This is a genomic window from Aquimarina megaterium XH134, assembly GCF_000520975.1.
Classification (GTDB): domain Bacteria; phylum Bacteroidota; class Bacteroidia; order Flavobacteriales; family Flavobacteriaceae; genus Aquimarina; species Aquimarina megaterium.
The window spans coordinates 57672-173014 of the sequence record NZ_JACB01000004.1 but is presented as its reverse complement, the minus strand read 5'-3'; the positions used below and the strand labels follow the sequence as shown (position 1 = coordinate 173014).

The following is a 115343-nucleotide window of genomic DNA, read 5'->3' as shown; positions in this document are numbered from 1 at the left end:
TGTCTGAAAAAGGACATAAAGCCGCTTTACAGCTTTTGTATTCTGAAAAAGCTTTAGATCTGATTAAACAAGCAATAAATGGATAAAATTTGAGATCAAATGAATATATCTCAATATATTAAAAAAATAAAACTCCTATTTTATATTGGTATAACAATAACTCTTGCTACAGCAGTATTGGGGCTTTTTTCTGTAATAAACCAGAACTATTTATGGATCTCGTTAATAGTTCTTCTAATCATTCTGGGAATTCTATTTATAAAACTAAATACATTCATTGTTCGATTACAACAGTCTGTGCTAAATTCGCAAGTAAACCTGAAACAAACAGAACAGTCTCTAGCATCTAGAGATCAAAAAATTCAGGAATTAGTAGCATTAAACTATTCTATGAATAAGGCCATTTTATATGCAAGAATCTCTAAGAAAGGTTCTATCATAAGCTTAAGCGAACGTTTTGCTAAATTACTTAATATCGAGCACGATTATGAAAGAAAAAACCTCATCGATCTTATTAATCTTAATGAAGTTCAAAAAAACAGATTACTCGGTCTTATAACCCAAAGCTCAGGAAGTGTATTTAATGAAGAATTTGAGTTAAAAACCAGTATAGGGCAAAAAATCTGGTTAGATATTTCAATACTTACCATTTTTAAAGAATCCGGAAACTCTGAACGACTTATATTATGTTCTGACATTTCTAAACGAAAAGAAGCACAAATTGAAATTGAACGATTAAATGCTTACAGATATAGAGAAAAAGAAGAATTACAAAAATCAAATGCAAGTCAAATTGTAGAGGCCCAGGAAGAAGAAAGGAAAAGAATTGCCAAAGAGATTCATGATAGCATTGGGCAAATGCTTACTGCACTTAAGCTTAATATTGAATCTATTAACCTCGAAAATACAGAAAAAGCATATCAGAAAATTGAAGGGTTAAAACAATTATCAAAAAATTTAATTCAGGGAACTCGAATTGCAACATTTAATCTTACTCCTCCCGAATTAAAAGATTATGGGATTGGCATTGCTTTAGATAAAATGGCCAAGGAGCTTTCTAAACTAACTGGTAAAAATATTCTTTTTGAGAATAAATCAAATTTTGAACAGAGATTCGATTCTCTAATTGAAACTAACCTATATCGTGTTACTCAAGAAGCAGTAAACAATGCTATTAAATATGCAAATTCTAATTATATTCTAATAACAATTAACCATTCTAATTCTTTATTAAGTATTACTATTGAGGATGATGGGACAGGATTCGATATTAATACTATACCTTCTAAACCTAATAATAATGCAAAAGGTGGAATGGGCCTATTCTTTATGAAAGAACGAATGAACTACATAAATGGAAGAATATTTATTAACTCTATTCCTAATGAAGGAAGTAGAATCATTTTGAATTATACTATTTCATAACAGAGATTCAGACTTTACTTTTTTTTTTAATTACCTCATTGCGATAGTAATCTATAATTCCATCAATAGGTCTTCTTACGATATTTCCAACCTTTAGGTGATATGGCCAGACAGCTGCTCTTATAATGTCTTCACTAAAATGAGCTATCGAACCAATAAAATGTATTGGTACATGTTGTGATTCTGGAAAACACAGGACTCTGGTTTCTATAAACTCCTGAATACCTTCGGTAATAATTTTATAAAAATACCCGTTGCGCTCACTAGTAAAAATAAACTCTGCAAAAGAAGCCAGATATGTATTAGGGTTTTCTCTTTTGTATAAGTTTTCTTTAATTGAATCTGAAGAAAGGTCAAAACGTTTTTCAAATTCTGATGCTATTTCGGGAGGCATTCTTTTATAGTAATAATCACGTATTAGTTTTTTTCCAAAGTGATTTCCACTAGCCTCATCCATAAGAATATATCCCAGAGAATCTACAGACATATGAATATCTTCCCCATCAAAGTAGCAACTATTAGATCCTGTTCCTAGAATACATATAATCCCTGGTTCTGTTGTAGCGGCATATACTGCTGCAACCATATCTTCTTTAACGATAACTTCTGCACCAACAAAAAAATCCTCAAAGATTTTTTTCAACATTACTGCTGGTTTTTTTGTACCGCATCCTGCTCCATAAAAATGAACAGTCTCTATTTTATCTTGATAGGAAGAAAGTTTGTCGTTTTTTCTAACTCTTTCTTCTAAGAGAGATTTTTCGAATACAGCAGGATTTAATCCTTCTGTACGGGTTTTAAAAACGATTTCTCCTACATCATCCAGAAGAATCCAATCGCATTTAGTAGAACCGCCATCAGCTAATAAAATCATTTAAAAATTTGTTATGTGGTTAGCAAATAGAATAAATACTAAACATTTATTCTTTTGAATTTAATATGCTATCAACACGAGCATAATCGAAAAATAGTAATTAGAGACAATAGTTCTCGATTACGCTCAGATAGCTAATACTATACTTTATAAATTACCTACATGCATTGATAAATCAACCAACTTCGTAGAATATCCAAATTCATTATCATACCAGGATATCAACTTAAAGAAATTCTCATTTAGTGCTATTCCTGCATTAGCATCAAACACAGAAGTTTGTGATTCTCCCACAAAATCCTGAGATACTACAGCTTCTTCTGTATATCCGAGAATACCTTTTAATTCATTCTCTGAAGCTTTCTTTACAACAGCCTTAAGTTCTTCATAAGAAACCGATTTTTTAGTTTTTACAGTAAGGTCTACTACAGAAACATCTACTGTAGGTACTCTAAATGCCATACCGGTTAATTTTCCTTTTAAAGCAGGAATCACTTTGGTAACTGCTACTGCAGCTCCTGTAGTAGAAGGAATAATGTTATTTAATGCACTACGTCCTAATCTATAGTTTTTCCTCGACGGAGAATCTACTGTAGACTGTGTAGCTGTAGAAGCGTGTACTGTGGTCATCAACCCTTCTTCTATGCCAAAATTATCATCTATAACTTTTGCTAACGGAGCTAAACAATTTGTAGTACATGAAGCATTAGAAACAATGGTATCAGAAGCTTTTACGTCGTTATGATTTACTCCCATTACAAACATTGGAGCATCTTTTGAAGGAGCAGAAATTACTACTTTCTTAGCTCCCGCTTTAAGATGAGCATCTGCTGTCCCTAATGTTGTGAAGATCCCTGTACAATCCATAACTACATCTACTCCTACAGCACCCCATTTTAGATCTTCTGGATTACGTTCGGCGGTTACTCGAATTTCTTTTCCATTGACCACAAGGTTACCATTTTTAAGTTCGATTGTTCCATCAAATTTCCCGTGTACTGAATCATATTCTAATAAATAAGCTAAATGCTCTACATCTAATAAATCATTAATTGCTACTATCTCTACATTATCACGTTTAGAAGCAATTCTAAAAGCAATTCTTCCAATTCTACCGAAACCGTTAATTCCAATTTTTAACGTACTCATATCTAAAATTTTAGTTGTTTTATTAATTTATACTGACTGTGGTTATACTATTCAAAATTATACAGAAGTGATATCTGCTACTTTTATTAATCCATCATGTTTATGAGGCCTTTTATCTAACGCAGTTTTAAGAGGTACAATAGTAACCACCTTATGAACAATCCCAATCATTACTTCACTTTTACCATTTAATAATGCTTCTACTGCTCCTACCCCAAGTTTACTGGCTAATACACGATCATAACAACTTGGTGGTCCACCTCGTTGGATATGCCCTAATACAGATACTCGTACTTCGTAATCATTAAGATTTTCTTCGACATATTCTCCTAGCTCAAAAATATTCTTGCCCGATTTATCCCCTTCTGCTACTACAATAATACTTGAGGTTTTTCCGGTTTTCTTACTTTTTCTTAGCGATTCTATAAGTCGCTCTACTCCCATATCTTCTTCGGGAATTAAAATTTCCTCTGCTCCTGCTCCAATTCCAGCATTTAAAGCGATATCTCCTGCATCACGCCCCATTACTTCGATTAAAAACAATCGATTATGAGAACTTGCAGTATCTCTAATCTTATCAATTGCCTCTACTACTGTATTTAAGGCGGTATCGTATCCTATAGTATAATCTGTACCGTTAATATCATTATCGATAGTCCCAGGGATACCTACTACCGGAAAATTAAATTCTTCTGATAATTTTAAAGCTCCTGTAAAACTTCCGTCACCACCAATTACAACAAGTGCATCAATACTATTTTTAACTAGGTTTTCATATGCTTTTTGCCTACCTTCTATAGTTCTAAATTCTTTTGAGCGGGCAGATTTAAGAAAAGTTCCTCCTTTATTTATAACATTACGAACAGATCGTGCATTTAATACTTCGACTTCATTATTAATAAGACCTTCATATCCTTTATAAATACCAAAACATTTTACATCGTAATAGCTACACGCCCGAACTACAGCACGAATTGCTGCATTCATTCCGGGAGCATCTCCTCCCGAAGTTAGTACGGCTATATTTTTAACTTTTTTTGTCATTGAGCCAAATCTATCGTTATTGATAGTAATAACCTAATTTGCCCAAAAACTAAAACGTTTTCGGTTAATAAATTCAGCTTTTACTGACAAAAAATGCATTATTTTAACACATATTCCTACATTAAATTAAGAATAAATTAATGTGTGCTTAAAATTGTAAAAAAATAAAAACGACTCGCAATAGCAAGTCGTTTTTGTAAATTAACACTACTAATTTTGATTATTCTTCAATCAAAATCTGATATTGCCATGCAGCAAATTCATATGCTGCACCAGATGATACTTCTATGATTTCTCCGGAAAGGTAATCTGTAAACTTTCCTTCATATGCCAAAGTAAACTTTATGGGTTCCTTCGTCATATTTGCAATAAAGATCACTTTATGACCGTCTTTTTCTCTTAAAAATGCTAATACACCAGTATCATCAGAAGTTTTAATACGAGTATATGAAGCAGCATTTTTACCACCATGCAGTGCTGGGTTTGTATTTTTCAGTGCTCCTAATTTTTCATATAATGGGAAAAATTTACCTTGTTTTTTTATAATAGTATCTTTTTCAAAAAACAAAAGGCGTTTATCCATATCATATTCCTGTCCAGAATAAATCAAAGGCATACCAGGTGCAAGGTACGTAAGCGCTGCTAACATCTCTTTTGCATCCCCCATTCTTTCTTCTACAGTACCATTCCAGGAATTTTCATCATGATTTGATGTAAAGTTCATTAAAATATCGTCTTTTGCATACATGGTATCTATCTGGGCCATTCTTTTATCCCATTCGGTAACATTAGCTTTTCCCTGGGCAATATCATTCATTTTATGATGAGTATCCCATCCATATCCCATATCAAAGGCATTTTCTAATAACTCGGGCTCCCAGCCTTCTGCCAGCATAAATACAGGTTTAATCTTTTTAAACTCTGCTACGGTTTTATTCCAAAAATCTACAGGAACCATTCCCGCCACATCACATCTAAAACCATCTACACCTTCTTCTTTTAACCAATACAACATATCATTTTTCATCTGCTCACGCATCTCCTGATTGTCATAATTAAGATCTGCCACATCGGTCCAATCTGTACCTTCGGTATGTGTGATAGCACCATTTTTATCTTTGGTGTAATATTCGGGATGTTCTTTTAACCAAATATGATCCCAGCCAGTGTGATTAGCTACCCAATCCAAAATCACATAGATTCCGTTATCATGAGCTGTTTTTACCAATGCTCTAAAATCTTCGATAGTACCAAATTCTGGATTCACCTTTGTGTAATCAGATACTGCATAATAACTTCCTAATGATCCTTTACTTTTGGTTGTAGAGATAGGATATATAGGCATTATCCATAATACTTTAACTCCCATTTTTTTAAGAACAGGGATATCTTTGGTAAATGCACTAAAGGTACCTTCTTCAGAATATTGACGAATATTAGCTTCATAAATAACTGCATTTTCCATTATGGCATCGCTAACCGGCGGAAGTGCTTCTTTTATTACCTCCTGAGTTTCAGTCTTGGCAGTGGTTTCTTCTTTTGTTGTCTTTCCGCAGGAAAATAGAATTCCAATTACTGTAAGACTTAAGATTATCTTCTTCATTTAATTAATTTATAGGTGGTTATTTGTGGTTATATTTTATTTTAAATCCAGTATCATTGATGTTTTGGCAGGTATACTAAAATCCTCGGTGATGTCTATATTAGAATCAGTAATAATATCGGTTCCGACGCTATAGTTTTTTATACCTTCTTTAAATCGGGTAATGTCTATTTTTTGATCTTTTAGGCTATTATTAATAATCACCATTACACTTTTCTCTTCATTATACCTGAAGTATACATATACATTATCAAAAGGAATAAATTGTAATAGTTTCCCGGTATGAATTACATTTGCTTTTTGCCTCCATTTTAATACTTTACTGGTAAAAGAATGAAATACTTCCTGGTCATTGGTTCTTCCATTTTTGGTTTCTGAAGATAAAAAGGCATTTTTTGTATCTCCCGGCCATCCGCCAGGAAAATCTCTGCGAATATCACCATCGCCTTTTTTATCGCGATTGCCCAACATACCTATTTCATCGCCATAATAAATTTGAGGGATACCACGAGTGGTAAATATCAAAGTCATCACCATTTTATAGATATCAATATCTCCTTGATATATTTCATTAATACGATTTGTATCATGATTTCCGGCAAATAACAGAATATTGTTGATATCGGGATATAGAAAGTCATTTGTAAAGTTATTATATGCTCTTATCATTCCCTTATCCCAAGAATTTTCGTCTTCGTTAAATAATACTGTAATGGCATCATGAAGCGTAAAATCCATTACCGATGGTAAATGAGAATTGTAGTTATCGATAGCTCCGATTTTACTATTTTTTTGCCAATACGCTATCTGTGACTGATTGTGCATCCATACTTCTCCTACAATATTAAAATTAGGATATTCGTCCATAATCGCTTTGGTCCATTTGGCTATCCCCTCTTTATCATTATAAGAATAGGTATCTACTCTAAAACCGTCTAGATCTGCATATTCTATCCACCAAATTGCATTTTGGGTAATATACTTAAGCAACAAAGGATTACTTTGATTCATATCTGGCATGGTAGTATCAAACCACCCGTTCATACACCCTTTACTATCTATTTGTGAAGCATTATCATCAAATTGGGTAGTCATACGATAATTACTACGTCTGAAACCTTCTGGCCATTGGTGTATCCAATCTTTGGTTGGTAAATCTTTTATCATCCAATGCTTAGATCCCCAATGATTTGTCACATAGTCCATAACCAGTTTCATATCCTGTTTATGCATTTCTGAGGCTAATCGTTTATAATCTTCATTGGTTCCATATCTTGGATCTATGCTATACAAATCACTTTGTGCATAGGTATGATACGAATACGTTGGTTCGTTATCTTCTAGTAATGGAGTACTCCATAATGCTGTAACTCCCAAATCTTTAAGGTAATCCAAATGATCAATTACTCCCTGAATATCACCTCCATGGCGCCCGCCGGGATTAGAACGATCTGCTTTTTCTACCGTGTCCTTATGAGAATCATTCTCAGGATTACCATTTGCAAACCGATCCGGCATGATTAAATACATCACATCGCTACTATCAAAACCTTTTCTTTCTGCAGAATTCTCTCTCCTGGATTTAAATTGATAAGGTTGAGAAAATACTACATTACCATTCTCTTTAAAATCAATTGAAACTGTACCCGCTTCAACCTCTTTGGTATCCAGAGTTATAAACAGATAGTTTGGGTTTTCGGTTTTGGTAATATCCCTAATCTTTATGTCTTTACTCTCTACATTATATTTAGAAATACCTTTTCCGTAGCACAGTATCTGAAGTTCGTTATCATGCATAGCACTCCACCAAAATGGAGGTTCCATTTTTTCTACCTGGGCTTGTGTTAAAGCAACCAGGCAAAAGGAAAACAGAACAATTAGTTTACTTTTCATTTTTATATATTTTATATTGATAGAAATGTTTATACAATCACTTTTTTGAAAACAATCGCTCTAGCAAAAAAGGTATTACTATTTCTATTAAGCAGAGTCGATAAAGTAGGGTTCATTCATCTTATTACAGCTCGACTCTGCTCTCTAGAAAAGGTTGGGGGGCAAAATTTATTACTAAAATCTATTTCTAAATAACCGATTATACAGTTATTAAACTGTTGGGAGAAATTTTAAACTCCTTATTATCTACATAAATTAATAATTCCTTAGTACCTTCAAGAGTAAACGATGTTCCTTCTTGAGATACTTTTACTTTAAGGATTTGATTTCTGAAATTTACATTAAAAGTATACCCTTTCCATTCTTTAGGAATTTTAGGAGAAAAAGACAAGGTATCATTCTTAATTCTAAGTCCTCCAAATCCTTCGACAATACTCATCCATGTACCTGCCATACTAGTGATATGCAATCCTTCTTCAACTTCCTTATTATAATCATCCAGGTCTAGCCTTGAAGTTCTCAGGTAAAAAGTATAGGCCTGATCCATTCTATCCAGAGTAGCTGCCTGTATACTATGAACACATGGTGAAAGTGAAGATTCGTGTACAGTAAATGGTTCATAGAAATCAAAATGCCGTGTTAATTCTTCTTTGGTAAATTGATCCTCGAACATATAAAACCCCTGAAGCGTATCTGCTTGTTTGATATAAGGAGAACGCAATATTCGATCCCAACTCCACTTTTGATTAATAGGACGTTGTGACTTATCTAAATTATCTACTGTAATCAATTCTTTATCTAGAAATCCATCCTGTTGTAAGTATACCTGGTATTTTTCTGAATATGAAAAATACATTTGACCAGCCACTTCTAACATGGCACTGATCTCTTCCTGATCTAAATTGGTTTTTTCTATAATTCTTTGATAATCGCTCGTATATTGTGTTTTTATTGTATTAACATTTTCTATACAATATTCGATACACCATTTTGCCAGGTAATTCGTATACCAATTGTTATTGACATTATTTTCGTATTCATTAGGTCCTGTGACGCCAAGGATCACATATTTATTTTTTTCGGTAGAAAATGTCGCTCTTTGATGCCAGAAACGAGCAATTGCGATCATGACTTCTAATCCCTTTTCTGTAACATACGTATAATCGCCGGTGTACCTAACATAGTTATAGATAGCAAATGTCATTGCGCCATTACGATGTATTTCTTCAAAGGTGATTTCCCACTCATTATGACATTCTTCGCCATTCATAGTTACCATAGGATATAATGCAGCTCCATTGGTAAAACCAAGTTTTTCTGCATTCTCTATAGCTTTTTCGAGGTGGTTATAGCGATAGGTTAATAAATTACGTGCTACGCCTTGATCTTTGGTGGCCATATAAAACGGAATACAATACGCTTCTGTATCCCAATATGTACTTCCTCCGTATTTCTCACCTGTAAACCCTTTGGGCCCGATATTTAGTCTTGCATCTTTACCAAGGTATGTTTGGTTGAGTTGAAAAATATTAAACCGGATTCCCTGTTGTGCTTTTACATCTCCTTCGATTACAATATCGGCCATTTCCCATATGCTCGACCATGCCTTCTTTTGTAAATTCAAAAGTGTATTAAATCCAGATTCTGAAGCCTGCTTAAGTATGGCTTTGCTAGTCGCTTGCAGATCTTCTTCTTTATGATTAAGAGATACTGTATATCCTCCAAATTTCGTAAGGCCTGCTGTTTCTCCTTTACGAACCTGAATTGTATATTTTAGATGTATGTATGTGCCATTCGCCTCTACTTTTGGTGATATATCTTTTTGTATACCATTAACAAATATCTGATTAGACATTCCTGTACACACATGGTAATCTGTCTTCATGGTCTTAGATAAGATATATGCAGCATTTTCTTCGTGTGCCAGGTTATAGGTATCCCAAAACTTATCGTCCCAATTGGTATCTTCGTTCATAATTCCCGAATCCAAATATGGTATCAATGCTATAGTAGCTTCTTGATTTACAGGAGTTACTTCATATTTAATTGCACCTATTTCATCTAGATCTAGGCTTAGGAAACGTGTAGAGATAACAGATACTTCTATATTATTAGATAAAACAGCATGAAACGAACGTTGATACCAACCTTCTTTCATATTTAATTCTCTTCTAAAATTAGTAACTGATTTACATGTATATAAATCTAGTTTTTCTCCATCGACCTCTATATCGATACCGATCCAGTTTGGAGCATTCAATACTTTGGCAAAATACTCTGGATATCCATTTTTCCACCAACCTACTCTGGTTTTATCGGGGTAATACACTCCTGCGATATAGCTTCCCTGAAAAGTAGGACCAGTATATGTTTCTTCAAAATTGGCTCGCTGCCCCATTGCTCCATTACCAATACTAAAAAGGCTTTCTGATGACTTAACTCGTTCTACATCAAACCCTTCTTCAATAATTGACCAGTTATCTGGTTTTATATAATCCTGATTCATCTATTATTTTTTATTCGTTTTTAGTAATCAGATCTGTATTGATATAGATCTGTCTAAAACATGCCATGAATTTTTTATCCTAAATCTTTAGGATGAATTGCTGTGGCTTTTTATATTTTACTAAACTTTTTTGGTCGTAACCAATTGATTTATAAACTCTTCTTTTATTTCTGTAAAATCTTTAAAAATGTAATCTGCCTCGTGTAGTACTTCTTGATTACCGATACCAATACTAACCATATTGGCTATATTTGCGGCCTTAATTCCGGCAACAGAATCTTCGAATACAATACAGTTTTCTGGGGAGATCCCTAATGCTTTGGCTCCTAATAAAAATACTTCGGGATCTGGTTTTGCTTTAGAAACATTAGTACCATCTACAATAGTATTAAACTTATCATAGAGTTGTACTTTTTCTAAAATCGCCCTGGCATTCTTACTTGCAGACCCCAAGGCTATTGCCTGGTTCTCTAAAATGAGGTATTCTAAAATTCTCGGTACATCGGGTAGGATTTCACTAGCATCCATCCCAGAGATATAAGTAAGATACTCTTCATTTTTTTCAGACATCAATCGACTAAATTTTTCTTCAGATATGGTTTTGTTTCCCCACTCCAGAATCTTTTCTAACGATTGTACTCTACTCACTCCTTTAAGTTGTTCATTCTGTTCTTCAGAAAAAGAAATCCCAAGACTATCGGCTAGTTTTTGCCAGGCCAAAAAATGGTATTTTGCAGTATCAACAATAACACCATCAAGATCAAATATAAATGCTTTCTTCATTACTCTATCTCGCCTTTTGGGTTATACGTTATTGCATCTTTATTAACAATTAATAAATTACACATTCCTGCAATGATCAAACTTATTCCTGCTACCAGCATTGCATTAATCGTTTCGTTTCCTATAAGTTTATAAGCAAAATTAACTCCGCCTACGGCTGCAATAATTTGGGGGATAACAATAAACATGTTAAATATTCCCATAATCACTCCCATTTTTTTAGGGTCTACGGCACTTGATAACATCGCGTATGGCATCGATAGAATACTCCCCCAGGCAAAACCTACCAAAGTAAAAGAGAGAAATAACCATTCTGGCGAAGGGATAAAATACATCGATATAAAACCGAAACCTCCTAAAACCAGAGATCCCAGATGAACCCATTTTCTATTAATTCTTTTTCTAGAAGTATAAAAAGTTAATATCAAAGCAAAAGCCATAGAGGACAATCCATACATTCCCATATATCGACCTACTTCGTTAGATGATTTTTGAAATGCTGTATTTGCTTTTTCGAATGCTGCAGCCGATTCTGGGACATCCATATTAAATGTGGATTCGACCGGTGCAGGGGTATTAAAGACATGTTCTGTTAATGCGGGATTTGCAAGGCTCCACATGGTAAAAAAGGCAAACCAGCTAAAAAACTGGATAAGCCCTAGTTTTTTCATGGTAAGAGGCATACTACCAATATTATTCAAAATATCGGGAATAAATTGGTTCTTTTTCTTCTTTTCTCGTTCAAATTCTTCCATATCCTCGGGAGGGTATTCAGAAGTTGTAAAAACGGTATACAGAATACTTGCAAGAAAAACAAAAGCTCCAATAGCAAAAGCTATTTTTACCGACATTGGGATCACGCCGTTTGGAGCGGCGTCACTTACTCCCATTTGAGAAATCATCCAAGGTAAATTACTAGCTACCCAGGTTCCAATACCTATAATAAGTGTTTGAGTAACAAATCCGTATGATCGTTGAGATTCTGGTAACTTATCTGCTACCAAAGCTCTAAAGGGTTCCATAGAAATATTTATAGAAGCATCAAGAATCCATAAAAATCCCGCTGCTACCCATAAAGTCGGAGAATGAGGTACCAGAAACAAAGCTATAGAACTTAGTACTGCTCCTATTAAGAAGTAAGGTCTGCGTCGACCCCATCTTGGGCTCCAGGTACGATCACTTAAGTATCCTATAATCGGTTGAACCAAAAGACCTGTCAAAGGAGCTGCAATCCATAATAAAGGTATTGCGTCTTTTTCTGCGCCTAAGGTTTGGAAAATTCTAGACATAAATCCGCCTTGCAGTGCAAAACCGAATTGAATTCCCAGAAAACCAAAACTCATGTTCCAAATTTCCCAGAAACTTAATTTACGCTTGTTCATCAAGTAAATGTTTAATTATTACTATGATAAGCGAAACTACTTATCAAAACTTATTTTAGTAGAAAGTGAAAATATAAGTCTTGATCGAGGTCAAAGATATTATAATTTTTTAATTAAAATAGCCTCTCCTTATTTTTTTGTCGATTTTCTTTCAATCAGACTTGTATCAATAATAACTGTCCTATACTCCTCTGTTACAGCATCATCCCCTTCTAATTTATCGATAAGAAGTTTTGCTGCTCGTATTCCCATATCTTCTCCATGTTGGCTTATTGTAGTTAAGCTTGGGATAAAATGTTTAGAAAGAATACCATCTGTAAAGCCAATAATAGCAATGTCATCAGGGACTTTTTTGCCTTGTTTATCTAGAACTTTGGCTGCTGTAACTGCAAATAATTCATTTACTGCAAAAACAGCATCTATATCCTTATTTAGTAAGAAATCCGAAATTTCGGCTTCACAATTATCTATATCCTCTATTTTAAGAATAAGCTCTTCTTTTTCAGGAATATCATAAGCTCTTAATGCTCTTAGGTACCCATTAGTTCTTAATTTACCTACACTTATATAATCTACCGTAGTAAGAATGGCTATTTTCTTACATCCAATAGAAAGCAAGTGATTTGTAGCGGTTTGAGCTCCTTTGGCATCATCTATAATCACTTTATCACATACAACCTCATCAATAATTCTATCAAAAAGTACAACAGGCATTCCCTGGCTCATCGTCTCTTCGATATGGTGATAATCCTTTTTAAGCTGTGTTTCTTTGGCTACAGATAGGATAAATCCATCGGCACTCCCACTGGCCAGCATTTCTAAATTAATAACCTCTTTATCAAAAGAGTTGTTCGAAGAACATATGATTACATTGTACCCTTTTTCATTCGCTACCTTCTCTACCCCACCAATTACTGTCGTAAAAAAGTGGTGCACAATTTCTGGAATAATAACACCTATGGTCTTAGTTTTCCTATTCTTAAGGCTTAACGCTATATTATTAGGCTTGTAATTGTATAGCTTGGCAAAGGCTTTTACCTTTTGCCTGGTATCTAAACTTATCTCTGCACTATCTTTTAATGCTTTAGATACTGTAGAAATAGAAACATCCAGCTCCTTTGCTATTTGTTTTAATGTAACTTTTCTCTTCATCCTTATTCCTTTTATTGTTTTTATCATCAGATCAACCTGATATAAATCTACATGAAATGTACTATAAAAACATGTTTAATTATCCTAAATCAATATGTATAGCCTTTTCATTATTCGTATCTTTTAAAAGTCATTTGAACTTTTAATTGTGGGCTGCAAAAATGCATTTTGCACCCTAATTTCATCTTTTTTTCACACCGTAGCTATGGTTATGCTATTCAAAAATGGATTTATTATAGCACAAAAGTCTATTTTTTCGCTTCCATACAAAAAGTTCAAAATGACTTTTTAGTTAAAAATCAAATGTAAGCATCAAAATATGCCATATGACCAGAATTATACTTAAAATTTTGATAGAATTCCAAAAGTTTTCCACACGCAAACGTTTGCGTAAGGTTCGGACTACAACTTGACAAAAAATTAACACAAAATTTACATACTTTGGTTGCAGAAAGTGAAAATATAAGACGTAAAACAATCAAAAACTAATTTAATTTTATGAAAACATTTACCAAAAGCGCATTGTTTTTATTATGGTTGATACCAATGAGCTTTTTTGCACAGTCAACTGTTAATGGGACAGTTACTGATGCTGGAAGTGGTCAGCCCATTCCTGGTGTAAATATCATTGTTAAAGGAACCACAAACGGAACAACTTCTGATTTTGATGGTAACTATACTATAAACAATGTTAACAATGAGGATATTATTGTATTCTCTTATGTTGGATTTATACCTCAAGAAATGGTATATAGTGGTCAGGCCACTATTGCTATCACATTAGAAGAAGATGCCGCAGAACTCGAGCAGGTAGTACTAATTGGATATGGTGCCACCAGAAAGAAAGATCTAACAGGATCTGTTGCTTTGGTTACATCAGAGGATTTCAATACGGGTAACAATGTTACTCCCGAAAACCTATTTAACGGTCGAGTTGCAGGTGTATCCATTAACACTAACGGTGGTCCTGCCGCTAATTCTGAAATCAGAATCAGAGGTGGAGCTTCACTAAACGCATCTAATGATCCACTAATTGTTGTAGATGGCTTACCTCTAAATGATCCAGGAGATTTAGCCAATGGATCAAGATCTATTCTTTCTTCAATCAACCCCAACGACATTGAGTCCTTTTCTATTCTTAAAGATGCATCGGCAGCTGCCATTTATGGTAACCGTGGTGCAAATGGTGTGATCATTATCACCACCAAAAAAGGAAAAAAGAACTTACAGATCAGTTTAGATTCTAAAACTAGTGCCACTCGTGCTCATGAAACGGTAGATGTTTTTTCTGCAGATGAGTATAGAGCATTTATTGCAGAAAATTTCCCTACCCGTGTTGCCGATTTAGGAACTGCAAACACAGATTGGCAGGATGAGATTTACAGAACGGCTTTTTCTACAGATCATAACCTATCTGTAAGTGGTTCTCTTATGCAAGTCTTACCTACAAGAGTTGCCATAGGAAGATCAGATCAGGAAGGACTTAGAAAAACATCTAAGTTTGAAAGAACTACGACATCTCTTTCTTTAAACCCAAGATTATTTAATAATCATCTAAAAATAGACGTAAACGCTAACTTAAACTTTGAAAAAAACCGGTTTGCGCCAGGTGTAGAAGGGGCGGCTATTACTTTTGATCCAACTCAGCCAGTCCTTGACTCAAGTTCTCCCTACGGAGGTTTTTTTGAATACCGAGATTCTAGTACTGGATTTGCCTCAAGCAACGTTCAGAGAAACCCTCTGGCTCAACTATTACAAACAAAAGAGATCGCTAACGTAAGACGGTACTTCGGAAACATAAAACTGGATTATCAATTACACTTCTTTCCCGATATACGCGCTGTAGTAAACCTGGGAATAGATGATAGCGAAACAGACAGATTCCAGGAACGTTCTACCGAAAGTGCAACCGGTTTTAATGCTACACAAGGAGAATTTTTAGGTTTTAAATCAGATACAGATCTATTAGTAAAAAACCGACTTCTCGATGCTTACCTTAAGTATAACAAAACTCTTGGTCGATTAGATATCGAAGCTACTGGAGGATACTCGTATCAAAAATTCGAATTAGATAAGTATGAAACAGGAGATCAGCGTGATCCGGGTAATGTCCCAGAGAGAACTATTGATCCAGACGAAGTACTACTGGCTTATTTCTTAAGAACCAACCTAAAATTTAATGACAGGTACTTTTTAACCGCTTCTATACGTAGAGATGGTACTTCCCGATTCGGAGAAGATAACAGATGGGGATATTTTCCTTCGGCATCTTTTGGGTGGCAAATAAGTGAAGAAAATTTCCTTAGAAACTCATCTACAGTAAGTAATTTACGATTACGTTTAGGATATGGTATCACTGGTCAGCAGGATATCGATCAAGCCTATGCATATCTAGAGCGATACAGAAGAAGTAGTCCTCTTACACAATATATTCTTGATGGAGAGCTCATCAATATTGTACAGCCACAATTTAGAAATGAAGATATCGAATGGGAAAAGATAACCGAATATAATATCGGTTTAGATTACGGTTTCTGGAACGATAGAATTAGTGGTGCAATCGATGTGTTTAGAAAAGAATCTGATGATTTACTTTCTCAGGCACCCATCCCCGATGCTGCTAACTTTTCTAATCAAGGATTTCAGAATATCGGTAAGTTTATAACAGAAGGTATAGAGTTTTCTATTAGTGCCGATGTTATTAGAAATAGTAACTTAAAATGGAATGTAAGCTATAATGCAACATTTATAGATAGAGAAATAGAAAGTCTAGCATTTGGTCAGGATATCTTAACTACTGGTATTGGTGGTGGTACGGGTAATACAATCCAGATACATAGACAAGGAGAGGCTCCGTTCTCATTCTTTACCTATGCACAAATTTATGATACCAATGGCAGACCTATAGAAGGAGCATATGCCGATCTTAATGGTGATGGAATCATTAATAATAATGACCGATATATTTCTGGTAAAGGTACTCCAGATTTAATCATGGGACTTCAATCTAGTGTAAGTTATAAGAATTTTGATTTTAGCTTTAGTATGAGAGCTAATATCGGTAATGAAATTTATAACAATGTTGCTTCTTCAAATGCACAACGAGGTAATATATTTAGAACTGTATTTAATAATACACCATCATCAATAGTAGATACTAATTTCCAGAGTACTTCAGATGTTATTCTTTCTGATTATTATATAGAGGATGCCTCTTTTCTACGAATGGATAACATTACATTAGGATATACGCTTAGAAACCTTATGAAAGGAGTATCTAGTCTTAGATTATGGGCTGGAGTACAGAATGCATTTGTTATTACTGATTATTCTGGATTAGATCCCGAAATTCAAAATAACGGTGTAGACAATACTATTTTCCCTAGAGGAAGATCACTCTTACTGGGAATAAATTATAAATACTAAAAAATTAAGAAATGAAATTATATAAGATTTTTTTATACGCATTTCTATCCATAGGTATCTTCACCTCTTGCGAAGGGGATTTGGATATCGAATTAGAAGATGATGATGATTTACTAGCGAGTGATGTATTTAATACTCGAGAAGATTACCTTAAGGCTCTTGGCGGAGTATATGCAAACTTATCATTGGTTGGTCTTGATGTTGATGCTAACGGTGATCCTAATCAATCCAACCTTGCTGGTATCGATGCCGGAACCAGTCAATATATTCGAGGTTTGTTTAGTATGCAAGACGTATCTACCGATGAAGTGATATGGACCTATGAGAATGATCCTGGGATTCGTGAGATCCAGAGAAATACATGGGATGCCAATAATGTTATTGTCCTTGGTTTTTGGGCAAGAGCAACTTTTGAAATCTCTCTGGCAAATGAATTTTTGCGCCAAACTACAGATACCAAATTAGATGAGAGAGGTGTATCTGCAGCTCTTAGAAGTGAAGTTAAAACCTTTAGAGCAGAAGCTCGCGTATTAAGAGCATTAGCCTACTATCATCTTATGGATCTATATGGTCGTGCTCCTTTTGCAACAGAAAATGATCAGGTAGGATTTATAAGAGTACAGGAGATTAAAGGTCAGGCATTATTCGATTATATAGAAAAAGAACTTCTCGAAGTAAATGCAGATCTATTAGATGTAAATCCTAGTCAAAACTATGCTCGTGCAGATAAAGGAGTAGCAAAAATGATTTTGGCCAAGATCTATCTAAATGCCGAAGTGTATTTAGGAGCAGGTAATGGTCGTTATACAGAATGCGTACAAACAACCCAGGAGATTATTAATAGCGGGTATTCACTAACACCTAATTATCTGTATAACTTTATTGCGGATAATGATGCTAATGGTGCTCAAAACGAAATCATATTTCCTATTGTAGGTGATGGTGCAAACGTAAGAAACTTTGGTGGTGCATCAATCATCATCCAGGGGCAACAAAATGCAGATGGTTTTAAACCTACTCCTGCTTCATTAGGAGTACAAGGGTTTACTACACTGTATAGAGCGAGAAAACAATTCTCTGAGTTATTTGTTACCGATCCAGTTTTTCAAAATGATGATAGAAATACTTTGGTGACTCAGGATATTAGTTCTGATCCGGCGAATACAGATCCTCCTGTAGACAGACCTATCGAGATAGGATCTGATTTTACAGATTTCTCAAAAGGATATCTGGTCTCTAAATATTCTAATATAAAGTCAACCGGTGAAGCCGGACAAAGTGTAAGATTTGTCGATACCGATTTTCCATTATTCAGGTTAGCCGATGCTTATTTAATGTACGCAGAGGCTCATCTTAGAAGTGGTGGTGGTGATCGAGCTACTGCCCTGGGATATGTAAATGCGCTTAGAGAAAGAGCATTTGGAGATATGTCTGGAAATATTACAGATTCTGAACTCACCCTAGATTTTATCCTTGACGAAAGAGCCCGAGAATTATATTGGGAAGCTCACAGAAGGCAAGATTTAATCCGATTTGGTAAGTATACCGGTGGGACCTATAACTGGAGATATAAAGGAGGAACACCTAATGGGTCTTCAATCTCAGATAATTTTAAACTATTTCCGGTTCCGGCATCCAGTAGAGCTGCTAATCCTAATCTAGGACAGAATACTGGATTCTAAAACAACGATTACAAATTTAATTTACTCAGTCATGAAAAAAATATCAATACTACTATTTGCATGTATCGCTGCACTTTGCTTCAATGCGTGTGTAGAAGATGAAGAACCAACGTTTGTTATTCAAAACGAACAAACAGAAGGGCCTTTAATTGTAACTGCTAATTCTACAGTTAGTCTTGTTAAAGATTTAGAAGATCAACGTGCTTTTACCTTAGTTTGGGAAGATGCAGGATATAATATTAACACCCCTATTACCTATACTATAGAAGCTGGTCTGGGAGGTACAAATTTTGAAACAACCTTAGATCCTGCGGTTATTGCGACTACCACTGATCGTTTTTATAACTGGACAATTGGCGAACTTAACAACCTTGCTATCGGATTAGGTATAGAACCTGATAAAGAAGGAGCGATAGATCTACGAGTAATCTCTTCTATCGGGACAAATGGTGGAAGTTCTATAACATCTAATGTAACATCTTTAACGGTTACTCCTTATGCCACTGTACTTCCTCAAAAAGATCTTTTCTTAGTAGGTAGTGCAACTGCAGCAGGATGGGATAATAACAATAACAACCCTGCATTAGTAAGAGATCCTAATAACCAAAATGTATTTAAATTCACTGGTAAATTTTTAGGTGGTGGTGATATCGCATTCAAATTCTTAGAGGTATTAGGACAATGGCAACCACAATGGGGATTAAGCGGCGGTAGTTTAGCAAGTAGCGCTACTCTTGGTTCTGACCCAGATACATTCTCTGTTGCTGCAGAAGGTTATTATACACTCGATGTAAACATTCAGGATTTAACGTATACCGTTAATGCATTTGATGCTAGTGGTGCGACCGATTATACCGCTCAGGGTATTGGTATTATTGGTGATTCTACTCCAGGAGGATGGGATAATGATACCGATCTTACGCAATCTGCTTTTGATCCGCATTTATGGTATATCAATGGTATCGTATTAACCAATGGTGAAGCTAAATTTAGAGCAAATAACGCCTGGGATGTAAACTGGGGTGGAGATACTGCAATAACAGGATATGCTACTGATGGTGGTCCTAATATTCCTGTAGCTGCAGGAACATACAACGTATGGTTCAATGATTTAGACGGAAGCTATGTTTTCATCATTCAATAATAAATCAGTATTCACTTAAAAAATTGAAATGAAAAACATTAAAAACATATCAACCAAAACCATCCTCCTTTTAGGAGGGTTGGTTTTTGGATTGACCGGTTGTTCTGATGATGACGATACTGCAAACGATGCAGCACCCATAATCACAAGTCAATCTCTAAAAATGGATTTGACAGCGCGTAAAAAAGAAAATGCAGGCGTATTCATGCAAGCTTTTTATTGGGATACCGAGCCTGCAGGAGAATGGTATAATGAAGTAAGCACCAGGATTGAAGACTATAAAGCGTCGGGAATTAATAGAATATGGCTTCCTGCGCCGGGAAAAGGTGCTTCGGGAGGTTTTTCTATGGGATATGATCCTTCTGATTATTTTGATGTTGGTGAGTTTGACCAGCACGGTACCGTAGAGACCCGTTTCGGATCCAGACAAGAATTAGAAGATCTTATCCAAAAAGCACATGCTAATGATATAGAGGTGATTGCCGATATCGTCATGGGGCATAATTCTGGAGGAGGAAAACAAGCCAACCCTTTTCGCGGGGGTACCGAAGTATATTCTTTGTTTAATGAATCAAACGGAAATGCCTCTGGTAAATTTAACCGTTCTAATGAGCATTTTCACCCTAATGATATTCATGATCACGATGATCAGGCTTTGTTTTTTGCCGAAACAGATCTTTGCCATGATCAACAATATGTACAGGATTGGTTATGGGGTAGAGATGATTCTGTTGCAGAATTTTATAAAAAAACCCTAGGTTTTGATGGATGGCGTTTTGACTACGTAAAGAGTTTTGATCCTAAATGGGTTAAAGCCTGGAATGCTAAAATTGGTGGTTTCTCTGTAGGAGAAAATTTTGATGGAAACCAACAGGTACTAAAAGACTGGGTAGATGCATCTGGATCAACAGCTTTTGATTTTGCATGTTTCTACAGATTAGATGAAACTCTCGACAGAGCCAATGATCTTACTGCATTAGGTGAAGCCGATAATATGCTTAGAAAACTAGATCCAGCTAATGCTGTTACTTTTGTCGCTAATCATGATACCGAAAAAGATGATAATCCCGAGAATAGAATAAGCTATAATAACAAGCTACTCGCCTACTCTTACATTCTTACTCATGATGGATATCCAACTATTTTTTATCTTGATTATGAAGCTTTTAAAGGGCAACTTAAAACCCTTATCCAAATCTATACTACATTAGCGGTCGGTGATGTCGAAATACTTGAAGCCAATAAGGATGAGTATATCATGAAAAGAAGCGGTAGCAGTGATAACCCTGGACTAATTCTATATATGAATATTGGCCAGCAAACAAAACAACGTGTTGTAAAAACCAACTGGGCAAACAAAACCCTGGTTGACTATACCGATAATTCTAGAGCGACTCCTACTACAGACGCAGAGGGTAATGCCACACTACAGGCACCTGCAGGAGGATATGCCATATGGTCTGTGACCAAAGAATAATAGTACATCATTCTTTATAATTAGCCCATACATACCCATCAAAAGAGTGCTTTTCAGCACTCTTTTTTTATGTGTTTTTTTATCATCCCGCTGAAAAACAGGACTGGGATCCATAGTAAAGTCGTTACTTTAAAATAGATCCCAGTCTTTACTCTACTTTATCTCATGTTAACGTGAGTTCGGCTTTAGAAAATTTACGTCAGTCAGAGTGATTTTCGATAGAAAATTGTATCGAAGACAAGTGAATTTTCAAGAAAAGCTTTATATCAAATTTACGTTAAGTAGGGTTAAATAACACACCAATCTATAGTATGCATTCATAACCAAAACTAAGCTTTACCCAATAAGGGGTGATGTGTACCGTATCGTATTTCTCGTGTTTTTGCATTGATATACTGCATCCAATCTACTGGATTATCCGTTTTCCTCTTAGGGATATATGCACTTTTTAATAGTAATTTCTTTTTCATAACAATGTGTTTTTATTCAATTTTTGTTGTTGTTATGAATATATATAACCAATCATGATGCCAAAAATGGTTTTTCCCTATGTATTGTAGTGTTTATAGGCCTTAATCGACAGGTGTTAGACCGCTATGGTATAAGGGTAATATGGTTCTTATGGTAATTTTTTGTGTAATGACTTGGGGTCAAAAAAGCTATTCTCGATAGTTCTACAGAGCTTGTCGAAGTGCAATTTTTCTTCGTTTCACTATGAAAAACCACTACTATTGACATATTTCATAATGATTTGTTTTTCATAAACTTATAAACTCTTAAATTTCATCTAATTTCCTTTGATTTGGCTTTCTGTTCATTTTCTTTGCTTGCCCAAAGAAAACGAACCAAAAGAAAAGGCACTTTTTTCAAGGTATTTTTCAATCTTATTGAAAACCAGATTTATTGTGCTAAAATCTTTCCAAGGCTTCAAGATTTTTTAACCCAAAACAAATCTTATACTGGTGAAAAAAGATTTCAAAGCCCTGCTTTGAAACGTCAGTTTAAACACTGGATAAAATTTTTATTGGATGTCTCGAATTGACGTTTTTTTTATATTATTAGTTTTAAAATGTACAGCGAGTTCTATACATGATTTTTTATCGATTATAAGGATATTCATTAATCCAATTAAAACCTCTTCCGGTAAGTAAAAAATCTTTTTTGTCTAATCTTTTCGTTTTACAATCAATCGTATCCTTCATAAAAATACCTTTGATATGCATTGTAGAATCCGTTTTACTATAGTTTAAAGTATACACTTTTGTAGAATCTTTACGATGTGTTAACTCTATTTTTTTGTGGATCGTATCGATTTTTGATTTATAATTTTTACCAGACATATCTGTTCTATATAACCGTATAGATTTTAACCATTCAATAGATACAAACCTCCATCGTATGGTATCTGTAAGAATAGGTGGTACCTCTCTAGAGTTGACTTTAAAATCGGTAACCTCATATAAGCCATACAAAGGCGGCTTAGGAGCACTAGGCCCATATTTTTTGCTGGATTCTATAGCATCTCCAATATTAGAATAAAGGAAAAAAACTACAGCGATCCATTTTACAGTATTTTTTATTTGTAATCGTTTTTTAATGGTAAATGGTTCTTTGTGCTGGATAGGTACTGTTGGCTTATTGAGCAGGATAACATTAAGTAATCGTTTTAAGTGAGGTGCCATGATAAGTAATACCATGATCAGTAATTCTGATGAATATAGTTTTACAGGAACATCATAACAAAAATTGATCAACACAATATTTGTCAATACCGGTATTAATATCATTCCACCAAGTATCACCGTTTTTCTGTGAAAAAGCAATAGCCCACCGATCATTTCAGCTAAACCACTAATTATAGTGTACCCTTTTGATGCTCCCATAAACGTCCAAACTAATCCCATAGGAGAAGATTCCCCATAGGGTAGTAAAAGTCTATAAAATGAAGGTTCTCGAAATTGTAAGGGAATTACTTTTACAATACCATAAGAAAGCATTACATATCCAACATAATATCGCAGAAATACCAAAAACCAGTAATTAAGTTGCTCATAATTTCTTTCCTTTTTATCAAAAAATGACCAAATAGCTGTAACCATAGCAGCTACTACTATAAAAAATAACACCAACACATAATCATAGGTAGTATCTCCACTACCATTGGTAAACACAGTGATCTCATAATCTAATTGTAAGATATTCTTGCTGATCCAAGGAATTATAATATGATATAAATCAACAATAGGATCTTCTACAACATCTAACTTAGGAATGATATTTATAGGAAACGGAAAGGTTAACAATCCAAAAAAGACAAGTAAAAACCTAAGTAAGATTTTATTGTTGGTAATCATAGTTTATTGTTTCTTTAATCGCTTCTCAATTTCCTTTTCGCCTCCAGGGGTAAGAACCGCGCTAGAAGTTTCTTTGATAAAGATCATGCCATCAAAATTTTTACCTGGTGATATATCAAAAGCCGGTAGTATACCATAATCAAGGCTCCAACTGGCTCCTCCTCGATATGTTTTTCTTTCTTGACTCAAAAAAGTAGTAACTGTTTTAGATCGCGATGATTTAACAAAATCAATAAAGAAAATATCCTTATCGGCTTGAGCAAAATACCAGTCTAAGCTTCCTTCTTTGGCAGGAGGAAGAGTAAAAACTGCATTTTTATCATATTTTTTTTCTTTAGCATTATAATTCATTGCTCTAAAACTTCCCTGATTCGTAGAAAAACCAATGGCATAATATTTTTCTGCTATATATTCTTTTAAAATACTACCTAGAGGTCGAGCTTTGCCGCTTACTTTTGTTTTTATATTTTTTGAGATATGAGTATTATGAGCCCAAAGTACCATTTTAGCCCCTGGCTTTTCATTTTGTAATATTTCTAAAACTGTTTGTGCCATATATTCATCGCGAATATTAATATCAAAAGCTTTTCTATATTTTCTATCTCCAACCTCAACACCTTGTATGATCTTTCTTAAATCTGAAATAATCTGCTCATATATTTGTTTTGATGTTTGATCAACTAGTTTAGCTTTGTTTAAGATAAGGTATGATAACAAGGTATATAATTTTTGTCTTTGTAAAGACATATCGTTTCTGTTGGGGTTGTTTTTTAATTTTTTAAATAATGCATCTACATCTATTATTAGCAATCCATTAGTATTTGTTTTTTTAACGAAATCACTTATTCTTTCATATGCTAAGTCAAGCCCAACCATTTGAGTATCTACTCCAATAAATTTTACCTTTTTATTTTCTGAAACTGATAGGTTATAGTTACGCATCCATTCGATCATATCGATTACTTCCTCTGTGTTCCAAATCCAAAACCCTTGAGCGGTCAATGCATCTCTAATTATGCCTTTCCCTTTCAAAACATAATCATTGATTGGTTTACATCCTACATGGCTTGCCTCTATTGCAAAAATGGTAAATCCCATTTCTTTAACCAAAAACTCCAACATACGATGTTTCATCTGGAAGATTTCCTTAGTCCCATGACTGGTTTCTCCCAAACCAACAATTTGAACATCTTTAAAAATAGATTTTATACTGGAAAGATCGGTAAGCCCAGTTTCTGCTTTTACATCATTTACTAGTATCGATTGATCTTTAATCCAAGAAATTACACTATCTTTTCGTGCTTTTCTTCTGTTTTGTAATTGAAAATGTTCTTTTTCAGAAAATATTCTATATTTTGAAACAATATAACTACCATCGATGTTATCAATATAATTTTGTCTGGTAGAATCTGTAAATCTCTTAGGAATAAGAGGACTAACTTCAAAATGATATACGCCGCTTTTTTCTATAGGTAATTCAACGATTTCTAATCCATTTTTTCCATTAGGAGAATCAAATTGCTTCAAAGTATCATTATCTGGTGAGAAGGCAATGATTTGCAGATCTACATTTTTTTGTAGTAGATGCAATTGCAGTAATTCACCATTATTAAAATTTACTTTATATAAGTGCTTTTTATTTCCTTTGAGTTTGGCTTCTTGACCTTTTTCAAATACCAATACTGTCTCTTGACCAAAAGCAGCTAGAGAGAATACTAAAAATAAAAGGGATACGTTTTTCATTATTATTACACCTTAGGATCATTCTTTAGGCTGATAATCTGGGTGGCCAGTTTGCCAGAGGGCAAATGCATAATAATCAGCATACTTCTGATAAGTCTTCAACTTATTATCCCTTACACTATGCCCTGATTCAAAATCTACTGAAAATATAATAGGATTATTTGAGGTAGTAGCTTCTTGAAGTCTCGCTATGAATTTTCCCGAACTCCAAATAGGAACTCTAGAATCTTTGTATCCTGATGCTATTAGTACTGCTGGATAATTGATATTATTTTTGATTTGATGATATGAATCCATTTCTAAAAGTGCTTTAAATTCAATAGAATCCTTAACCGTACCAAATTCTTTTACGCTATTCAGTCCATTAGTAGCTATTTCAGAACGAATCATATTCATTGACGGAACATCTCCAATAGCTACTTTAAATAAATCCGGCCTTTCTGTAATTGCTCTACCCATCATAATTCCTCCTGCGCTACTACCTAGAATAGCAATTTTATTAGGTGAGGTATAACCTTTCTCAATCAAGTATTCTGTACAAGCGATAACATCCTTCCAAGTATTGGATTTAGTAGTTTTAAATCCACCTTCATACCAATCATTTCCTTTTTCACTTCCTCCTCGAACATGAGCATATACAAGAATACCCCCCTCTTTTAACCAAGTTATTGTAGATGAACGAAAAGCTGGTTTCATGGATAAACCATAAGATCCATAACCTCTTATCAATGTTGAGTTTAAACCATTCATCTCGATATCAGTGTTATGTATTATTGATAAAGGAACCATTTTACCATCATGAGACTCAATTTCTATTTCTTTTATTTTTATACTTTCAAAACTATCTGTAGTAGTATTAATTACTAAAGCATCTGAAATGAATTTGTCTTTATTAAAATCATAAAGATATTTTTTGATGGGATTAGTCCATCCTGTAGTAATTACGTTTAAGTATTTACTATTTAATCCACTTGAACTTATGACAATTCTCCCAGAAACTTGGGGTAGTTCAATTTCGGTTTCTTTACCATCAAGAAAATGGAACAATCTTGCAACAACACCATTTTTTAAGGTGGTATAAAACAACCCATTTTTAGTATATTCAAAATCTGTTATTACTTGGTCCTTTTTTTCTGGAATTATAATTATAGGGTTAGAAAAATTAGGATCGTTTATTGATGTTTTACAAATTTTAAAATTAGAACTTTCTTTTGCTGTTAAAAATATTAATGAATCTTTTCTGTGTAAGTATTTTTTTATTTTTTCTTGTTTAGTAAACAATAATTTCCATTTAACCTTTGAGTTATTTAGCTCTTTTATATCCGCAGAATAGGTGTCGGCATAAGGGCTGGGTCCAGCAATCATACCAAATAAATAAGGATCTGTTCTATCATAATAAGAAACGATAGGAAAATCTTCAGGCTTCAGATTTAATTGAGGGTGAGTTATCCTTGAAAATAGTTTTTTATTGACTGCATCTGCAATTATATAAAGAGTTGCTATGGTATTGTGAAAATATGAAGGATCACTGCTTTTAAAATTCGGTGCATGTTGATAGATAAACCCTGAATTATCAGGTAACCAATCGATTCCCTCAAGTGAAGCAGGAGCTGCATTAGAAGTAATACCATAGATTTTCTCTTTTGTTAGTAAATTGATAAGTATAAGTTCTGATATTTCTTCATCTGGTTTCGCAAGGCTAACCACAACTTGGTTTCCATCCCAATCTGGCCTAATATAATTGATTTTATATTTAGAATTATTCTTGTATGTAGCAGGATCAAATATTAGGGAATCCTTATTAGAATTGAAATTTGAACGAAAATATAATTTACTATAATTCTCTTCTAGTGATTGTTTTAAGAAAAAATATTTCCCATTCTCCCTTCTTATTTTTCGAGAAATTTTAAATTCACTTTTTTGATCCAGTTGTTTTTGTAAATCTATTAATCGGTCTCTACCATGACTAATAGCTTGTAAAACATTTTTTGCCAAACTATCTTGTTTTTTTAGCCACCTAATTACAGTTGAGTCTTCTAAATTTTCAAGATTTATATATTCATCTATAATCTCCAATCCATGATAATTAAAAGACATAGGTTTTTTATCTACTAAGGGATAGTCATATTTTGTTACTTCGCTACATGAAGAAAACGATATGATGATATAAATTAATAACAATAATATATGGTATATCCTTTGTCGAAATAGCATGCTTTGTGTGTTTTTATTTTCAGGCATATTAATAGAGATTAGAATGTGAATTTTGAATATATCAATAAAACTTAATATACCCAACCTAATAAATTGAATCAAGCTTAATAAAGAAATTAATAATAAAGCAAGGGTAAAGTTTTAAAATTCATAAATATTATAATAAAAAGATCATAAAAATACTTTTACAAAAATATCAAACCTTTCTACATAATATAAAAAGGTTTGATATTCTCAAGAAATTGAATAATTTATTATTATTGTGTGTCACAGACACCATCAGAGCATTCATCTAATTCACTATTACAGGTAACTTTAGAGCCACCCTTAATTTTTGTCAAGTTATTGATCTTTGCGATTTTTAACTTTTTTAGAGACAATTTTGTATTAATCTTTTTTTTCATTATTCATTATGGTTTTAATAATTTGAAGATAAATTTCTAAATAATTTTTCTTAAATATCTGGATAACATTAAAGGAAAAATATTTTACATATCGTAATTCCAGAATTACAGCATATACCTAGCTGAAAATCAGTTGTTTATTTTTTTTATGTAATATGTTGGTGAAATACCATGTACTTTGCGAAATGATCTAACAAAAGATTCAGATGTATTAAATCCTATTTCTCTTGCAATAGCCTGTAGAGTATAATTTCTTAGTTTACTATCATTTTTTAATTTCTGAGTAACATAATGAATTCTAAGTTCATTAATATATAGCACAAAACTTTTTTTCTTATGATAATTAACTACTTTAGATATATATTTAGAATTTGTTTTAAAATCATTAGCCAATTTACTTATTGTTATGTTCGAAGATAAATAGTTATGATTTTCTTCAAACTTAGCTAGTTGTTCAATTATCGAGTTAACAATGTCTTCAGAAATCCCAATATTTGTTTTTATTTCTATATTGTTTAGATTATCAGGTTTGCTTTTCTTTTCAGATATATTATGAAGAATATTATTATACCTTTTTTTATACACAAGTTGTCTCGAATAGCTATAAACAAACAACCCTAGTATTAAAACACATATAGCAATTGTAATCCATAAACCATACTGGGTTTTTCTTTTATCTTTAGAAAGCGTTTCAATTAATTGTTTTTCCTGCTTGAGCAAATTAGGAGTGTCGTATTGTTTTACAATTCTATGTGTTAAAGATTTATAGTTTTTATAAAGTAAGCTATCATATTTGATCAGTTTCTGTGTGTAAAGTAGTTGGTTATTTATATCTTTATTTTTCTTATAATAATCAATTAACATCTCATATCCTTTTCTAGATTCTAAAGATGTAAATCTTGTTTCTTGTATATATTGATCAAGTTTTTCTAGACTACTAATTGACTTGAGGGATTTACCAAGCTTTTCATAAAGTTTTGCCTGATATAAGTATGCATTCACTATAAATTCCTGAGTTACATAATATTTGTTTTTTTCTATAGAAGGTAAAGCTTTTTGAATACTATCCATAGCAGCATGATATTTATTTTTATCATATAAATTTATACCTTCTCCTAAAACCCCATAATAGTAGTAAATTTCATAATTATTATAGGCAATATCTATAGCTCTTCTATAATAATATGAAGCAGAATCATTTTGTTTCAATTTTCTGAATGAATTTGCAAGAGCTAATAGCGTGTTAACTTTTCTTTTGGAAGGATAATCGAACGAGTCTTCAAATTTAAGCACTTGTTTAAAAACTTTTATCGCTTCTCTATCTTCTCCAATTTTTGATTTTAAACGGCCTATGTTATGACTTGTTATATAATAAAACCCTTTATGTCCATTTTTTTCTGCATATTCTAATGCTTTTAAATAACTTTCTAATGCTTTAGTATAATAACCATTAGTATAATATAATCCTCCAAGGTTTGAATAAGATACCGTTGGATATTTTTTGTGATTAAGGTTTTTACTTATTTTAATAGAACTATCGAGGTAAGCAATTCTGATAGGCAAATTATTAAAATAATTGAATGATACTAATCGATATCCTCTTGCCTGTTCTAAAGCATTATTTTCTTGTTTTGCTTTTAATAGTATAGAATTGGAATATATGGTTTTATATAAGGTATCACTAAGCTTATATTTTCTATACGATTTAAGCAATTCCTCAAAAGACTTTTGTTTTAATGAATCAGGAATTTTTTTTTCTTGACTATAGGCAAATAAAGGAAGCAATAATAAGAATAAAAATAAAACGATTTGGATTATAATTTTCATAAAAATTCACCTCTCTTTTCTACTTGACCTAAGAGATCAATTACATTCATTTTGAATTCAAATATAATACATTAAGCATTAACCAAACTAGACTTAAACACCTAATAAACAAATACATATTTTAAATTATTGTTTTCGAAATTCATGAATTACACCTCCGGAATTCATGAATCACGATATCCTCTCCTTGCACTAACGTAATTCTCCCTGTTATATTTGACTCAACAAAAAACAACCAACATGGAGTATTTAGAATTTAACAGCAAACATAAGTTTATGTCCGATATCTTAAAAACGTTACACTTTACTATGGATACTTTTATATATAACCTGGCTAATCATAGCCCATATGAGATGCTACTCTATCGATGGATCAATAAATTATATACCAAAGGGATATCCAGTGAAGAAGCCATACAACTCATCTATAAAGCACGTAATATACTATTACTTACTCCCAAAAATAGTTGGTGTAGCCCCCCAATTTTATCATAAACCACCTACTTATGTTTATGCATTATAACCAACTGTGTACTACACAAAAAGCTTTGGTACATCGCAAATTGATAGCAAGAACAAAAGCCCCCCAAGAGATCGTATGTAAAGTACTTAACCACATTAACCCCATAATTAAAATAAATAATCAGGATGTGCTTATGATGTACTATATGATGAGTAAAATAGAGCAGAGAATACAGGAAGAAATGATGAATTATAAATGAAGTCGGAAGTCAGGTTTCGGATGACGGGGACTGGAAGCTAAGAAATAAAAAAGAAAAAGGTAGGAGTAATTTATATAGCTAAGCATAGTTGAGTTTGTGTACATATCCCATTTTTAATTGCTCCTACTTCTTTTTTAAAAATGTAAAACTGCAAAATGATAAATGAAAACAGTATAAAGTTGGAAGTCAGGGGTCAGAAGTCAGAAGTTAGAAGTTAGAAATTCAACACCTCGGACATCAAACACCGGACAACAAAAAACTATCAACTAACAACAAAATTTATCTCAATACTCAATACTAATATCTAAATACTAAAAATAAAACAATGAGAAACATCATTCAAGATTTATTAACACAAGAAGAAAGAGATCAGGCGGGGCAACTAGTAGCACAATTAGAAGCCATGTTTACTAATAAACTAGCAGCCCTAACCGAAAAAGAACGAGGGAGCTACAAGGCCATTAATGAAACCAATAAACTATTTGTAAATAAGGTTTGGGATTATCGCCAAAACAGTAGTACACTTAGTTCTCCCGATGTAGATTGGGAAGAGTTTGAAAAAGATTATAAAGCTCGCGTATTTGCAGAAAACCTATTAGGTCGTTTAGAAAGCCTGGCCTATAGATTAGAAAGCACCAAGATCCTACATGATTATGATAATTACCAGGATGCGCTTAATGATTATGCGTATTCGCAATATAGCAAAGGAGCAGGAAAACCGGGGTTTACCGAAAAAGTAGCAGAACTGAAACAGTTTTTTAACCGTACCAGAAGTATCCCAAAGTCAGACAATACAGAAGAATAGGTAAAAAAGACCTTCTGATGGGGCAAAAAGACGCTTCGTTAGGCTCGGACGTCTCAAAATTAGACATAGCAGTCCCAAAATTGGGTGTCGTACCTCTAATTTTAGAGAACAGAGTCTCAAATTTAGACTATAGGGTCTCAAAATTGGACCTCGAAAGTCTAAATTTTCATCAAAAAGGTCCAACAGAAAGTCAAAAAGCCCAAACCACTGATGAACAGCATACAAATTTTAAGTAGAAGGGTTCAAATTTTAACCCGGGAGGTCGAAAATCCTACAGTAACCACCAAATTTTGACCTCGGAGGATTAAAAATTGCAAAAAATAAAATAAAGGGAAAACACATTATGAACATCATTATCAAACAGATTGAGCTTATAGAACGAATTGATCAACTTATTCGCCTACAAGCCACAGGATCACCAGATGATCTTGCGTATCGATTAGGAATCTCTAAAACGAAATTGTATCGCATTATCAATACCATGAAATCTCTGGGTGCCCCTATAGAATATGATATTGCTATACAGAGTTTTGTCTATGCAGAAGCTGTAGGGTTTACATTCGGGTTTTATCCAAGACAACATAAACATAAAAAGCTACATCCTTTTGTGGGATAGAAAAATGACACCTATAAAAGTAGAAAATATCGAATACTGAATAATGTCACACTGAGCCTGTCGAAGTGGATTGGTATATGAAAGTAAAAAACAGTAAAACGTTGATCTCAATACTAAATAAAAAATATGAAAGTGAAAAGTCCGAAGTCAGGAGTCAGGAGCTAGAAGTTAGAAATAACACCTCGAACATCAAGCATTAGACAACAAACAACAAGACTAAAAAACACGTTGCGCAACGTATGGCGGAAACCGAAAAGCCTTTATTAGAGTAGGTATAAAATTAAAATTCTAAAAATCATGAAAAGTTTAGATGATAAATTTTTTGACTCGCAAAAAATCAACAATTTAAGAGCTATTATTGGAGGGGGAAACACTTGTTTAATGTGTAGCCACGATGGTCATATAATACATGATGGTGATCGATCTGATCCAGATATGGTATAACTTAATAATTTAGGCAGTATCCGAATAGCCTTTAATATAGTAGGAAAAATTAAAAGTTTATAATTATGAAAAGTATAAATGATAAATTTTTTGATTCGCACAAAATTAATAATCTAAGAGCCATTATTGGCGGTGGAGCTACTTGTCAATATACACGTAAAGGTGATCATGTACTACATGATGGTGATATATGTGATCCTGACCCAGTATAAACCTACATATTGTTTTTTAAACATAATAAGGTGCTGTTTTATCTGCAGCACCTTAAATACAAAACTATATAAACTTTAGATTCCATCGAATATGGTTCTTATTTTAAGTAGAGAAAGTGCAGAAATAACTACAGATGTAGTCATGGATTGGTTAAATTATTATAATGTGAAATGTTTTAGACTAAACGGAGAAGATTTAGTCAATGGTAAATGCATTATAAACTTCCACTTGAATGATACTAAGACAAAGTGGTATTTTACGGTTCAACATGAGGATATCTTTTTTGATAGTGATATGATCAATGCCGTATGGTTTAGAAGATCATTTGATTGGGACATAGAAAAAAGATTTTGGGAACCTACTTCAACTATTGAGCATTACAAATTTTTAGAAGAATTAAACAGACATCATCAAACAGAAATAAGGGCTGTTTATAATCTTATAGAAGAAGTATTAAGAGATAAATATTGGTTAAATCAACCTTCTAAGTCAGGTTCAGATAAATTTAAAGCCTTAACAATAGCTAAGCAAATTGGTTTTAAAATCCCTAATACGCTAATAACTAACAATCTTAATCATTTAACTGATTTTATTCACACAAATAAAAACTGTATTACAAAAGCTAGTAAAGAAGGTGGATTAATATTGGGGTCAGATTTTGGAATATCTACAATGACCAATAAGGTGACTCAAGAAACTCTTCTTTCTTTATCCCGAGATTTTTTTACACCATCACTTTTTCAAAAAGAGATTCAGAAAGAATTCGAAATCCGGGTTATATATATTGAAAATCAAATATTCGCAGCAGGCATTTTCTCTCAATCAAATGAAAAAACTAAGGTTGACTATCGACATTATGATGATGAAAAACCTAATAGATTACAATTAATTAGTTTACCCGAAAATTTAGCGCAAAAGATTAATCTATTAATGAAGCGTTTACAATTGAATTTCGGTTCAATAGATATTATAAAAGATAGTAATGGCCATTATTATTTTCTTGAAATTAACCCAGTAGGTCAATTTTTAGGTATTTCTGACGTATTGGGATTAAAAGTTGAAAAAATAATTGCTCAAATTTTAAAACAAAACGATGAAATTAGAAGAATACAAGAGGTTTAGAAATAAGAATGGTTTGCTTTTTGGTTTCTTAATATCTAATAAAGAAGCTATTGTAAATGTTAATCCGGATATCGAATCGCCTATTGAAAGAAGGTACGCAGATGAAGTAAAAAAATATAGGACCGTAAGGTTTAATTGTCAAAAAACCGGAACATTATTATCTAAATTAAAAATCAACTTATGAATTTAAATACCGATTTACATATTAATGTATATAGCACCTGCAAACTAGTTAAAGGAAAAAAAAGAGGTACTTTATCTGATTTACATAGAAGTAGAATTGAGCTTATCCCTAATGAATTAATAGATTTGGTTAATGAATTTAAAGGAAAAAAAGTATCAGATATTCTTAAAAAAAATTATACTCCCAAAGATCTAAAAACTATAGAACAATATTTTGATTTTTTAATTGACAAAGAGATTATTTTTTTGTCAGAAAAAACAATCTCTTTTATCTCTTCTGATGAAACTTATGAATCTCCAAAAAAACTACTTTCAACAATAATAGATATTGATACAAATTCTACCTACAATGTATCTAAAACTATATATAAAATTGATGCTATAGGTTGTGACAATATTCAAATACGGTTATACGGTTGTGACATTGATACCAATACATTAGAATATATCGTTTCTTTATTCAAAAACACCTCATTTAGACATGTAGAAATCTTATTAAAATATAATAAGATTTCTTTTAAAAGTTTTCATGAAATACTTAAATATTCTAACCGCGTTTCTATGGTGTATTTTCATAGTTATGATCAAAAAGATAAGGTCGAAGAGATCGATTCTATAACATACATATATACATCAGAGAAAATTGTATCTTCTGATTTTTGTGGTTATATTATGCCTTTCTATTTTGATGTTTCTCCTATAACTTATTATATAGGAGAGCGCTATAATACATGTCTTTATAAAAAAATAGCAGTAGATGTTAACGGAAATATAAAAAATTGTCCTTCTATGGCTAATGATTTTGGAAAAATTGATTCTTCAGATCTTGATGAAATCTTAAATACTCCCAACTTTAAAAAATATTGGAATATAACAAAAGATAAAATAAGTGTTTGCAAAACATGTGAATTTAGAAAAGTTTGTACGGATTGCAGGGCCTACCTTAAAGAAAATGAACTCTATGAAAAACCTAAACATTGTGAATATGAACCTGATTCCCCGAATTGGTAAAAAAGATTGTATCATACTACTTATAGTATGTTGTTTATATACGCCTTCATTTTCTCAATTAAAAGAGATCATGGCATTATCTACAAAATCTAATAAGGAATTTATTTCTAAAACAGGAGATATCAATTATATAGCACCTTATCTATTACTAGAAAAGGATACTTTGGATCATCCGTTTAAGAAACAATTGCAAAATGAATATTACGCTACTCTTCATTTGTTTAATAAAATGACTACCTCCCCTATACCCAAAAAAAAGATTACCGATCTTAATGTAGTAGTAAAAAAAGCTAAACAGGAAATCTTAAAACAGACGATCTCAAAAAAGGTAGTGATGTTTAATGAAGAACATCATAATCCATATCACAGAGTATATGTAGAAACATTTCTTAAAGACCTTAAAAAACAAGGCTTTACTGTTTTAGCCCTAGAAACATTGGCATGGGAGGATAAAGAGCTAAATAGCAGGAAATATCCTATCAGCAAATCTGGAACTTATACTAAGGAACCCTATTTTGCAAACCTAGTAAGAAAAGCTCTCGAATTGGGATATAAAGTGCTCCCCTATGAAAGTAAGGAAATAGTAGATAATATGAGTATCTCAATAAGAGAAAAAAATCAGGCTGATAATCTTGCAAATATTGTAACTAAAGAATTGGGTAATATATTGGTGCTGGCTGGGTATTCGCACATTGCAGAAAGACCGATAGCATCTGGTCATGGAGGAGCGAATGAGTGGATGGCTTCTATTCTTAAAACAAAATATGGTATAGATCCATTAACCATAGATCAAACAGAAATGATAAACGAAGAAAACCTAAATACGGTTACTATACCCTTACTAGCTAATACATATTATGTCCCTGAAGAATTTAAAGGAGTGTATGACATGTGCCTGGTTTATCCAAAAGAAGTAGAATACCTGCATAGGGAATTAGGTAAAAAAAAGGTTGATATTATTATACTTAATAATGAATATGTAAATACGAATACACTAATTCAGTTCTATATAAAACAAGAATATGAAAAATATAAAGACAAAGCCATTCCTTATGAGCAATTTATGATCGAATCTACAAAAATGAATCTTTATTTAGATTCTGCAAAAAGATATATAATCCTCCTTAGAGATAAAGATTATAAAGTAATTACTAAAAAAGAAGTTTCTGATTTTAAATCAATTAAGCTTTAGTGATCATAGAAAGAGTTCTACTGATGCCATATTCTATGTGTAAAACAATAAAAAATGAAAAAAATAATATTCCTATTAGTTTTAGTTCTGGTATTTTCCTGTAAACAGCAAAAAAAGGAAATCATAACTGAAGTTAGTGCCAAAGAGCTTACTGTTGAAGAAAAAGCTCAATACACAGCTTTAAAAAATGAAGCTTGGAAACTCTACGAATCCAAAGATTATCTACAATCTGCTAAGAAATACTCAGAAGCTTTTAGGATAAGTAGATACTATGGAAACACAACAGATATGTATAATGCTGCATGCTCCTGCGCCCTAACCAAAGAAGTAGACTCTGCATTCGTACACCTATTACGAATTGCCGAGAGTGGGGATTATACCAATTACAACCACATTACGACAGATAGTAATGCAATAGCATACTATAAACCCAAATGGAGATATCCAACAATCACCTTTTACCGATAAAGTTTTTGGTAACATAGAAACAAAATCTTTACTATCAATTATTTCAAATCAAACGTTTCAGGAATATTGGGATATACCCAAAGACAAAATAGAAGTTTGTAAGGATTGCGAATTTAGATATGTTTGTAATGACGGTCGTATGCCTTTAAAACGAGATGATAAGATGTATTATTTTGAAGAAATTTGCACATACAACCCTTATAAAAACTAATTAAGAAATAAAAAAACTAGCCATGAAAATAGTATTAAGGTTATTCATCTTAACCATTGTAATGACAAGTTGTAAATCAGATTTTGAAAAAAACCATAAGGATTATAAACTTATTAAGGAAGAAGGTGTATTTGTTGAAGTATTTGACTCTACAAATGTTAAACCTACCAGATATACAGATAACAACAATATTTATAGAAAAAAATTAGAGTTCATATATTCTTACGAACATATTACAAAAAATAATATCAAATACTATTTCAAAGAGGATCCATCAATAGACGGATGGAAGCATTCTTGGAAGTTTGTTTCTACCGACTCTATAGATGAAAACACCATTCTAGAAGTTAAGATCAAGATAAATGAAGGACTTGAACCTATGATACAATATGAACCAGATTATAATCAAACAGTTGCTCAATATAGCTACTTAACAAAGGATGAATCATCAGCTTTTAACTCAATTTCGGGAATTATAGAAAATGAAAAAAACGTATGGATGCATCCACCAAGGGATAAATATTTTAGGATTCTTGAGTTAAATCCGTTTCCGTACATACAAACCCCTTTTGAAGTTGGAAATATATGGAAATGGAATTTAAAGATAGGAGATTCTTGGGCAGACAAAAGATGGTTAACCTGGGAAGGAGGAATTGAAAATAAGTATGTTTATGAAATAACGGGGAAAAAGAAAATAAATACAGCTTTTGGTAAATTAGAGTGTTATACTATTGATGCCACAGCAACAAGTAGGCTAGGTGAAACCAAATTAACTTCACTTTTTAATACTGAATATGGTTTTATTAAATTATTTTATACAAATATTGATGGAAGTAAGACTACATTACAACTTGATAAAGTAATAAAACATAAAAATTAAAGATGAAATAGACTTTAATAAAGAAAAAGAAACTATAGAAAACAAGCATTTTATATAGTTGTGAACTTAAACCTTTAGATTAATTTTCAGGAATTTTATTAAAACCGATTAAGTAGAGATATCCATTAAAAAACATACTAAATGAAAAAAATCATATCTCTCCTATTCCTTTTACAGCAAATTCATCCCTCTAAACATCCTAAAAAAACAAGGGAAAACACCTATTGTTATTAGTAGGGGTTTATGTTACTTTTAGAGTACTACAATTACATCCCAGAAGATAGTGATGCAATAGTATACCCATAAGAAAAAAGAAATCAGCACTATCACGGATACATTGATTGAATAAGAGTCTAATTCAACATTCTTATACCTCCCAATCAATATTTTGCCATATAAAACAGCACATAGATACCTCGATGTGACTCCTTAAAAAAGGAAGTTGTACCCCCTATTTATATTTTAATTGTTATCAAAAATTAATACTATGAAAAAGTTAAGTATACAAACGTTCTTTGATTATCTCTCTGATGTTGAATTTTACATAAAAATCACACTTGCTTGTGTGTTATTTCAATGGATATTTGTTCACCTATTCGAAGGGTTTCAACTTACGCTAATTTCTAAGATTCTTATATATTGGGGAGTAAATCTATCCTCATATTACATCATTGCTTTTTTGATAGAAAAGGTAATTAAGAAAAACCACAAGCTCACTAAAAAGCTAAATACCAGGGTAACCAAGGTAAAAAGTCAGCCTTATAAGCATCCGCCTGCCAAACTTTTTTTTCTATCTCTTTTTCAAAACCTTATGATTTCTAGTGGGGTGATTATCATACTTAGAGAGGTACATCGAGAGGTTAATTTTGTCGAAAACTGCGGTTGGTTTCTCCTTAGTATTGTGGTTACCGATTTTGCCTTTTTTGCCCACCACTACTGGTTCTTACATAATAAGAAATTTCCAAAATTGTTTAAAATTCACGGTAAACATCACCGTTATCGAGATACTTCTGGCTTTGTAACTGCTTATAAAGATTTTGCAGACCAGGTGATCAATTTTGTTTTTGCAGATATGGTGGTTCTTATTCTATTTGGTTTTGATTTTTACCAATTACTCGCCTGGACAGTAGTTATCAATCTATTTAACATAGAAGGACATAGCGCCGTATCCCTATTTTTTATAGGCTCTGATTTTCATGATAGGCATCATACCAATTATAGAGGTAATTATGGTATACAGGGGCTTTGGGATAAGATTTTTGGTACGTTTATAAGTAAGACAAGAAAGACTGGGGTTTTCTTTCCTTCTAATACACTTGGCAAATACTTTTTGGAAAAGAATAAAAAGCATATCAACAGTATAAAAAAACCAAAGCAAAAAGCTTATATAGGCGATATGTATAAGGGTTGAGCTTATTCTTTAAACGCAATAGCCCGGATTATAAATCCGGACTATCAGATATTGGTAAACGTTTTTATAAACTATCAAATTCTACAAAATCATATTCTGGTGAGCTTTCTAGTAGATGTCTTAAAACTGCTGCATGTCCGTTCCCAATAAGTACAAGGATTCTATCCTCATTATTTTCTGTGATTTTTTGTAATTTTCTAAAGATTCTTACATTTCTATTATACCACCAGAACGATAAAATATCAGCGCCTCTTTCGTTATCTAGCTTAAAATCTCCAACAAGATATGCTCCGTATCCATATAAATGAGATTCTCTTGAGTTTAGGTGCTTGAAATAGTCTAATAAATTAGTTTTTGGGATGATCTCATCTTCTCCTTTATACCAGTTAAGAGTCATTTTTCGGTACGGATCATCATTTTGAAAGTCAAAATCTTTATACAGTTTTTTAGTATAAATAGAATCTAACTTCTCTATGTCGTCGCTCATAGAATTTGCATCAATAGCATATAGCGTATCTAATTTTAGTTCGTTTGCAATACGCATTCCTATTTGAAACCGTTCATCCCTTTGGTCTCTATATTCTCCACCTTTGTATTTTTTTAGTTTTCTTGTGGCATTCCATTTTGGTGTAGCTTCTATTGCTATTTTATTGGGTTTAAACTTCTTAATATAATTTACAAGTTCATTAACCTCAGATTTTTTGGGTTCTTTTAATACATCTATTTGATTTTCGGGAGTCACTTTAACCACATCTAATCCTGGGTAATTAAAGTGAAAAGTACCGACCATTAGAACTTTTGCCTTTTCTTTTGGATAATATTCTGATGCCTTTTTAATTATTCTGGTTTTATTTTCTGAAGAACAGGAAAGTATACTAATTACAAGAAATAATATCGTAAGATGTTTCATCTGCTTATTTTTTTATATAGAGTAAGAACAAATTACTTTTGAAAATGTTACACTATTTGGTATAAAGGTTTGTCAACAGTGTTGTATCGAGTAGGTAAGAGATGTTGTATTTGATAGTGTGAGTTTACAATCTCTGTCATGCAGCAAAGGGTTGAAACAATTACGGATAAGTTGACAGTTTTTTACGCTAAGGAATATGTATAATTAGGTAAATATTGCTATAATTTTAAACTCGAAAGTTATTTCTTGATGAGTACTCAAGTTCTTATTAAAACACCTATTTCTATTTATTTATAAGGAGCAAATTTCCTATCAACAAAAATACTTCATAAAAAACTGTTCAGATACCTGTTATTTTGTTCTGATTTCGGAAATCAGAACTTTTTTAAGCTAAAAATTTACAAAAAAAATGAATTTCCGAAATATATTTGTTTTAACATAACAAACCAACTCAACTTAACTTAACATGAAAAAGAAAACTAACTTCCTCATTCCCTTGCTTTTTTTATATTGATTTTTTATTAATCTATTTCTCTATATGTTTTATAAGTATTCATAATGAATACTCTATAACAAATTCTATGTTATATATTTCATTTAGTGAAATTTGAAAACTCCTATTACTTCTTATCAATATGCAGTGAAATACTCGATAGATATATCCTATCTATCGAGTATTCGAAAAGTTATTTTTATTTGCCCAAACTCTTAAAATTAGCAAAAGTTTTCCCCTATGTGATTTTCACATGCTAAATTTTTAAAACCTATGCAATTCATTAAACAATTACAACTAGAAAAAGACATTACCAACCAAATAGCTAAACATTCTACCATAAAAACTTATTCGAACGGAGAGCAAATTATATTTCAAAATATTCACAAGGATCAAATTTCATTTATAGACTCTGGTTTGATTAAAGTCTATATTGAAGAAGAGAACAGTTCATTATTCTTATATCATCTCGAATCAAAAAGAAATAACATCCTTTCTCTTATGAATATTTTTAGCAATGCTCCTTCTCAGGTTTCTATGATGGCATTACAAGAAACCACTCTTTATTGGGTTCCTAATTCGATAATCCGAGAACTCTTAAGAAAATCTCCAAAACTTAAATCAGCCATTTTTAAATCCGATTGCTACCTGCATCAAAACCTGATAAATACTATCAAAAAAATGACTTTACACTCTAAGGAAGATCGGATTTATGACTATCTAAAAATAAAATTAGAACACCATAAAGTCAAAAAAATTAAGGTCACTCATATGCAACTAGCTAAAGATCTTAATTTTTCTAGAGAAACCATATCCCGAGGTTTAAGAAATCTAGAAAAAAATGATAGAATAAAACGAGCATCGGGATGGATAAGTATATCTCTTTAATAATATATCTCTGATTCTAAGTTAAATTTTAGAAAAATGAATGTAATAGATAAAACATATTTTAAAGAAGAACTCATTAACTTACTGCAAAAGGAAGGTTCTACAAAAAAATTTCGTTCTGGTAAAGAAATTACTCCAACTGATGATATACATGATCAAGTTATATTTTTAATTCAGGGAAGTATTAAAGTTTTTATCAAAAATGATGACAAAAAAATATTCCTCTATCTTCTCGAAGATAATCAAACACATTTTTTCTATTCTCCTAATAAGGATATTCTAATGCAATTTCAGGGAGAAATAGTAAAAGATTGCATTTTGACCTGTATCCCTAGTGAAATATTAGTAAAATGGGTAGAGAAAAAGCCCCAACTCAGGGATTTTATGATAGCATATCAACAAGAAAAATACATCTTTCTTTTAAACACTATCAAAATGCTAATAGAACAACCTCTGAAAATGAGATTACTTGAGTATATCACACTAAAATCAATTCAATATAACAACAAAAATATCCATATTAACAAAAATGAAATCGCTATAGACCTGAACACCTCACGTAAATCAATCTACAGGGCTATAAATGAATTAGAAAGAGATAAAAAAATTATTCAGAAACCTCGATCTATTATTCTTTTAATTTAAATCTTGAACAGCTTCAAGAAAGCACTATATCATCTAACAGATATAGTTAGCTTAAGAAAAAACAGTCTCACCTTATTTCTTAATGTTCTTAAGAGACTTTTTATATTTTAGAGGAGTCGTACCTGTATACTTTTTAAAAAAACCATAAAAAGCACTTTTGCTTTGAAATCCAACTTCTATTGCAATCCCTTCTATAGATAAGTTTTTTAAAGAATCCGATTCTAAAACCTCAATTACCTTCTTAACTCTATGTGTATTAATATATGTATTAAAATTCTGATTGTATTTTGAATTTATAATTTTAGATAGTTGTTTAGGATGAATCCCTAACCTTTCTGCAGCATCAATTATAGTGAGATCAGTTTTTGTATATCCTTTTTCTTGAATCATGAATGCTTCTAATTCTTTAAGAAGCATATTGATTGATCGTAAATCTTCTTCTAGTTCTGGTTCTACAGTTGTAGGCTTTTTTTGTTTTGTAGTTAAAACCTTAGATTTATCGGTTAGCAACCATATTATATTTTGTTGAAAAAAACCATGAATTGAGACCCAATATAATAAACCTATATTTATAATGGTCATAACAAATTGATAGTAATGATTCTGTATAATCAAAGGAAATAATAGCTTTAACGCAATACCAAGTGTAACATAGCACAACCCCAGAACAATATATGTTTTTGCCCATTGCAATTTCTTATATTCTATAGCTGTATATTGATTATAAAGCTCGGCAACATGCTTTTTTAGTAATCGTATTGTAGCAAAACCAATTATTAACCCATATAACGTCCCCAATACGTTTAAGATATTACAAATCACTTTTAAAATATTAATATCATGTCCAATGTATATGTATACAACGTTAAAAACGAAAATGAATAATACTGGTATTAATATTTTATAATTAATTTTACTCTTAGCTAAAATCGATATCTGTTTTACATACAAATAGAACAAAGGAAACAATAGCAAAGCTAAAACCGAAAGTAAAGCAACCAAACTACTCAAATCCCAACCTTTATCTTTTAATCCTATGTTACATATAGGCACTAGTAGCTCCAAACTATAAACCAGAATAAAAATACTTAGAAGAAATATTGATTTATTTATTTTTATATAATTTCTAATTAATAAAATAACTCCGAATATAATCCCATGAATCAATCCTATCAAATTCAATAAAACACTCAGTAAAACCAGAAGGCTATTATTCTCTTTCATATCAAATTAAGATAAGTTTTATACAAATTTCAGAATACATTTTCAGTGCTTATCTATTAAAAAAACCTCTTCTTTTTAACTAAAAAACTAAGGAATTATGAAGTTTCTGATAAAATATTAACAAAGATATAGACTCTTATTAACAAAAAATGTGATTTATGGGACAACGATCACATTTTTATTAAAAAAACCAACCACATTATTACAAAAAGAATATGAAAACCCAGTAAGTATCTGAAATTTATGAGTGATTTCTGGGTAACAAAAAGGCAATACAAGACACTTGTTTATAAAGAAATGTGATAGATCAGCGTGAAGGATAGTAGCGGCATCCTTTTTTGTATTTGTTCTCTTTTTTTTGGTTTAGGAAAATGCATAAAGAATAATAAAAAAGATATAGCGAATAGCCTGACCCTTGTAGGGTCACGCCCCAAAACATGGTATTAGTATTATAGAAAAGAATTACTTTACTTTGTAGATAGATATATTATCACACAAAAATCAATTTAATTTAAAAAAGCTTAATGCCTAAATTTCCATTTTACAAACAAGCAGAGTCGAAAGATTGTGGACCTACTTGTATTAAGATTATCGCAAAACATTATGGAAGAGTTCTCAATACTCAAAAACTTAGATCATTAAGTGAAACCACCAGAGAAGGAAGTTCTCTCTTGGGACTTAGTGATGCGGTAGAGGAAATAGGCTTTAGATCCCTGGGCGTAAAACTATCGCTAAACAAATTAGACGAGGTACCTCTCCCCTGTATTGTACACTGGAACAAAGTACACTATGTGGTCGTCTATAAAATCAAAACCTCGCGAAAAGGTGATATGACCATTTATGTCTCTGATCCTGCTCATGGATTGATAACCTATACAAAAGACGAATTTATAAAAGCATGGATCGGTAATAACGCCGATGAAAATACAGAAGAAGGTGTTGCCTTACTGGTAGAACCTACTCCTAATTTTTATAGTGATAATCTAGATGAAGAGGATCAAAAATTTGGTTTTAAGTTTATATCTAAATACATATTTAAGTACAAAGCTTTTCTTTTTCAGCTGGCATTAGGTCTGGGGGCAGGAAGTTTATTACAACTTATTACTCCGTTTTTAACACAGAGTATAGTCGATGTCGGGATTAAAAATCAAGATCTTAATTTTGTATATCTCGTACTGATTGCAATGCTTTCTCTGTTTATTGGGAGAACATTAATCGATGTACTTAGAAGCTGGATTTTACTTCATCTAAGTACACGTATTAATATATCGCTGATATCAGATTTCTTTATTAAACTCATGAACCTGCCTATCTCCTATTTTGATGTAAAAATGACAGGAGATCTTTTACAAAGAATTAATGATCATAAACGAATCGAGCAGATACTAACCATGTCTTCTTTAAACGTGCTATTCTCGATGGTAAATCTTATCGTGTTTAGTATCGTCCTGATCTATTATAGTGTTCCTATTTTCGGTATTTTTGCAATAGGAAGCACGTTCTATTTTGCCTGGATACTTGTTTTCTTCAAAAAACGTAAAAAACTGGATTACAAACGCTTTTCGCAAATAAGTGAAGAACAAAGTAAAGTTATCGAACTGGTCAATGGTATGCAGGAAATAAAACTGCATAACGCTGAAAAAAGAAAACGATGGAACTGGGAGTTTGTACAGGCAAAACTGTTTAGAATATCTATCGAGAATCTGGCACTGGAGCAATACCAAAGTGTAGGATCTTCTTTTATCAATGAGCTAAAAAATATCCTGATTACAGTTTTCTCTGCAAAACTGGTTATAGATGGTGACATCACATTGGGTATGATGCTGGCAATTACTGCCATTGTAGGGCAATTAAATGCTCCTATTTCGCAATTAATTAATTTCTTAAGAGAGTTGCAGGACGCACAAATTTCTTTAGAACGTCTGGGAGAGATTCATAATAAAGAAGATGAAGAACACCCTGGTGATGAAAAGATTAGAGAAATCTCGGCAAATTCTGGGTTTGAAATCAAAAATCTAAGTTTTAGATATGTAGGAGCCGATAAACCGGTATTAGAAGACCTCAGCCTTTCTATTCCTGCTAATAAAATCACGGCTGTAGTTGGAGTTAGTGGTAGTGGAAAAACCACACTTATGAAACTCCTTCTTAAGTTCTATGAGCCAGATGAAGGGCAGATTTATATTGGTTCTCATGATTTACATAATGTATCCCAAAAAGCCTGGAGAGATCAATTTGGGGTGGTTATGCAAGAAGGATATATTTTTAATGATACTATTGCTAATAATATTGCAGTAGGAGAAGATTATGTAGATAAGAAAAAATTGGCGCATGCCGTAGATGTTGCAAACATCAAAGAGTTTATAGAATCACTCCCGCTTTCTTACAATACCAAAATAGGAATGGAAGGCGTAGGACTAAGTACCGGGCAAAAACAAAGGCTGTTTATAGCCCGATCGGTATATAAAAATCCTAAATATTTGTTCTTTGATGAAGCTACTTCTGCTCTTGATGCCAATAATGAAAAGGTGATCATGGAAAAACTGGATACCTTCTTTAAAGACAAAACTGTAATGGTAATAGCACATCGATTGAGTACTGTAAAAAATGCACATCAGATTGTTGTTTTAGACAAGGGTAAAATTGTAGAAGTAGGAAATCATGAATCCTTAATCAAAGAGAAAGGAAATTATTATCACCTGGTTAAAAATCAACTCGAATTAGGGAAATAATACTTGAATTAGGAATTAGATGAAACGAATATGAAAAATCCTTAGATTAGAATATCAAAACTGTATCGTACATGACAAAATTGAATGTTATAGAAATGAGTTGGTTTGTCATTCCGGCGTAGGCCGGAATCCACTTGATTTAGTACGGTGCAAAAAATAGATCCCAGTCTAAACTATGATGACAAATAACATTAAATTAAAAAAAATCGCAATACATAGCTAAACATTATGCCAGACACTTTAGACGACATACAATTACGTAGTGAAGAAGTACAGGAAATTCTAACCCGGGTTCCGCATTGGATGATACGATGGGGGAATCTATTGATTTTGGTATTAGTACTACTGTTATTATTTCTTTCCTGGTTGGTTAAGTATCCCGATGTAATACCCGCAGAAGCGATTATCACGACTCGAATACCACCACAAAAAGAATATGCCAAAACCAGTGGTAAAATAGAATCTCTATTCGTTAAGGACAATCAAATCGTACCCAAAAACACTCCTCTGGCGATATTAGAAAGCAGTGCCAATTATAAAGATGTGTTTTTGCTTAAATCTATTGTAGATACCATTAAAGTAAATACGAAATCATTTACATTTCCTATCGATGAGTTACCGGTCTTGTTCCTGGGAGATATCGAAACCAGCTTTGCTTTATTCGAAAACAGTTATTCTGAGTATATTCTGAATAAAGAATTACAACCTTTTTCTAATGAAGCCATAGCAAATCAAACCTCCTTATCAGAACTCTACAGGCGCTTAGAAAGCCTAAAGGCCCAAAAAAGGCTAGGTAAAGCAGAACTGGAGTTTAAACGAAAAGAGCTTCAGCGTCAAAAAAACCTATTCGAAAAAGGAGTAATCTCTGCACAGGAGTACGAAAGCAAAGAACTCGATTACCTGAGAACTAAACGTAATTATGAAAATAACGACGTACAGCTATCTCAAATTAACGAGAGTATTAGTAATGCTACCAAAACATCAAAAGGCACAGAAATCAACAAAAGAAAAGAAGAAATTAATCTGTTTAAAAAGGTATTACAATCCTTTGGGCAACTAAAGAAAAGCATTAAAGACTGGGAGTTACAATACGTGCTTAAATCTGATATCGAAGGTCGTGTTTCTTTCCTTAATTTTTGGACAGAAAACCAAACCGTAGCCTTGGGAGATCTTGTTTTTATCATTATCCCTTCGGAATACTCTTCTTACCTGGCAAAAATCAAAGCTCCTTCTCAGAATTCGGGAAAAATAAAGGTCGGACAAACAGCAAATATTAGATTAGAAAACTTTCCTGATAATGAGTTCGGAACGCTGAAAGGTAAAGTTAAGCACATATCCCTGTTACCAGATAAAGATGGGCTATATCTTATTGATGTTGAATTGCCCGAAAAACTAATTACTACCTATGATAAAGAAATTCCTTTTAAACAGGAAATGAGGGGTGTAGTAGAAATTGTAACTGAAGACCTTAGACTTATCGAACGTTTCTTCTATCAGTTTAGAACATTGATGGATAAGTAAACGTGAGTTCGACCTAAGAAAATTTACGTCAGTCAGAGTGATTTTCGATAGAAAATTGTACTTCGACCAAGCTCAGCAGAACTATCGAAGACAAGTAAATTTTCAAGCAAAAGCCTTGCCATCCTGAGCTTCGTCGAAGGGTCGATACAATTTTTCTTCGTTTCACTATGAAAAATCACTCAATTTGACGGCTTTTTAAATATGCTCTTGCAAATACGTTAAGTAAATTGTTTTAGTACATGACAAAAAACCTATATTTTGTTGTGAACAACTAAATATCAACAAATTACACATATATTCGTTGTTTTTGTCATTCCAGCCCTTCGGCCTAGCTCAGGATAAACTAAAGGCTGGAATCCATTTTGATATAATCCTATTAATGAGTGGATTCCGTTCTTCAACGGAATAACAAATCAACTCATCTCTATGTCGCGTAAATTTTTGTTATGTACCTAGGTAAACTATAGATCTTCTACCTCTTCTGATATTTCTTCCTGAGTAGAACTAACTTCTTCTAATGCTTCATTTTGAGTAGAATCGATCTCTTCTGAAACTTCTTCCTGAGAAGGGTTACCTTCTTCTAATATCTCTTCCTCAACAACATCAACTTCTTCTGATACTTCCTCTTGAGAAGAACTTGCTACCACTACCGGTTGAGCTTTATCAAATTGCTCTTCTTCGCCTGAGAAATAAGGAAAAACATCCATAATCGGAGATTCTGAAATTGCAGGTACAGTATAATCACTAACAGAGTCCTTCATCACACTAATGGTATTATCATAGGCTTCTTTTACATCATTAGCCTGTACCAACAGGTACATACTCGACTTTCTTTCCTTACCGCTTTCTTCATCATAAGAAACCAGGGCTACTTTTGACTTAAACCATCGATCAGAATTCTCAAAAGGATGTATCTCTGCAAAATTTGCAATCTTAATATTGGTGATTTTAAATTCTTCACTAATATATGCTGACATTTCTTCGTTAATTCTGGTTTCAGCTTCTGTATAGGATAAAGCATCTACCAGATAAGGTTCTGTCGTAACTTTCTGTACTCCAGATTCATCTATTTTTCTATACTTTACTTTACATTCATACCAAGTTGTGCTCATATCTTTTTTTTAGGATGGCAAATATATATTTTTAAAAAAACGCTAACCACGAATGCGCATAATAGATATTCACAATTTGAAAATTCTATGATTTCTTGATATGTACATTCTGTTATCTAAGCCCGAAAACAATAAACTAAAAAGACCTCACAGGTTTTAAAAACCTGTGAGGTCTGATTAAAAAAGCTATTCTCGATAGTCCTGCTGAGCTTGTCGAAGTGCAGTTTTTCTCCATTTCATTCCGAAAAACCACTCGAATTGACGCTTTTTATACCATTAACATCAAAATGCGCAATGGGTTAAAGTATTAAGAACCTACTTCTTCTTTGGTCTTATCTGCACTTTTACTAGCTACCCATTCTCCTATCAATTCTTCTAATATCGTAAGTGGTACAGCTCCATTAGTTAATACTACATCATGAAACTCTCTAATATCAAATGCATCTCCAAGAGTTTTTCTTGCATTTTCGCGTAGTTCAAGAATCTTAATCATTCCTATTTTATATGCTGTAGCCTGGCTTGGCATAACAATATGGCGTTCTACCATTTTTACAGCATCACTTTCTGCATTAGGAGTATTATCTACATAATACTTAATTCCTTCTTCTCTACTCCATTTTTTGCTATGAATTCCTGTATCCACTACCAATCGACAAGCTCTCCAAAGTTCCATTGCGAGTCTACCAAAATCTGAATACGGATCACTATACATTCCTATTTCTTTTGGTAACAGCTCGGTATACAATCCCCAACCTTCTGTATATGCTGTATACCCACCAAATTTTCTAAATTTTGGGATGTCCTGTAATTCTTGTGCAATAGATCTCTGCATATGATGCCCGGGGATACCTTCGTGATATGCCAAAGCCTCCATCTGGTAGATTGGCATTGCTGTCATATCATATAAATTGGCATAATACGTTCCTGGTCTTGAGCCATCAGGAGTTCCACTTTGATAGAAGGCTTTTCCTGCACTTTTTTCTCTAAAAGGCTCTACTGCTTTTACAATAATATCTGCTTTGGGTTTGGTAATAAAAAGTTCATCAAGTTTGGATTTCATTGTATCGATTAATCCAACTGCTTGTTTAAGGTATGCTGCTTTTCCCTCTTCGGTATTCGCAAAATAGAACTTTTTATCTTCTTTCATATACTTGAAAAAATCCTGTAATGTTCCTTCATATTTAACTTGCTTCATAATATCCCGCATCTCATTATGAATACGAGCCACTTCTTTTAATCCAAGCTCATGAATCTGATCTGCTGTCATCGTAGTAGTAGTCGTACGTTGTAGTGCGTTATCATAAAACGCAGCTCCTTTAGGAAATTTCCAGCAGCCATCATCAGTAGTAGCTCTTTGTTGTTGTCCTTCTAATAATGTGATAAGATTATCATACGCTGGTTTTACACTTTCTACGAGTCCTTTTTCTGCTTTAGACACTAATTCGCTCTGTTCTTCATCAGATAATTTAAGTGTCGAGATTTTACTTTTGAAATCCGCTAATAACGTACTTTCCTGATTAGATTTATCAAATGGTTGCCCTACAATAATATTACGACTATCATCAAGAACTTTGGCAAATACAAACTTAGGAGGAAGGATACCATTCTTTTCTCTAATCTTTATATTTTCTATCGCTTGGGTAAACATTTCATTGACACCATTTAATCTTGAAATATAAGCTTCTGCATCGTTCTTGTCCTTGATTTTATGCATATTGATAAGAAAAGCAGGAATTCTTGATTGCATTCCAAACATTTGATTTACAGGATAGTCATAAAACCTGTATTGAAAGTCTGCAATCTCATTTTCGAGATCTTTTTTCATCAATTTATAGCTTAGAGCAGTTGCATCATTTAATTGAGATACATCTACAGAGTCTTTTAAATAGGCAAAGCGTTCTTTTGCTCTTTCTAAATCTTCTGCTTCCTGTTTAGACGAAATATCATCCCATTTACCATAATCATCTGTTTTAATTCCTAAATACGTTTGCATCATTGGTGATTTGTCAATTTCTTGCTGAAACTGTGCTTCGAACCAATCGTTTAGTTTTTTTGATTGTTCTTCGATGATCTCTGCTTGTGAAGCAGTATCCTGTTCTGGCGCTTTTACTTCTTGTTTACAGCCGGTTAACGCCAGAAAAGAAGAAAATAGCAATACACTGATTTTTATTTTGGTCATGATAGTATCTATATTAGGGTTAATTGGTTACTTTAAAATCATAACTTCTATTGCAGAATCATGATATACTTTATGCGTTTGCTTGGTATAATCAGAAGCAGCTGCCTTAAAGATATTAGGAACATAAGTTTGTGGGTTTAAATCGATTAAAGGAAACCAGGTACTTTGCACCTGAACCTGTATTTTATGCCCTTTTTTAAACGTATGATGTATATCCTGTAGTTTAATATTTACATCTGTTTTTTGATTAGCAACAAAAGGTTCGGGTTTACTAAAATCATTTCGAAAACGCCCTCTCATCACTTCACTACGAACCATCATATGATAATTAGCCATTTTTAAATATTCCTGTGTTTCTTCGGTATCTTTGGCATCATTAGGATACACATCTATCAATTTTACTACCCAGTCTGCATCTGTACCTGTCGTAGCTACTTTTAGCTTTGCTAATACTTCTCCCGATAACGTCATGTCCTCGGTAAGAACAGGGGTTTCGAAAACTAACACATCGGGACGACGCGCTGCAAATCGTTGATCATCTGTCATATATTTTCTTGGTGTAAATACCATTTTAACATCTTCGGAATATGGAACTGGTTTTTTGGGGTCACTTATAAATTCTGAAACCCCGGCTCCACTTTTACCAGACAACTCATCATTGGCAGAAAGGTAGAATGTCTTTTTTTCTACATTTGCAGGTGGCCAACTTTCATAAGAATTCCACTCTTTTTTTCCGGTATCAAAAATTTGAACTTCTGGTAACCCGGTTTTTCCATCGGCATCTCCTTTTAAGAAATGATTAAAAAAGGTAGTTTCTACATTTTTTTGAAAATTTAAAGAAAGGTCATCTCCAAAATATACATTACCAATAGCTTGGCGCTTTTTGGTTCTTGCCCAATCCCCATGACTCCATGGCCCAAATACCATAATATTATAATTATCACTTTTCTTTTCGATATTTTCATAGGTCTCAAAAGGACCATATAAATCTTCGGCATCAAACAAACCTCCTACAGTCATTACTGCCGGTTTGATCGTTTGGTTTTTTAAGTGTTGAATTATCCCTCTTTTTTGCCAGAATTCATCATAATTCGGGTGTTCTTTTAATTGTGTCCAAAATACATTATCTTCTTTATAATACTGATCTAAAGTGCTTAAAGGTCCAGCATCCAGAAAGAATTGATATTGATCTTTACTTTTCAGGTCGGGAAAAGTATACCAACTCTCTGTTGTTGGTTTAGTTTTTTCATACCCAAAAACTGCTGTAGCTCTCCAATAGCTTAACAGATAGGCGCCATTATGATGAAAATCATCAAAAAAGAAATCCCCAATACATGCTTGTGGCGATACTGCTTTTAAAGCTGGGTGTGCATCTAATAAAGAATACGTTGCATAGAAACCAGGATATGAGATTCCCCATATTCCTACTTTTTTATTGGTATTCGGTACATTCTTCACCAACCAATCTATGGTATCATAGGTATCACTGGCTTCATCAAATTGTTTTCCTTTTTTACCAGGAATATAGGCTCTCATATTATCATAAACTCCTTCGCTCATCCAACGTCCACGTACATCTTGATAAACAACAATATTGCCTTCTTTCATTAAAAATTCATTTGGACCTATTTTAGATTTAAATTCATCTTTACCGTATGGTCTTGAACTATACGGAGTTCGATGCATTAAAATTGGGTATTTTTTTGAAGTATCCTTTGGTGTATAAATGGTAGTGTGAAGTTTAACACCATCTCTCATCACAATATCAACTTCTTGTTTTGTATAGTGTTCTTTTACATTATAGGAATCTGCTTCCTGTGAGAACATAATACTTGTGTAAAGAAGTACTATGCTTCTTAAAAGAATAAATCTGACTGATCGCATTGGTTTTAGTTTAGTTTATTGCTGAAGATAAAAAAATGGTACTGCCAGCAAGATAGTTTTAAGGAGATTTTAACAACTTACTAGGTATGATAAAGCGAAACAAAAGAAAAACCTTTGACATTATCGCCAAAGGTTTTTAAAATCTAAGAACGATCTATATCCCCATATAAGATCTTTTTATTTGTTCTTAGTCACTCTATTGCGGTTGTATGTTAACTTCTATCAGGTTATACCCTCCTCTTGGGTCTCCAAACCAGGTTACTCCCGGTGCACTATTAATAGTTCCTTTTCCAAATTGCACATCATCTAATGAAGATACTCTTCGAATTGCCGTATTATCATCTGCAGCTCCTGTATTAGCCGGGCCTTGTCTTGGAGCCTGAAACATTCCAAAACCTACATCTTCATCCTCTTCTGTTCCTGCATCAAAGAGATACGTTTGTTGACTATTTGAAATTCCTGATGTTGGAGTACCACTTGCATTAAATAAAGCCACACCATTATTATTATAACTTATAAACCAATCGTTTGTCTGTACCAACATCGTCCCGAAACCTAATTTATAACCTTGTCCATTAGGAACCTGAATTGTAAAAGTTAAAGATTCTCCTGGTCCAACAGGAGCTGTTTGTGTGCTTTTGGCTGTTGGCACTCCTAATCCTTTAAGGTATTCGTAAGCCATCTGATTATTACCATCTTCTGCAATTTGTTCTACTCCACTAGCTGCTCTTGCTGATTCCCCTTGTGTAAACCAAGGATCACTATTGGTATTAAAAGCATAGACAATGCCCGGAGAGAATACACTTATCGTTGATGATAATCGTAATGGAGCTCCCTGAGATCCGGTCTCGTTAAACCAATCATTTAAAGTACCTGGTTGTCCTGCTTCAGCGATCTCCTTTAATCCAAATCCTCTATCCGGTTCTCCTACAGTAAATAGAGGCGCATTCTGAGCATGCAGTACTACTAACCCCGGTGTTAACACGATTGGTGTAGCCCCAAGTGCCCCCACAAGATTGGTAAGTTTTAATGTAAAATATTTTGTTCCTGCATCATATGTTAATTCTGTTCTTAAATAACTGGTTACATCATCTGTTACCAACCTTACTGTATTGTCATCATCTGGAGTACCCGCTGTTGCACCATTCGGAACTGTTGCTATGGTTGCAGGATCTTCCTCTTCTGTACCAGCATCCCATAGATAAATTTGAGAGCTTATATCTCCTGTAATTGGGTTTTTGCTGGCATCAAAGAGGTCTATCCCAACCATTTTTGGCGCAAAAAACCAATCATTGGTCGCTGCAGACATTGTTGCAAAGTTTAATTTTGCTCCCGGAACCGCTTTAAATTGAATAGAATAACTACCATTTATTGTTGTAACGGGTCCCGGTCCTGCTGCACCATCTGGAGTATTAAAAACCTTTGTTGCCAGATAATTGATTTTATTTGTAATCGTGATATTAAATGAAGTTGTATTGCTTTGTGTATCATTAGCATTACCAAAAGTAGTATTCACTGCCTCTGACCAATCTGTAGATGCATTTCCTTCTCCATCAAAAGCAATACTATAACTTGGTAATACTACTTGTGGCACAAAATCACCAGCAGTCCATATTCCGGCTGCTACGGCTACATTTTCTCTAGGACTTCCTCCTGCTCCCCATTGTACAAAGTCTATAATTGACTCTGAATTTGTAAAAGAATTATTAGAATATAGTCCTAATCCTTCGCTATCTCCTAGTTCACTCCAATTAACAACCAAAAACTCTCCTGGTGCCAGATTGTTATTACCACTTGTTATTGATGCGTTTTGGATTTGAAGATATCTTCCCGGTCCTAAACATAACCAATATGGATTAAGATCAACATTTACAGTTCCGTTATTATATAGTTCTATTAGGTTATCTTCTCCATAATTCACTTCATTAATTACTATAGAACGCACATTGTTATTAGGCATCATCAATACATTTTCTTCTCCAAAAGTAACAGAGGTAGTTTCTGCCCAATTTGCTGATCCGTTGCCTTCACCATCAAAAACAATACTGTTATCAGGATTGCCTATGGTAGGTATAAAATCATTTGCAGTCCATATCTCTGCTGCTACGGCAACATTTTCTCTAGGACTTCCTCCTGCTCCCCATTGCACAAAATCTACTATAGCATCTGAGCTTGCAAAAGAATCTGTAGAATAAAGACCTAGTCCTCCTGATGCATCAGGAAGATCGTATGATAATACCAAATACCCCCCAGCCGGAATAACAACACTACCGCTTTCTGGTGTTAAGCTTCCTATACGTTGGTATGTTCCTGGTCCTAAACATAACCAATAATTACTAAGGTCTGCTTCTTGGTTTCCTTTGTTAAAAATTTCTACCAAGTCTGTTCCTTGAAATTTGATTTCATTAAATACCACTTGGTTTACAACCTCATCAGGTTCTCCTGGGGGTGTTCCTGTATCATCATCATCGCTACAAGAAGTAAAGATGGATAGTCCTAAGAATACATAAAATAACGTTTTTTTCATAATTTGTGAATTTTTCTGTTCCTCAATTTTTGATCAAATTTAAGAGGGCAGAATGCTCACAAACGGTGACAAAAGTTACTGTTTACTGTTAAAAAAGTGTTATATCCCTATTTAACAAAGCATTTTTTCAATAAAAAGTTAAAAAACCTGTAGTATTCTAACATAAAAAGGTGCCTTTTCAGACACCTTTTCATCAATTTTATGGGGTAATTTCAGGACGGATAACCTTGTAGCAGTTCTATATGTCGTTTATGTTGAATTAATAAGTTTGAAGCTTGTAATTTTTTGGTTATTCTGGAAACAACTTCTCTAGAGGTTCCTAAGTCCGATGCTATTTCTTTATGAGACATTTGGATCATATTACAATTTTGAAGCTTCGCTTTTTTGTTAAGAAAATTAACTAGTCTATCTTCAATTTTATAACAAACCACTTGTTTTGTTGTATTTAGAAGGTCTTCATAATTTCGTTGAAAATCCTTCAATATAATTCGTGTAAAAGATGGATACTTAACAAACCATTCTTTTACTTTATCAATAGGCAAACACAATACTTTGGTATCCTCTTCAGTTTTTGCTGAAAAACGGACTGCTTCCTGACTAAATAAGTGATTAAAACTAAGTATACAACATTGGTTAGGATGTATATAATATAAAAGAAATTCTACCTCATCTTCTTCGGCATACATTTTAATTAAACCATCTATAATGATTGGTAAGAAATTAAGATAAGCTCCTTGTTTTACTACATATTCACCTTTTGGGATATTTTTAAATTTCCCGAAAGAAATAATTTCATTTTTTAACGCTTCTTCAATAAAAGGGAAACATTGAGAAAGTTCTATTTTTTCAATAGGTATCATTCAACTTTATTACAGTTTGCACTAGTAAAGTCGAAAATTCTCTATGTACTTACAACAACATCATAATAAAAACTTATACTCTTATATAGTTATGTTATTATTTAGTAAAATTCTTTAGGCCTTTCTGTAACCATTTAAGATATTCATTTGTATCCGGAGTATAAGCAGTAGTCTTGTTGAGTAAATTCATATCTGCATCTAATAATGCATAATAAGGTTGTGAATTATTTTTGAAGTTTAAAGTCTGAAATGTTGCCCATTTATCTCCTACTGTCCTAATAGATTTAATTCTTCCATCAGGTTTTAAGAATTTAAATTGATCATCTTCTGATAACTTCTCTCGATCATCAACATACAAAGAGATTAAAACGTACTTATTCTTAAGGATATCGATAATTTCTGGGTGGCTCCATACTTGTTCTTCCATTTTACGGCAATTCACGCAAGCCCAACCTGTAAAATCAAGCATAATAGGTTTGTTTTGGGCTTTGGCAGCTTGTACTCCTGCTTCAAAATCGGTATATGCATTAAGTCCTAAAGGTCCATGAGCTTCTTTTTCATAAATACTATAAAATAATGGTGGAGGAAAACCACTTAGCAATTTTAGATTCGCATAAGCGGTATTCGTAAGCCCAGGAACCAAATAAATAACAAACGCCAAGGTAATAATACCCAGAGTTTTTCTTCCTTTACTTAATTTTTGTATTGGGCTATCGTGGGGAAAGCGTATTTTTCCGAAAAGGTATAAGACCATACCCAAGCCAATTACTATCCAAATACCTATAAATATTTCTCTTTTTAAAATCCCCCAATGCTCAACAAGATCTGCATTTGAAAGGAATTTAAATGCTAATGCCAGTTCGATAAAGCCCAGGACTACTTTTACAGCATTTAACCATCCACCACTTTTTGGTAAAGAATTTAACCAATTAGGAAATAACGCAAATAGTGCAAACGGTAATGCTAAGGCTAATCCAAAGCCTCCCATACCAAAACTTAATTGCATCGCTCCCCCATCACTACTTAGAGAACCTCCTAGTAATGATCCCAAAATAGGTCCTGTACACGAGAAGGATACCAGAGCTAGTGTTAATGCCATAAAGAATATACCTATCACTCCCCCAATACTTGTAGCTTTACTATCAAGCTTGGTACTCCAGGAAGCTGGTAAGGTAATTTCGAAATAACCAAAAAAGGATATTGCAAATACAATAAAAATGACAAAGAAGACAATATTAAGCGTCACATTTGTCGAAATATTATTCAATATCTCTGGATCTAATGAGTCTAACAAATGAAAAGGAAGACTTAATAAAATATAAATAATGAATATAAAAAAACCATACAAAATAGCATTAAATAATCCTTTTTTACGATCCTTGGCTCCTTTGGTAAAAAAAGAAACCGTAAGAGGTATCATAGGAAATACACAAGGTGTTAATAAGGCAATTAATCCTCCCAAAAACCCTAAAAGGAAAATATTAAAATAACTTTTCTCCTCTACTTGTTCTGAAGGAAAAACATCTTTACCTTTTATATCAATATATAATGCTTCAGACTTTTTTTGGTCCTCTGCTGTAATACTAGCCAGATCTCCTTTATTTTCGATTGCTTCTCCAGAAAGATTGATGTCAAATTCTACAACCTCTGGAGCCAGACATTTCTCATCATCGCAAACCGAAAAAAATACTTCTGCTTTAATTTGCTGCAGTGTCTTGTCTATACGCTTGATTTTTTGAGAAAAAGTCACTTTATCTTCAAAATACTTCACATCCATCTCGAAGATATTATCAAACTTCTCGATACCTTTAGGTTCTATCGTTTCTCCAATAAGTGCATAACTCTCTGGAGTATTATTATAAGTAAACTCTGTTGGTGTTGGAGCTATCTCATCGCTATCTGCTTCATTTTGAGAATATAAATGCCACCCTTCATCAAGAGTCGCCTCAAAGTATAAAACAAAAGTATCATCAGTTTCCTTCTCTATAGTAGCTTTCCACTTAATAGGATCCAGTGTTTGTGAAAAAAGCGTTGTAGAAAATAAAACAGTGGTAAGTAATAATAAGAGGTGTCGCATCAGGCTATTGTAATTTTAAGTATTTGTTTTGTTTGGGGTATTATTTTAAATCTATTATCTGCTCTATAGTTTATAATCCAAATTATTTCTTTTCCAGAACATAATAACCATACTCTTTCTTTGGCTAGTAAAGATAATTTTTCATCTTTAAAATATTTACTCAATTTCTTTTTTCCTTTCATTCCCAGAGGATAAAAATAGTCGCCTTCTTTCCATTTTCTTACAGTTAATGGATACTTTAACTTTTCTTTATCAACATAAATGGTCTTCAGATCAATATCCGATATTTCAGATATCATCTTAAATTTGAGTGTTCCCGGGGGAATCATTAACATACTTTCGGCTTCAGGTATGCTATAATTGCGATCCTCTATTTTTTCTGATATCGGACTCAATAACAAATATTCTCTATCCTTTACCAAACGATGGGTTCCCGAAAAAATCTGCTTCCCGGACTGACCAGTGATCATATGTTCTATATCACCCCATGCTGTAAAACCATATTCTTTTAATAAAAAATACAGGCTAGCTTTTGGGTCTCCGTAATCCATTAATCTATTAATAGGTATTTTAATGATATCATTTTCTGAAACCTCGAACAACTCTTTTTTAAGTTGAGTTACCTGATTTTTAATAAATTCGTTACTCTGTTTTAGGTATTCTAAGGTGGTATTAAAATTCTCTAAAAACTGAGGATTAACACCTTTTAACTCTGGAATTACATCAAGACGAAGTTTATTTCTAAGATATTTTGCACTCTTATTACTACTATCTTCTCTCCATTGCCAATTATTCTTTTTTGCATACGCCAAAATTTGCGTTCTCGAAAAAGGTAATAACGGCCGTACAAAAATCCCATTAACTTCTGGTATACCCGTTAATCCTTCTATTCCTGTACCTCTCGACAGGTTAATTAAAAAAGTCTCTAGATTATCATCTGTATGATGCGCAGTAAGAATATAATCAAACTGATGTTCTAGAGCTAATTTCTTAAACCAATCATAGCGTAACTCTCTGGCTGCCATCTGTATTGACAAATTATGATCTACAGCATAATTTTTGGTATCAAATTGTGTAATAAAAACCGAAGATTGAAGTTCATCAGACAATTGAGTAACAAAGTTTGCATCCTCATCACTTTCTCCTCCTCTTAGTTTAAAATTACAATGCGCAATACTATATTTCAGATGTAATGCCTGGCAAAGCCTTACAAGTATAACACTATCTAATCCACCACTACACGCAATTAGTAGTTTGCTTTCCGATAGAAATGAAAGGTTTTCGGTAATATGATCTTTAAACTCTTGTAACAACAGATTTTGGATTGAAGTTTTTCGATTTTTCAAATATACGATTTTGAATTGCGATAACCATTTTCTATCAAACTACATTTTACATATTGATTATCAGGTTTTTAACACTTTTTTCGATTTGTTTTTCTTATTTTTAGAAAGCAACTCTTAAATTACTGATAAATGAATAGGACACATGAATTACAAGAATTTTATGAGGCTGATGATCAAAGGGAATTTAGTAAAAAATTATTATCCATTGTACCACACTTACATCCCTATGTAAAACACAGATTATATATTGCAGAAAGCGTAGGCATTTTACCTCAGAACATGTATTGCTCTAATGGTATTATAGACGATGCAATATTGAAACTTTATCATGATGATCTTGATGTCGAAATAGACACCTTATCTCTAGAACTTCAACTTTTTAAAATTGCCGATGAGCTTATTGATGAATTATACATTCGCGAAGGATGGCATCAAAAAAGTATTAGCACCAGTTATTTTCTTAAAGAAGAACTCGAAAGACTCGAAGAAAACTATACTGTAGAAGGTAATAATGAACTTATTATGAAAGAAGAGTTAGATGATATTTGTTATCATCAAAATTCTGAAGAAAAGCAGAATTTTATATACAATGATATGGATTCTGATATCCTTAAGGTTATAGATTCTGAACCTTCCCCTGAGTATAGAAAACAGAAGTTATTAGGTAAATTCTATAGTTGGCTCCCCATAGAGACTTCTAAAATTATTGATCTCTTTGTTTTCGGAAAATTAAATTTTGAAGAAATTGCTAAAATTAAAGAGATAACTGCACAAGAAGTCAAAGAAATTATCATTGATGTACGAAAGAGTTTTAGGAGGAATCTTATTTAGTGAAGCGAGGAGCAGTTTATAATTACCTGTATACTTTTACTACATACTTTCTAATACTTCTCGCATTGCTTTTGCCTTAAGCAAACATTCTTCGTATTCTTTATCGGGGTCTGACTTGGCAGTTATAGCTCCACCAACCGTATATGATATATATTGTCGCTCCTCATTATAGAGAATACTTCTGATTACTACATTAAAGTCAAAATCTCCATCTGGAGTAAAATACCCTACGGCTCCACTATATAAACCTCTTTTAGATTTTTCGAGGTTTTCTATGATTTGCATTGCAGAAATCTTGGGAGCTCCGGTCATACTTCCCATTGGGAAAGTTGTTTTGATAACATCAACAGGAGAAATGGTATCATTAATTGTAGAAGTTACCGTAGATATCATTTGATGCACTTGTTTAAACGAATACACTTTACACAATTCCTCAACAATAACCGACCCTTTGGTTGCGGTTCGTGATAAATCATTTCGTACCAGATCTACAATCATTACATTTTCTGATCGCTCTTTGGGGTCACCATAAAGGTCTGATACTAGCCTCTTATCCTCATTAATATCTTGTGATCTTTTTGCTGTTCCTTTTATGGGTTGTGAAATTACTTTTCGTCCTTCTTTTCGCAAATAGCGTTCTGGTGAAGCCGATAGCAAATAGTGACCATTCATCCTAAAAAATGTGGCAAAAGGAGGTTTTGAAATATCGTTTAAGTGGTAGTATGTCTGTAAAGGATCAATACAACTGTTTTTTGCAAAAAACTCCTGACAGAAATTCGCTTCATAAATATCTCCTCGGTGTATATGGGCAAGCATTTCATTTACCTTCTCTTTATATTCATCTTTTGTGATACGCAAGCTTATTTTTACCTTACCACAAGGTTGCTCTGTAATATCTTTTTTGAGTAATGAATACTCAGAGATTACCTTAAAATCTTCCTCCATTTCATCATCTACCATTCTCAAATAATGCATTTCAAGAATATTTCCTTTGAGCAGAAAAAGTTTTTTAGGTTGAAAAAAGTACAAATCCGGAAAACATAACTCGTCCTTATTTTCAGAAACTAAATCTTCTGTATCATTTTTAAGATCATAAGAAAGATAACCAAAAATCCAATCCGAAGTTACGCTTTGATATTCTTTTAGCTTATCAAAGCCATTATAATAATCGGTTTTAATCGTCGTAAAAGCATCTACCGCCAATACGGCATCATAACTAGAATATTGCTGTGAGTAGCGGTTAGAATCTAGCCAAATAGCCTCTTCAAATTGCTGTCCCCAATGTAATAGCTTGCTTTTAAATTCTGAAAAATCTTCTAAAGTATATTGTTGAACACTTCGCACTTACTCGTTAGATTTGATGTGCAAAAGTACTGAGAACTTCGTTTAATCCCAATAAAAGTGTCTCATCTGTTACAGTATTGGATTCTATAGAAAAATTATCATAAAAAGAAGGAAAACTAAAACTCTCTACAATTTCGGCACCAAATCTGGGAAACACATTTTTAGCAAATTCTAATGAGCTTAATCCTCCTCTTTTTCCGGGAGAAGTACTCATTAATAAGATCTTCTTTCCTTCCAGAAAATTACGATCTAGTCTAGACAACCAATCTATTACATTTTTAAAAAAAGCACTCCAGCTCCCATTATGTTCATTTACCGAAATAATCAACGCATCAGCCTCAGAAATTTCTTGTTTTAGCCCCATAACCATCCCGGGAAAACCAGCTTTTTTTTCTTCATCTTCACTATACATTGGCATAGCATAATTTACCAGGTTAATTATTCTTATATCATGTCCCTTTATTTCTGAAACTACAAACTCTACGAGTTTCTGATTAATAGAAGTACTGCTATTAGAACCTGCAAAGGCAATAATTTTCTTCATTAGTATCGTATTAGAAAGTCAAAAGTAACCAAAATGTTCACAGTCCCAAAATAAGGCTACCTTTGTAGCATCAAAAAAAATAGATCAATTGACTTTTCAAGATTTAAATCTAAATACACAACTTCTTAATGCCCTTGATGATTTAGGGTTTGAGACCCCTACACCTATTCAGGAAAAAGCTTTTGCTCCTGTAATGTCTGGAAAAGATGTTGTAGGTATTGCGCAAACAGGTACAGGTAAAACATATGCCTATATGCTTCCGATTTTAAGGATGCTAAAATATTCTGTACAACAAAACCCAAGAATATTGGTATTAGTTCCTACACGAGAACTTGTTGTACAGGTAGTAGATGAAATCGAAAAACTTTCTACGTATATCAATGTGCGAATAACAGGAGTGTATGGAGGTACGAATATCAATACACAAAAACAAGCCGTTTCGCAAGGATTAGATATTATAGTTGCTACTCCAGGGCGTTTATATGACCTGGCTGTAAGCAGAGCTTTACAACTTAAATCTATTCAGAAACTGGTAATCGATGAAGTGGATGTAATGCTGGATTTAGGATTTAGACATCAATTGATGAATATTTTTGATATCCTTCCGCGGCAGCGACAAAATATTATGTTTTCGGCTACAATGACAGATGAAGTAGACCAAATGATTTCGGAAATATTTATCAAACCACAAAAAATATCAATTGCCAAAAGCGGAACACCTCTTGAAAACATCAAACAGTATGGTTACAAGATTCCAAATTTTTATACAAAAGTTAATCTGCTCGAACAATTGCTTTCTGATAAAGAAACCTATCACAAAACACTAATTTTTGTTGGTTTTAAAAAGATCGCCGATCGTTTATTTGAGCAGTTAGAAAAAAAATATGCAGACGAGATTTGTATTATCCACTCTAATAAAACTCAAAACTATAGATTACGGAGTATAGAGCAATTTAGAAAAGGAGAAAATCGAATATTGATCGCTACAGATGTAATGGCCAGAGGTTTGGACATAGAAAATGTAAGCCAGGTAATTAATCTCGATACTCCAGAATATCCAGAAAATTATATGCACCGTATCGGTAGAACCGGTCGTGCAGAAAAAGAAGGAGTCTCGTTTGTACTTACTACAGAAAAAGAACAAGAACATCTAGAGGCTATCGAAAGTTTGATGGAAATGAAAATCGAGCAATTAGACATTCCCTCTGGTGTAGAAATTTCTGACCAACTTACTCCAGAAGAACAACCCAAGGTTAAAGAAATCAACAATCCTCATAAACGTCCTAATCATGAGGTTGGAGCCTCTTTTCATGAAAAGAAAGAAAAAAACAAAAAAGTAAATCTGGGAGGTTCATACCAAAGAGAGATTAAGAAAAAATATAAAAAACCTAAAACTAAAGGAGATAAAACATATAATTTAAGAAATAAAAAAAAGAAGCGATAATGTAACTGATTTTGCTTTTTTAGATTGAACTCTTCTAATACCTTTTTATGGATTTAAATCTTGCAGTACTAATAGATGGTGATAATATACCATCTACATATATAAAAGAAATGATGGAAGAAATTGCAAAATATGGCAATCCAACTATCAAAAGAATTTATGGAGATTGGACTAAACCAGATCTTACTAAATGGAAAAAGATTCTTCTGGAAAATGCAATAACACCTATCCAGCAATACGGATATACAAAAGGTAAAAATGCTACAGATTCTGCAATGATTATAGACGCAATGGATATTCTATATTCTGAAAAAGTGAATGGCTTTTGTTTAGTATCTAGTGATAGTGATTTTACACGTTTAGCGACGAGGCTTAGAGAAGCGGGAATGAAAGTTTTTGGAATAGGAGAAAAAAAGACACCAAATCCATTTATTGTAGCTTGTGATAAATTTATTTACCTCGAAATCCTTAAATATGAAGCAGAAGAAAATGAATCAGAATCTATTAATACCAAAGCCATTTCTACAAATAGTGTTGACAAAATTACTTCAAAAGAGATTAAATTAATTTCACATACTATATCCGACGTAGCCGATGATGATGGATGGGCTTTTCTTGGAGATGTTGGTAGTTTGTTACAAAAAAAACAACCAAATTTTGATTCCAGAAACTACGGTTTTCAGAAATTAACTCCTTTAATCAAGTCTATTAAAAATTTTGAAATTGAACAACGTGAAGCTGCTAAAGGAAGGTCTAAATTGATCTATGTTCGGAATAAAAGACAAAAGAAAAAATAAGCTAATTGTAACAAAAAATACAGACATGAAATCATTAGTATTAAAAGGAGGAGTACTTTTTATGATTCTAATATCTTTTCAGATAGAAGCTCAACAGGTCTATAAAGAAAAGTTTGCACATACTTTTTCTATTGTAGCAAGAGATAAAACTACCGGAGAAATGGCTGTAGGAGTTCAAAGTCACTGGTTCTCTGTAGGATCGATTGTATCCTGGGGGCAATCTGGTGTTGGTGTAGTAGCAACACAATCCTTTGTTAATCCTGCATACGGTCCTAATGGACTTACACTTATGTCTGAAGGTAAAAGTGCAAAAGAAGCACTAGATCTCCTTGTAGCTAAAGATGATGGAAAAGATTTCAGACAAGTAGCCTTTCTGGATGCAAAAGGTAATACAGCTGCTTTTACTGGTGAAAAATGCATTGTCTCTGCACATCATATTGTTGGAGATAATTATGCTGTACAAGCCAATATGATGCTTAATGACAAAGTGGTCCCTGCAATGGCCAAGGCTTTTGAAGAGTATAAAGATCTATCCCTGGCCGATCGCGTAGTCAAAGTACTTATCGCTGCTCAGGAAGCTGGAGGGGACATTAGAGGTAAGCAATCTGCTGCACTGGTAGTTGTGAATGCAAAACCAGCCAAAAACACCTGGGAAGATAAAAAAGTAAATCTAAGAGTAGATGATCATACAACACCATTAGTAGAATTACAACGCCTGTTGCAAGTACATAAAGCTTATGAATATATGAATAAGGGAGATCTGGCAGTAGAAGCTGGAGATATGGAGATGGCGCTTGCAGCCTATGGAGCTGCAGAACAATTGTTTCCCGAAAATTTAGAAATGAAATATTGGAAAGCAATAGCATTGGCTAATAATAAAAGGCTGGATGAAGCATTACCTGTATTAAAGCAAATTTTTGATAAAGATGAAAACTGGAGAGAACTTACCAAAAGGCTCCCAAAATCAGGATTATTAACCGTATCAGAAGCACAGCTTGATCAAATCCTTGCATTATAGAATACGTATTAAAGTTTCGAATTTTCATTAACCACTATCTTTACTCATAAATTTGTACTTCTTAATAAACACATCAAATCAATGAAAAGTAAATTATCCCCAGTACTTATCTTTTTTGTTCTGCTTGTTGCATGTAAAGAATCAAAAAAGAATACTTCTATAAATGAGAAAGTAGTATCTAAGGAAATAGTACGTAATGAAAATGATATCTATTCGGTATTAGTTTCTAAGAATAATCAAATTGTATTTGAAGAATATTATAATGGTAAAACATCAGGGAATGTATCAAACGTTCAGTCTCTTACCAAAGGGGTTATGAGTATTCTTATTGGAATTGCAATCGATAAAAAATTTATTACCAGTGAAAATGAAACCATTGATACATACTTCACTGATGAATTCAAAAATATTGAAGACGAAAGAAAAAAGACGATTACTATTAAACACTTGCTAAATCAAACCTCTGGACTTTCCTGGAAAGGCTTCTTAGAGCATCAAAACTGGATAAATAGCGAGACCCCAATAGCATTTGTCTTACAAAAAAAATTGGAGCACACTCCTGGAGATACATATAATTACAATACCGGCGCTACCCACCTGCTATCTGCTATCCTAAATAAATCTACAGGAAAAACAACTCTTGAGTTTGCAAATGAAAATTTGTTCAATGCATTAGCTATTAATACTGTAAATTGGGAAAAACGAAATGATGGTCATTATGATGGTGGTGGTCTTGGATTAGAAATGAAGCCAGGTGATCTTTTAAAAATAGGTCAATTATTAGAGCAAAAGGGTACATATAATGGTGTTGAAATAGTTTCTAAACCATGGGTAGAAAAACTATTTGATGTAAACGAAAAATTAGCTACCGATTGGGGACTAAGAAATTCTAAACATGGTTTTTGTTGGTATCAAGCAAATCTTAATGGGGATCGTATTGATTATGGAATGGGATATGGCGGACAATTCATAATCATGATTGCTGATAAAAACTTGGTGATCGTTACAACACATAATCACGATACCCCAAACGGAATTAAACAACAAATCAAATTCTTAAATGGAAAACTTCCATTACTAATTGAAAAATACGGTAATTAACACCTGTAATATTTTATAAATGGCCTCTATCTTTGCCCATGGATTTACAGCATATGCCTTTGGTAAAAGTTTTTCGAAAGAAATATATACCAAAAAGTTATGGGTATTAGGAATTATCTGTTCCATCCTTCCTGACGCAGATGTTATAGGTTTTAAATTTGGTATAACATATGAAAGTTTTTGGGGGCATAGAGGGTTTTCACATTCATTACTCTTTGCTTTACTTCTGGGGATTATAGTTACTTTTATTTTCTATTTTAAAAAAGCATATACCAAAACAGGAGTTGCACTAATTTTATATTTTACCGTTTGCACGGCTTTTCATGGCGTTCTTGATGCCATGACTACAGGGGGACTTGGGATTGCATTCTTCTCTCCTTTTGATACTACCCGATATTTTTTTCCGTGGCGACCGATTCAGGTATCCCCAATTGGTGCTAGTAAGTTTTTTAGTACCTGGGGCATTAAAGTATTGTTAAGTGAGTTGATCTGGGTCGCCATACCAACAAGTATTTATATCTTAGTGATTCGTTATTTCAGAAAACGAAAAAACTAACTTCAAAAAAACAATGAGAAACACGATTAAACCTCTATTTTTTTTAGTGGTATTATTATGCATATACTCATGTAAAAAAGAGCATACACCTGATGTCATTACAGTTTCTGAAGAGCTTAAAATTACTAAACTTAATGAGCATAGTTATATTCATACATCCTATCTAAATACCAAAAGTTTTGGAAAAGTACCTTGTAATGGTATGATTATTATTGATAATGCTGAAGCATTGATATTTGATACACCAACTAATGATTCTATATCTGGACTATTAATAAATTGGGTTCAAAAAAACTTAAAATGCGAGGTCAAAGGAGTTATTGCTACACATTTCCATGGGGATTGTTTAGGTGGTTTAAATGAGTTTCATAAAAGAAAAATTTCTTCATATGCCAGCAATGCAACCATACGTCTGGCTAAAAATAAAAACTATACAATTCCGCAAAATGGATTTGACACACAACATAAATTAAAAGTTGGAAATAGAAAAGTACTCAATACATTTTATGGAGAAGGTCATACTTCTGATAATATTGTAAGTTATTTCCCTGATGAAAAAGTACTCTTTGGTGGTTGTTTGATAAAATCAAAAGGAGCTAAAAAAGGAAATCTTGAAGATGCCAATATAAAAGAGTGGTCAACTACTGTTGCTAAAATCAAAGAAAAGTATCCGGATGTAGAAATTGTAATACCAGGACATGGAGCCTATGGCGGACAGGAGTTATTAGCGTATACTATTTCTCTATTTAAAACTGAACAATAATATATGAGAGAATTTCAAAATAACACTTCACCAAAAAACAAAAGAAAATCAAAAGTTACTATAGGGCAAGCTTTTAAAACCATCATATGGCCTCGAAGAAATCTTGTTTTTATTGGATTATTATTAATTGTACTAAGTAGGTTGGCTAGCCTGGTATTACCTATGGCCAGTAAATATCTAATGGATGATGTTATCGCCAAAAAAGATTATGAAATGCTAAAAATGCTTTTGATTAGTGTAAGTTTGGCAATTTTAGTACAAGCAGTAACATCATTTCTTTTAACCCGAATATTAAGTGTACAAGCACAATTTCTAATTTCCGAATTAAGGGCACAAGTACAGAAAAAAGTGCTCTCTTTACCTATTAGTTTCTTCGACAATACAAAATCTGGAGCATTAGTATCTCGTATTATGAGTGATGTAGAAGGTGTTCGTAATCTTATTGGTACTGGATTAGTACAATTAGTTGGAGGTACAATTACGGCTATTATATCATTGGTATTACTCATCAGAATTAGCCCCTCGATGACATTGTTTGTACTGGTTCCTGTATCTGTATTTGGAATTGTAGCTTTAAAAGCATTCAAATATATTCGTCCAATCTTCAGGAAACGAGGAGTTATCAATGCAGAAGTTAAAGGTCGATTAACCGAAACTCTTGCCGGAGTGCGGGTAATAAAAGGATTTAATGCCGAGGCACAGGAAAACAAAACTTTCGAAGAAGGAGTAGATCGACTATTTCAAAATGTAAAAAAGAGTTTAACAGCTACGGCATTAATGACTAGTTCTTCAACATTTTTATTGGGTATTGCTTCTACCGGAATTATGGGAATTGGTGGATATAAAATTATGATTGATGAACTAACCATCGGTGATTTTCTTTCGTTTACACTACTATTGGGATTTATGATTGCACCCATTGTACAAATGAGTAATATCGGAAGCCAGTTAACCGAAGCACTGGCAGGCCTGGATCGTACCGAAGAACTCATGAATATGACTCCAGAAGAAGAAATAGAGGATAGAAACATCACTTTAGAACATATAACAGGAGATATCACCTTTGATAATGTTTCCTTTTCTTATGAAGAGGGAAAAGAGGTACTACATGGTATTAGTTTTAAAGCTCCTTCGGGATCTGTAACTGCTTTGGTAGGTAGCTCTGGTTCTGGTAAATCTACAATCGCCGGATTAGCAGCTACATTCTTAAACCCAAAATCAGGAATCATCACTATTGATGATAATGACATTTCTAAAGTAAAGTTACATAGTTACCGACGTAATCTGGGAGTTGTATTACAAGATGAATTCTTGTTTGAAGGTTCTATTAGAGAAAATATTTTATTTCCTAACCCAGAGGCTACAGAAGCACAATTGCAACAAGCTGTAAAAGCTTCATACGTGAATGAGTTTACAGATCGTTTTGACGATGGATTAGATACGCTAATAGGAGAACGAGGTGTAAAACTTTCTGGAGGACAACGACAGCGAATTGCTATTGCAAGAGCTATTCTGGCAAATCCTAAAATTATTATTCTTGATGAAGCAACATCAAACCTGGATACAGAAAGCGAAGCTTTAATTCAAAAAAGTCTTGGTGAATTAATGAAAGGTAGAACCACTTTTGTTATTGCACATAGATTAAGTACAATCAAAAAAGCAGATCAAATTTTGGTTATCGAGTCTGGTAACATAGCCGAACATGGTAATCATGATGAACTTATTGCTGCAAAAGGCAGATATTTTGACTTATACACATATCAAGCTAGAATTTAGTATTTTTAGAATACAAAAAATCAAGCTTATGAAAAATAACATTAGAGGTGGTGATGCACCAATCGCATGCCAATTAGAGGTTGACAAAAACTATGCTTGGTGTTCTTGTGGTCATAGTACAGATCAACCGTTTTGCAATGGTAATCATAAAAATACAGGAGGTTCTCCTCCTATCATTTTTTGTGTAGAAGAAACAAGAGAGGCTTATTTATGTACTTGTAAACAGACCAACGATCCTCCATATTGTGATGGATCACACAACAATTAAAAAAACTGTTTATTGATCATGACGAGGTAGCATTATAAAAGTGATTTGCTACCTCTATCATTAAGATCGATATATATTACTGTATCGTTTTTTGGTTTTGATTGAATGATTGTAATTTATTTTTATCCTTTAATGCTATTTTGGAGTATTCTAAGTCATTGCTTTGTTTAAAAGTTCCTTCGGGGTTAACAATGCAATGAAAAGGAATCTCTGAAAAATAAAACTTCTGCATTGTTTCTGGATCATTACCATTGGTGTTCAATTGGACTCCTTTTGGATTTTTATTGGTTATATATTTTAACCACCGCTTTGTATCTCGATCTATTGAAATATCAATAAATATAATACTCTCATCCTCTCTAAATTCATTTTTCATTTGTTCGAGTATCGGTTTTTCTGCTATACAAGGAGGGCACCATGTGGCCCAAAAAGTGATATATAATGTTTTTCCTCTATAACTATTTAAAGAAATTAAATTTCCTTCTGAATCAATATATTCTATATCTGGCACATAATTATCTGAGGTTGTACTAAAATCCCATAACTTCTGAGCATGTACTAAGTCTCCACCCTGTGTTACTTTAAATCCTTTTTGTAATAAAATCAGAGGTTGAGAAAGTAGAAAATAAGTAAACACAAAAATCAAAATAAAGGCAGAAGATACTTTATATAATTTTTTCACCTCTTTTCTTGAAACTATCAGTGTCAAAACTCCAATGATGATAAGTACTAATGCAAAAGGGAAATACAAAAATCTAAATGGTTTAAAAATCAAAAGTGACAAAAACAGAAAAGGAAGATACCGTATAGAAGTATTCTTATTTATCATTCCACTTACATAAAACCCCAATATGCATATCAAAATAGGCACCCATTTTAGTAATGCAGGATTATAAATAGGGAGTATTTTGAGAAATAGAAAAAACAATGCAAATAATAGTATTGCGAAAGAAAGAATTCCCAAAAGAATTTTAAAAATTGATTTTTTGATCATAACTCTACTCTTTTTCTTTAGTTATCCATGTAAAAATAATTGTAGCAATTCTTGAAACTATGAAAACAAAAAAACCAAAGACTGCAGGAAGTGCAGATACTTTTAATCCACTTGCAAAAATATGAGTAGAGATTTCATCTATTATTTCGACTTTATCAAACATCCCTACAATACCTATTAACTGGCCTAATAATCCCCATACTAATGTTAAAAGCCCTATAGAATTGATTAGGTTAATATATTTCTCTGAAGGAATACCTTTTTGTATAACGACCCATATGTTTTTTATAATGATAAGCAATACGATCAGAAACAGAACAACTATCGGTATCATAAAAAACATTCCTCCCTCTTCTATTCTATCACCAAGGGATGTAAAGATCGATGAAGTTTCTTTTTGTAAAATAAACAGCTTTGCAATATTGAGCATTAAATTGGCCATTCTATAAAATCTATTTTAAAAAGTTATTTTTTGATAATTTCTATTTCTGGATACTCTTTTTGGATAAAAGTTTCTTTCATTTCTAACGATTGTCGTTTAACATATTTATTAAAAAAAGCAAGAATCAATTGATTAGTAATATAAGACATTCTATCTGGATCGATTTCTCCTGTTTCTGTAAGTGAATGGATTTTTGACCAATACCCCAGATCCCCAAAATTAGCATGACCTGTCGACTTTATCGTAACCAAGTAGTAATCATTTTTTGCAACTTGATCGTATACATAGAAGTTTGGAGTAAAAAATTTATCATAATCCCTGTCGGCATGCATCACCAGGAGTGGTGCTTTCAGCGTAGTATCGATTACTCTTCCAAATTGCGCTCCATCCATATTAATTACTCCTTTAATCTTTTTATTTACCGATGCATTTTGCACTACTGCTGCCCCGCCCCATGAATGCCCCAATAATCCAACTTGATTCATATTCAATTTTTGATATAAAAAGTTACTCGAATCCTCGTTTAATACAGCCAATTGATCTATGACAAAGGAAATATCATTCGACCATCTATCAAGGCTTTCAAAATATGGTAAATATTGTATGAGTTCATAGGCTGCCTTATTTCTATGCTTATCTTTTGCATTGAGTGCTAAATCCATTTTTTCATGTACAAAACCAAAATCTACCTCTGTATTCATGTCGTCAATATTTTTTTGACTCCATTTGATTCGTTTTCCTTGATATTCTGAAAGAAAGGATTCATATGTATGATGTATCGCAAAAACCACATATCCCTGACTTACAATTTCCTCAATAATCGAAGTATACATTTCACTATTCCATAATAATCCATGAGATAAAATTATAATAGGTAACTGTTTATTTTTTATGATAGGAAGTGACTTTTGAGTATGAGTCTTTGTATGATCAAAATGTGTAGCAATAATAGCAGGCATACCTTTACTTTCTACAAAAGCTTCTGCGTATCCATGATCCATATAACGTATCGGTTTTGTAATTTCATGGTCAGAAGGATAATATACATTTATTGTTAACTTTCTATAATCCCCTTTTTCTTTTGTAAGTGTTTCTTCTCGTGTTTTATCTTCAAGATATAATGACTCTAATCCCACTGAAAAAGTACCTGAAGGTTCTGGAAACTTAATCACAGGCATTATGATGCAAAGAACAATACTAATTAAGGTAATAATCAATCCTAAACTAACTAATGAAACCTTTGCTATTTTTTTAATGTTGGAAACATAGTATAATACAATACTTATCAAAAGTGTGGTATATCCTAAATACATCTGCCATCGAATTCCTTCGACTAGCCAATGAAGTACAAAAAAAACAATGCTAATGTAAAAAAGCCATTTTTTGATCTTTAAATATTGTGCAAAAAAACAGATTAAAAACCCTGTTAATGAAAGAAGTAAAAAAAGTTCTAAGATTCGCATTGATTCTTCTATTATTTATTTTGAATCAAAACTAACCACATTAGATTTACGTTATTGGGTATTTGCGACTAACTACCGAATTAGCTTTGCTTATACCTTAAATAGTATCAAAAATGTGGTAAACCTGTAAAAAACCATATCAATTTGGCTTTTTATCTCGTTAACAATGCTGTTTAAAAAAATATATTGATATTACACTCTATTTTTGTTTAGCCAATGATTTCTAAAGAGTTTGTATTAAAAATAATTGTAGAATTATTACTTCATATCATCTTTTGGATTGTAGTATTGGTTTGCTATACCTATTTCTTTGGGCATAATACAGACAACATAAGTTATGTTTTTTCTTTTTCGTTATTCTTAATGCCGGTAACCATTGGGACTACCTATACTGTAATTAACCATCTCATTCCAAAATACCTATTAAAAGAGAAGTATTTACTATTCTTATTATACTGCATATATACTATCATTATTTCTGCTTTTTTTATCACTATTTCATTCTTTTATGGATTGATTTTTTTATCATCCCTAAAATTAGAAGGCATGGCCCCTATGACCAGAAGTCCTTTTTTTCTGTTTATTGCGGTATATTTTGTAGTCTTTGTTGCCAGTGCTTTTAGTTTGGTACGACATAATTATAAATCAAACTCAGCAAACCGAGAACTGCAACATAAAGTCTTAGAGGCTCAGCTTAAACTTAAAGAACAAGAATTACATTATCTCAAAATGCAAATTCATCCTCATTTTTTATTCAATACGTTAAACACGATGTATGGATTTGCGCTAAAAAAATCTGAAGAAACTCCAGAAATGATCTTGAGGCTTTCGAACCTATTAGATTACCTCTTATATCAGGTAGATAAACCTTTGGTATCATTAAAACAAGAATTAGATCATATCAAAGACTATGTTACCTTAGAAAAAATGCGATTTAATGATACGCTGGAGGTAACTATGAATTTTGAAAATGTAGACGATTCTATTCACATTGCTCCTATGCTCTTAATTCCGTTTGTAGAAAATAGTTTTAAGCATGGCCAAATAAGGAATAAAAAACTATCTGTTTACATGAAATTAAGGTATATAAATAACATAGTACATTTTAGTATAAAAAATTCAATTTATAGCTCATCTGAAAATGCCCCAGATGGTATTGGTTTGTCTAACATAAAAAAAAGGCTTTCCTCGTTGTATGCAGATCATCATGAGTTACTAATTTCTAAAGATGAGCAGTGGCATAGTGTCGAATTAAAACTAAACACTTCTAAAACAAAAAACCTATGAGCCCCAAAATATCCTGTATCATAGTAGATGATGAACCCACAGCAAGAGAGATTATCTCCTCTCACCTGTCAAAAATTGATCGTATTGAGGTTATAGCGACATGTAGTAACGCTCTAGAAGCATTTAATTGTATTAATACTCAAAAAGTAGATCTTATTTTTCTAGACATAAATATGCCTGAGATTTCGGGAATTTCTTTTGCGAAATCTATTAATAAGGATATCAAAATTATATTTACTACTGCCTATCGCGAATATGCTATTGATGGCTTTGATCTTCATGCAGTAGATTATTTATTAAAACCTATCGCTTATGAACGATTACTAAATGCCATACATAATTATTTTGAAGTCTATCATAAGACAGAATCATCAAAAACTATCGAAACCAGTTCGAATGAATTTATTTTTGTTCGATCAGATCGAAGAATGAAAAAAGTTGATTTTGCCGAAATTATTTATATCGAAAGTTATAGCGACTATGTAAAAATCCATTGTTCATCAAATACTATTGTCACAAGAGAAACAATAAGTACAATCGAATCCAAATTACCTCAGCAATATTTTATGCGAACCCATCGATCTTATATTATTGCTATTTCGAGAATAGATTCCTTTTCTAACGAAGAAATTATAGTTGGTAAAAAGTCTATCCCTATTAGCAGAAATTACAAAGCCGAAGTATTATCAAGATTAGAGAATATGTAAGTATAAATAACTACCTAAAAATTCTAAGCCTGTTAAAGATCATAAAAACTTCAACAGGCTTAGTTTTACATTAATGTATTATGTTTTTTTACTACTTCCTAATTTGATTAAGAGTGTAACGCTCTATTATCTGTGGCAGCAAGAGCTGCTTCTTTTACTGCTTCTGTAAACGTTGGGTGTGCATGAGACATACGAGAAATATCTTCGGCAGATGCTCTAAACTCCATTGCAGTAACTGCTTCCGCAATAAGATCTGCACAACGTGCTCCAATCATATGAACGCCCAATACCTCATCTGTTACTTCGTCTGCAAGTATTTTCACAAAACCATCAAGATCCCCACTAGCACGTGATCTACCTAATGCTCTAAAAGAAAACTGTCCTGATTTATATTTTACTCCAGCTTCTTTTAATTCTTCTTCCGTTTTACCTACCGCAGCTACTTCTGGCCAGGTATATACTACTCCTGGGATCAGATTGTAATCAATATGCGGTTTCTGTCCTGCTAGAGTTTCTGCAACAAAAACTCCTTCTTCTTCTGCTTTATGTGCCAGCATTGCTCCTTTTATTACATCACCTATCGCATAAATATTAGAAGCACTCGTTTGTAAATGATCATTAACCTCAACCTGTCCTCTATCATTAAGTTTTACTCCAGCAGCTTCTGCATTTAATCCATCGGTATAAGGTCTACGGCCAACAGATACCAAGCAGTAATCTCCTTTAAATTCTACCGGATTTCCTTTTTTATCATCTGCAGTTACCGTTACTTCATCTCCAGAAACCGATACTCCTGTTACCTTATGAGAGGTATAAATTTTGGATTTCTGTTTTTTCATTACTTTCTGTAATTCTCTAGATAGTGCTTTATCCATTCCGGGAATAATTCGATCCATATATTCTATTACAGAAACTTCTGCTCCCAAACGACGATATACTTGCCCTAATTCTAATCCAATTACTCCACCCCCAATAATAATTAGGTGTTTTGGCACTTCTTTTAGTTTAAGTGCTTCTGTAGATGTAATTACTCTCTTTTTATCAATTTCGATAAATGGTAGTGTCGATGGTTTAGAACCAGTAGCAATTATCGTGTTTTTAGCTTCGATTATTTCTACAGTCCCATCTGTTTTTGTAATATTTATATGCGTAGCATCTTTAAATGATCCTACACCCTCAAAAACATCTATCTTATTTTTTTTCATCAAAAAACTAACTCCGTCACAAGTCTGATCTACCACAGTTTGTTTACGGGCAATCATCTTTTCTAGATTGATCTTTACATCACCAGGAATCTCGATCCCATGATCTGCAAAATGCTTTACAGCATGCTCATAATGGTGAGAAGAATCTAACAATGCCTTACTGGGAATACACCCTACATTAAGACAAGTTCCTCCAAGTGTTGAATATTTTTCGATTATTGCGGTTTTCATTCCCAGTTGTGCGCATCGAATAGCGGCCACATATCCACCAGGTCCAGAGCCAATTACGGCTACATCATATGTACTCATAATAGATTATTATGTTGTGCGTGTTAATTATGAACAACAAATGTACAAATGTTTTGCTTCTTACAGAAGCACTGATCTTGTCAAATTTTCATTATAAAGCAATATTAGGGCAATCAAAAAGTTATACTTTAATTCATAGTAAAGAATGAATTAATGAAAGAATGAGATCATGAAGCCATCAAAAAACAAAAATCTTTGCTAATTTGCAGCTTCGATACTTTATTTACTCTTAATGACCTTTTGATATAATTATGCGATATCTATCAACTCTTTTTTTGCTTGCTGTACTAGTTTTATGGAGCTCCTGCCGTAATGATTTTGAGTCAAATCCAAGTACAGGAAATTTGAATTTCTCGACAGACACCTTATTTCTAGATACCGTTTTTACCAATATAGGCTCTAGTACCTATAGTTTTAAAGTATATAATCGTACCAGCGATGATTTTACCATTCCTGCAATTGCGCTGGAGCGTGGTGAAAACTCTAATTACAGGCTTAATGTTGATGGTATCCCCGGAAAATCCTTTGAGAATATTCAGGTCTTAGCCAAGGATAGTATTTTTGTTTTTGTAGAAACAACAACAGATATCACTAATCAAACAGCAGATGTAGAGTTTTTATATACAGATCGAGTATTATTTGATACAGGAGGAAATCAACAGGATGTTGATCTGGTAACTCTAATAAAAGATGCCGTATTTTTGTTTCCTTCTCGGGATGCCATGACAGGTGAGACAGAAACGTTATTACTCGGTCTTGATAATGAAAATAATGAAATTAGAATTGAAGGTTTCTTTCTGGAAGATGATCAACTCAACTTCACCAACGAAAAACCTTATGTCGTTTATGGATATGCTGCTATACCTAGCGGAAAAACACTTACTATAGATGCAGGTGCAAGAATACACTTTCATACTAATTCTGGGATTATAGCTGCAAACGGTGCTACTCTTACCGTAAACGGTGAACTAAGTACAGATCCAGAGCTTCTTGAAAATGAAGTAATTTTTGAAAGTGATCGCTTAGAACCTGGTTTTAGTGATATCCCGGGGCAATGGGGAACTATCTGGCTTACTGCAGGAAGCACAGGTCATTCTATAAATCATGCAACCATAAAAAATGCAACAGTAGGAATACTAATGGACTCTAATGACGGAGGCTCAGATCCGACACTTACTATTAAAAATACCCAGATCTATAACAGTTCTAATGTAGGACTTCTGGCGCGTACAGGTAATGTACTGGGGGAAAACCTGGTAATTAATAATGCCGGGCAAGTATCTCTTAACTGTTCACTAGGCGGCACCTATAATTTTAACCACTGTACGTTTACAAATTATTCTAGTATCGGAACTGGATTTAGAGAGCTCCCAACAGTATTGATTGATAACAATTTACGAGTAAATGAAACTGATGTAGTTGTCGCAGATTTACTTGAAGCAAATTTTACAAACTGTATTATCTATGGAAATCAAGATCTAGAATTAATATTTAGTAAAATTGATGGCACAGCATTCAATTATAATTTCAAGAACTGCTTAATTAGGTTTAATGATTTTGGTGACCAGTTTGCCGGAAATCCTTTATACGATTTTACCAATACTGCTCTGTATGAAAATATTATTTTAAATGAAGAACCTGATTTTAAAACTCCGCTTGAAAACATGCTCAGTATTGGTGAAAATTCTGCTGCTAATGGTAAAGCTTCTATTCCTACCTCGGGAACCGATATTTTAGGAACTCTTCGCAGTACTACTGCTCCCGATATAGGTGCATATGAAAGTACAGCCTTTGAAGAAGAAAATTGATTTATAATATCATTCTTCATAGCATATGTCTACATCTAAAATAGAAAGAGGGCAAAAACCGTATTTTTACTTATAGGAAACAATTACGATAAAGGTTAGATTTGAAAAAGTAACTATTTACTAACTAACACTTTACACAAATGAAAACTAAATTTGCCAACCTTGCAAGTTCTTCACTAGTGGCTTGTCTTGTAATCTTTGTTATTGTTATTTCATGTAAAACAGACAAAAAAGAAAAAACAGATCAACAACCTGTTGCTTATGAAAATGTACAGGAAAAAAGTAACGATTGTAATTGCGAACCTGCATGGTTTCCTCATACTCAAACACCTCCTCCAGAAGAAGGCAAAGGAAGTCCATTTGATACCACTAGTACAACAAATTGTATTTTTCAGCAATGGTCCTGGCAAAAATTCTTGTGGTTAACCAAACCAGAAAACGGAAAAACCGTTTTCGAAAATAAGTTAATACAGGTTAGTGATTTAATGATTCCCGTAGAACCTCAATCAGGATTATCTTTAGTTCTTAAAGATATAGAACAAGCCGGTTCTGATGGAGTCTTAAAAACCAATTCTCAATTTAATTCGAGCATAAGTAAATCTGATACGGTTTACTACTCTATTCATATTAACGACACCTTAAAAGTTGCTGCCGATCATTTTAAAACTGCTATCCTGGATGGATCCATTCCTCATAATAATACCGAAACATTTCCTATAGGGTCATTAGAATTAAAAGTTTCGTGGGTAAAAACCAGTGCAATACCAACAGATAAGCTTTCGACATATTACCAAACCAAAGCAGCTATCTATGAAAATGGTGCATATGTTAAAAGTGATGTTGCTTTATTAGGAATGCATGTAGTTGGGGTTGTCATAAATCATCCAGAATTTATATGGGCAACTTTTGAACATAATGATATGGCCCCCTACTATGATTGGAGTACCAATATAGTATCTTCTACCGATGAAAAATTATTATATGGTAAAGGAAATACTTCATCTCTAGACGGAATTACATGGAGTGGCAATCAACCCAAAGAACCCAATAAAGCTTTTACACTTTTCGAATTTGGAGTTCCCAGAACGCAGGGTAACGGTTTTATGGAAACCAGCCAGAAAGAGCCGAAAAACTATGATAATATAAAAAACATCAATTCTTGTGTTGCTTCAAAGCTTAAAGATGTATGGAAAAACTATTTTTATAACGGAGGAATTTGGATCGATACCGATGGGCTACCTCCACAAAAACAAGCAGATACCATCCAAAAATTAGCAGGTAATATATCTCATGCTACAAAAGGATCTATTGCAAGAGGATCTTTAAATCTTTCTAACCTTACTATGGAAACCTATACACAGACTTTCCAGAGTGATGTACATGATATTAATGTAAATAACCTAGTCAATTGCTTTGTTTGCCATAACTCAGAGAATTTCAACGAAGATAAAGCTAAATCACCGTTATACTTAAGTCATATTTTTAATGCTTATCTGCAACATGGAGCAGGAAAAACACACGATGAAATTAACACATTGAAAATCAAAGAATTTAACGAACAGTTTATGAAAAAAGGGTAAAATTTCTATATTCAATCCAACCAAAACTGCTCGTGTTTGCTATTCTAAAACACGAGCAGTTTTCTATTTCATTACGTATTAAACTCGATTCATCCTAAGAATTCTCGAAACTTAAACAATAAAGGCAACAAATCATTACATTTGAATACATTTATAAAAACGAAAACTTATAATCTATTTTTCAGTTTATTACAATGAATTCATACATTTTTACCTCTCAACGATTAGGTTTCCGTAATTGGACCCTCGATGATTTAGAAACATTAGCCGAAATCAATACTGATGATGATGTGATGGAGTTTTTTCCATTTAAGCCATCAAAAGAAGATACTAAAGCATTTATTATAAGAATGCAGGAAATGTACGCAGAAAAAGGGTTTTGTTATTTTGCTGTTGATCTGCTGGATAATGCCGAATGCATAGGGTTTATAGGTATATGTGAACAAACTTATTTAGAAAAGCTAGGATCTTTTGTAGATATCGGTTGGCGACTCAAAAAAAGCATCTGGAACAAAGGATATGCTACCGAAGGTGCCAAAGCTTGTTTAGATTTTGGTTTTAATACTATTGGATTAGATAAAATCTACTCTGTAGCACCTGCAATTAACATAAAATCAGAGTTAATTATGAAAAAGATTGGGATGCAACAAATCGAAACCTTTGAACACCCCAAATTATTAGATAATGAACGATTGAAATGCTGTGTGTTGTATGAAAGAAAAAGGATACTAGAATAATTAAAAAACAATTATTATGTCAAAATTTAAAATTATAGCCATAGTATTAATTACTTTTCTATGTTTTACACGAATAGCCATAGCTCAAGAAGATGCAGTACACAAAAAAATTAATGCAGACATGTATGGTAATTTCTCTAAAGCATTTGAAACTTTAGATTATGACTTATTTGCTTCTATACACAGCAAAGAAATGATTCGAATTTCGGGAAATGGTGGTGAAATTAAAAAAGCAAATGCTTACTTAAAAGGTTATGAAAAACGATGGAGTGTTCCTTCCAAAAAACCTGCTCTAATTGATTTTAGATTATTTGAAAGAATCTACTCTGATTCCCTGGTTTCTGATAGAGGAATTTACAGAGTTACTTATATTGATGACAGTAATCAAACAAAACACTCCTATGGGCAGTTTCATGTTATATTAAAGATAGAAGATAAAAGCTGGAAAATATGGGTCGATTATGATTCTGATGAAAATAAAAGTATTAATAAAGATAGTTATGATGCCGCTTTTTCTATTTCTGAATATAAAAAATACTGGAAACACTAAGATAGTCTGAAGTTTCTATTACATTTGAAAAACACTTACTGCAATTATACACATGAAGATTACAAGAAAAATAAGAATCATACTCATTCTCTCTCTGGTCTTACTAAATATAAGTTGTGATCAGATTTCAAAAAATGTTGTTCGGCAAACGATCGAACCTTATGAGCGTATAGAAGTTTTTAAGGATAGTTTTGTATTGACTAAAGTCGAAAATACTGGTGCTGCCTATAGTCTGGGATCAGATTTGGCTCCGATCTTAAAAATACTTTTATTACAAATTCTTCCAATACTGGTGTTATTACTATTATTAAGACAGATATTAATTAAGACAAATTATTCTAGAGAAACAATCATAGGTTTTGCTTTTATTATCGGTGGCGGAATCGGAAATCTTTTTGATCGTATTGTATATGGATCGGTAACTGATTTTTTGATTTTAGATTTAGGGATCATAAAAACCGAAATATTTAACCTTGCCGATGTTTCAATTTTTTTAGGTTCAATTTTAGTTTTAATTACTACTTTTTTTAATAAAAAAGAAACTATTTTTAAAGAAAAAATTCAATAACAATGAGTTGGATTAAAGAGATATCATATACCGATGCAACGGGTCAATTAAAAAAAATCTATAACCGTATTAAAGGCCCTGATAACAATGTAGATAATGTACTGTCTATACATAGTTTACGACCACATACTCTGGTAGGTCATATGGGTTTATATAAAAATGTATTACACAACTCTAATAATACATTGCCAAAATGGTACTTAGAAACTCTTGGTGTATATGTAAGTAGTCTTAATCAATGTAGCTATTGCGTAGATCATCACTCGGTTGGATTAAAACGACTATTGAATGATGATACCAGGTTTAAGGAAATTTTGTCCTGTTTATCCAAAGATGAATTGCAAAATCATTTTAAGTATCAATATTTGGCAGGGCTTCAATATGCTAAGAAGTTAACGTTATCACATCATACTATTACCGAATCAGATATTCATAATCTTAGAGATCAAAATTTATCTGATGGAGAGATTCTCGAAATCAACCAGGTAGTAAGCTATTTTAATTATGTAAATAGAACAGTAGTAGGTTTAGGAGTTAATACTGATGGAGATATTATTGGACTTTCACCCAATGATAGTGATGACGCCCAGAATTGGAGTCATTCCTGAATATTGTTACCTGTTTTAAGATCATAAGAATTGATAGTAGTATAATGTTTCCATTTCTTTTGAAATATAGAATCATTGTCGATATATCGTTTTCCTGATTCATAATAAATAAACTCATCTCTTCCTGTTAACTCGGGATCATTAGATATTATGCTGTAAAAATTAGCGTACTCTTCTTTTTCTTTCTGTAATGTGTTACGAAGAGAAATAAAAACATTTGACTCTGGATCAGACTTTTTCCAGATATCATATTCTGTCGCATTTGAAACATACCTAATAGTATGTAATAAACTATCCTTAATTTTTATATCCATACCATCGGTATAATATATTCCTTTGTTTGTATAATCTATATTTTTCATACAAAACCGATTCTTATTGTATGACAAAATCCCATGTTCACCAATGGGAGTAAGCCCATGTACTTTTCTTACTATAATAAAACCAAAATCTTTATCCGAAATTTTTTCTATTAGCAATATAGCCTTGTATACAGAATGATTATGTATTGTATCTCGAAAAAAAGCATATCCATCTACAAGATCATAACGCCCTTCTATACTTGGGATTTCACGAATATTTAAGGTGTCTTCCTTTTTTTCAACACGTTCAACCTCCTGTTCTAAGTTTTCTTTTTTTACACTTTCTTCAGATGGTTTGGACGTTAACTTACTACAGCCAGATAACATAAGTAGTACACAAAATAAAATTTGGACATGACGTATATACATGATAATTCTATAAGTAAAAGTTTTATGATAACAATATAATCAAAAAGTGCACTGTCATATAGCATGACAGTGCACTTTCTTTTAATTTCATATTTAAAACAAACTGGCTTACGCTTTTTTCGATGTTGTAAAAAATTGCATTTACAAGTAAGCTAAAAAAATCTAAAAACCAATTTAATAAAGTATTATCCTACAAATAAAGGCTTATCTGCCATCATCGCATTTACATCATCTGCGATAGTATGTAGTTTTTCTTCGCTTTCAACATTTTGGATTACCTGATCGATCAATTCGACAATAGCTATCATATCATTTTCTCTCAATCCTCGAGTGGTAACAGCTGCTACACCGATACGAATTCCTGATGTTACAAACGGGGATTTATCATCAAATGGCACCATGTTTTTATTCACCGTAATTTCTGCAACACCTAATGCTTCTTCTGCTTGTTTACCAGTTACTCCTTTATTTCGTAAATCGATAAGCATCATATGATTATCGGTACCGCCAGAAATAACTTCATACCCTTTCTTTACGAATGCTTCGGCCATAACTGCTGCATTTTTCTTTACCTGCACGATATAATGTAAAAACTCATCTGTTAATGCTTCTCCAAATGCGATTGCCTTTGCAGCAATAATATGCTCTAATGGGCCTCCTTGATTACCAGGAAATACGGCACTATCAAATAATGAAGACATCATTCGTTTTTTACCATTTTTTAAGGTTATCCCAAAAGGGTTTTCAAAATCTTCTCCCATCAAAATAAGACCTCCTCGTGGTCCTCGTAGCGTTTTATGAGTTGTTGTAGTCACTACATGGCAATGTGGCACTGGATCAGAGATTATTCCTTTTGCAATTAACCCTGCAGGATGAGCAATATCTGCAAAAAGAATTGCTCCTACACTATCTGCTATCTCTCTAAATCTTTTATAATCAATCTCTCGCGAATAAGCAGATGCTCCTGCAATAATCAATTGCGGTTTTTCTGCTGTAGCGATTTCCTGAATCTTATCATAATTTAACCTTCCGGTCTCCTTCTCTACCCCGTAAAAAACAGGAGTATATAATTTGCCTGAGAAGTTAACTGGAGAACCATGAGTCAAATGTCCTCCATGAGAAAGATCAAAACCTAATATTTTATCACCTGGTTTAAGACATGCATGATATACTGCTGTATTAGCTTGTGAACCAGAATGAGGTTGCACATTAGCATATGCTGCGCCAAACAATTCTTTAGCTCTATCAATAGCAATCTGTTCTATAACATCTACTACGGCACATCCCCCGTAATAGCGTTTACCAGGGTATCCTTCGGCATATTTATTGGTAAGTACAGATCCAGCAGCTTCCATCACTTGTTCACTCACAAAGTTTTCTGAAGCAATAAGTTCTAATCCGTTGATTTGACGTTCTTTTTCGTCCTGAATTAAATCAAAAATTTGTTCGTCGCGTTGCATGAATTTATTATTTATTAGTAAAGGCGTAAAAATAGGAAATCCATTCCTTAAATCGACCTAAATAGTCCCTAATAAATAAGAACATCTTGTTCTTTTTCTGAATTCATGTTTCCTGCCATACATCACTGATAATTTTGCATTAATACTGATCAAATATTACGAAGTGAAACATTTTTGGGTTTCAAAAAAACACAACAAATAAGTAATCTCATCTTGGTATTGTACTATTAATAACATATCTTATCATTATTTTAATTATTTTTCACATAATTAAAAACTTTTAACCATTCGAAAATTATATATTTGATCATAAAAATTACCAACAACATATAAAAGAACAATAATGCCCATAACTGCAAATTATCCAGATAGAAAGACATGGATTGAAACATTTCCTAATACGGATTTTCCTATACAGAATATTCCTTTTGGTGTATTTCTTACCCGAGATGATATTATTACTATAGGAACCAGGATTGGTGATACTGCTATTGACCTAGGAGCGCTTCATCAACTCGGTTATTTTGATGGAATCCCATTAACAGATGATATTTTTTTACAGGATTCTTTAAATGATTTTATTTCTGATGGAAAAAAAACATGGAGATTAGTTCGTAATAGAATTGCTGAAATTTTTGATGCCGAAAACAATTCCTTAAAAAATAACGAAAAGCATAGACAAGAGGTTTTATTCTCTCTAGATGAAATCGAAATGCAACTACCTGTTAGTATCGGAGATTATACTGATTTTTATAGTAGTATCGAGCATGCGACTAACGTAGGGAAAATGTTTAGAGACCCTGAGAATGCTTTACTTCCTAATTGGCTACATATGCCTGTTGGATATCACGGTCGTAGTAGCTCGATTATTCCTTCTGGTATTCCTGTACACCGCCCACAAGGTCAAAAACTAACCAATGGCGCTAAAGAACCTATTTTTGGTCCTTCTAGACTAGTTGATTTTGAGCTCGAAATGGCTTTTATCACTACCGACGCCAATCAATTGGGAGAACCAATTCCTATCGAAGAAGCAGAGGATTATATATTTGGAATGGTATTATTTAATGATTGGAGTGCAAGAGATATTCAGAAGTGGGAGTATGTTCCACTAGGTCCATTTTTAGGTAAAAACTTTGCTTCATCTATATCTCCTTGGATTGTAACTCTTGATGCTTTAGAACCTTATAGAACAGACGGGCCTAAACCACTAAAAAAACAACTATCTTACCTTCAATATAAAGGAAAAAAGAGTTTCGATATAAACCTAGAAGTTGCCATTCAACCAGAAAAAGCAGTAGAAACTGTTGTGTCTAAAAGTAATTTCAAGCATATGTACTGGACAATGGCACAACAACTTACTCATCATACAGTAAATGGATGCCCCGTTAATTCTGGAGATCTTATGGGTAGCGGAACATTATCTGGACCAACACCAGATTCGTATGGGTCAATGTTAGAATTAAGCTGGCGTGGAGAAAAACCGCTACAACTTAATGAAGGAGGTAGTCGTAAATTTATTGATGATAATGATACCGTGATTATGAGAGGGTATTGCGAAAAAGACGGAGTTCGAATTGGATTTGGTGAAGTCTCTACCAAGTTACTCCCTGTGTTTAAAAAATAAAGAACGTACAAACCATTATATAACCTCGGAAAAATAGTTTTCGAGGTTTTTTTATTATCTTTTGGCATCAAAGTTGTTTTCAATACCCAAATCAAAATATTATTGATATGAAAAAACTACTACTCCTACTACTTACAACTACAATTATTTTTTCATGTAGCAGTGTTAAAAAAACTGAAAAGGCACTTAACACAGGAAATTATGATCAAGCTATAAATATTGCTTTAAACAAGCTTAGAACAAACAAAGGAAAAAAAGGAAAACAACCTATTATCCTTATGCTAGAACAAGCATATGCAAAAGCTCTAGATCGAGACAATAATGCCATTGCATATCTAGAAAAAGAAGGAAATCCTGCAAACCTTGAACGTATTTATAATACATACTTATCCCTAAAGAATAGACAAGAACGTATAAAACCATTGTTACCACTATATCTTGTTGAAGAAGGTCGTAACGCTAACTTTATACTACACAACTATGATCAAAAGATTATAAATACAAAAGATAAACTTTCTCAATACTTATTTAATAATGCCAAAGCTTTATTAACCTCTGCCAAAAGAAAAGCAGATTATAGAGCAGTATATGAAGATTTAAACTACCTGAACAAAATTACTCCTAACTACAAAAATACGCGAGAGATGATTGATGAAGCTCATCAAAAAGGGACCGATTTTGTAAAAGTAACGATGAAGAATAGAACCGATGTTATTATTCCTAAGAGACTAGAAAGTGACTTACTTAATTTTGGAACATATGGCCTTAATGATCTATGGACAGTATACCATAGTCAACCTCAAAAATCTATCCCATATGATTATGCTATGGAAGTAGAATTAAGAGAAATTAATATATCTCCAGAACAAATTAAGGAGCGTCAATTACAAAAAGAAAAGTTGATTAAAGATGGTTGGGAATATCTACTTGATGAAAATGACGAAATCGTAATTGATGATAAAGGCGAAAAAGTGAAAGTAGACAGAATGGTAAAAGTACATTGTGAATATTATGAATTCACACAGTTTAAAGCTACGAATGTTGTGGGTAATGTTCAATATCGAGACTTAAGAACAAGACAACTGCTAGATGCTTTTCCTATTGCAAGCGAATACGTTTTTCAACATATTTATGCAAATTATAATGGAGATAAACGAGCTTTAGAAGATGGTTTGTTAGGATATTTAGGGTTAAAATCAGTACCATTTCCTTCTAATGAGCAAATGGTATATGATTCTGGAGAAGATTTAAAAAACAAATTGAAGAATATTATTACTAATTATCGTTTTAAATAATACATTACACTATAATTATAATGTTATTCGATCTTAATAGATTGGTACTACATAATAGAGAATTGTAAGTATGATCGATCACACAAGTTTACTTAATTCGGGGGCGGTACTAAAAAAATATAAACGAGGAGAGTTTCTTTTTAGAGAAGGTTCTATTGCCCGTTATTATTATCAGGTACACCAGGGAGAGATTAAAATGAATAATTATAATCAGGAAGGGAAAGAATACATACAAGGTATTTTTACCAAAGAAAAAAGCTTTGGTGAACCTCCTTTATTTGCAGATTTTAAATATCCAGCCAATGCAGAAGCTATTGTAGATTCTGAGGTCTGGCAATTACCAAAAGAAAAATTCTTAAAATTTTTAGAAGAAAACCCTGATATTCATCATAAATTCACCAGTACACTAGCTTTACGGTTATATTACAAAGCAATTATGGTCTCTGAAATATCTACTCAAGAACCAGAACATCGTATTCTTAGAATTCTTGATTACTTCAAAAAAAATAGCGACCCAAACACAATAGAATCAAATACATACAAAGTAGAACTAACCAGACAACAACTTGCCGATCTAACTGGATTACGCGTAGAAACTGTTATAAGAAGCATCAAAAAACTAGAGCAAAAAGGAGAACTCTTTATTAAAGACAGGAAAGTATATCGATAATTTTCACCTTCAATTTACTTTTTTATGATTAAGATCATAAAACCATGACGCTTCCTTGAAATACCTTTGAATAACACTAAAAGTAATTGTTATGTATTCGAAGTTATTAAAGGATTTTAAGGAAATGTATATGGCATATATACCATTAATGATTATTCTTTCCAGTTGTTTAGGGTCTGTTGCAGCAATGTACATTCTTATGCAGGACAGATCTTTTTCGCAAGTCGTTCAATTATCTCTTTGCGTAATCGTTTGTATGGCATTTAATGCATCTATTCTAGCTCAAATGAAAGCTAAATTTGTATTCAATCTATTAATTGCGAGTCTGGTAATTAATACTCTTTTAGTATTACTGAATATCGCCTTTTATTAATGTAAATAAGAAGCTATAAGACTTCTTAGAACAAAAAGCAAATGAAAGTGATTCCTAAAAATGATATCAGAAATAGAGATGATGTAGCAATCTTAGTTTCTATATTTTATAAAAAAATCAGAAAAGAAGAGCACTTAGGCCCTATTTTTAATCATATGATAAAAGATTGGGATAAACATTTAGATAGATTAATCGATTTTTGGGAAACCAATCTCTTATTTGTTCCAAAATTTAAAGGAAACCCAATTGAAGTTCATAAACAAGTAGATCGAACATTTAATCATAGCATTACAAATGTACACTTTGGAATATGGTTACAACTATGGATCGCCACAATAGACGACCTTTTTGAAGGTGAACTCGCTACTTTAGCTAAAAATCGCGCCAGAAAAATGAGTACAACATTATTCGTAAAAATGTTTCAGGATAGACCTTCTCACAAAATGATTCCAAACAAATAATTTATACAAACTGATGCAATACCTGAGGTGTAATCATACTATGTGAAGAGTGATGCACGGTAACGCCATTTCTAATAACAATAAATTGTGGTGATTCGTGAAATACTTGAAATTTTGCAGCTACTTCTGCAGATACATCACGATGATTCAATAGATCAAGATAATACAAATCTATTTGATCTTCTGTAATATCAAAACTGCTTTCAAAATTACGAATTACCATTCTACTAATACCACAACGAGTCGAATGCTTAAAAATAGCCTGCGTTTTAGTCTTTGATGCCTTTGTAATTTCCTCTAATTGCGAAACAGAATTAAGTACTTGCCATGGCAAAGCTTGTTTTTCTTGCTTAGGCTCTTTCTCTTCTGATCCAAATAATTTACCAAATATTCCCATTTTTTTCTTTAATATGAATGACCACAAACTTAGTCAATTGATTTTTAAAATTGACTATAATCATATATTGGTCGTAACAAAATTCGTAACTTTACATTACGTCAAAAAGTCAGCAAAACCAAGTAGTTACAAGACATTTTGACACATTACCAAAGTAGGAATATTATTTGATTCTCTACTAGAAAACTCAAAATAAGAGACTATGAATTTTAATAATTTCACTATAAAATCACAAGAAGCCATACAACAAGCTCAACAGCTTGCTCAAGGTTTTGGACATCAACAAATTGAAAATGAACACATTTTTAAAGCTATTTTTAATGTAGATGAGAATGTGCTTCCATTTTTGCTAAAAAAGTTAAATGTAAACCTCGATCTTTTACAACAAGTTCTTGATAGTACACTAGAAAGCTTTCCTAAAGTTTCTGGTGGGGAATTACAGCTATCAAGAGAGGCCGGAAAATCACTAAATGAAGCAAGTATTATTGCTAAAAAAATGAATGACGAGTATGTTTCTATTGAACATCTGGTGATTGCCATTTTTAAATCTAAAAGTAAGATTGCGCAAATCCTAAAAGATCAGGGAGTAACAGAAAAACATTTAACCGAAGCTATTAATGAGATCAGAAAAGGCGAGCGAGTAACATCGCAAAATGCCGAAGAGACCTATCAGGCTCTAAGCAAATATGCTAAGAATCTTAACGAAATGGCAGAAAGCGGAAAATTAGACCCTGTTATTGGTCGTGATGAAGAAATCCGAAGGATATTACAAATCCTTTCTCGCCGTACCAAAAACAATCCAATGCTGGTTGGTGAGCCCGGAGTAGGTAAAACTGCTATTGCCGAAGGATTAGCTCATCGAATTATTGCAGGAGATATTCCCGAAAACCTAAAGAACAAACAAATTTTTTCTTTAGATATGGGAGCATTAATTGCCGGAGCCAAATTTAAAGGAGAATTTGAAGAACGTCTTAAATCTGTCGTAAAAGAAGTAACTTCTAGTGATGGCGACATCGTACTATTTATTGATGAAATCCATACTCTTGTAGGCGCAGGAGGTGGCCAGGGAGCTATGGATGCTGCTAATATCCTAAAACCAGCTTTAGCAAGAGGAGAACTTCGCGCAATTGGAGCCACAACTCTGGATGAATATCAAAAGTATTTTGAAAAAGATAAAGCTCTGGAAAGGCGTTTTCAAAAAGTTACAGTCGATGAGCCGGATACAGAAAGTGCGATATCTATTCTTAGAGGAATTAAAGAAAAATATGAAACACATCATAAAGTACGCATAAAAGACGAAGCTATAATCGCTGCGGTAGAATTGTCACAGCGCTATATCACAAATAGATTTTTACCCGATAAGGCTATTGATTTAATGGATGAAGCTGCTTCTAAATTACGAATGGAAATTAATTCTAAACCCGAAGAACTCGATGTGCTTGATAGAAAGATTATGCAACTTGAAATTGAAATCGAAGCCATAAAACGAGAAGACGATGAAACCAAGTTAAAAGCACTTAATGGTGATCTTGCGAATATTAAAGAAGAACGTAATGAGATTTTCTCTAAATGGCAAAGCGAGAAAGAAGTTGTAGACGCTATTCAAAATGCAAAAACAGATATTGAAGAATTTAAACTTGAAGCAGAACGCGCAGAGAGGAATGGAGATTATGGAAAAGTAGCCGAACTACGATATGGAAAAATAAAAGAAGCCCAAGAGCGACTGGATGAGTTACAAAAGCAGTTAAATGAGCAACAAAGTAAATCTTCGCTTATTAAAGAAGAAGTGACCAATGATGATATTGCAGAAGTAATAGCAAAATGGACAGGGATACCGGTAACCAAAATGCTACAAAGTGAACGCGAAAAATTGTTGGTACTCGAAGAAGAATTACAAAAACGTGTAGTTGGACAAACCGAAGCCATACAAGCTGTTAGTGATGCTGTAAGAAGAAGTCGTGCAGGTTTACAAGATCAAAAAAAGCCAATCGGATCATTCTTATTTCTAGGAACTACCGGGGTAGGTAAAACAGAATTAGCAAAAGCGCTGGCAGAATACCTCTTTAATGATGAAACTGCTATGACTCGAATAGATATGAGTGAATACCAGGAACGTCATGCAGTAAGCAGACTAATGGGTGCACCTCCCGGATATGTAGGATATGATGAAGGTGGGCAATTAACTGAAGCGGTTCGAAGAAAACCATACTCTGTAGTCTTACTAGACGAGATAGAAAAAGCACATCCAGATACGTTTAATGTGTTACTACAAGTATTGGATGAAGGTCGTTTGACCGATAATAAAGGTAGAGTTGCCGATTTTAGAAACACCATCATTATCATGACCAGCAACATGGGTAGCCATATTATACAAGAAAAATTTGAAACCATCAAAGATATGGATACCGCTATGGAAGCTGCCAAAGTTGAAGTATTAGGGATATTAAAACAATCTGTTCGTCCAGAGTTTTTAAACAGAATAGATGATATCATTATGTTTTCTCCGCTTACCAAAGCTAATATCAACGAAATTGTAAAGCTTCAGTTAAAACATGTTTCTAAAATGCTGGCAGAGCAACACATAACTTTGGATGCTACAGAACAAGCTATAGCCTATCTTTCTGAAAGAGGTTTTCAACCAGAATTTGGCGCCAGACCAGTGAAACGTACAATTCAAAAAGAAGTTTTAAATAAACTATCAAAAGAAATTCTAGCAGGTAAAATTTCTACAGAAAGTGTAATTTTACTTGATGAATTTGATAGTAATCTAGTATTTAGAAATCAGGAAAATTTGGTTTCTTAATTAATCTATAATAGTAATTTTACCTAAAAGCAGAGCTATTGGTTTAAAAAAAATCAATAGCTCTATTAGTTTTAAACAAAAAAATCAACAATATTATATTTTGTTGAGCAGCACGGATTACGGTTTTACCGTAGATATTAACAAAATTATTCCTACAATGGTTAATAACTAAATAAAGAAAAAAACAAGGTTTTTAAGTACATTGCTTCCTCAATGAGACCAACCATATTGTTTGCACTTTTATTAATTTCACACATCTCCCTGGGCCAAAGCAAAAAGGGAGCCTTATCTGATATTAGAAATAAATATCAATTAATTCGAGAATTAGTAGACACCAATACACTTAGACAACACCATACCGATTATTCTTGTGATGAATCAACAGAAAAAGGGTCGCTTACCTTTTATTATAATGGTACCGAGTTAAAACATATCGTACACACATATACTCTAGGTCATGTAAAATTTAGAGATGAATTTTATATTTGGGATAATCAATTATTTTTCCAATATGCTATTCATAAGGTCTGGTATAAAGATTATGAAAGAAGTCGTTCTGGTAAGCGCAGGCTAGCAGATGTTGTATTAACACTTGAAGAACGCTTTTATTTTAAAGATAGAAACGTTATAAAATGCCAGTTTAAAGATTTTGAAAATAGGAGTAGTAGTCCAAAAAAAATCAAAACTAACAATATTAGAAACATAAATGTGGGATGTGATCAGGCTCAAGTTGCTCTTGAAAAATTTGATCTTTTACTCGATTTTCAAAAAATGAAGATAGAAGATGCTTGTAACCTACCAAAAAGTATTACCAATACAGAACCTTTGGATCATATTTATGGTAATATCCGCCAGAATTAAAGATTCCTTTTTTTATTAAGCTCTCTTCAAAACATGTTAAAATAAAATATTTGTGATGTTAAAAAATATACCGATTGGTATTTTTTAGTATATTTGATTATATTTTTTAGTAAAACATGCTTACCAAAGCCGAACAAACTGCAGAATTTATAATTCAAACTGTTGCTCCCATTTTTAACAAAAACGGGTATGCTGCAACAAGTTTGAGCGACATCACCAAAGCTACCGGGCTTACTAAAGGTGCTATCTATGGTAATTTTAAAAATAAAGAAGAATTAGCTATTGCTGCTTTTAAGATGACCGAAGGAAATATGATTGGTCGAATAGCCGATCATCAAGCTTTAAGTAAATCACCTATCGAGAAATTGTTTTTGGTTACCGACTTTTATCGAAACTATTATAATTTTACTCAAGAGGTAGGCGGCTGCCCTGTACTTAATATGGGAGTTGATGCAAAATATCAGGTTCCTGTTCTTTTTAAACACGTAAAATCTGCAATCTCTAAAATCCAGAACAATGTTGCTAAACTTATAGATGCCGGAAAAGAATGTAAAGAAATAAAAGAGGAAGTAGACTCGATGCTATATGCAAAACGATTGTATAGCATGATCACGGGGGCTATTTTTATGACCCATACTATGGAAGATAATAGTTATTTACTTGAAACCATGGATCAGATAGATGCTATGATCCATAAAAACCTAAAACGATAATTATCATTTTTTTTAACTATAAATATACCGATTGGTATAAAAATAAATTAAGTCATGACATTAACTAAAATACCAGAAAGCAAAGCAAAAATAAGATTTCAGGATTGTGACCCTTTTAACCATCTTAATAATGCAGCATATATTAATTATATGATCAATGCACGAGAAGATCAGATTGATCAATACTACAACCTTGATATTTTTAAACTAGCAAAAACCGAGGGCATTAGTTGGGTAGTAGGCACAAACCAGATTGCTTATTTAAAACCGGCCTTACTTATGGAGAATGTTATTATCGATTCTCAACTTATACGATATACAGAAAATCAATTACATGTAGAAATCAGAATGTGGAACCATGATAAAACCGAGCTTAAGGCTATATTATGGAGTTCTTTTGTACATTTTAATTTATTACAACAAAAGCGTTGGAATCACGATCAACAACTCATGGAACTATTTAAAAACATAATAGAACCCATATCTGCTACTAGTTTTGAAGAAAGAATTTTACAATTAAAACCACAAAAAGTGTAACATTTCCATTTTTTATTCGTCTTAATATAGAACGTAACCATTTAAAACTGGCCATATGAAATCTTCTGGCGATTTAGGCTCTTCTAATAAAAGAAGAAGCTCCTATATTTATATAGGATTTTTTATCATTGCTATTCTATCCATGGGTATCGTTATTTGGCAAATGGGAATGTTAGAATAATAGAATCAGGTATAAAAAAGTTATTATTATTTTTATAATAGCTATTTTTATACCTGATATTATTTAGTTTTATGTCATGACTTAAGCATAATTTAGAATTTCAATACTTCCGAAATAATAATTATTATGCAGTACTGTCTGGCCTCTAAGACAATAAACACAAACAAATGAAACCTATATTCTTTTTACTTATTTTTCTTTCTTCTTGGGTTGGTTCTTGTCAAAGTAATGCACCTCAACAAGAAATAACTACTACATATTTTTTAGTTAGACACGCCGAAAAGGATCTTAGCGATCCAAGTAATCGAAATCCAAACCTTACAGAGACTGGAAAAATGCGATCAGAAAACTGGGCAAAAATGCTTGTTGATGTACCGGTAGATATGGTATATACTACAGACTATATTAGAACCAGAAAAACAGCAGAGCCAATTGCCAAAAGTAAAAATGTAGAACTCACTTTATATAACCCTAGAAATTTAAACGATACCGAGTTTCAGGAAAAAACAAAAGGAAAGACCGTTGTGGTTGTTGGTCATAGCAATACAACACCTTCCTTTGTTAATAAAATTATTGGTAAAGAAAAGTATAGCTCTATAGATGAAAAAATCTATGGAAAGCTATTCATTATAAAAATTACTGGTGATATAATTACCGATACCGTGCTTACTATAAACTAACAACAGTCTCTTTCAATATAAACATAAATATCCTCTAGCTCTATTTTTGAAAGTAATTTTAGTTGCTTTTTTTCAAATAGTTTATCAAGGTTATGTAGTGGTGTGGTTAAGTCTTCTGTTTTATAATTTTTATAATCTACAAAACGTATTCCGTTTATATTTCTTGGATCATAGGCTTCTCTAAATCGTATTCCTCCCCCATTCACAGCATATTTATATGCTAGATAATCTACGGTAAAGTTCTCCTTGTTGATCCAGTACATAAACTCATCTTCAAAATCGGTTCCGCCGCCTTCTTGATCAAAAGTTACTTTAATTTTATAATATAAGGATCCATTGATAACCGATTCACCAACTAGTTTTTTATGTACTGCCGGAGCATTAAGTCCATACGGAAGGCTAGCAAAATAATGTACAGAATTCACTCCATCACTTATTTTTGTAATCAAAGAATCTGCAACTGCTACAGGGCAATTCTCTATAGTCCTTTTTAAACCAGAATTACTTATCACATCATGAGTTATCCCTTTAGGTCCATTTACAAATCTCTCTAATTCATATACTCCTTCTCCTCTTTTACTTCGATATTGTTTCCCTCTAAAAACGAAATGTATAATGGCCCTATCATAATTAGTTCCTCCTGCCTTTTCTATTGTTTTATCCACTATTTCCTGAGCAGAAAACTGGGAAAAAGCAGCGGTAACAGAAGAGAAAACAAATACTAATACTATAAAATAACGTTGCATAAAAATTGCTTTAAAAAACTAAATTAATCTTTCTCTTTTCATTAATTGTAACAATTTTGTTAAACTAAATAACAGATACAACTAATTATTTTTTTAGACGAAAACCCAGTTTTATACTTACTCTATAAAATGTGAATTGAAGGTTGTTTTTTTTTAATTTTAACGAAAAGATAATTATTTTGCAATACCTAACCCCAAAATGAGAATGCTATGAAATATATAATCTTACTGTTAACTTGTTTTACCATTCAATATGGTTTTGCCCAGGATGCGAGTACTTATGAAAGTACGACAAAGACTTTTCTAGAAAATTTTAATGCACAAGATGTAAATGCTATTTTTGATATGTACACTTCAGAAATGCAAGAAAGTATGACAAAAGAGGGGGTATCTAATTTTATAAATGGTTGTTTCGAGCAATTCGGCAGTATAAAAAAGATAACTTTTGTTGAAACCGCCGAAGGGGTTTATAGTTATAAAGTAGCATTTGACAAAGCAACTTTAGCAATGGACCTTCAACTTAGTGCAGATGGTAAGATTTCAACAATACAATTTCAAGAGCTATAAAAAGTATTTAGAATATTCGTTTTTGTTTAAAGCTTTCTTTCAGGAAAGCTTTGTACTTTTGTAGGCGTTTACAAAAGTATTTCGGAATACACATATGAATCCAAATAAAATCAACATATTAAACCGTAAGGCCAAATTTGAATATGAATTCCTGGATAAATATACTGCGGGAATCAAACTCGTTGGCACAGAAATAAAGGCTATAAGAGAAGGAAAAGCAAATATTGCAGAGAGTTTCTGTGAGTTTAATAACAATGAATTATTTGTTATTAATATGCATATAGAAGAGTATTCTCATGCCACTTATTTTAATCATAATCCCAAAAGTGAACGAAAACTATTACTCAACAAAAAGGAGTTAAAAAAACTTGAAAAAGAAGTAAAAAACTCTGGATTAACCATTATACCTACCAAATTATTCATAAATGATCGTGGGCTAGCAAAGCTTAATATTGTTCTTGCACGTGGTAAAAAGATGTACGATAAACGAGAAACAATTAAAGACAGGGATAATAAAAGGAATCTTGATCGTATTAAAAAAGAATATAGATAATTTACGCCATGAAAATTGTATAAATTACTAACACTATTTTTTTAATAAAACATCTAATTACAATCAAACACTATTACTCAATAATTCTTCTATTATTTTCTTTACAGAAGTCGAATCGACTATAGACAATAGAGAATAAATTTCATTACATTTTTTAATATTATAATAATCTGCCAGATATTTTATCAAATTTATATCTTCTAATAAAACTGCTTGATGAAAAGCGGTAAAACCATCATTATCTACTGAGTATAAGTTCGCTTTTTCTTCTATAAAAAATTCTATTAAACTTCTGTTTTCTTTACTTATACTTGAAATTAAAGGTGTCGATCCTCTATATTTTTCACTTCGAACGTTAATATTTGCTCCCTTCTGCAGTAAAGTTTTAGCCATTTCTACAGATTGCACCATAAGTAATATAGGGTCTTCTTCTGCTATGGATTCAATTCCATTATCGAATAATAATTCTACTAATTCAAAAAAATCATTATTCACTGCATTCTGCAAGGGAGTTATAGATGAACTGGGTAAACCATTAGGGTTTGCTCCTCTATCTATCAAAAACTTCGCAATTGTTACTCCGGGTACAATATCATATTCTTTTTTTCTATCTCTTATTCGATATGGCTCTGTGCAATAATTTAGAAAAGGTACATCTGATCCTTCGTGCATATCAAGGTTAATACCTGTATCGATCAATATTTTTGCAATTTCGATATGCTCTCCTTCAATTGCTATTTTCAAAGTTGCCTGCAAACCTTCATCTGCTCCATTTTCTAATAAAAATTCAACTACTTTTTCATCCCCTTTTCGAGCTGCATGTTCTATTGGCAAAAAAATATCACACTCTACATTTACATCTACATTATAGGACAGCAGAAGTTTTACAACCTCTAACCTTTCGTCTTTTTTCCAGGAAGAAATAACTCTATAAAGTATAGTTTCAAAAGGGTATTCAGGTTCCTGATAATTAACATCTGCTCCTTCTTCTAATAACAATTTAATTTTTGTTATATCATCAGAACTATATTTTCTTTTGTCTACAAGCTTAAATAATTCTATTGTGATTGGCTTTTGTTCTTCCATAACACTAATTTTTAAAAGAGTATTATTTCAATACTTATTCTTTTTCTAATTCTTATCCTCTAACAAAGGAACAAATCTAAACTCTCCGAATTCTCGTTTTTCGAACTCTGTTTCACTTTTACGAACAAAAAGTGTCATTATTTGTACATCCTCTCCTACCGGGATTACTAGACGGCCATTAATTTGTAGTTGCCCTAATAATGGTTTTGGAACAAAAGGAGCTCCTGCTGTCACTATAATTCCATTGTACGGTGCATGCTCTACTAAGCCTTTATACCCATCTCCAAACGACAAGTGTTTTGGTCTATATCCAAGTTTAGACAAAAACAATTTTGTTTTTTTAAACAATTCTTTTTGACGTTCTATACTATACACTTTTGCTCCCATTTCGCATAAAACTGCAGTTTGGTATCCCGAACCAGTGCCAATTTCTAACACCTTATCCCCTTTTTTTATTTCCAATAATTCTGTTTGAAACGCTACAGTATAGGGTTGAGAAATGGTTTGATCTGCTGCAATCGGAAAAGCTTTATCCTGATATGCATGATCTTCAAATCCAGAATCCATAAATAAGTGTCTGGGTATCTTTCCTATAGCAGATAACACCGTTTTATTTTTGATTCCTTTTTTAATCAATACATCTACTAATTGTTTTCTTTTTCCGGCATGTCTAAGGGTATCTTTCACTATTCTAAGGGTTATTTAGCAGGCTAAAATTACATAAAGATTTTAAAGATTTGCAAACTATTTCTTTCTTCGAACTAAAATTTTGCATTTTAGATATAATTAGGATTTAAAATTTATAAATAATACTATTTTTGTGTAAAATCAATATATTATGCTCAAAGCCGGAGTACTCGGTGCGGGACACCTTGGTAAAATCCATTTACGTCTTCTACAACAATCAGAAAATTATGACCTTATAGGTTTCTACGATGCTAGCGAAACCCAAGCTAAATCTATAGCAGAAGAATTTGGCTATCAACTCTTTAACTCTATTGAAGAATTAATTGATGCTGTAGATGTAGTTGATATTGTTACCCCAACTTTTGCTCATTTTGATGTAGCTAAGCAAGCAATAAAAGCAGGCAAACACGTCTTTATAGAAAAACCAATTACTAATACTGTAGCAGAAGCCCAACAGCTTATTGAGTTGGCAAATGCACATCATGTAAAAGGACAAGTAGGACATGTAGAACGTTTTAATCCTGCATACACTGCAGTAGCTAGCAAGATTGACAATCCAATGTTTATCGAATCGCACAGATTAGCAGAATTTAACCCCAGAGGTACAGATGTTCCTGTAGTTCTTGATCTTATGATTCATGATATAGATGCTATACTAAGTGTAGTGCACTCTGAAGTAAAACACATTAGTGCCAGTGGAGTATCTGTAATTAGTGAAACTCCTGATATCGCTAATGCTCGAATAGAATTTGAAAATGGTTGTGTAGCTAACCTTACTGCCAGTAGAATTTCTCTTAAGAATATGCGAAAATCCAGGTTTTTTCAGCGCGATGCCTATATCTCGGTTGATTTCTTTGAAAAAAAATGTGAGGTCGTAAAGATGAAAGATGCTCCTGAGACTCCAGATGATTTTGCTATGATATTGCAAAATGCCGAAGGTGTGAAAAAACAAATTTATTTTGACAACCCTAATGTTCCTTCTAATAATGCAATATTAGATGAATTAGACACCTTTGCAGAAGCCATAAAAAATGATACTACACCTGTGGTATCTTTAGAGCAAGGAAAAAAGGCATTAGAAGTTGCCTTAAAAATCATTGACTGCTTTACTCATTAAAAACAAAATTTACACATACATATCAAATAAACAATATACATATGAAAAACATTGCAGTAATCGGTGCAGGAACTATGGGGAATGGTATTGCACATACTTTTGCTCAAAAAGGCTTTAAAGTACAGCTTATTGATATTTCTCAGCAATCTTTGGATAAAGGCTTAACTACAATCACAAAGAATTTAGACAGGATGATCGCTAAAGAAAAAATATCAGAAGCCGATAAGGAAGCTACACTTGCCAATATCTCTACTTATACAAATATCAAAGAAGGAGTAGAATACGCTGGTCTTGTCGTTGAAGCCGCTACAGAAAATGTAGATTTAAAGCTAAAAATTTTCAAAGAGCTTAGTGAGGCATGTCCAGAAGATACAATTTTAGCTTCTAATACTTCATCAATATCGATTACACAAATTGCTGCTGTAACCAATCGTCCTGATATGGTTATAGGCATGCATTTTATGAATCCCGTACCTATCATGAAATTAGTTGAGATCATTAGAGGATACAATACCTCTGATGAAGTGACTTCTACTATCATGGAACTGTCTAAAACATTAGGTAAAATCCCTGTAGAAGTAAATGATTACCCTGGATTTGTAGCAAATCGTATCCTCATGCCAATGATTAATGAATCAATAGAAACTTTATATAATGGTGTCGCAGGAGTATCAGAGATTGATACCGTTATGAAATTAGGAATGGCACACCCTATGGGGCCATTACAATTAGCAGATTTTATTGGTCTTGATGTTTGCCTTTCTATTCTTAATGTAATGTATGATGGTTTCAAAAACCCAAAATATGCGCCTTGCCCATTATTAGTTAATATGGTTATGGCCGGTAAACTTGGAGTAAAAAGTGGAGAAGGATTCTATGATTATTCTGAAAACAGAAAAGCAGAAAATGTATCTAAGCAGTTTATATAGTTCGTAATTTAGTATTTACTTCCTGATTTTACGATGAACAAAATTCTGGTGCTCACTATAGCCTTAACCTTGATTTCCTGTAAAAACAGAAATGAAACATTCAGCCTTGCTATTGATGACAATCAAGATCCTTATCAGATCTACACTTCTCTTTTTGAGAAAAATCCAGAATTTATCGCTTCTGATTTTGATTATCCAATTGGTAAACCAAATGCTGAAGGCTATTATAATGCCCAAAAATTTAGAGAAAACAATCACTTAGGTGATGACTGGAATGGTATTGGAGGAGGTAATACAGATCTAGGAGATCCCATATACGCCATTGCTAATGGACATGTTACTTTTGCTAAAGATATTAAAGGAGGTTGGGGTAATGTTATAAGAGTAATACATAGGTACAAAGGAAAATATTATGAATCTGTATATGCACATTGCGATTCTATACTTGTAAAAGAAGGAGATTTTGTAAAAAAAGGTGCTTTAATAGCAACTATAGGTAATGCAAATGGCATATATTTGGCTCATTTGCACCTAGAAATCAGAGATGATATTTTTATGGAAATCGGTGGTGGATATGCAAATGACCGATCTGGATATCTGGATCCAACAAAATTTATAAATAATAATTAATGGCAAAAATTCATCCGTTTAAAGCTATACGACCAACAAGAGATAAAGTAAATCTGGTTGCTTCGAGATCATATCAAAGTTACACTTCTTTTGAGCGAGATTCTAGAATGGATTATAATCCTTATTCTTTTTTACATATTGTAAACCCTGGGTATAAATACCATAAGGAGATATCTGGTGAAGAACGTTATAAATTAGTTCGAAATCGATATCTAGAGTTTAAAGAAGATCAAATTTTTATGCAAGAGGATAGTCCTTGTTATTACATTTACAAAATTGTAAATCGTGAACAAGAATCATTTTGTGGTATTATAGCTGCTGCCAGTACAGAAGATTATCATAATGATGTTATCAAAAAACATGAAGATACACTTCAAGATCGTGAAAGTACTTTTAAAGAGTATCTAAAAACAGTTGGCTTTAATGCAGAACCTGTATTACTTACCTATCCTGATAATGATTCTATTTCAAAAATTATTTCAGAAACCGTTGGAGCAAGAGCAGAATATGAATTTACAACTACAAATCGTGATACACATTACCTATGGAAAATAGAGGATCAAAAATCTATTCGCGAGATACAAGAAGCCTTTTCTTCTATTAAAACTATATATATAGCAGATGGCCATCATCGTTCTGCCTCATCTCACCTACTATCTCAGGATTTAAAAGAAAATAACCCTGAGCATAACGGTAATGAAGCTTATAATTTTTTTATGAGTTATTTGATCCCTGAATCTGATTTAAAAATTTATGAATTTAACCGATTAGTAAAAGATCTAAACGGATTATCCAAAGAAGAATTTCTAATCAAATTAGATGAATGGTTTCGTATCGAAAATAGAGGGCCAGAAGTATACAGACCTTCAAAACCTCATCATTTTAGTATGTATATTGACGATGAGTTTTATTCGTTATATCTAAGAAAAACAACTTATGAATTTACAGATGCATTAGAGGAATTAGACGCACAGATTTTATATAAAACGGTATTAAAACCTATTTTGGGCATAGAAGATTTGCGTACAGATAATCGTATTGAATACTCACATGGTAAGAATGGAATTGTAAAAGTGAAAAGTGATGTTGATAATGGAGAGTACAAAGTTGGATTTGGACTTTTTCCCGCATCAGTAGAGCAAGTCAAAAAAATTGCAGACGAAGGATTAAAAATGCCTCCGAAGAGTACTTATATAGAACCAAAATTAAGAAGTGGTATCACTATTTATGAGTTTTAACATTAACAATCATTTTTATTTATAAACTATAAAGGATGCTTGAAATTCAAGCATCCTTTATCTTTTTTCAATACGCTTTGGTTTTAAGAGAATTGAATAACTATACTTTATAGGGTATGCACATAAAACCCAATTCTATCAATATTTGATCCTGAACGGCCATAGAAACCTAAGATTTCAAATCCACTAGGTGGGATTGAAGCATTAAAATAGCTACCTCCATTACCGCCATGGGTAAATGTTTTTTTATTAGTATAGATGGTTAACTTATCCAAACGACTCCCACTTCTTCCTGAAATTCTTCTTATATGCTCATCACTGCTAAAAAAATGAAGGTAATAACTACCTCCATTACCACCTCTATTCACACCTATATAAATAGTACCAGAAGGTGATTTATAGTAAACGATCAATTTGTCTACCCTACTACCTGTTCTCATGGCAATTGCATGAATTCTTGTACCACTAGGAGGGTTTACACTAAAAGCACTACCTCCATTACCTCCAAAAGGGCCAATAGAGTACGAATATGCTTTACTACTACTTTCTGTTACATTCTCCTCAAGAGGGATAGCATTTTTTAATTCCTTAGGAAAGCTCTCCCATTCTACCGATAGAGAATTAGTGTCATCATAAGTAGGTAACTCCTGGGTGTTTCCTACCTCTTCTTTTATCTCATCTTTCTGACATGAGATCATAAGACTAAACAGTGTTAATACTGCTAGAAAAATTGATTTTTTCATAAAAATTTAATTTAAATTGGTTAAAATAAAATTGTTAATTATCGCTTTTAACTTCCTTTATAAAAGCACATTAAGATACGATCGCTACCAAAATTCCTAATATTAATTAACATATATATGAGAGTTGTACGATTTAAGCCACGAATACTTTTGACATCTGTAAAAATTAGAAATATGACCTAAATACTTACCCTTTATCCAGGAAAAAAGAGATTAATTATTTCATATAAAAAAGATCAAAATTAGCCTTTGATTTATAAATAAATAACGAATAATCAATATCAATAAAAAAATGATTTTAGATATCTTTGCAAACTATGAATGATATCGAAAAAAACCTTCACGAAATAAAAACATCAATTCCCGAAGGAGTTACTCTGGTAGCAGTATCCAAAACTAAACCTGTTTCTGATCTAATGAACGCCTATGATGCTGGTCAGAGAATTTTTGGTGAAAATAAGATTCAAGAAATGGCCGAAAAGTGGGAAACTATGCCAAAGGACATTAGCTGGCATATGATCGGGCATGTACAAACTAATAAGGTTAAGTATATGGCTCCCTTTGTAGATCTCATTCATGCAGTAGATAGTTACAAATTACTTAAAGAGATCAACAAACAAGCAAAAAAACATAATAGAACTATTAACTGTCTCTTACAAATCAAAATTGCTAAAGAAGAAAGTAAATTTGGTTTATCAGAACAAGATGCTATCACTTTATTAAACACCGAAGAAGTTAAGAATTTAACCAATGTTAATATTCAAGGGCTTATGGGGATGGCAACTTTTACAGATGATGAGCAACAAATAAGTGATGAATTTAAAAAGATTGCTTCTTTTTCTGAAAACATAAAAACAAAATACCCTCAACTAAAAACCTTATCGATAGGTATGAGTGGAGATTACAAAATGGCTATTGACTTCGGAAGCACTATGGTTAGAATAGGAAGTTCTATTTTTGGAGCCAGAAACTACCAATAACACATACTTTTTGATCATTAGTACTTGATTTACCAAATTGATAAATAAAAAATAATAATGCCCCTTATTAAACTAAGCTTGAAAAAATAAAGATTACCGAACTATATGTATGCAATTTTAGATATTGAAACAACCGGAGGAAAATATAATGAAGAAGGAATTACTGAAATTGCTATTTATAAATTTGACGGACATGATGTAGTGGACCAATTTATAAGCCTCGTTAATCCAGAACGTCCCATACAGCCATTTGTAGCTAATCTTACCGGGATAAATAATCAAATGCTTCGTAATGCACCCAAGTTTTATGAAGTAGCCAAAAGAATTGTTGAAATTACTACCAACTGTATTATCGTTGCACATAACTCTAGTTTTGATTACAGAATTTTAAGAACCGAATTCTCGAGATTAGGATTCGAATTCGAACGGCAATCTTTATGTACTGTAGAGCTTTCTAAAAAATTAATCCCAGATCAACAATCTTATAGTTTAGGTAAACTTGTTCGAGGACTTGGTATCCCTCTTTCTGACAGACACCGAGCTAATGGCGATGCCCTGGCTACGGTAAAATTATTTAAACTCTTACTCACAAAAGACATAGAGAAAAAAATAATTACAGAAACTGTTCGAACAGAGACTAAACGCCAGGTAGATGATAAGCTTCTTAGATTAATTGAAGACGCTCCTACAGCAACGGGAGTATATTATATGCATCGTGAGGATGGGACTGTCATCTATATTGGAAAAAGTAAAAACATAAAAAAACGCCTCAATCAACATTTTACAAACGACAATAGAAAATCTAAAAAAATACAAGAAGAGGTTGTTAGTGTAACATACGAGAATACAGGAAGTGAGCTTTTGGCATTGCTAAAAGAAAGCGAAGAGATAAAACGCAACAAACCTAAATACAATAGAGCACTACGTAAAACAAAATTTGATCAGGCCCTATACCAATTCACAGATGACAATGGGTATATAAATTTCAAAGTTCAAAAAGTAGATCATCGCAAAATAAGCATCACTACTTTTTCTAATAAACAACAAGCTAAGACTTATATGCATCGATGGACAGAAGAGTATAGTTTATGCCAAAAATTAATGGGTCTGGATAATGGAGAAAGCAATTGTTTTAACTACACTATAAAACAGTGTCAGGGTGCTTGTATTTATAATGAATCTGCAGAAGAATATAATATCCGTGCACAAAAACTTATTTTCAATACTTCGTTTCAGAGTCAGGATATGATTATTGTGGATAGAGGAAGAGATATTGACGAACAAAGTGTAATATTGGTTGAAGAAGGAAAATTTAAAGGTATTGGGTACTTCAATCTCAATCATCAGATCAATAATATAGAGATTTTACGCTCTATTATTACCCCAATGACTCATAATAGAGATGCTCAACACATTATTCAAAGTTATGTGCGCACGCATAAAAGACTAAAGATTATCAAACTACAAAAAAATGTATAGAACTCTATTTTTTCTATTCTTAACCACTTTCTCTTTTTCAATAAGTGCTCAAGAAGCTTACAATGATAAAAATATGGTGGTAAGCATGATTGATTTGCAAAGTACAACATATAAAAGAGACAGTACCGCAAATGCTTTTTTCATATACGAAAAAGGGTTTAGCAGAGTAGAAAATGGTGGTGGTTATAATCTGTTAACAGATTATGAAGCAAAGGTCAAAATATTAAATGAGCAAGGGTTTGATCATGCTACGGTAAAAGTTCTTTTATACAGAAATAAAAACAATAAAGAATCTCTTAATAACCTAGTAGCATATACTTATAACCTAGAACAAGGTAAGGTTATTAAAACCAAAGTAGAAAAAGACCAAATTTATTATGAAAAACATGATCAAAACTTCACTTCTGTAAAATTTACATTTTCTAATATAAAACCAGGATCTGTACTTACTTATAAATACCAGTTAGAATCCCCTTTTATGTATAATTTTAATGGATGGGAATTTCAAGATGACATCCCAAAAATGTATAGTGAGTTTATAGCTGATCTACCCGGCAATTATGTCTACAATATAAAACTCGTAGGAACTCTAAAACTAAACACCAGTGAATCTACTATTAAAAAAAACTGTCTTCAGGCATCAGGTTTAGGATCTGCCGATTGTTCTCATAACACATATATCATGAAAGATATTCCTGCTTTCAAAGAAGAAAAATATATGACGGCAAAGAGTAATTATTTTTCTCGTATTGAGTATGAATTAAAAGAATTTAAAGGATTTGATGGAGTCAATAATAAATATACCGAAACATGGAAAAATGTTGATATCAAATTAAAAAAAGAAGCAGCTATTGGAGTACAACTTAAAAAAACGGGAATCACTAAAGATATTCTTCCCGACACAATACAATCAATGCCTAATGACGTGATCAAAGCAAAAGCAATATATCGCTATATCGCTAATCATTATAAATGGAACAAAAAGAACGACATTTTTAAAGGTAATTCTATTTCTGAAGTAATTAACTCTAAATCAGGTAATGTCTCTGGTATAAATATTTTATTACATAACACACTGAAACAACAACAATTTAAAGTTTATCCTGTATTACTATCAACAAGGAGTAATGGCTACGCTACAACTATACATCCTGTAATTTCTGATTTTAATTACTTAATTACACAATTAGCTATCGAAGATGAGACATTTCTTCTAGATGCTACAGAAAATAATTTAGCGTTCGGAGAAGTACCTTTTAGATGCTTAAATGTACATGGTAGGTTATTAGATTTTAAAAATGGTAGTTCCTGGATAGATATAAAACCCGCAAAGCGTTCCTTAATTTTTTATAAAGAAGAATTAAAACTAAATGAAAAATTAGAATTAGACGGTAAAGCAAAACATGTTTTCGCTGGTTACCATGGATACTATAAGCGAAAAGAACTGGATCAGGTAAACAAACAAAGTTATTTAGACTTAAGGAAAAAGAAAAACTCTGAAGTAAAAATAACCAACATTAATATTAAAGATGAGAAGGATTATGAAAAACCATTTGAAGAAGAATTTCAATTCACAAGGAATACCGAAACAATAGATAACACGATTTACATAAAACCATTTACCCTACCTTTTTTCAAAGAAACTCCTTTCAAACTTAATCAAAGAACATATCCTGTTGATTTTGGCTATCCAGATTCATACACATACTTAGTTTCTATCGAGTTGCCCGAAAATTATGAATTTGTCGATATCCCAAATAATTCTTTGTATACTATTCCTAATCATCTAGGTCAGGTAGGTGTCAATTTTCAGAAAAATGAAAAAAAATTAATTATTACTCATAGAATAACATTTAATTCTTCATATTATCCTGTAGAATACTATAAAACACTTAAAGAATTTTTTAATCTTATTATTGAAATAGAAAATGATACTCTTATAGCCGTTAGAAGGGTACATTAGTTTTTTTAGTATTTTTATTCAAAATCAAGAAATTTGGACAATAATTCATCTCATAAGAACTGGAAAAACCAATTGCACGACATCATTTATGAAGCCGATACTCCGATAGGAAAAATATTTGATGTAACTCTACTTATTTTAATAGTATTGAGCATCATTTTCGTAATGCTCGAAAGTGTAAAAGGACTATCTGCTGAAACCTATACGTTTTTGTATTATGCAGAATGGATCATCACTATATTCTTTACTTTTGAATATATAGCCCGTATTATTTCTATAAAAAAACCAGCTTCCTATATTTTTAGTTTTTATGGGATCATCGATCTTTTATCTACTTTACCATTATACCTATCATTTTTTATAACAGGCACCAGTGCATTGTTGGCTGTTAGAGCGTTAAGATTACTTCGGGTTTTTAGAATTTTAAAAATCTCGAGATATATTGGTGAATCCAACAGACTAGCCAAAGCTATAAAAGATAGTAGAGCCAAAATACTGGTATTTCTATTTGCTGTATTAGTGTTATGCATAATTATGGGTACGGTAATGTATATCGTAGAAGGAGAAGAAAGTGGTTTTAAAAGCATCCCCATAAGCGTATATTGGTGTATTGTTACACTAACAACAGTTGGTTATGGTGATATTGCTCCTGTTACTCCGCTAGGACAATTTATTGCAGCCATTATTATGATCATGGGTTATGGTATTATTGCTGTTCCTACGGGTATTGTTAGTGCCGAATACACACATCATCAAGCTAGTAAAGTACATCTAAATACTCAATCCTGTAGTCATTGTAGTGAGAATGAGCATCGCGATAACGCTAAATTCTGCCATAAATGCGGAGAAGACTTACATCATGACCAAGAATAAAAATCTAATTGTGGTTGTTGGCCCAACTGCTATAGGCAAAACCAGCTTAAGTATTGCACTTGCAAAACATTTTAATTGTGAAATTGTTTCTGCAGACAGCAGGCAGTTTTATAAAGAAATGAGCATTGGTACTGCAGCTCCTTCTCTTGATGAATTAAAACAAGCTAAACATCATTTCATTCAACACATAAGTATTAAGAATGAATACAGTGTAGGTGATTTTGAAAAAGATGCTTTAGATAAACTTAATGAATTATTCAAAAGCAATGACTATGCTATTCTAGTTGGAGGTTCTGGGCTCTATATCGATGCGGTAACCAAGGGGTTGGATCGTTTTCCTGAAATAGATATAAAGATTAGACAAGAACTTCAAAAAGAATATAACGACAAAGGAATCGAAAATTTGCAGCAACAATTAAAAATTTTGGATCCATTGTATTACGAAAAGGTAGATCTAAACAATACACATAGAGTTATGAGGGCTCTAGAAATATGTATTGGCAGTGGAGAACCTTATTCATCATTTCTTACTAAACCACGAAAGAAACGACCTTTTAACACTATTAAAATTGGGGTTACTGCAGAAAGACAAACTATTTATGACAGAATAAACCAACGAGTAGAATTAATGGTTGAAGCGGGTTTACTAGATGAAGTAAAAAGCCTTTACTCTTATAAATCATTAAATGCATTAAACACTGTTGGGTATAAAGAAATATTTAAATACCTGGATGAAGAATGGGATTTGGATTTTGCTCTTTCTGAAATCAAAAAAAACACCAGACGTTTTGCCAAAAGACAGCTTACCTGGTTTAAAAAAGATTTAGAAATTAGTTGGTATGACTACAAAGAAGATATTAAATCTATTATAATGCATATAAAAAAAAGCTCACTATGATAATTGCACATAGTGAACTTTTTTTAGAAGTTAGTTACCGTTACTATTCCTACGATTCTTCGTTTCTTACAACTAGTCTAAATCCTTCTCCATGAATATTAAGAATTTCGACATTTTCGTCTTTCTTCAAATATTTTCTAAGTTTGGCTATATATACATCCATACTACGAGAGGTAAAATAATTATCATCCCTCCATATTTTTGTCAATGCTAATTCTCTAGGCATTAAATCATTAAGATGTAACGCTAGTAAGCGAAGTAATTCATTCTCTTTTGGAGAAAGTTTAATTGGATCTTCTTCTTTAAACGTTAAAAAGCGAAGTTTCGAATTAAGATGAAAGCCTCCAACGTTAAACTCAAACTGTTTACTATCGGCAACAGATTCTGTGCTTTTACGCTGCATAATAGCTTGTATTTTCATTAACAACACTTCGCTATCAAAAGGCTTATTAAGGTAATCATCTGCCCCTACTTTGTATCCTTTCAATACATCTTCTTTCATTGCTTTTGCAGTTAAAAAGATGATTGGTATTTCTTCATTTTTTTCTCTAATCTCCTTTGCTAATGTAAATCCATCTTTATAAGGCATCATGACATCAAGAATACACATATCATAATCATCCTTTTTGAATTTTTCGAAGCCTTCCATACCATTTTTAGCATGCACAACATCATAATCGTTCATTACAAGATAATCCTTTAATACTGTTCCGAAGTTTGGATCATCTTCTACAAGCAAAATCTTTTTGTTTTCTGTTTCCATATTTTAAGATATTAACGGTAATTTAATTATAAATGTGGAGCCTTTTCCCCTTTCACTCTCCACCCATATCTGACCATGATGATCATCTATAATTCTCTTTACGTATGTTAGCCCTAATCCGTGTCCTTTTACATTATGAAGATCTCCGGTATGTTCTCTAAAGAACTTTTCAAAAATCTTTTTCTGTGCAACTTTACTCATTCCAATTCCTTGATCACGAACTTTAAGAACAATACTATTTTTTACATTTTCTGTATACACATCTATTTTGGGCTCATTTTCTGAATATTTTATTGCATTATCCAGAATATTCACAATTACATTAGTCAAATGACTATCATTAGCTAATACTGTTGTTTTAAGCGCTCCTAAATGCATTTTCACATACCCTTCTCTATTTTCTACAAGTAGAGACACATGAGTAATTGCATCTTCAATAATATCGTGCAACTCTTGTCTTTCTTTTTTAATGTTAAGTTCATTTTTCTCTAACTGAGATATTCTTAACACATTTTCTACTTGGGCATGCATTCTTTTATTCTCTTCACGTATCATACTCATATAACGCTGTACTTTCTCTGGATCTCCTCCTATTTTAGGGTTCTTTATAGAATCTAATGCCAAATTAATAGTAGCAATAGGAGTCTTAAGCTCATGCGTCATATTATTAATAAAATCTGTTTTAATTTGTGATATCTGCCGTTGCTGCATCAATTGTGATAAAGCACTGGAATATGCAACTACAATAATTAACGTAAATATTATAGATAATATGGCCATTCCCTTGATAGAAGAAAGTACATATTGTTTTTTTCCAGTAAAGTTAACATATAACTGATACTCACTTACGCCTTCATCATTTACAAAAAGTGGTATTGCATATGTTGTTGGATAATCCAAACTAAAATCATCAGAACGTACTTTGGTTGCTAAAGCATTACTATAAATAGCATATTCAAAGTCTACTTTTATATCTCTCTCTTCCAGTTCTTTCTTTAATAGATAATCTATTTCTCTTTTTTGAACTCTTCTATGTATTGGTATAAAACTGGCAATTTCGCTTATTACTATTTCATAATCCATTCTTTGGAGATCTGTTAACCCACGTATTCTCTCTAGTTTGGATTTAGAATTTTGCTTTACAAAATCACTTTTATCATTTTGCGTAGCAACATCGGCATTACGATTTAAAATATTTTTTAACCGAACCGTATCAATATTTAAATTTATAAAAGACGAAAACAACTTATAGTCTTCTTCTAAAATACCATCTGTATGTGTAAACGACTTTGTCGTATTATCAATACTAATATTTAGAAGTTGACGTATAGTTTTGTTATCAGGCTCTTCTATGCTATCCAGAATCTCTTGTAATGGAAAAAACATCTCTTCAAACTCTCTGTATTGAATTCTATTAGATACAGATATCAATATTTGTTTCGCATTAAAAGAAAACTGCTCTTCATTATTCTCTACAGTGTTGTTAATCCAATATCCCTGAACAAAAATAATCCCAATTAACGATAAACTCATCAGGATTATCAGCAACACGAATAACCTTTTATTCATAACTCAAAAGTAAGACTTTAACATTTAGCTACTTTAGGGTTTAACCAAATGTTAACAAAATGAAAGATTCGGATTACAAACATTTTATAAAGATATTTCCCCATGAACCTTATGTACTTGATTTTCAGTATCTTCTATATTTTTATTATATATTACAAAATCGGCTAATGGGATTTTTCGAGCATCTTCCCACTGATTATTCATCCTAGAAAGGATATCTTCTCTTGTAGTTTTATCTCTTTTTAGGACTCGTTCAATTCTTGTTTCTATTGGTGCCGATACCAGAATAGTATAATCACATTGTTTATGACCTTCATTTTCAAAAAGTATAGCCGCTTCTTTTACTACATAATTCCCTTTTTGTTTACTTTTCCAACAATCAAAATGGTTTGCCACAGCAGGGTGAACAATTGCATTTAACTGAAGTAGTTTTGAAGAATCGTTAAACACTACATTTGCTATATATGATCTGTTTAACTCTTCGTTTATATACGAATCATTTCCTAATAAATCGATAATTTGCTTTTTTACTAATGCATCCTCATTCATAAGCCTTTTAGCCTCGATATCGGCTATATAAACTGCAACCCCTAGTTGTTCAAACATTTTGGCCACTGTAGATTTTCCACTACCTATACCACCTGTTAGACCTACTACTTTCATACTCTAACTTATTTCAAAACTACAAATTGAACTTGTTTTACCTGTAACCGTACATCATGAATGTAATCTGGTTTATTCACCAACTCTAAAGTTAAAAACGAACTTTCTTCAGATGCTTTGGCATAATCAGCTACTACCATAAAATCTCTGGGGCTTATTTCATTATATTTATCTAATCCTACCCTGTATACTACAGAAATTTCTTTAGGAAAAATCTTAATTTCTGTACCTTCTGGTATATTATTTAATGTTATAGGAATTTTTTGATCTCCCTCTGTAAATTTACTCACCAAAACGTTAGCCTGTACTTGAGCAGGAGTAACAGTAATGGTAGTTGGTAATTCTTCAATATTAATATCTAATTCTGAAGTATAGTTAACGTTTAACCCTTCTAAATTTAGATTTTCTGTTGTTATATATTGTATGGTATCTATAATTTGCGAAGGACCACTAATTATTATAGAATCAGGAGAAACTACTAATCCCTTATCACTACCATATCCAATAGCATACTGAATCTTCTCGGCGATTTTAACCGGGATCTTTTTTTTCAGATTATGATCTAATTTTAATCGTATGGTATCTTTTTGCACAGATAAAACTCTTCCTTTAAAGTCCAATTTATTTTTTAACACTGAAGATTCTTTATCAACACGAAAATAATATCGATCTCCACTATTAATAACTGCATCCTCTACATTAAATTGTAATGTTGGTCTGCTCCAATTATGATTCATCAATCTAAAACCATTCCCATTAAGGACCATTCTTAATGTTTGGTCACTCTGCTCATTAAAAATTTTGTCTTGTGGTATATTAGTATATTGTATAGCTACTTCTACTTCTTGGGTATAATTTTTAGAGAATTGTATAAATAACCACAAGATCGAAGTGAATATTAGAAAAAACAAAAAGGTTTTTACATTATTCCTTTTTAAGGAAAATCTATTCTTTTTTCTAGCTGACATACAAATTACTTTGAAAAAAACAATTTCTTAAATTGTTTTTCGGGTACTTTTTTCAATAGATGAATATAATAATAAGATTTCAGGAATCCTTTTCCGTATCCATAAAATTGTATCAAAACTGCTAAAATAGATTGTACGCCTATAGACAGATTTTTATATTCTAGCGTAGCGCCTAGAAAAATAATCCCTAAATACACACCTAAAATAGCAACAAAGTACCACCATCCCAAAAGTGCAGTCACTATAGAAAATACAATATATAGCAAGAATAAGGTAGGGAACCAATATGTAATTTTGGCTGTATCTGGATGCCATCGATTTAAAATAGGTCGTACCAATCCAAACTTATTTACCTGTATATAGAATTTTTTCCAGGAAATTCTTCTTTTATGAAACACTTTGGCATCAGGGATTAATGTAGTGTCATATCCTAATTTCCATAATCTTATGGTAAGATCCGGGTCTTCTCCGGGGTGTATATTTCCGAAACCACCCGAAGCCTCAAAAGCTTCTTTTGACAATCCCATATTAAAACTACGGGGCTGAAATTTTCCTAATGTATTTTTACGTCCTCTAATTCCGCCAGTAGTTAAATACGAAGTCATACTATAACTTATTGCTTTCTGAAGGTTAGAAAAGCTTTGATGAGCGTCATCGGGACCTCCGTAACAATGCACAAAAGTATTGGATAAAAAACGTTCTGCTTTAGACAAATACTCTCTTGGTAATAGCACATCACTATCGAGAATAACAAAGTAGTTACCTTTTGCCTTACGCATACCATAGTTACGAGAATCTCCCGGGCCAGTATTTGGCTTTTGGTAATAACTTATAGATAGCCTATCTTCAAAAGTCGCTATAACCTCCTTTGATGTTTCAGACGATCCATCTTCGACAATTACAATCTCATATGGCTTGGTATAATCCATATCCACCATGCTATCCAGCAGCTCTTTAATCTCATTTGGCCTGTTATAAACTGGCACAATAAAGGAGAAATATATTTCCATATTGCAAAGGTAAGTGGTCTAAATAAAAAATCCCATACCAATTAAGAATGGGATTTTTTATTAATCTTATAGTAGTTTTTTTTAGAAAATCTTTATTCTTCTCCTACAAATTTATCCATCACTAACTGGCTTACTCCCATATTAGAAAAACCTCCATCGTGGTATAAATTCTGAAGAGTTACTTTTTTGGTTAAATCAGAGAATAGTGTAATGGTATAATCGGCACATTCTGCTGCTGTGGCATTACCTAAAGGAGACATTTTATTTGCATATTCTATAAATCCATCAAACCCTTTCACTCCTTTTCCTGCAGTTGTTGGGGTTGGAGATTGAGAAATTGTATTCACTCGCACATTACTATCTCTACCAAAGAAATATCCAAAACTACGAGCAATAGATTCTAAATATGCTTTATTATCTGCCATATCATTATAATCAGGAAATACGCGCTGTGCTGCCATATATGTCAATCCAACTATACTTCCCCAGTCATTCATTGCCTTTTTCTTATATAGGGTTTGCATTGTTTTATGAAAAGAAAGAGCAGATACATCTAATCCTTTTTGTGTCCAGTCATAGTTCTGATCTGTATAATGACGTCCTTTACGCACATTTATTGACATCCCTATAGAATGTAAAA

Annotated in this window: 104 protein-coding genes and 1 pseudogene (2 of these 105 cut by a window edge); 63 read left to right on the top strand and 42 right to left on the bottom strand. The window is 32.7% G+C overall.

Translation table 11 applies throughout. The annotated features are described in order from the left end of the window. A protein-coding gene (locus tag Z053_RS0105825) for a DUF4202 domain-containing protein (RefSeq protein WP_025664102.1) crosses the window boundary here: on the top strand, nucleotides 1-86 show its 3' end. 502 nt of this gene lie to the left of the window's left edge; only the last 86 of its 588 coding nucleotides appear in the window; its start codon lies beyond the left edge, outside the window; the stop codon is at nucleotides 84-86. Nucleotides 87-99: 13 nt separating this feature from the next. After that, nucleotides 100-1425 carry a PAS domain-containing sensor histidine kinase gene (locus Z053_RS0105820; protein WP_025664101.1) on the top strand — a complete coding sequence of 442 codons (1326 nt, stop codon included), beginning with the start codon at nucleotides 100-102 and terminating at the stop codon, nucleotides 1423-1425. 7 nt (nucleotides 1426-1432) lie between these two features. On the opposite strand, the gene Z053_RS0105815 is transcribed toward Z053_RS0105820, so the two are convergent. The 9 genes from Z053_RS0105815 to Z053_RS0105775 all read right to left on the bottom strand — a co-directional run bounded on the left by Z053_RS0105815 (nucleotide 1433) and on the right by Z053_RS0105775 (nucleotide 13838). Continuing rightward, on the bottom strand, nucleotides 1433-2299 hold the full coding sequence (locus Z053_RS0105815; RefSeq protein WP_025664100.1) for an N-acetylglucosamine kinase: 867 nt from the start codon (nucleotides 2297-2299) through the stop codon (nucleotides 1433-1435). Nucleotides 2300-2446: 147 nt separating this feature from the next. Further along, entirely contained in the window at nucleotides 2447-3448 is a 1002-nt protein-coding gene (gene gap, locus Z053_RS0105810) for a type I glyceraldehyde-3-phosphate dehydrogenase (protein WP_025664099.1), read from the bottom strand. 57 nt (nucleotides 3449-3505) lie between these two features. Then, nucleotides 3506-4492 (bottom strand): 6-phosphofructokinase, encoded by a 987-nt coding sequence (gene pfkA / locus Z053_RS0105805; protein WP_025664098.1) that lies wholly within the window; start codon nucleotides 4490-4492, stop codon nucleotides 3506-3508. 220 nt (nucleotides 4493-4712) lie between these two features. Continuing rightward, nucleotides 4713-6095 carry an alpha-amylase family glycosyl hydrolase gene (locus Z053_RS0105800; protein WP_025664097.1) on the bottom strand — a complete coding sequence of 461 codons (1383 nt, stop codon included), beginning with the start codon at nucleotides 6093-6095 and terminating at the stop codon, nucleotides 4713-4715. Between the two features lie 36 nt (nucleotides 6096-6131). Further along, entirely contained in the window at nucleotides 6132-7988 is a 1857-nt protein-coding gene (locus tag Z053_RS0105795) for a glycoside hydrolase family 13 protein (RefSeq protein ID WP_025664096.1), read from the bottom strand. Between the two features lie 199 nt (nucleotides 7989-8187). Continuing rightward, nucleotides 8188-10494 carry a glycoside hydrolase family 65 protein gene (locus tag Z053_RS0105790; RefSeq protein WP_025664095.1) on the bottom strand — a complete coding sequence of 769 codons (2307 nt, stop codon included), beginning with the start codon at nucleotides 10492-10494 and terminating at the stop codon, nucleotides 8188-8190. Nucleotides 10495-10614: 120 nt separating this feature from the next. Then, nucleotides 10615-11277, bottom strand: coding sequence for a beta-phosphoglucomutase (gene pgmB, locus Z053_RS0105785; RefSeq protein ID WP_025664094.1), 663 nt, complete (start codon nucleotides 11275-11277; stop codon nucleotides 10615-10617). After that, nucleotides 11277-12659: an MFS transporter gene (locus Z053_RS0105780; protein ID WP_025664093.1), complete on the bottom strand. Its 1383-nt coding sequence runs from the start codon at nucleotides 12657-12659 to the stop codon at nucleotides 11277-11279. The genes pgmB and Z053_RS0105780 overlap by 1 nt, the downstream gene beginning before the upstream one ends. A 129-nt stretch (nucleotides 12660-12788) precedes the next feature. Then, complete coding sequence (locus Z053_RS0105775) at nucleotides 12789-13838, bottom strand: LacI family DNA-binding transcriptional regulator (RefSeq protein WP_323753818.1); 1050 nt, start codon at nucleotides 13836-13838, stop codon at nucleotides 12789-12791. 471 nt (nucleotides 13839-14309) lie between these two features. Between Z053_RS0105775 and Z053_RS0105770 the strand changes: the two genes are divergently transcribed. Genes Z053_RS0105770 through Z053_RS0105755 form a run of 4 tightly spaced genes read left to right on the top strand, consistent with a single transcriptional unit; the run spans nucleotide 14310 to nucleotide 21540 of the window. Next, nucleotides 14310-17237: a SusC/RagA family TonB-linked outer membrane protein gene (locus Z053_RS0105770; protein ID WP_025664091.1), complete on the top strand. Its 2928-nt coding sequence runs from the start codon at nucleotides 14310-14312 to the stop codon at nucleotides 17235-17237. 11 nt (nucleotides 17238-17248) lie between these two features. After that, the gene (locus Z053_RS0105765; protein WP_025664090.1) at nucleotides 17249-18919 is read left to right on the top strand and encodes a RagB/SusD family nutrient uptake outer membrane protein; all 1671 of its coding nucleotides are present in this window, start codon (nucleotides 17249-17251) and stop codon (nucleotides 18917-18919) included. A 31-nt stretch (nucleotides 18920-18950) separates the two neighbouring features. After that, nucleotides 18951-20063, top strand: coding sequence for a SusF/SusE family outer membrane protein (locus Z053_RS0105760; protein WP_025664089.1), 1113 nt, complete (start codon nucleotides 18951-18953; stop codon nucleotides 20061-20063). A 28-nt stretch (nucleotides 20064-20091) separates the two neighbouring features. Then, entirely contained in the window at nucleotides 20092-21540 is a 1449-nt protein-coding gene (locus Z053_RS0105755; RefSeq protein WP_025664088.1) for an alpha-amylase, read from the top strand. 329 nt (nucleotides 21541-21869) lie between these two features. On the opposite strand, the gene Z053_RS31340 is transcribed toward Z053_RS0105755, so the two are convergent. The 5 genes from Z053_RS31340 to Z053_RS0105725 form a co-directional block, all read right to left on the bottom strand. Next, nucleotides 21870-22010 (bottom strand): hypothetical protein, encoded by a 141-nt coding sequence (locus Z053_RS31340; protein WP_160170052.1) that lies wholly within the window; start codon nucleotides 22008-22010, stop codon nucleotides 21870-21872. Nucleotides 22011-22637: 627 nt separating this feature from the next. Next, complete coding sequence (locus Z053_RS0105740; protein ID WP_025664086.1) at nucleotides 22638-23894, bottom strand: hypothetical protein; 1257 nt, start codon at nucleotides 23892-23894, stop codon at nucleotides 22638-22640. Nucleotides 23895-23897: 3 nt separating this feature from the next. Next, nucleotides 23898-25637, bottom strand: a complete 1740-nt coding sequence (locus tag Z053_RS0105735; protein WP_025664085.1) for an erythromycin esterase family protein — start codon at nucleotides 25635-25637, stop codon at nucleotides 23898-23900. An 18-nt stretch (nucleotides 25638-25655) separates the two neighbouring features. Continuing rightward, entirely contained in the window at nucleotides 25656-27878 is a 2223-nt protein-coding gene (locus tag Z053_RS0105730) for a prolyl oligopeptidase family serine peptidase (protein WP_025664084.1), read from the bottom strand. A 506-nt stretch (nucleotides 27879-28384) separates the two neighbouring features. After that, nucleotides 28385-30082: a tetratricopeptide repeat protein gene (locus tag Z053_RS0105725; RefSeq protein ID WP_025664083.1), complete on the bottom strand. Its 1698-nt coding sequence runs from the start codon at nucleotides 30080-30082 to the stop codon at nucleotides 28385-28387. A 240-nt stretch (nucleotides 30083-30322) separates the two neighbouring features. Here Z053_RS0105725 and Z053_RS27985 point away from each other — a divergent pair, with 240 nt between their 5' ends. The 14 genes from Z053_RS27985 to Z053_RS0105660 all read left to right on the top strand — a co-directional run bounded on the left by Z053_RS27985 (nucleotide 30323) and on the right by Z053_RS0105660 (nucleotide 39360). Then, nucleotides 30323-30577, top strand: coding sequence for a hypothetical protein (locus Z053_RS27985; RefSeq protein WP_035095212.1), 255 nt, complete (start codon nucleotides 30323-30325; stop codon nucleotides 30575-30577). Between the two features lie 11 nt (nucleotides 30578-30588). Further along, nucleotides 30589-30804 (top strand): hypothetical protein, encoded by a 216-nt coding sequence (locus tag Z053_RS31835; protein ID WP_025664082.1) that lies wholly within the window; start codon nucleotides 30589-30591, stop codon nucleotides 30802-30804. Nucleotides 30805-31129: 325 nt separating this feature from the next. Further along, entirely contained in the window at nucleotides 31130-31609 is a 480-nt protein-coding gene (locus tag Z053_RS0105715; RefSeq protein WP_025664081.1) for a hypothetical protein, read from the top strand. A 343-nt stretch (nucleotides 31610-31952) separates the two neighbouring features. After that, nucleotides 31953-32225 carry a hypothetical protein gene (locus Z053_RS27980; protein ID WP_025664079.1) on the top strand — a complete coding sequence of 91 codons (273 nt, stop codon included), beginning with the start codon at nucleotides 31953-31955 and terminating at the stop codon, nucleotides 32223-32225. Nucleotides 32226-32522: 297 nt separating this feature from the next. Beyond that, nucleotides 32523-32669, top strand: coding sequence for a hypothetical protein (locus Z053_RS31335; protein ID WP_160170051.1), 147 nt, complete (start codon nucleotides 32523-32525; stop codon nucleotides 32667-32669). Between the two features lie 65 nt (nucleotides 32670-32734). Next, entirely contained in the window at nucleotides 32735-32881 is a 147-nt protein-coding gene (locus Z053_RS31330; RefSeq protein ID WP_160170050.1) for a hypothetical protein, read from the top strand. Nucleotides 32882-32972: 91 nt separating this feature from the next. Beyond that, entirely contained in the window at nucleotides 32973-34004 is a 1032-nt protein-coding gene (locus Z053_RS0105690; RefSeq protein ID WP_025664078.1) for an MvdC/MvdD family ATP grasp protein, read from the top strand. Further along, nucleotides 33976-34188 (top strand): hypothetical protein, encoded by a 213-nt coding sequence (locus Z053_RS0105685; protein ID WP_025664077.1) that lies wholly within the window; start codon nucleotides 33976-33978, stop codon nucleotides 34186-34188. The genes Z053_RS0105690 and Z053_RS0105685 overlap by 29 nt, the downstream gene beginning before the upstream one ends. Next, complete coding sequence (gwsS, locus tag Z053_RS0105680; RefSeq protein WP_025664076.1) at nucleotides 34185-35198, top strand: grasp-with-spasm system SPASM domain peptide maturase; 1014 nt, start codon at nucleotides 34185-34187, stop codon at nucleotides 35196-35198. Before Z053_RS0105685 ends, gwsS begins: the two co-directional genes overlap by 4 nt. Beyond that, nucleotides 35173-36390 (top strand): hypothetical protein, encoded by a 1218-nt coding sequence (locus tag Z053_RS0105675; protein ID WP_152538266.1) that lies wholly within the window; start codon nucleotides 35173-35175, stop codon nucleotides 36388-36390. The genes gwsS and Z053_RS0105675 overlap by 26 nt, the downstream gene beginning before the upstream one ends. A gap of 54 nt (nucleotides 36391-36444) precedes the next feature. Beyond that, nucleotides 36445-36858 (top strand): hypothetical protein, encoded by a 414-nt coding sequence (locus tag Z053_RS0105670; RefSeq protein WP_025664074.1) that lies wholly within the window; start codon nucleotides 36445-36447, stop codon nucleotides 36856-36858. Then, nucleotides 36815-37069, top strand: a complete 255-nt coding sequence (locus tag Z053_RS32185; protein WP_081748220.1) for an SPASM domain-containing protein — start codon at nucleotides 36815-36817, stop codon at nucleotides 37067-37069. Before Z053_RS0105670 ends, Z053_RS32185 begins: the two co-directional genes overlap by 44 nt. Before the next feature lie 22 nt (nucleotides 37070-37091). Then, a complete protein-coding gene (locus tag Z053_RS0105665; RefSeq protein WP_035095210.1) occupies nucleotides 37092-37949 on the top strand; it encodes a hypothetical protein in 858 nt (285 codons plus the stop codon). A 487-nt stretch (nucleotides 37950-38436) separates the two neighbouring features. Next, nucleotides 38437-39360, top strand: coding sequence for a sterol desaturase family protein (locus Z053_RS0105660; protein ID WP_051475994.1), 924 nt, complete (start codon nucleotides 38437-38439; stop codon nucleotides 39358-39360). Nucleotides 39361-39424: 64 nt separating this feature from the next. Here the strand turns inward: Z053_RS0105660 and Z053_RS0105655 are convergent, their stop codons facing one another. Beyond that, the gene (locus tag Z053_RS0105655) at nucleotides 39425-40270 is read right to left on the bottom strand and encodes a DUF5694 domain-containing protein (RefSeq protein ID WP_025664071.1); all 846 of its coding nucleotides are present in this window, start codon (nucleotides 40268-40270) and stop codon (nucleotides 39425-39427) included. Nucleotides 40271-41036: 766 nt separating this feature from the next. Here Z053_RS0105655 and Z053_RS29875 point away from each other — a divergent pair. Together Z053_RS29875 and Z053_RS0105645 are read left to right on the top strand one after the other, a co-directional pair. After that, nucleotides 41037-41651 carry a Crp/Fnr family transcriptional regulator gene (locus tag Z053_RS29875; RefSeq protein ID WP_025664070.1) on the top strand — a complete coding sequence of 205 codons (615 nt, stop codon included), beginning with the start codon at nucleotides 41037-41039 and terminating at the stop codon, nucleotides 41649-41651. 36 nt (nucleotides 41652-41687) lie between these two features. Then, nucleotides 41688-42296 (top strand): Crp/Fnr family transcriptional regulator, encoded by a 609-nt coding sequence (locus Z053_RS0105645; RefSeq protein WP_025664069.1) that lies wholly within the window; start codon nucleotides 41688-41690, stop codon nucleotides 42294-42296. Nucleotides 42297-42368: 72 nt separating this feature from the next. Here Z053_RS0105645 and Z053_RS0105640 read toward each other — a convergent pair whose 3' ends face one another. Further along, entirely contained in the window at nucleotides 42369-43520 is a 1152-nt protein-coding gene (locus tag Z053_RS0105640) for a helix-turn-helix domain-containing protein (protein WP_025664068.1), read from the bottom strand. 524 nt (nucleotides 43521-44044) lie between these two features. Between Z053_RS0105640 and Z053_RS0105635 the strand changes: the two genes are divergently transcribed. Together Z053_RS0105635 and Z053_RS0105630 are read left to right on the top strand one after the other, a co-directional pair. Next, nucleotides 44045-46249 (top strand): peptidase domain-containing ABC transporter, encoded by a 2205-nt coding sequence (locus Z053_RS0105635; protein ID WP_025664067.1) that lies wholly within the window; start codon nucleotides 44045-44047, stop codon nucleotides 46247-46249. Nucleotides 46250-46477: 228 nt separating this feature from the next. Continuing rightward, complete coding sequence (locus Z053_RS0105630) at nucleotides 46478-47770, top strand: HlyD family secretion protein (protein ID WP_025664066.1); 1293 nt, start codon at nucleotides 46478-46480, stop codon at nucleotides 47768-47770. A gap of 670 nt (nucleotides 47771-48440) precedes the next feature. On the opposite strand, the pseudogene Z053_RS0105625 reads toward Z053_RS0105630, so the two are convergent. The 7 genes and pseudogenes from Z053_RS0105625 to tilS form a co-directional block, all read right to left on the bottom strand. After that, nucleotides 48441-48882: pseudogene (locus Z053_RS0105625) on the bottom strand (DUF4494 domain-containing protein); the annotation flags it as partial. Between the two features lie 307 nt (nucleotides 48883-49189). Further along, nucleotides 49190-51061, bottom strand: a complete 1872-nt coding sequence (locus Z053_RS0105620) for a DUF885 domain-containing protein (protein WP_025664064.1) — start codon at nucleotides 51059-51061, stop codon at nucleotides 49190-49192. A 27-nt stretch (nucleotides 51062-51088) separates the two neighbouring features. After that, nucleotides 51089-52945 (bottom strand): CocE/NonD family hydrolase, encoded by a 1857-nt coding sequence (locus tag Z053_RS0105615; RefSeq protein WP_025664063.1) that lies wholly within the window; start codon nucleotides 52943-52945, stop codon nucleotides 51089-51091. A 196-nt stretch (nucleotides 52946-53141) separates the two neighbouring features. Continuing rightward, nucleotides 53142-55472, bottom strand: a complete 2331-nt coding sequence (locus Z053_RS0105610; RefSeq protein ID WP_025664062.1) for a spondin domain-containing protein — start codon at nucleotides 55470-55472, stop codon at nucleotides 53142-53144. Nucleotides 55473-55684: 212 nt separating this feature from the next. After that, a complete protein-coding gene (locus tag Z053_RS0105605) occupies nucleotides 55685-56332 on the bottom strand; it encodes a Crp/Fnr family transcriptional regulator (RefSeq protein WP_025664061.1) in 648 nt (215 codons plus the stop codon). Between the two features lie 97 nt (nucleotides 56333-56429). Continuing rightward, nucleotides 56430-58409 carry a protein-disulfide reductase DsbD family protein gene (locus tag Z053_RS0105600; RefSeq protein WP_025664060.1) on the bottom strand — a complete coding sequence of 660 codons (1980 nt, stop codon included), beginning with the start codon at nucleotides 58407-58409 and terminating at the stop codon, nucleotides 56430-56432. Beyond that, on the bottom strand, nucleotides 58409-59755 hold the full coding sequence (gene tilS, locus Z053_RS0105595) for a tRNA lysidine(34) synthetase TilS (RefSeq protein WP_241459810.1): 1347 nt from the start codon (nucleotides 59753-59755) through the stop codon (nucleotides 58409-58411). The genes Z053_RS0105600 and tilS overlap by 1 nt, the downstream gene beginning before the upstream one ends. 129 nt (nucleotides 59756-59884) lie before the next feature. On the opposite strand from tilS, the gene Z053_RS0105590 reads away from it, so the two are divergent. Continuing rightward, complete coding sequence (locus Z053_RS0105590; RefSeq protein WP_025664058.1) at nucleotides 59885-60586, top strand: hypothetical protein; 702 nt, start codon at nucleotides 59885-59887, stop codon at nucleotides 60584-60586. A gap of 39 nt (nucleotides 60587-60625) precedes the next feature. On the opposite strand, the gene pabB is transcribed toward Z053_RS0105590, so the two are convergent. After that, nucleotides 60626-61930 carry an aminodeoxychorismate synthase component I gene (gene pabB / locus Z053_RS0105585; protein ID WP_025664057.1) on the bottom strand — a complete coding sequence of 435 codons (1305 nt, stop codon included), beginning with the start codon at nucleotides 61928-61930 and terminating at the stop codon, nucleotides 60626-60628. Between the two features lie 7 nt (nucleotides 61931-61937). Then, nucleotides 61938-62474 carry an NADPH-dependent FMN reductase gene (locus tag Z053_RS0105580; RefSeq protein WP_025664056.1) on the bottom strand — a complete coding sequence of 179 codons (537 nt, stop codon included), beginning with the start codon at nucleotides 62472-62474 and terminating at the stop codon, nucleotides 61938-61940. 88 nt (nucleotides 62475-62562) lie between these two features. Between Z053_RS0105580 and Z053_RS0105575 the strand changes: the two genes are divergently transcribed. The 8 genes from Z053_RS0105575 to Z053_RS0105540 all read left to right on the top strand — a co-directional run bounded on the left by Z053_RS0105575 (nucleotide 62563) and on the right by Z053_RS0105540 (nucleotide 70197). Continuing rightward, a complete protein-coding gene (locus Z053_RS0105575) occupies nucleotides 62563-63918 on the top strand; it encodes a DEAD/DEAH box helicase (RefSeq protein WP_025664055.1) in 1356 nt (451 codons plus the stop codon). Nucleotides 63919-63965: 47 nt separating this feature from the next. Beyond that, nucleotides 63966-64715, top strand: a complete 750-nt coding sequence (locus Z053_RS0105570; protein ID WP_025664054.1) for an NYN domain-containing protein — start codon at nucleotides 63966-63968, stop codon at nucleotides 64713-64715. 25 nt (nucleotides 64716-64740) lie between these two features. After that, nucleotides 64741-65733, top strand: a complete 993-nt coding sequence (locus Z053_RS0105565) for a DUF1028 domain-containing protein (protein ID WP_025664053.1) — start codon at nucleotides 64741-64743, stop codon at nucleotides 65731-65733. Between the two features lie 81 nt (nucleotides 65734-65814). After that, on the top strand, nucleotides 65815-66834 hold the full coding sequence (locus Z053_RS29870) for a serine hydrolase domain-containing protein (protein WP_025664052.1): 1020 nt from the start codon (nucleotides 65815-65817) through the stop codon (nucleotides 66832-66834). Nucleotides 66835-66853: 19 nt separating this feature from the next. Then, the gene (locus Z053_RS0105555; RefSeq protein WP_025664051.1) at nucleotides 66854-67390 is read left to right on the top strand and encodes a metal-dependent hydrolase; all 537 of its coding nucleotides are present in this window, start codon (nucleotides 66854-66856) and stop codon (nucleotides 67388-67390) included. Between the two features lie 13 nt (nucleotides 67391-67403). After that, entirely contained in the window at nucleotides 67404-68153 is a 750-nt protein-coding gene (gene bla / locus Z053_RS0105550; RefSeq protein ID WP_025664050.1) for a subclass B1 metallo-beta-lactamase, read from the top strand. A gap of 3 nt (nucleotides 68154-68156) precedes the next feature. Beyond that, complete coding sequence (locus Z053_RS0105545) at nucleotides 68157-69929, top strand: ABC transporter ATP-binding protein (RefSeq protein ID WP_025664049.1); 1773 nt, start codon at nucleotides 68157-68159, stop codon at nucleotides 69927-69929. 28 nt (nucleotides 69930-69957) lie between these two features. Next, nucleotides 69958-70197, top strand: coding sequence for a CDGSH iron-sulfur domain-containing protein (locus Z053_RS0105540; protein ID WP_025664048.1), 240 nt, complete (start codon nucleotides 69958-69960; stop codon nucleotides 70195-70197). A 76-nt stretch (nucleotides 70198-70273) separates the two neighbouring features. On the opposite strand, the gene Z053_RS29865 is transcribed toward Z053_RS0105540, so the two are convergent. The 3 genes from Z053_RS29865 to Z053_RS0105525 are packed head-to-tail and all read right to left on the bottom strand — an operon-like array spanning nucleotide 70274 to nucleotide 73096. Then, a complete protein-coding gene (locus tag Z053_RS29865) occupies nucleotides 70274-71191 on the bottom strand; it encodes a redoxin family protein (RefSeq protein WP_025664047.1) in 918 nt (305 codons plus the stop codon). A 4-nt stretch (nucleotides 71192-71195) separates the two neighbouring features. Next, nucleotides 71196-71633, bottom strand: coding sequence for a MotA/TolQ/ExbB proton channel family protein (locus Z053_RS27960; protein WP_025664046.1), 438 nt, complete (start codon nucleotides 71631-71633; stop codon nucleotides 71196-71198). Nucleotides 71634-71656: 23 nt separating this feature from the next. Next, a complete protein-coding gene (locus Z053_RS0105525; protein WP_025664045.1) occupies nucleotides 71657-73096 on the bottom strand; it encodes an alpha/beta hydrolase family protein in 1440 nt (479 codons plus the stop codon). Between the two features lie 216 nt (nucleotides 73097-73312). On the opposite strand from Z053_RS0105525, the gene Z053_RS0105520 reads away from it, so the two are divergent. Both Z053_RS0105520 and Z053_RS0105515 read left to right on the top strand, forming a co-directional pair. Next, nucleotides 73313-74383, top strand: a complete 1071-nt coding sequence (locus Z053_RS0105520) for a sensor histidine kinase (RefSeq protein WP_025664044.1) — start codon at nucleotides 73313-73315, stop codon at nucleotides 74381-74383. Continuing rightward, nucleotides 74380-75090 (top strand): LytR/AlgR family response regulator transcription factor, encoded by a 711-nt coding sequence (locus Z053_RS0105515; RefSeq protein WP_025664043.1) that lies wholly within the window; start codon nucleotides 74380-74382, stop codon nucleotides 75088-75090. The genes Z053_RS0105520 and Z053_RS0105515 overlap by 4 nt, the downstream gene beginning before the upstream one ends. A gap of 107 nt (nucleotides 75091-75197) precedes the next feature. On the opposite strand, the gene lpdA is transcribed toward Z053_RS0105515, so the two are convergent. Beyond that, nucleotides 75198-76604, bottom strand: coding sequence for a dihydrolipoyl dehydrogenase (gene lpdA / locus Z053_RS0105510; RefSeq protein WP_025664042.1), 1407 nt, complete (start codon nucleotides 76602-76604; stop codon nucleotides 75198-75200). A 251-nt stretch (nucleotides 76605-76855) separates the two neighbouring features. On the opposite strand from lpdA, the gene Z053_RS0105505 reads away from it, so the two are divergent. The 6 genes from Z053_RS0105505 to Z053_RS0105480 all read left to right on the top strand — a co-directional run bounded on the left by Z053_RS0105505 (nucleotide 76856) and on the right by Z053_RS0105480 (nucleotide 82455). Then, nucleotides 76856-78412, top strand: coding sequence for a hypothetical protein (locus tag Z053_RS0105505; RefSeq protein WP_025664041.1), 1557 nt, complete (start codon nucleotides 76856-76858; stop codon nucleotides 78410-78412). A 140-nt stretch (nucleotides 78413-78552) separates the two neighbouring features. Next, nucleotides 78553-79992 (top strand): hypothetical protein, encoded by a 1440-nt coding sequence (locus Z053_RS0105500; RefSeq protein ID WP_025664040.1) that lies wholly within the window; start codon nucleotides 78553-78555, stop codon nucleotides 79990-79992. Between the two features lie 194 nt (nucleotides 79993-80186). Next, entirely contained in the window at nucleotides 80187-80729 is a 543-nt protein-coding gene (locus tag Z053_RS0105495; protein WP_025664039.1) for a GNAT family N-acetyltransferase, read from the top strand. Between the two features lie 16 nt (nucleotides 80730-80745). Further along, nucleotides 80746-81279 (top strand): Cif family virulence factor, encoded by a 534-nt coding sequence (locus Z053_RS0105490; protein WP_025664038.1) that lies wholly within the window; start codon nucleotides 80746-80748, stop codon nucleotides 81277-81279. 52 nt (nucleotides 81280-81331) lie between these two features. Continuing rightward, complete coding sequence (lspA, locus tag Z053_RS0105485; protein WP_025664037.1) at nucleotides 81332-81847, top strand: signal peptidase II; 516 nt, start codon at nucleotides 81332-81334, stop codon at nucleotides 81845-81847. A gap of 2 nt (nucleotides 81848-81849) precedes the next feature. After that, nucleotides 81850-82455, top strand: coding sequence for a carboxymuconolactone decarboxylase family protein (locus Z053_RS0105480; protein WP_025664036.1), 606 nt, complete (start codon nucleotides 81850-81852; stop codon nucleotides 82453-82455). Here Z053_RS0105480 and Z053_RS0105475 read toward each other — a convergent pair. Together Z053_RS0105475 and glyA are read right to left on the bottom strand one after the other, a co-directional pair. After that, the gene (locus Z053_RS0105475; RefSeq protein ID WP_025664035.1) at nucleotides 82446-83144 is read right to left on the bottom strand and encodes a hypothetical protein; all 699 of its coding nucleotides are present in this window, start codon (nucleotides 83142-83144) and stop codon (nucleotides 82446-82448) included. The genes Z053_RS0105480 and Z053_RS0105475 overlap by 10 nt on opposite strands. Before the next feature lie 227 nt (nucleotides 83145-83371). Then, complete coding sequence (gene glyA / locus Z053_RS0105470) at nucleotides 83372-84646, bottom strand: serine hydroxymethyltransferase (RefSeq protein ID WP_025664034.1); 1275 nt, start codon at nucleotides 84644-84646, stop codon at nucleotides 83372-83374. 343 nt (nucleotides 84647-84989) lie between these two features. Here glyA and fahA point away from each other — a divergent pair, with 343 nt between their 5' ends. The 5 genes from fahA to Z053_RS0105445 all read left to right on the top strand — a co-directional run bounded on the left by fahA (nucleotide 84990) and on the right by Z053_RS0105445 (nucleotide 89069). Beyond that, the gene (gene fahA / locus Z053_RS0105465) at nucleotides 84990-86270 is read left to right on the top strand and encodes a fumarylacetoacetase (protein WP_025664033.1); all 1281 of its coding nucleotides are present in this window, start codon (nucleotides 84990-84992) and stop codon (nucleotides 86268-86270) included. A 107-nt stretch (nucleotides 86271-86377) separates the two neighbouring features. Next, the gene (locus tag Z053_RS0105460; protein WP_025664032.1) at nucleotides 86378-87565 is read left to right on the top strand and encodes a hypothetical protein; all 1188 of its coding nucleotides are present in this window, start codon (nucleotides 86378-86380) and stop codon (nucleotides 87563-87565) included. A 70-nt stretch (nucleotides 87566-87635) separates the two neighbouring features. Further along, complete coding sequence (locus Z053_RS0105455) at nucleotides 87636-88235, top strand: Crp/Fnr family transcriptional regulator (RefSeq protein WP_025664031.1); 600 nt, start codon at nucleotides 87636-87638, stop codon at nucleotides 88233-88235. Nucleotides 88236-88326: 91 nt separating this feature from the next. Further along, complete coding sequence (locus Z053_RS0105450; protein WP_035095201.1) at nucleotides 88327-88608, top strand: hypothetical protein; 282 nt, start codon at nucleotides 88327-88329, stop codon at nucleotides 88606-88608. Nucleotides 88609-88649: 41 nt separating this feature from the next. Continuing rightward, complete coding sequence (locus Z053_RS0105445) at nucleotides 88650-89069, top strand: group III truncated hemoglobin (RefSeq protein WP_035095199.1); 420 nt, start codon at nucleotides 88650-88652, stop codon at nucleotides 89067-89069. Between the two features lies 1 nt (nucleotide 89070). On the opposite strand, the gene ytxJ is transcribed toward Z053_RS0105445, so the two are convergent. Further along, complete coding sequence (gene ytxJ / locus Z053_RS0105440) at nucleotides 89071-89466, bottom strand: bacillithiol system redox-active protein YtxJ (protein WP_025664028.1); 396 nt, start codon at nucleotides 89464-89466, stop codon at nucleotides 89071-89073. Between the two features lie 202 nt (nucleotides 89467-89668). On the opposite strand from ytxJ, the gene clpB reads away from it, so the two are divergent. The 6 genes from clpB to Z053_RS0105415 all read left to right on the top strand — a co-directional run bounded on the left by clpB (nucleotide 89669) and on the right by Z053_RS0105415 (nucleotide 95241). Further along, on the top strand, nucleotides 89669-92269 hold the full coding sequence (gene clpB / locus Z053_RS0105435) for an ATP-dependent chaperone ClpB (RefSeq protein WP_025664027.1): 2601 nt from the start codon (nucleotides 89669-89671) through the stop codon (nucleotides 92267-92269). Between the two features lie 213 nt (nucleotides 92270-92482). Then, nucleotides 92483-93130, top strand: a complete 648-nt coding sequence (locus Z053_RS0105430) for a hypothetical protein (protein WP_025664026.1) — start codon at nucleotides 92483-92485, stop codon at nucleotides 93128-93130. 116 nt (nucleotides 93131-93246) lie between these two features. Further along, nucleotides 93247-93843 carry a TetR/AcrR family transcriptional regulator gene (locus Z053_RS0105425; RefSeq protein WP_025664025.1) on the top strand — a complete coding sequence of 199 codons (597 nt, stop codon included), beginning with the start codon at nucleotides 93247-93249 and terminating at the stop codon, nucleotides 93841-93843. A 54-nt stretch (nucleotides 93844-93897) separates the two neighbouring features. Then, nucleotides 93898-94380 (top strand): acyl-CoA thioesterase, encoded by a 483-nt coding sequence (locus tag Z053_RS0105420; RefSeq protein WP_025664024.1) that lies wholly within the window; start codon nucleotides 93898-93900, stop codon nucleotides 94378-94380. A gap of 55 nt (nucleotides 94381-94435) precedes the next feature. Continuing rightward, nucleotides 94436-94561, top strand: a complete 126-nt coding sequence (locus tag Z053_RS32060; protein ID WP_255409709.1) for a hypothetical protein — start codon at nucleotides 94436-94438, stop codon at nucleotides 94559-94561. Nucleotides 94562-94728: 167 nt separating this feature from the next. After that, nucleotides 94729-95241 carry a SixA phosphatase family protein gene (locus Z053_RS0105415; protein WP_025664023.1) on the top strand — a complete coding sequence of 171 codons (513 nt, stop codon included), beginning with the start codon at nucleotides 94729-94731 and terminating at the stop codon, nucleotides 95239-95241. Here the strand turns inward: Z053_RS0105415 and Z053_RS0105410 are convergent. Next, nucleotides 95238-95987 (bottom strand): DUF6503 family protein, encoded by a 750-nt coding sequence (locus Z053_RS0105410; RefSeq protein ID WP_025664022.1) that lies wholly within the window; start codon nucleotides 95985-95987, stop codon nucleotides 95238-95240. The genes Z053_RS0105415 and Z053_RS0105410 overlap by 4 nt on opposite strands. A gap of 210 nt (nucleotides 95988-96197) precedes the next feature. Between Z053_RS0105410 and Z053_RS0105405 the strand changes: the two genes are divergently transcribed. Together Z053_RS0105405 and smpB are read left to right on the top strand one after the other, a co-directional pair. Then, a complete protein-coding gene (locus Z053_RS0105405) occupies nucleotides 96198-96554 on the top strand; it encodes a DUF3887 domain-containing protein (protein WP_025664021.1) in 357 nt (118 codons plus the stop codon). A gap of 94 nt (nucleotides 96555-96648) precedes the next feature. Next, on the top strand, nucleotides 96649-97107 hold the full coding sequence (gene smpB, locus Z053_RS0105400) for an SsrA-binding protein SmpB (protein WP_025664020.1): 459 nt from the start codon (nucleotides 96649-96651) through the stop codon (nucleotides 97105-97107). Between the two features lie 63 nt (nucleotides 97108-97170). Here the strand turns inward: smpB and Z053_RS0105395 are convergent, their stop codons facing one another. Both Z053_RS0105395 and Z053_RS0105390 read right to left on the bottom strand, forming a co-directional pair. Next, complete coding sequence (locus tag Z053_RS0105395; protein ID WP_025664019.1) at nucleotides 97171-98193, bottom strand: ankyrin repeat domain-containing protein; 1023 nt, start codon at nucleotides 98191-98193, stop codon at nucleotides 97171-97173. A gap of 45 nt (nucleotides 98194-98238) precedes the next feature. Next, on the bottom strand, nucleotides 98239-98880 hold the full coding sequence (locus Z053_RS0105390) for a protein-L-isoaspartate(D-aspartate) O-methyltransferase (RefSeq protein ID WP_025664018.1): 642 nt from the start codon (nucleotides 98878-98880) through the stop codon (nucleotides 98239-98241). A gap of 151 nt (nucleotides 98881-99031) precedes the next feature. Between Z053_RS0105390 and Z053_RS0105385 the strand changes: the two genes are divergently transcribed. From Z053_RS0105385 to Z053_RS0105370, 4 genes are read left to right on the top strand one after another with little or no spacing between them, the layout of a single operon-like run. Continuing rightward, complete coding sequence (locus Z053_RS0105385) at nucleotides 99032-99997, top strand: Gfo/Idh/MocA family protein (RefSeq protein WP_025664017.1); 966 nt, start codon at nucleotides 99032-99034, stop codon at nucleotides 99995-99997. 41 nt (nucleotides 99998-100038) lie between these two features. Then, complete coding sequence (locus tag Z053_RS0105380; RefSeq protein WP_025664016.1) at nucleotides 100039-100926, top strand: 3-hydroxybutyryl-CoA dehydrogenase; 888 nt, start codon at nucleotides 100039-100041, stop codon at nucleotides 100924-100926. Nucleotides 100927-100959: 33 nt separating this feature from the next. Next, nucleotides 100960-101556, top strand: a complete 597-nt coding sequence (locus tag Z053_RS0105375; RefSeq protein WP_025664015.1) for a M23 family metallopeptidase — start codon at nucleotides 100960-100962, stop codon at nucleotides 101554-101556. Continuing rightward, nucleotides 101556-102794 carry a DUF1015 domain-containing protein gene (locus Z053_RS0105370; protein WP_025664014.1) on the top strand — a complete coding sequence of 413 codons (1239 nt, stop codon included), beginning with the start codon at nucleotides 101556-101558 and terminating at the stop codon, nucleotides 102792-102794. The genes Z053_RS0105375 and Z053_RS0105370 overlap by 1 nt, the downstream gene beginning before the upstream one ends. A gap of 107 nt (nucleotides 102795-102901) precedes the next feature. Here the strand turns inward: Z053_RS0105370 and Z053_RS29860 are convergent, their stop codons facing one another. Beyond that, a complete protein-coding gene (locus tag Z053_RS29860) occupies nucleotides 102902-103537 on the bottom strand; it encodes a jacalin-like lectin (RefSeq protein ID WP_025664013.1) in 636 nt (211 codons plus the stop codon). Nucleotides 103538-103854: 317 nt separating this feature from the next. On the opposite strand from Z053_RS29860, the gene Z053_RS0105360 reads away from it, so the two are divergent. The 5 genes from Z053_RS0105360 (at nucleotide 103855) to miaA (ending at nucleotide 109730) form a co-directional block, all read left to right on the top strand. Continuing rightward, nucleotides 103855-104517: a YggS family pyridoxal phosphate-dependent enzyme gene (locus tag Z053_RS0105360; protein WP_025664012.1), complete on the top strand. Its 663-nt coding sequence runs from the start codon at nucleotides 103855-103857 to the stop codon at nucleotides 104515-104517. A gap of 105 nt (nucleotides 104518-104622) precedes the next feature. Further along, nucleotides 104623-105996: an exonuclease domain-containing protein gene (locus Z053_RS0105355; protein ID WP_025664011.1), complete on the top strand. Its 1374-nt coding sequence runs from the start codon at nucleotides 104623-104625 to the stop codon at nucleotides 105994-105996. After that, nucleotides 105989-107959, top strand: coding sequence for a DUF3857 domain-containing protein (locus Z053_RS0105350; RefSeq protein WP_025664010.1), 1971 nt, complete (start codon nucleotides 105989-105991; stop codon nucleotides 107957-107959). Before Z053_RS0105355 ends, Z053_RS0105350 begins: the two co-directional genes overlap by 8 nt. Before the next feature lie 33 nt (nucleotides 107960-107992). Continuing rightward, nucleotides 107993-108832 carry an ion transporter gene (locus Z053_RS0105345; RefSeq protein WP_025664009.1) on the top strand — a complete coding sequence of 280 codons (840 nt, stop codon included), beginning with the start codon at nucleotides 107993-107995 and terminating at the stop codon, nucleotides 108830-108832. Further along, nucleotides 108819-109730, top strand: coding sequence for a tRNA (adenosine(37)-N6)-dimethylallyltransferase MiaA (gene miaA, locus Z053_RS0105340; RefSeq protein WP_035095195.1), 912 nt, complete (start codon nucleotides 108819-108821; stop codon nucleotides 109728-109730). The genes Z053_RS0105345 and miaA overlap by 14 nt, the downstream gene beginning before the upstream one ends. 49 nt (nucleotides 109731-109779) lie before the next feature. On the opposite strand, the gene Z053_RS0105335 is transcribed toward miaA, so the two are convergent. The 6 genes from Z053_RS0105335 to Z053_RS0105310 all read right to left on the bottom strand — a co-directional run. Beyond that, on the bottom strand, nucleotides 109780-110493 hold the full coding sequence (locus Z053_RS0105335; protein WP_025664007.1) for a response regulator transcription factor: 714 nt from the start codon (nucleotides 110491-110493) through the stop codon (nucleotides 109780-109782). 3 nt (nucleotides 110494-110496) lie between these two features. Next, on the bottom strand, nucleotides 110497-112062 hold the full coding sequence (locus Z053_RS0105330) for a sensor histidine kinase (protein ID WP_025664006.1): 1566 nt from the start codon (nucleotides 112060-112062) through the stop codon (nucleotides 110497-110499). Nucleotides 112063-112146: 84 nt separating this feature from the next. Next, nucleotides 112147-112725, bottom strand: coding sequence for a dephospho-CoA kinase (coaE, locus tag Z053_RS0105325; RefSeq protein WP_025664005.1), 579 nt, complete (start codon nucleotides 112723-112725; stop codon nucleotides 112147-112149). Nucleotides 112726-112733: 8 nt separating this feature from the next. Next, on the bottom strand, nucleotides 112734-113693 hold the full coding sequence (locus Z053_RS0105320; RefSeq protein ID WP_025664004.1) for a CdaR family protein: 960 nt from the start codon (nucleotides 113691-113693) through the stop codon (nucleotides 112734-112736). 5 nt (nucleotides 113694-113698) lie between these two features. Continuing rightward, nucleotides 113699-114703: a glycosyltransferase gene (locus Z053_RS0105315; RefSeq protein WP_025664003.1), complete on the bottom strand. Its 1005-nt coding sequence runs from the start codon at nucleotides 114701-114703 to the stop codon at nucleotides 113699-113701. 92 nt (nucleotides 114704-114795) lie between these two features. After that, nucleotides 114796-115343: the 3' portion of an enoyl-ACP reductase FabI gene (locus Z053_RS0105310; RefSeq protein WP_025664002.1), read on the bottom strand. 271 nt of this gene lie beyond the right edge of the window; 548 of the gene's 819 nt are visible here — the last part of the coding sequence; its start codon lies beyond the right edge, outside the window — the gene reads right to left on this strand; it ends in the stop codon at nucleotides 114796-114798.

Bases quoted from the DNA above. Each gene is read 5' to 3' on its own strand.
- Z053_RS0105430 (WP_025664026.1), top strand. From the start codon at position 92,483: ATGAGACCAACCATATTGTTTGCACTTTTATTAATTTCACACATCTCC.
- Z053_RS0105565 (WP_025664053.1), top strand. From the start codon at position 64,741: ATGAAATCATTAGTATTAAAAGGAGGAGTACTTTTTATGATTCTAATA.
- Z053_RS0105520 (WP_025664044.1), top strand. From the start codon at position 73,313: ATGATTTCTAAAGAGTTTGTATTAAAAATAATTGTAGAATTATTACTT.
- Z053_RS0105790 (WP_025664095.1), bottom strand. From the start codon at position 10,494: ATGAATCAGGATTATATAAAACCAGATAACTGGTCAATTATTGAAGAA.
- Z053_RS0105405 (WP_025664021.1), top strand. From the start codon at position 96,198: ATGAAATATATAATCTTACTGTTAACTTGTTTTACCATTCAATATGGT.
- Z053_RS0105600 (WP_025664060.1), bottom strand. From the start codon at position 58,409: ATGCGACACCTCTTATTATTACTTACCACTGTTTTATTTTCTACAACG.
- Z053_RS0105395 (WP_025664019.1), bottom strand. From the start codon at position 98,193: ATGGAAGAACAAAAGCCAATCACAATAGAATTATTTAAGCTTGTAGAC.
- pfkA (WP_025664098.1), bottom strand. From the start codon at position 4,492: ATGACAAAAAAAGTTAAAAATATAGCCGTACTAACTTCGGGAGGAGAT.
- Z053_RS0105760 (WP_025664089.1), top strand. From the start codon at position 18,951: ATGAAAAAAATATCAATACTACTATTTGCATGTATCGCTGCACTTTGC.
- Z053_RS29870 (WP_025664052.1), top strand. From the start codon at position 65,815: ATGAAAAGTAAATTATCCCCAGTACTTATCTTTTTTGTTCTGCTTGTT.
- Z053_RS0105820 (WP_025664101.1), top strand. From the start codon at position 100: ATGAATATATCTCAATATATTAAAAAAATAAAACTCCTATTTTATATT.
- Z053_RS0105645 (WP_025664069.1), top strand. From the start codon at position 41,688: ATGAATGTAATAGATAAAACATATTTTAAAGAAGAACTCATTAACTTA.
- Z053_RS0105475 (WP_025664035.1), bottom strand. From the start codon at position 83,144: ATGTTATCTGGCTGTAGTAAGTTAACGTCCAAACCATCTGAAGAAAGT.
- glyA (WP_025664034.1), bottom strand. From the start codon at position 84,646: ATGCAACGCGACGAACAAATTTTTGATTTAATTCAGGACGAAAAAGAA.
- Z053_RS29860 (WP_025664013.1), bottom strand. From the start codon at position 103,537: ATGAAAAAATCAATTTTTCTAGCAGTATTAACACTGTTTAGTCTTATG.
- Z053_RS0105455 (WP_025664031.1), top strand. From the start codon at position 87,636: ATGATCGATCACACAAGTTTACTTAATTCGGGGGCGGTACTAAAAAAA.
- Z053_RS0105420 (WP_025664024.1), top strand. From the start codon at position 93,898: ATGACATTAACTAAAATACCAGAAAGCAAAGCAAAAATAAGATTTCAG.
- Z053_RS0105795 (WP_025664096.1), bottom strand. From the start codon at position 7,988: ATGAAAAGTAAACTAATTGTTCTGTTTTCCTTTTGCCTGGTTGCTTTA.
- gwsS (WP_025664076.1), top strand. From the start codon at position 34,185: ATGAATTTAAATACCGATTTACATATTAATGTATATAGCACCTGCAAA.
- ytxJ (WP_025664028.1), bottom strand. From the start codon at position 89,466: ATGGGAATATTTGGTAAATTATTTGGATCAGAAGAGAAAGAGCCTAAG.
- smpB (WP_025664020.1), top strand. From the start codon at position 96,649: ATGAATCCAAATAAAATCAACATATTAAACCGTAAGGCCAAATTTGAA.
- Z053_RS0105630 (WP_025664066.1), top strand. From the start codon at position 46,478: ATGCCAGACACTTTAGACGACATACAATTACGTAGTGAAGAAGTACAG.
- fahA (WP_025664033.1), top strand. From the start codon at position 84,990: ATGCCCATAACTGCAAATTATCCAGATAGAAAGACATGGATTGAAACA.
- Z053_RS0105415 (WP_025664023.1), top strand. From the start codon at position 94,729: ATGAAACCTATATTCTTTTTACTTATTTTTCTTTCTTCTTGGGTTGGT.
- Z053_RS0105495 (WP_025664039.1), top strand. From the start codon at position 80,187: ATGAATTCATACATTTTTACCTCTCAACGATTAGGTTTCCGTAATTGG.
- Z053_RS29865 (WP_025664047.1), bottom strand. From the start codon at position 71,191: ATGATCAAAAAATCAATTTTTAAAATTCTTTTGGGAATTCTTTCTTTC.
- Z053_RS0105375 (WP_025664015.1), top strand. From the start codon at position 100,960: ATGAACAAAATTCTGGTGCTCACTATAGCCTTAACCTTGATTTCCTGT.
- Z053_RS0105800 (WP_025664097.1), bottom strand. From the start codon at position 6,095: ATGAAGAAGATAATCTTAAGTCTTACAGTAATTGGAATTCTATTTTCC.
- Z053_RS0105755 (WP_025664088.1), top strand. From the start codon at position 20,092: ATGAAAAACATTAAAAACATATCAACCAAAACCATCCTCCTTTTAGGA.
- Z053_RS0105715 (WP_025664081.1), top strand. From the start codon at position 31,130: ATGAGAAACATCATTCAAGATTTATTAACACAAGAAGAAAGAGATCAG.
- Z053_RS0105635 (WP_025664067.1), top strand. From the start codon at position 44,045: ATGCCTAAATTTCCATTTTACAAACAAGCAGAGTCGAAAGATTGTGGA.
- Z053_RS0105675 (WP_152538266.1), top strand. From the start codon at position 35,173: ATGAACCTGATTCCCCGAATTGGTAAAAAAGATTGTATCATACTACTT.
- Z053_RS0105525 (WP_025664045.1), bottom strand. From the start codon at position 73,096: ATGCGAATCTTAGAACTTTTTTTACTTCTTTCATTAACAGGGTTTTTA.
- Z053_RS27960 (WP_025664046.1), bottom strand. From the start codon at position 71,633: ATGGCCAATTTAATGCTCAATATTGCAAAGCTGTTTATTTTACAAAAA.
- Z053_RS0105640 (WP_025664068.1), bottom strand. From the start codon at position 43,520: ATGAAAGAGAATAATAGCCTTCTGGTTTTACTGAGTGTTTTATTGAAT.
- Z053_RS0105655 (WP_025664071.1), bottom strand. From the start codon at position 40,270: ATGAAACATCTTACGATATTATTTCTTGTAATTAGTATACTTTCCTGT.
- Z053_RS0105740 (WP_025664086.1), bottom strand. From the start codon at position 23,894: ATGATTACCAACAATAAAATCTTACTTAGGTTTTTACTTGTCTTTTTT.
- Z053_RS0105770 (WP_025664091.1), top strand. From the start codon at position 14,310: ATGAAAACATTTACCAAAAGCGCATTGTTTTTATTATGGTTGATACCA.
- Z053_RS0105540 (WP_025664048.1), top strand. From the start codon at position 69,958: ATGAAAAATAACATTAGAGGTGGTGATGCACCAATCGCATGCCAATTA.
- Z053_RS0105665 (WP_035095210.1), top strand. From the start codon at position 37,092: ATGAAAATAGTATTAAGGTTATTCATCTTAACCATTGTAATGACAAGT.
- Z053_RS0105355 (WP_025664011.1), top strand. From the start codon at position 104,623: ATGTATGCAATTTTAGATATTGAAACAACCGGAGGAAAATATAATGAA.
- Z053_RS0105725 (WP_025664083.1), bottom strand. From the start codon at position 30,082: ATGAAAATTATAATCCAAATCGTTTTATTTTTATTCTTATTATTGCTT.
- Z053_RS0105385 (WP_025664017.1), top strand. From the start codon at position 99,032: ATGCTCAAAGCCGGAGTACTCGGTGCGGGACACCTTGGTAAAATCCAT.
- Z053_RS0105780 (WP_025664093.1), bottom strand. From the start codon at position 12,659: ATGAACAAGCGTAAATTAAGTTTCTGGGAAATTTGGAACATGAGTTTT.
- Z053_RS0105315 (WP_025664003.1), bottom strand. From the start codon at position 114,703: ATGGAAATATATTTCTCCTTTATTGTGCCAGTTTATAACAGGCCAAAT.
- Z053_RS0105555 (WP_025664051.1), top strand. From the start codon at position 66,854: ATGGCCTCTATCTTTGCCCATGGATTTACAGCATATGCCTTTGGTAAA.
- Z053_RS0105460 (WP_025664032.1), top strand. From the start codon at position 86,378: ATGAAAAAACTACTACTCCTACTACTTACAACTACAATTATTTTTTCA.
- Z053_RS0105735 (WP_025664085.1), bottom strand. From the start codon at position 25,637: ATGAAAAACGTATCCCTTTTATTTTTAGTATTCTCTCTAGCTGCTTTT.
- Z053_RS0105605 (WP_025664061.1), bottom strand. From the start codon at position 56,332: ATGATACCTATTGAAAAAATAGAACTTTCTCAATGTTTCCCTTTTATT.
- Z053_RS0105765 (WP_025664090.1), top strand. From the start codon at position 17,249: ATGAAATTATATAAGATTTTTTTATACGCATTTCTATCCATAGGTATC.
- Z053_RS32060 (WP_255409709.1), top strand. From the start codon at position 94,436: ATGAAATCTTCTGGCGATTTAGGCTCTTCTAATAAAAGAAGAAGCTCC.
- Z053_RS0105410 (WP_025664022.1), bottom strand. From the start codon at position 95,987: ATGCAACGTTATTTTATAGTATTAGTATTTGTTTTCTCTTCTGTTACC.
- Z053_RS0105610 (WP_025664062.1), bottom strand. From the start codon at position 55,472: ATGAAAAAAACGTTATTTTATGTATTCTTAGGACTATCCATCTTTACT.
- Z053_RS0105505 (WP_025664041.1), top strand. From the start codon at position 76,856: ATGCGATATCTATCAACTCTTTTTTTGCTTGCTGTACTAGTTTTATGG.
- Z053_RS0105360 (WP_025664012.1), top strand. From the start codon at position 103,855: ATGAATGATATCGAAAAAAACCTTCACGAAATAAAAACATCAATTCCC.
- Z053_RS0105330 (WP_025664006.1), bottom strand. From the start codon at position 112,062: ATGAATAAAAGGTTATTCGTGTTGCTGATAATCCTGATGAGTTTATCG.
- Z053_RS0105815 (WP_025664100.1), bottom strand. From the start codon at position 2,299: ATGATTTTATTAGCTGATGGCGGTTCTACTAAATGCGATTGGATTCTT.
- bla (WP_025664050.1), top strand. From the start codon at position 67,404: ATGAGAAACACGATTAAACCTCTATTTTTTTTAGTGGTATTATTATGC.
- coaE (WP_025664005.1), bottom strand. From the start codon at position 112,725: ATGAAAGTAGTAGGTCTAACAGGTGGTATAGGTAGTGGAAAATCTACA.
- Z053_RS0105450 (WP_035095201.1), top strand. From the start codon at position 88,327: ATGTATTCGAAGTTATTAAAGGATTTTAAGGAAATGTATATGGCATAT.
- Z053_RS0105370 (WP_025664014.1), top strand. From the start codon at position 101,556: ATGGCAAAAATTCATCCGTTTAAAGCTATACGACCAACAAGAGATAAA.
- Z053_RS0105490 (WP_025664038.1), top strand. From the start codon at position 80,746: ATGTCAAAATTTAAAATTATAGCCATAGTATTAATTACTTTTCTATGT.
- Z053_RS0105590 (WP_025664058.1), top strand. From the start codon at position 59,885: ATGAATAGGACACATGAATTACAAGAATTTTATGAGGCTGATGATCAA.
- Z053_RS29875 (WP_025664070.1), top strand. From the start codon at position 41,037: ATGCAATTCATTAAACAATTACAACTAGAAAAAGACATTACCAACCAA.
- Z053_RS0105425 (WP_025664025.1), top strand. From the start codon at position 93,247: ATGCTTACCAAAGCCGAACAAACTGCAGAATTTATAATTCAAACTGTT.
- Z053_RS0105320 (WP_025664004.1), bottom strand. From the start codon at position 113,693: ATGTCAGCTAGAAAAAAGAATAGATTTTCCTTAAAAAGGAATAATGTA.
- Z053_RS0105620 (WP_025664064.1), bottom strand. From the start codon at position 51,061: ATGACCAAAATAAAAATCAGTGTATTGCTATTTTCTTCTTTTCTGGCG.
- Z053_RS0105480 (WP_025664036.1), top strand. From the start codon at position 81,850: ATGAGTTGGATTAAAGAGATATCATATACCGATGCAACGGGTCAATTA.
- Z053_RS0105580 (WP_025664056.1), bottom strand. From the start codon at position 62,474: ATGAAGAAAATTATTGCCTTTGCAGGTTCTAATAGCAGTACTTCTATT.
- Z053_RS0105445 (WP_035095199.1), top strand. From the start codon at position 88,650: ATGAAAGTGATTCCTAAAAATGATATCAGAAATAGAGATGATGTAGCA.
- Z053_RS0105570 (WP_025664054.1), top strand. From the start codon at position 63,966: ATGGATTTAAATCTTGCAGTACTAATAGATGGTGATAATATACCATCT.
- lspA (WP_025664037.1), top strand. From the start codon at position 81,332: ATGAAGATTACAAGAAAAATAAGAATCATACTCATTCTCTCTCTGGTC.
- Z053_RS0105515 (WP_025664043.1), top strand. From the start codon at position 74,380: ATGAGCCCCAAAATATCCTGTATCATAGTAGATGATGAACCCACAGCA.
- Z053_RS27985 (WP_035095212.1), top strand. From the start codon at position 30,323: ATGGAGTATTTAGAATTTAACAGCAAACATAAGTTTATGTCCGATATC.
- Z053_RS0105335 (WP_025664007.1), bottom strand. From the start codon at position 110,493: ATGGAAACAGAAAACAAAAAGATTTTGCTTGTAGAAGATGATCCAAAC.
- Z053_RS31835 (WP_025664082.1), top strand. From the start codon at position 30,589: ATGTTTATGCATTATAACCAACTGTGTACTACACAAAAAGCTTTGGTA.
- Z053_RS0105685 (WP_025664077.1), top strand. From the start codon at position 33,976: ATGAAATTAGAAGAATACAAGAGGTTTAGAAATAAGAATGGTTTGCTT.
- Z053_RS0105730 (WP_025664084.1), bottom strand. From the start codon at position 27,878: ATGCCTGAAAATAAAAACACACAAAGCATGCTATTTCGACAAAGGATA.
- gap (WP_025664099.1), bottom strand. From the start codon at position 3,448: ATGAGTACGTTAAAAATTGGAATTAACGGTTTCGGTAGAATTGGAAGA.
- Z053_RS31340 (WP_160170052.1), bottom strand. From the start codon at position 22,010: ATGAAAAAGAAATTACTATTAAAAAGTGCATATATCCCTAAGAGGAAA.
- Z053_RS0105615 (WP_025664063.1), bottom strand. From the start codon at position 52,945: ATGCGATCAGTCAGATTTATTCTTTTAAGAAGCATAGTACTTCTTTAC.
- Z053_RS0105500 (WP_025664040.1), top strand. From the start codon at position 78,553: ATGAAAACTAAATTTGCCAACCTTGCAAGTTCTTCACTAGTGGCTTGT.
- clpB (WP_025664027.1), top strand. From the start codon at position 89,669: ATGAATTTTAATAATTTCACTATAAAATCACAAGAAGCCATACAACAA.
- Z053_RS0105690 (WP_025664078.1), top strand. From the start codon at position 32,973: ATGGTTCTTATTTTAAGTAGAGAAAGTGCAGAAATAACTACAGATGTA.
- Z053_RS31335 (WP_160170051.1), top strand. From the start codon at position 32,523: ATGAAAAGTTTAGATGATAAATTTTTTGACTCGCAAAAAATCAACAAT.
- miaA (WP_035095195.1), top strand. From the start codon at position 108,819: ATGACCAAGAATAAAAATCTAATTGTGGTTGTTGGCCCAACTGCTATA.
- pgmB (WP_025664094.1), bottom strand. From the start codon at position 11,277: ATGAAGAAAGCATTTATATTTGATCTTGATGGTGTTATTGTTGATACT.
- Z053_RS27980 (WP_025664079.1), top strand. From the start codon at position 31,953: ATGAACATCATTATCAAACAGATTGAGCTTATAGAACGAATTGATCAA.
- Z053_RS0105350 (WP_025664010.1), top strand. From the start codon at position 105,989: ATGTATAGAACTCTATTTTTTCTATTCTTAACCACTTTCTCTTTTTCA.
- Z053_RS0105545 (WP_025664049.1), top strand. From the start codon at position 68,157: ATGAGAGAATTTCAAAATAACACTTCACCAAAAAACAAAAGAAAATCA.
- Z053_RS0105670 (WP_025664074.1), top strand. From the start codon at position 36,445: ATGAAAAAAATAATATTCCTATTAGTTTTAGTTCTGGTATTTTCCTGT.
- Z053_RS0105775 (WP_323753818.1), bottom strand. From the start codon at position 13,838: ATGATAAAAACAATAAAAGGAATAAGGATGAAGAGAAAAGTTACATTA.
- Z053_RS0105380 (WP_025664016.1), top strand. From the start codon at position 100,039: ATGAAAAACATTGCAGTAATCGGTGCAGGAACTATGGGGAATGGTATT.
- Z053_RS0105660 (WP_051475994.1), top strand. From the start codon at position 38,437: ATGAAAAAGTTAAGTATACAAACGTTCTTTGATTATCTCTCTGATGTT.
- lpdA (WP_025664042.1), bottom strand. From the start codon at position 76,604: ATGAGTACATATGATGTAGCCGTAATTGGCTCTGGACCTGGTGGATAT.
- Z053_RS31330 (WP_160170050.1), top strand. From the start codon at position 32,735: ATGAAAAGTATAAATGATAAATTTTTTGATTCGCACAAAATTAATAAT.